Source organism: Haloarchaeobius sp. FL176, from assembly GCF_024609245.1.
In the GTDB taxonomy this organism is placed as follows: domain Archaea; phylum Halobacteriota; class Halobacteria; order Halobacteriales; family Natrialbaceae; genus Haloarchaeobius.
The window spans coordinates 57,211-163,071 of the sequence record NZ_JANJYH010000003.1 but is presented as its reverse complement, the minus strand read 5'-3'; the positions used below and the strand labels follow the sequence as shown (position 1 = coordinate 163,071).

123 protein-coding genes and 2 tRNA genes (2 of these 125 cut by a window edge) are annotated in these 105,861 nt (G+C 67.8%); 53 read left to right on the top strand and 72 right to left on the bottom strand.

Going from position 1 to position 105,861, the window contains the following annotated elements:
- The 3 genes from NO978_RS06965 to NO978_RS06955 form a co-directional block, all read left to right on the top strand.
- On the top strand, nt 1–289 hold the 3' portion of the coding sequence (locus tag NO978_RS06965; RefSeq protein ID WP_257298826.1) for a metal-dependent transcriptional regulator. The gene continues 146 nt to the left of window position 1, outside the view; the window shows 289 of its 435 coding nt (coding positions 147–435); the start codon falls outside the window, past its left edge; its stop codon occupies nt 287–289.
- A 166-nt stretch (nt 290–455) separates the two neighbouring features.
- Nucleotides 456–560, top strand: a tRNA-Gln gene (locus NO978_RS06960).
- Between the two features lie 76 nt (nt 561–636).
- Nucleotides 637–816, top strand: a complete 180-nt coding sequence (locus tag NO978_RS06955) for a DUF5786 family protein (RefSeq protein WP_257298825.1) — start codon at nt 637–639, stop codon at nt 814–816.
- A gap of 27 nt (nt 817–843) precedes the next feature.
- On the opposite strand, the gene NO978_RS06950 is transcribed toward NO978_RS06955, so the two are convergent.
- Both NO978_RS06950 and NO978_RS06945 read right to left on the bottom strand, forming a co-directional pair.
- Nucleotides 844–1,824, bottom strand: a complete 981-nt coding sequence (locus tag NO978_RS06950; protein WP_257298824.1) for a DUF3179 domain-containing protein — start codon at nt 1,822–1,824, stop codon at nt 844–846.
- 73 nt (nt 1,825–1,897) lie between these two features.
- The gene (locus tag NO978_RS06945) at nt 1,898–2,650 is read right to left on the bottom strand and encodes an alanyl-tRNA editing protein (protein ID WP_257298823.1); all 753 of its coding nucleotides are present in this window, start codon (nt 2,648–2,650) and stop codon (nt 1,898–1,900) included.
- Nucleotides 2,651–2,765: 115 nt separating this feature from the next.
- Between NO978_RS06945 and NO978_RS06940 the strand changes: the two genes are divergently transcribed.
- On the top strand, nt 2,766–3,461 hold the full coding sequence (locus tag NO978_RS06940; protein WP_257298822.1) for an HD domain-containing protein: 696 nt from the start codon (nt 2,766–2,768) through the stop codon (nt 3,459–3,461).
- A 25-nt stretch (nt 3,462–3,486) separates the two neighbouring features.
- Here the strand turns inward: NO978_RS06940 and NO978_RS06935 are convergent, their stop codons facing one another.
- The 4 genes from NO978_RS06935 to NO978_RS06920 form a co-directional block, all read right to left on the bottom strand.
- Nucleotides 3,487–4,209, bottom strand: coding sequence for a LysE family translocator (locus NO978_RS06935; RefSeq protein WP_257298821.1), 723 nt, complete (start codon nt 4,207–4,209; stop codon nt 3,487–3,489).
- Between the two features lie 50 nt (nt 4,210–4,259).
- Nucleotides 4,260–5,042, bottom strand: a complete 783-nt coding sequence (locus NO978_RS06930) for a TMEM165/GDT1 family protein (RefSeq protein ID WP_257298820.1) — start codon at nt 5,040–5,042, stop codon at nt 4,260–4,262.
- Entirely contained in the window at nt 5,039–5,737 is a 699-nt protein-coding gene (locus NO978_RS06925) for a metal-dependent transcriptional regulator (protein ID WP_257298819.1), read from the bottom strand. Before NO978_RS06925 ends, NO978_RS06930 begins: the two co-directional genes overlap by 4 nt.
- 85 nt (nt 5,738–5,822) lie before the next feature.
- Nucleotides 5,823–7,022, bottom strand: coding sequence for a threonine synthase (locus NO978_RS06920; RefSeq protein WP_257298818.1), 1,200 nt, complete (start codon nt 7,020–7,022; stop codon nt 5,823–5,825).
- Nucleotides 7,023–7,138: 116 nt separating this feature from the next.
- On the opposite strand from NO978_RS06920, the gene NO978_RS06915 reads away from it, so the two are divergent.
- A complete protein-coding gene (locus NO978_RS06915) occupies nt 7,139–8,407 on the top strand; it encodes an NAD(P)/FAD-dependent oxidoreductase (protein WP_257298817.1) in 1,269 nt (422 codons plus the stop codon).
- A 70-nt stretch (nt 8,408–8,477) separates the two neighbouring features.
- On the top strand, nt 8,478–9,167 hold the full coding sequence (locus NO978_RS06910) for a cupin domain-containing protein (protein WP_257298816.1): 690 nt from the start codon (nt 8,478–8,480) through the stop codon (nt 9,165–9,167).
- Between the two features lie 12 nt (nt 9,168–9,179).
- Here NO978_RS06910 and NO978_RS06905 read toward each other — a convergent pair whose 3' ends face one another.
- The 9 genes from NO978_RS06905 to NO978_RS06865 form a co-directional block, all read right to left on the bottom strand.
- Nucleotides 9,180–9,878: a metallophosphoesterase gene (locus NO978_RS06905; RefSeq protein ID WP_257298815.1), complete on the bottom strand. Its 699-nt coding sequence runs from the start codon at nt 9,876–9,878 to the stop codon at nt 9,180–9,182.
- On the bottom strand, nt 9,865–10,815 hold the full coding sequence (gene artA / locus NO978_RS06900; protein WP_257298814.1) for an archaeosortase A: 951 nt from the start codon (nt 10,813–10,815) through the stop codon (nt 9,865–9,867). Before artA ends, NO978_RS06905 begins: the two co-directional genes overlap by 14 nt.
- 95 nt (nt 10,816–10,910) lie before the next feature.
- Nucleotides 10,911–11,531, bottom strand: coding sequence for a J domain-containing protein (locus tag NO978_RS06895; RefSeq protein WP_257298813.1), 621 nt, complete (start codon nt 11,529–11,531; stop codon nt 10,911–10,913).
- Nucleotides 11,532–11,595: 64 nt separating this feature from the next.
- A complete protein-coding gene (locus NO978_RS06890; protein ID WP_257298812.1) occupies nt 11,596–12,357 on the bottom strand; it encodes a proteasome assembly chaperone family protein in 762 nt (253 codons plus the stop codon).
- 5 nt (nt 12,358–12,362) lie between these two features.
- A complete protein-coding gene (locus NO978_RS06885) occupies nt 12,363–12,545 on the bottom strand; it encodes an RNA-protein complex protein Nop10 (protein WP_256298956.1) in 183 nt (60 codons plus the stop codon).
- On the bottom strand, nt 12,542–13,342 hold the full coding sequence (locus NO978_RS06880; RefSeq protein WP_257298811.1) for a translation initiation factor IF-2 subunit alpha: 801 nt from the start codon (nt 13,340–13,342) through the stop codon (nt 12,542–12,544). Before NO978_RS06880 ends, NO978_RS06885 begins: the two co-directional genes overlap by 4 nt.
- A complete protein-coding gene (locus tag NO978_RS06875; RefSeq protein WP_257298810.1) occupies nt 13,339–13,512 on the bottom strand; it encodes a 30S ribosomal protein S27e in 174 nt (57 codons plus the stop codon). Before NO978_RS06875 ends, NO978_RS06880 begins: the two co-directional genes overlap by 4 nt.
- A gap of 5 nt (nt 13,513–13,517) precedes the next feature.
- Nucleotides 13,518–13,799 (bottom strand): 50S ribosomal protein L44e, encoded by a 282-nt coding sequence (locus tag NO978_RS06870; protein ID WP_089731356.1) that lies wholly within the window; start codon nt 13,797–13,799, stop codon nt 13,518–13,520.
- A gap of 80 nt (nt 13,800–13,879) precedes the next feature.
- Nucleotides 13,880–15,217, bottom strand: a complete 1,338-nt coding sequence (locus NO978_RS06865; protein ID WP_257298809.1) for a hypothetical protein — start codon at nt 15,215–15,217, stop codon at nt 13,880–13,882.
- Nucleotides 15,218–15,357: 140 nt separating this feature from the next.
- On the opposite strand from NO978_RS06865, the gene NO978_RS06860 reads away from it, so the two are divergent.
- Complete coding sequence (locus NO978_RS06860; protein ID WP_257298808.1) at nt 15,358–15,624, top strand: HAH_0734 family protein; 267 nt, start codon at nt 15,358–15,360, stop codon at nt 15,622–15,624.
- Nucleotides 15,625–15,633: 9 nt separating this feature from the next.
- Here the strand turns inward: NO978_RS06860 and NO978_RS06855 are convergent, their stop codons facing one another.
- Nucleotides 15,634–18,261 carry a DUF2298 domain-containing protein gene (locus NO978_RS06855; RefSeq protein ID WP_257298807.1) on the bottom strand — a complete coding sequence of 876 codons (2,628 nt, stop codon included), beginning with the start codon at nt 18,259–18,261 and terminating at the stop codon, nt 15,634–15,636.
- A gap of 145 nt (nt 18,262–18,406) precedes the next feature.
- Between NO978_RS06855 and NO978_RS06850 the strand changes: the two genes are divergently transcribed.
- The 3 genes from NO978_RS06850 to NO978_RS06840 all read left to right on the top strand — a co-directional run bounded on the left by NO978_RS06850 (nt 18,407) and on the right by NO978_RS06840 (nt 19,851).
- On the top strand, nt 18,407–19,189 hold the full coding sequence (locus tag NO978_RS06850) for a glycosyltransferase (protein ID WP_257298806.1): 783 nt from the start codon (nt 18,407–18,409) through the stop codon (nt 19,187–19,189).
- Nucleotides 19,182–19,685 carry a GtrA family protein gene (locus NO978_RS06845; protein ID WP_257298805.1) on the top strand — a complete coding sequence of 168 codons (504 nt, stop codon included), beginning with the start codon at nt 19,182–19,184 and terminating at the stop codon, nt 19,683–19,685. The genes NO978_RS06850 and NO978_RS06845 overlap by 8 nt, the downstream gene beginning before the upstream one ends.
- 91 nt (nt 19,686–19,776) lie before the next feature.
- Nucleotides 19,777–19,851 (top strand) — tRNA-Met (locus NO978_RS06840).
- A gap of 199 nt (nt 19,852–20,050) precedes the next feature.
- On the opposite strand, the gene NO978_RS06835 is transcribed toward NO978_RS06840, so the two are convergent.
- On the bottom strand, nt 20,051–20,569 hold the full coding sequence (locus tag NO978_RS06835; protein ID WP_257298804.1) for a GNAT family N-acetyltransferase: 519 nt from the start codon (nt 20,567–20,569) through the stop codon (nt 20,051–20,053).
- Nucleotides 20,570–20,695: 126 nt separating this feature from the next.
- Between NO978_RS06835 and NO978_RS06830 the strand changes: the two genes are divergently transcribed.
- Nucleotides 20,696–21,199, top strand: a complete 504-nt coding sequence (locus tag NO978_RS06830) for an NUDIX hydrolase (RefSeq protein WP_303647222.1) — start codon at nt 20,696–20,698, stop codon at nt 21,197–21,199.
- On the opposite strand, the gene NO978_RS06825 is transcribed toward NO978_RS06830, so the two are convergent.
- Genes NO978_RS06825 through NO978_RS06815 form a run of 3 tightly spaced genes read right to left on the bottom strand, consistent with a single transcriptional unit; the run spans nt 21,196 to nt 25,318 of the window.
- Nucleotides 21,196–22,599 (bottom strand): ABC transporter ATP-binding protein, encoded by a 1,404-nt coding sequence (locus NO978_RS06825; protein WP_257298803.1) that lies wholly within the window; start codon nt 22,597–22,599, stop codon nt 21,196–21,198. The genes NO978_RS06830 and NO978_RS06825 overlap by 4 nt on opposite strands.
- Complete coding sequence (locus NO978_RS06820) at nt 22,596–23,696, bottom strand: ABC transporter ATP-binding protein (RefSeq protein WP_257298802.1); 1,101 nt, start codon at nt 23,694–23,696, stop codon at nt 22,596–22,598. Before NO978_RS06820 ends, NO978_RS06825 begins: the two co-directional genes overlap by 4 nt.
- Entirely contained in the window at nt 23,696–25,318 is a 1,623-nt protein-coding gene (locus NO978_RS06815) for an ABC transporter permease (protein WP_257298801.1), read from the bottom strand. Before NO978_RS06815 ends, NO978_RS06820 begins: the two co-directional genes overlap by 1 nt.
- Nucleotides 25,319–25,564: 246 nt before the next feature.
- Between NO978_RS06815 and NO978_RS06810 the strand changes: the two genes are divergently transcribed.
- Complete coding sequence (locus NO978_RS06810) at nt 25,565–26,581, top strand: ABC transporter permease (RefSeq protein WP_257299138.1); 1,017 nt, start codon at nt 25,565–25,567, stop codon at nt 26,579–26,581.
- On the opposite strand, the gene hpt is transcribed toward NO978_RS06810, so the two are convergent.
- The 3 genes from hpt to NO978_RS06795 form a co-directional block, all read right to left on the bottom strand.
- Complete coding sequence (gene hpt, locus NO978_RS06805; RefSeq protein ID WP_257298800.1) at nt 26,578–27,147, bottom strand: hypoxanthine/guanine phosphoribosyltransferase; 570 nt, start codon at nt 27,145–27,147, stop codon at nt 26,578–26,580. The genes NO978_RS06810 and hpt overlap by 4 nt on opposite strands.
- A gap of 66 nt (nt 27,148–27,213) precedes the next feature.
- Nucleotides 27,214–27,675 (bottom strand): type IV pilin N-terminal domain-containing protein, encoded by a 462-nt coding sequence (locus NO978_RS06800; protein ID WP_257298799.1) that lies wholly within the window; start codon nt 27,673–27,675, stop codon nt 27,214–27,216.
- Between the two features lie 93 nt (nt 27,676–27,768).
- Nucleotides 27,769–28,356, bottom strand: coding sequence for a hypothetical protein (locus NO978_RS06795; protein ID WP_257298798.1), 588 nt, complete (start codon nt 28,354–28,356; stop codon nt 27,769–27,771).
- 275 nt (nt 28,357–28,631) lie between these two features.
- On the opposite strand from NO978_RS06795, the gene mbhE reads away from it, so the two are divergent.
- From mbhE to mnhG, 7 genes are read left to right on the top strand one after another with little or no spacing between them, the layout of a single operon-like run.
- A complete protein-coding gene (mbhE, locus tag NO978_RS06790) occupies nt 28,632–31,214 on the top strand; it encodes a hydrogen gas-evolving membrane-bound hydrogenase subunit E (protein ID WP_257298797.1) in 2,583 nt (860 codons plus the stop codon).
- On the top strand, nt 31,211–31,732 hold the full coding sequence (locus NO978_RS06785) for an MnhB domain-containing protein (protein ID WP_257298796.1): 522 nt from the start codon (nt 31,211–31,213) through the stop codon (nt 31,730–31,732). Before mbhE ends, NO978_RS06785 begins: the two co-directional genes overlap by 4 nt.
- On the top strand, nt 31,729–32,079 hold the full coding sequence (locus NO978_RS06780) for a sodium:proton antiporter (RefSeq protein ID WP_257298795.1): 351 nt from the start codon (nt 31,729–31,731) through the stop codon (nt 32,077–32,079). The genes NO978_RS06785 and NO978_RS06780 overlap by 4 nt, the downstream gene beginning before the upstream one ends.
- On the top strand, nt 32,069–33,712 hold the full coding sequence (locus NO978_RS06775) for a complex I subunit 5 family protein (protein WP_257298794.1): 1,644 nt from the start codon (nt 32,069–32,071) through the stop codon (nt 33,710–33,712). Before NO978_RS06780 ends, NO978_RS06775 begins: the two co-directional genes overlap by 11 nt.
- On the top strand, nt 33,712–34,347 hold the full coding sequence (locus tag NO978_RS06770) for a Na+/H+ antiporter subunit E (protein ID WP_257298793.1): 636 nt from the start codon (nt 33,712–33,714) through the stop codon (nt 34,345–34,347). The genes NO978_RS06775 and NO978_RS06770 overlap by 1 nt, the downstream gene beginning before the upstream one ends.
- Nucleotides 34,340–34,636 carry a cation:proton antiporter gene (locus NO978_RS06765; RefSeq protein ID WP_257298792.1) on the top strand — a complete coding sequence of 99 codons (297 nt, stop codon included), beginning with the start codon at nt 34,340–34,342 and terminating at the stop codon, nt 34,634–34,636. Before NO978_RS06770 ends, NO978_RS06765 begins: the two co-directional genes overlap by 8 nt.
- Entirely contained in the window at nt 34,633–35,004 is a 372-nt protein-coding gene (gene mnhG, locus NO978_RS06760) for a monovalent cation/H(+) antiporter subunit G (RefSeq protein WP_257298791.1), read from the top strand. Before NO978_RS06765 ends, mnhG begins: the two co-directional genes overlap by 4 nt.
- Before the next feature lie 92 nt (nt 35,005–35,096).
- Here the strand turns inward: mnhG and coaBC are convergent, their stop codons facing one another.
- Genes coaBC through NO978_RS06745 form a run of 3 tightly spaced genes read right to left on the bottom strand, consistent with a single transcriptional unit; the run spans nt 35,097 to nt 38,400 of the window.
- Nucleotides 35,097–36,317, bottom strand: coding sequence for a bifunctional phosphopantothenoylcysteine decarboxylase/phosphopantothenate--cysteine ligase CoaBC (coaBC, locus tag NO978_RS06755; protein WP_257299137.1), 1,221 nt, complete (start codon nt 36,315–36,317; stop codon nt 35,097–35,099).
- Between the two features lie 23 nt (nt 36,318–36,340).
- Complete coding sequence (locus NO978_RS06750) at nt 36,341–37,087, bottom strand: FAD-dependent oxidoreductase (protein WP_257298790.1); 747 nt, start codon at nt 37,085–37,087, stop codon at nt 36,341–36,343.
- Between the two features lie 41 nt (nt 37,088–37,128).
- Nucleotides 37,129–38,400 carry a DUF11 domain-containing protein gene (locus tag NO978_RS06745; RefSeq protein ID WP_257298789.1) on the bottom strand — a complete coding sequence of 424 codons (1,272 nt, stop codon included), beginning with the start codon at nt 38,398–38,400 and terminating at the stop codon, nt 37,129–37,131.
- A 110-nt stretch (nt 38,401–38,510) separates the two neighbouring features.
- On the opposite strand from NO978_RS06745, the gene NO978_RS06740 reads away from it, so the two are divergent.
- Genes NO978_RS06740 through NO978_RS06730 form a run of 3 tightly spaced genes read left to right on the top strand, consistent with a single transcriptional unit; the run spans nt 38,511 to nt 42,054 of the window.
- Nucleotides 38,511–39,035 (top strand): SRPBCC family protein, encoded by a 525-nt coding sequence (locus NO978_RS06740; protein ID WP_257298788.1) that lies wholly within the window; start codon nt 38,511–38,513, stop codon nt 39,033–39,035.
- A gap of 53 nt (nt 39,036–39,088) precedes the next feature.
- Entirely contained in the window at nt 39,089–40,426 is a 1,338-nt protein-coding gene (trkA, locus tag NO978_RS06735) for a Trk system potassium transporter TrkA (protein WP_257298787.1), read from the top strand.
- Nucleotides 40,423–42,054 (top strand): TrkH family potassium uptake protein, encoded by a 1,632-nt coding sequence (locus tag NO978_RS06730; protein ID WP_257298786.1) that lies wholly within the window; start codon nt 40,423–40,425, stop codon nt 42,052–42,054. The genes trkA and NO978_RS06730 overlap by 4 nt, the downstream gene beginning before the upstream one ends.
- Before the next feature lie 132 nt (nt 42,055–42,186).
- Here the strand turns inward: NO978_RS06730 and NO978_RS06725 are convergent, their stop codons facing one another.
- The 5 genes from NO978_RS06725 to NO978_RS06705 form a co-directional block, all read right to left on the bottom strand.
- Nucleotides 42,187–43,845 carry a TrkH family potassium uptake protein gene (locus NO978_RS06725; RefSeq protein ID WP_257298785.1) on the bottom strand — a complete coding sequence of 553 codons (1,659 nt, stop codon included), beginning with the start codon at nt 43,843–43,845 and terminating at the stop codon, nt 42,187–42,189.
- A complete protein-coding gene (locus NO978_RS06720) occupies nt 43,846–44,541 on the bottom strand; it encodes a TrkA family potassium uptake protein (protein WP_257298784.1) in 696 nt (231 codons plus the stop codon).
- A 46-nt stretch (nt 44,542–44,587) separates the two neighbouring features.
- Nucleotides 44,588–45,148: a plastocyanin/azurin family copper-binding protein gene (locus NO978_RS06715; RefSeq protein ID WP_257298783.1), complete on the bottom strand. Its 561-nt coding sequence runs from the start codon at nt 45,146–45,148 to the stop codon at nt 44,588–44,590.
- A gap of 44 nt (nt 45,149–45,192) precedes the next feature.
- The gene (locus NO978_RS06710; RefSeq protein WP_257298782.1) at nt 45,193–46,245 is read right to left on the bottom strand and encodes a M42 family metallopeptidase; all 1,053 of its coding nucleotides are present in this window, start codon (nt 46,243–46,245) and stop codon (nt 45,193–45,195) included.
- A gap of 80 nt (nt 46,246–46,325) precedes the next feature.
- Nucleotides 46,326–47,267, bottom strand: coding sequence for a DMT family transporter (locus tag NO978_RS06705; RefSeq protein ID WP_257298781.1), 942 nt, complete (start codon nt 47,265–47,267; stop codon nt 46,326–46,328).
- Between the two features lie 180 nt (nt 47,268–47,447).
- Between NO978_RS06705 and NO978_RS06700 the strand changes: the two genes are divergently transcribed.
- Nucleotides 47,448–47,933, top strand: coding sequence for an Lrp/AsnC family transcriptional regulator (locus NO978_RS06700; RefSeq protein ID WP_257298780.1), 486 nt, complete (start codon nt 47,448–47,450; stop codon nt 47,931–47,933).
- Nucleotides 47,934–47,972: 39 nt separating this feature from the next.
- Here NO978_RS06700 and pdhA read toward each other — a convergent pair whose 3' ends face one another.
- Nucleotides 47,973–49,037, bottom strand: a complete 1,065-nt coding sequence (pdhA, locus tag NO978_RS06695; protein ID WP_257298779.1) for a pyruvate dehydrogenase (acetyl-transferring) E1 component subunit alpha — start codon at nt 49,035–49,037, stop codon at nt 47,973–47,975.
- A gap of 210 nt (nt 49,038–49,247) precedes the next feature.
- Between pdhA and NO978_RS06690 the strand changes: the two genes are divergently transcribed.
- The 3 genes from NO978_RS06690 (at nt 49,248) to NO978_RS06680 (ending at nt 52,085) form a co-directional block, all read left to right on the top strand.
- Nucleotides 49,248–50,573 carry a M28 family metallopeptidase gene (locus tag NO978_RS06690; protein WP_257298778.1) on the top strand — a complete coding sequence of 442 codons (1,326 nt, stop codon included), beginning with the start codon at nt 49,248–49,250 and terminating at the stop codon, nt 50,571–50,573.
- A 252-nt stretch (nt 50,574–50,825) separates the two neighbouring features.
- A complete protein-coding gene (locus NO978_RS06685; RefSeq protein WP_257298777.1) occupies nt 50,826–51,584 on the top strand; it encodes an ATP-NAD kinase in 759 nt (252 codons plus the stop codon).
- 45 nt (nt 51,585–51,629) lie between these two features.
- A complete protein-coding gene (locus NO978_RS06680; protein ID WP_257298776.1) occupies nt 51,630–52,085 on the top strand; it encodes a hypothetical protein in 456 nt (151 codons plus the stop codon).
- 380 nt (nt 52,086–52,465) lie between these two features.
- Here the strand turns inward: NO978_RS06680 and NO978_RS06675 are convergent, their stop codons facing one another.
- The 8 genes from NO978_RS06675 to NO978_RS06640 all read right to left on the bottom strand — a co-directional run bounded on the left by NO978_RS06675 (nt 52,466) and on the right by NO978_RS06640 (nt 57,493).
- Nucleotides 52,466–52,723, bottom strand: coding sequence for a hypothetical protein (locus tag NO978_RS06675; RefSeq protein ID WP_257298774.1), 258 nt, complete (start codon nt 52,721–52,723; stop codon nt 52,466–52,468).
- Nucleotides 52,716–52,970 carry a hypothetical protein gene (locus NO978_RS06670; RefSeq protein WP_257299136.1) on the bottom strand — a complete coding sequence of 85 codons (255 nt, stop codon included), beginning with the start codon at nt 52,968–52,970 and terminating at the stop codon, nt 52,716–52,718. The genes NO978_RS06675 and NO978_RS06670 overlap by 8 nt, the downstream gene beginning before the upstream one ends.
- Before the next feature lie 105 nt (nt 52,971–53,075).
- Nucleotides 53,076–53,840 (bottom strand): cytochrome bc complex cytochrome b subunit, encoded by a 765-nt coding sequence (locus NO978_RS06665; RefSeq protein WP_257298773.1) that lies wholly within the window; start codon nt 53,838–53,840, stop codon nt 53,076–53,078.
- A gap of 2 nt (nt 53,841–53,842) precedes the next feature.
- Entirely contained in the window at nt 53,843–54,637 is a 795-nt protein-coding gene (locus NO978_RS06660; protein ID WP_257298772.1) for a cytochrome bc complex cytochrome b subunit, read from the bottom strand.
- Between the two features lie 4 nt (nt 54,638–54,641).
- Entirely contained in the window at nt 54,642–55,523 is an 882-nt protein-coding gene (locus NO978_RS06655) for a Rieske 2Fe-2S domain-containing protein (RefSeq protein ID WP_257298771.1), read from the bottom strand.
- 2 nt (nt 55,524–55,525) lie between these two features.
- A complete protein-coding gene (locus NO978_RS06650; RefSeq protein ID WP_257298770.1) occupies nt 55,526–55,915 on the bottom strand; it encodes a hypothetical protein in 390 nt (129 codons plus the stop codon).
- Between the two features lie 3 nt (nt 55,916–55,918).
- Nucleotides 55,919–56,578 (bottom strand): plastocyanin/azurin family copper-binding protein, encoded by a 660-nt coding sequence (locus NO978_RS06645; protein WP_257298769.1) that lies wholly within the window; start codon nt 56,576–56,578, stop codon nt 55,919–55,921.
- Nucleotides 56,579–56,635: 57 nt separating this feature from the next.
- Nucleotides 56,636–57,493 (bottom strand): hypothetical protein, encoded by an 858-nt coding sequence (locus NO978_RS06640; RefSeq protein ID WP_257298768.1) that lies wholly within the window; start codon nt 57,491–57,493, stop codon nt 56,636–56,638.
- Between the two features lie 96 nt (nt 57,494–57,589).
- Between NO978_RS06640 and NO978_RS06635 the strand changes: the two genes are divergently transcribed.
- Nucleotides 57,590–58,078: a hypothetical protein gene (locus NO978_RS06635; RefSeq protein WP_257298767.1), complete on the top strand. Its 489-nt coding sequence runs from the start codon at nt 57,590–57,592 to the stop codon at nt 58,076–58,078.
- A gap of 3 nt (nt 58,079–58,081) precedes the next feature.
- Here NO978_RS06635 and nth read toward each other — a convergent pair whose 3' ends face one another.
- From nth to NO978_RS06600, 7 genes are all read right to left on the bottom strand, one after another.
- Nucleotides 58,082–58,768 (bottom strand): endonuclease III, encoded by a 687-nt coding sequence (nth, locus tag NO978_RS06630; RefSeq protein WP_257298766.1) that lies wholly within the window; start codon nt 58,766–58,768, stop codon nt 58,082–58,084.
- A 285-nt stretch (nt 58,769–59,053) separates the two neighbouring features.
- A complete protein-coding gene (locus tag NO978_RS06625) occupies nt 59,054–59,806 on the bottom strand; it encodes a 4-phosphopantoate--beta-alanine ligase (protein ID WP_257298765.1) in 753 nt (250 codons plus the stop codon).
- A gap of 32 nt (nt 59,807–59,838) precedes the next feature.
- Complete coding sequence (locus NO978_RS06620) at nt 59,839–60,177, bottom strand: hypothetical protein (protein ID WP_257298764.1); 339 nt, start codon at nt 60,175–60,177, stop codon at nt 59,839–59,841.
- Between the two features lie 58 nt (nt 60,178–60,235).
- Nucleotides 60,236–61,066, bottom strand: a complete 831-nt coding sequence (locus NO978_RS06615; protein WP_257298763.1) for a pantoate kinase — start codon at nt 61,064–61,066, stop codon at nt 60,236–60,238.
- Nucleotides 61,067–61,101: 35 nt separating this feature from the next.
- Nucleotides 61,102–61,314, bottom strand: coding sequence for a hypothetical protein (locus NO978_RS06610; protein ID WP_257298762.1), 213 nt, complete (start codon nt 61,312–61,314; stop codon nt 61,102–61,104).
- A 192-nt stretch (nt 61,315–61,506) separates the two neighbouring features.
- Nucleotides 61,507–62,811 carry an aspartate--tRNA(Asn) ligase gene (gene aspS / locus NO978_RS06605; RefSeq protein WP_257298761.1) on the bottom strand — a complete coding sequence of 435 codons (1,305 nt, stop codon included), beginning with the start codon at nt 62,809–62,811 and terminating at the stop codon, nt 61,507–61,509.
- 59 nt (nt 62,812–62,870) lie between these two features.
- Complete coding sequence (locus NO978_RS06600; protein WP_369684124.1) at nt 62,871–63,587, bottom strand: hypothetical protein; 717 nt, start codon at nt 63,585–63,587, stop codon at nt 62,871–62,873.
- A 196-nt stretch (nt 63,588–63,783) separates the two neighbouring features.
- On the opposite strand from NO978_RS06600, the gene NO978_RS06595 reads away from it, so the two are divergent.
- From NO978_RS06595 to NO978_RS06585, 3 genes are all read left to right on the top strand, one after another.
- A complete protein-coding gene (locus NO978_RS06595; protein WP_257298759.1) occupies nt 63,784–65,343 on the top strand; it encodes a long-chain fatty acid--CoA ligase in 1,560 nt (519 codons plus the stop codon).
- Nucleotides 65,340–66,131, top strand: coding sequence for an enoyl-CoA hydratase (locus NO978_RS06590; protein ID WP_257298758.1), 792 nt, complete (start codon nt 65,340–65,342; stop codon nt 66,129–66,131). The genes NO978_RS06595 and NO978_RS06590 overlap by 4 nt, the downstream gene beginning before the upstream one ends.
- A 74-nt stretch (nt 66,132–66,205) precedes the next feature.
- The gene (locus tag NO978_RS06585) at nt 66,206–66,724 is read left to right on the top strand and encodes a winged helix-turn-helix domain-containing protein (protein ID WP_257298757.1); all 519 of its coding nucleotides are present in this window, start codon (nt 66,206–66,208) and stop codon (nt 66,722–66,724) included.
- Nucleotides 66,725–66,851: 127 nt separating this feature from the next.
- Here the strand turns inward: NO978_RS06585 and NO978_RS06580 are convergent, their stop codons facing one another.
- The 4 genes from NO978_RS06580 to NO978_RS06565 form a co-directional block, all read right to left on the bottom strand.
- A complete protein-coding gene (locus tag NO978_RS06580; protein ID WP_257298755.1) occupies nt 66,852–67,298 on the bottom strand; it encodes a MaoC/PaaZ C-terminal domain-containing protein in 447 nt (148 codons plus the stop codon).
- A complete protein-coding gene (locus NO978_RS06575; RefSeq protein WP_257298754.1) occupies nt 67,295–67,744 on the bottom strand; it encodes a PaaI family thioesterase in 450 nt (149 codons plus the stop codon). Before NO978_RS06575 ends, NO978_RS06580 begins: the two co-directional genes overlap by 4 nt.
- On the bottom strand, nt 67,741–69,699 hold the full coding sequence (locus NO978_RS06570; RefSeq protein WP_257298753.1) for a 3-hydroxyacyl-CoA dehydrogenase/enoyl-CoA hydratase family protein: 1,959 nt from the start codon (nt 69,697–69,699) through the stop codon (nt 67,741–67,743). Before NO978_RS06570 ends, NO978_RS06575 begins: the two co-directional genes overlap by 4 nt.
- Before the next feature lie 104 nt (nt 69,700–69,803).
- On the bottom strand, nt 69,804–70,505 hold the full coding sequence (locus NO978_RS06565; protein ID WP_257298752.1) for a phosphoglycerol geranylgeranyltransferase: 702 nt from the start codon (nt 70,503–70,505) through the stop codon (nt 69,804–69,806).
- Nucleotides 70,506–70,621: 116 nt separating this feature from the next.
- Between NO978_RS06565 and NO978_RS06560 the strand changes: the two genes are divergently transcribed.
- The 9 genes from NO978_RS06560 to NO978_RS06520 all read left to right on the top strand — a co-directional run bounded on the left by NO978_RS06560 (nt 70,622) and on the right by NO978_RS06520 (nt 75,173).
- Nucleotides 70,622–71,119: a hypothetical protein gene (locus NO978_RS06560; RefSeq protein ID WP_257298751.1), complete on the top strand. Its 498-nt coding sequence runs from the start codon at nt 70,622–70,624 to the stop codon at nt 71,117–71,119.
- Nucleotides 71,120–71,154: 35 nt separating this feature from the next.
- On the top strand, nt 71,155–71,493 hold the full coding sequence (gene pth2 / locus NO978_RS06555) for a peptidyl-tRNA hydrolase Pth2 (protein ID WP_257298750.1): 339 nt from the start codon (nt 71,155–71,157) through the stop codon (nt 71,491–71,493).
- 3 nt (nt 71,494–71,496) lie between these two features.
- Entirely contained in the window at nt 71,497–72,819 is a 1,323-nt protein-coding gene (gene truD / locus NO978_RS06550) for a tRNA pseudouridine(13) synthase TruD (protein ID WP_257298749.1), read from the top strand.
- Nucleotides 72,820–73,005: 186 nt separating this feature from the next.
- On the top strand, nt 73,006–73,725 hold the full coding sequence (locus NO978_RS06545) for a DUF2103 domain-containing protein (protein ID WP_257298748.1): 720 nt from the start codon (nt 73,006–73,008) through the stop codon (nt 73,723–73,725).
- 56 nt (nt 73,726–73,781) lie between these two features.
- Nucleotides 73,782–74,054: a 50S ribosomal protein L37ae gene (locus NO978_RS06540; protein WP_257298745.1), complete on the top strand. Its 273-nt coding sequence runs from the start codon at nt 73,782–73,784 to the stop codon at nt 74,052–74,054.
- A complete protein-coding gene (locus NO978_RS06535; RefSeq protein WP_257298744.1) occupies nt 74,051–74,185 on the top strand; it encodes a DNA-directed RNA polymerase subunit P in 135 nt (44 codons plus the stop codon). Before NO978_RS06540 ends, NO978_RS06535 begins: the two co-directional genes overlap by 4 nt.
- Before the next feature lie 8 nt (nt 74,186–74,193).
- The gene (locus NO978_RS06530) at nt 74,194–74,448 is read left to right on the top strand and encodes a KEOPS complex subunit Pcc1 (protein WP_257298743.1); all 255 of its coding nucleotides are present in this window, start codon (nt 74,194–74,196) and stop codon (nt 74,446–74,448) included.
- 97 nt (nt 74,449–74,545) lie between these two features.
- On the top strand, nt 74,546–74,923 hold the full coding sequence (locus tag NO978_RS06525; RefSeq protein WP_257298742.1) for a prefoldin subunit beta: 378 nt from the start codon (nt 74,546–74,548) through the stop codon (nt 74,921–74,923).
- Between the two features lie 4 nt (nt 74,924–74,927).
- Nucleotides 74,928–75,173 carry a DUF3194 domain-containing protein gene (locus NO978_RS06520; protein WP_257298741.1) on the top strand — a complete coding sequence of 82 codons (246 nt, stop codon included), beginning with the start codon at nt 74,928–74,930 and terminating at the stop codon, nt 75,171–75,173.
- Here the strand turns inward: NO978_RS06520 and NO978_RS06515 are convergent.
- Nucleotides 75,170–77,029, bottom strand: a complete 1,860-nt coding sequence (locus tag NO978_RS06515; RefSeq protein ID WP_257298740.1) for a DUF2070 family protein — start codon at nt 77,027–77,029, stop codon at nt 75,170–75,172. The two genes, NO978_RS06520 and NO978_RS06515, sit on opposite strands and share 4 nt — an antisense overlap.
- A 15-nt stretch (nt 77,030–77,044) precedes the next feature.
- Complete coding sequence (locus tag NO978_RS06510; protein ID WP_257298739.1) at nt 77,045–77,593, bottom strand: GMP synthase subunit A; 549 nt, start codon at nt 77,591–77,593, stop codon at nt 77,045–77,047.
- A gap of 181 nt (nt 77,594–77,774) precedes the next feature.
- On the opposite strand from NO978_RS06510, the gene NO978_RS06505 reads away from it, so the two are divergent.
- Complete coding sequence (locus NO978_RS06505) at nt 77,775–77,909, top strand: hypothetical protein (RefSeq protein ID WP_257298738.1); 135 nt, start codon at nt 77,775–77,777, stop codon at nt 77,907–77,909.
- Between the two features lie 24 nt (nt 77,910–77,933).
- On the opposite strand, the gene NO978_RS06500 is transcribed toward NO978_RS06505, so the two are convergent.
- Complete coding sequence (locus NO978_RS06500; RefSeq protein ID WP_257298737.1) at nt 77,934–79,151, bottom strand: proteasome-activating nucleotidase; 1,218 nt, start codon at nt 79,149–79,151, stop codon at nt 77,934–77,936.
- Between the two features lie 230 nt (nt 79,152–79,381).
- Between NO978_RS06500 and NO978_RS06495 the strand changes: the two genes are divergently transcribed.
- The 3 genes from NO978_RS06495 to NO978_RS06485 are packed head-to-tail and all read left to right on the top strand — an operon-like array spanning nt 79,382 to nt 81,963.
- Entirely contained in the window at nt 79,382–79,645 is a 264-nt protein-coding gene (locus tag NO978_RS06495) for a helix-turn-helix domain-containing protein (protein WP_256299092.1), read from the top strand.
- Nucleotides 79,646–79,697: 52 nt separating this feature from the next.
- Nucleotides 79,698–80,561: a 3-hydroxyacyl-CoA dehydrogenase family protein gene (locus tag NO978_RS06490; protein WP_257298736.1), complete on the top strand. Its 864-nt coding sequence runs from the start codon at nt 79,698–79,700 to the stop codon at nt 80,559–80,561.
- Between the two features lie 49 nt (nt 80,562–80,610).
- Entirely contained in the window at nt 80,611–81,963 is a 1,353-nt protein-coding gene (locus NO978_RS06485) for a hypothetical protein (RefSeq protein ID WP_257298735.1), read from the top strand.
- A gap of 9 nt (nt 81,964–81,972) precedes the next feature.
- Here NO978_RS06485 and NO978_RS06480 read toward each other — a convergent pair whose 3' ends face one another.
- Nucleotides 81,973–83,031, bottom strand: a complete 1,059-nt coding sequence (locus NO978_RS06480; protein WP_257298734.1) for a phytoene/squalene synthase family protein — start codon at nt 83,029–83,031, stop codon at nt 81,973–81,975.
- Between the two features lie 184 nt (nt 83,032–83,215).
- Between NO978_RS06480 and NO978_RS06475 the strand changes: the two genes are divergently transcribed.
- Together NO978_RS06475 and NO978_RS06470 are read left to right on the top strand one after the other, a co-directional pair.
- On the top strand, nt 83,216–84,361 hold the full coding sequence (locus NO978_RS06475) for an acyl-CoA dehydrogenase (RefSeq protein ID WP_257298733.1): 1,146 nt from the start codon (nt 83,216–83,218) through the stop codon (nt 84,359–84,361).
- Between the two features lie 46 nt (nt 84,362–84,407).
- A complete protein-coding gene (locus NO978_RS06470) occupies nt 84,408–84,611 on the top strand; it encodes a hypothetical protein (protein WP_257298732.1) in 204 nt (67 codons plus the stop codon).
- Here NO978_RS06470 and NO978_RS06465 read toward each other — a convergent pair.
- The 4 genes from NO978_RS06465 to NO978_RS06450 form a co-directional block, all read right to left on the bottom strand.
- Nucleotides 84,583–84,825, bottom strand: coding sequence for a hypothetical protein (locus tag NO978_RS06465; RefSeq protein WP_257298731.1), 243 nt, complete (start codon nt 84,823–84,825; stop codon nt 84,583–84,585). The two genes, NO978_RS06470 and NO978_RS06465, sit on opposite strands and share 29 nt — an antisense overlap.
- A 73-nt stretch (nt 84,826–84,898) precedes the next feature.
- Nucleotides 84,899–85,753 carry a DUF5694 domain-containing protein gene (locus tag NO978_RS06460; protein ID WP_257298729.1) on the bottom strand — a complete coding sequence of 285 codons (855 nt, stop codon included), beginning with the start codon at nt 85,751–85,753 and terminating at the stop codon, nt 84,899–84,901.
- Between the two features lie 93 nt (nt 85,754–85,846).
- Complete coding sequence (locus NO978_RS06455) at nt 85,847–86,752, bottom strand: helix-turn-helix domain-containing protein (RefSeq protein ID WP_257298728.1); 906 nt, start codon at nt 86,750–86,752, stop codon at nt 85,847–85,849.
- Nucleotides 86,753–86,777: 25 nt separating this feature from the next.
- Nucleotides 86,778–87,071: a PadR family transcriptional regulator gene (locus tag NO978_RS06450; protein WP_257298726.1), complete on the bottom strand. Its 294-nt coding sequence runs from the start codon at nt 87,069–87,071 to the stop codon at nt 86,778–86,780.
- A gap of 89 nt (nt 87,072–87,160) precedes the next feature.
- Between NO978_RS06450 and NO978_RS06445 the strand changes: the two genes are divergently transcribed.
- Nucleotides 87,161–87,436 (top strand): hypothetical protein, encoded by a 276-nt coding sequence (locus NO978_RS06445; protein WP_257298725.1) that lies wholly within the window; start codon nt 87,161–87,163, stop codon nt 87,434–87,436.
- On the opposite strand, the gene NO978_RS06440 is transcribed toward NO978_RS06445, so the two are convergent.
- From NO978_RS06440 to coxB, 5 genes are all read right to left on the bottom strand, one after another.
- On the bottom strand, nt 87,437–87,736 hold the full coding sequence (locus tag NO978_RS06440) for a C2H2-type zinc finger protein (RefSeq protein ID WP_257298724.1): 300 nt from the start codon (nt 87,734–87,736) through the stop codon (nt 87,437–87,439). It abuts the gene before it with no gap.
- On the bottom strand, nt 87,733–89,115 hold the full coding sequence (locus NO978_RS06435) for a hypothetical protein (protein WP_257298723.1): 1,383 nt from the start codon (nt 89,113–89,115) through the stop codon (nt 87,733–87,735). Before NO978_RS06435 ends, NO978_RS06440 begins: the two co-directional genes overlap by 4 nt.
- Nucleotides 89,116–89,121: 6 nt before the next feature.
- Nucleotides 89,122–89,976, bottom strand: coding sequence for a heme-copper oxidase subunit III (locus NO978_RS06430; RefSeq protein WP_257298722.1), 855 nt, complete (start codon nt 89,974–89,976; stop codon nt 89,122–89,124).
- 196 nt (nt 89,977–90,172) lie between these two features.
- Nucleotides 90,173–90,310 carry a hypothetical protein gene (locus NO978_RS06425; protein WP_257298721.1) on the bottom strand — a complete coding sequence of 46 codons (138 nt, stop codon included), beginning with the start codon at nt 90,308–90,310 and terminating at the stop codon, nt 90,173–90,175.
- A gap of 69 nt (nt 90,311–90,379) precedes the next feature.
- Entirely contained in the window at nt 90,380–91,162 is a 783-nt protein-coding gene (coxB, locus tag NO978_RS06420; RefSeq protein ID WP_257298720.1) for a cytochrome c oxidase subunit II, read from the bottom strand.
- 179 nt (nt 91,163–91,341) lie between these two features.
- Between coxB and NO978_RS06415 the strand changes: the two genes are divergently transcribed.
- Both NO978_RS06415 and NO978_RS06410 read left to right on the top strand, forming a co-directional pair.
- Complete coding sequence (locus tag NO978_RS06415) at nt 91,342–92,715, top strand: heme o synthase (RefSeq protein WP_257299135.1); 1,374 nt, start codon at nt 91,342–91,344, stop codon at nt 92,713–92,715.
- Between the two features lies 1 nt (nt 92,716).
- Nucleotides 92,717–93,394 carry a hypothetical protein gene (locus tag NO978_RS06410; protein WP_257298719.1) on the top strand — a complete coding sequence of 226 codons (678 nt, stop codon included), beginning with the start codon at nt 92,717–92,719 and terminating at the stop codon, nt 93,392–93,394.
- 30 nt (nt 93,395–93,424) lie between these two features.
- Here the strand turns inward: NO978_RS06410 and mvaD are convergent, their stop codons facing one another.
- The gene (gene mvaD / locus NO978_RS06405) at nt 93,425–94,432 is read right to left on the bottom strand and encodes a phosphomevalonate decarboxylase MvaD (protein ID WP_257298718.1); all 1,008 of its coding nucleotides are present in this window, start codon (nt 94,430–94,432) and stop codon (nt 93,425–93,427) included.
- A gap of 107 nt (nt 94,433–94,539) precedes the next feature.
- On the opposite strand from mvaD, the gene NO978_RS06400 reads away from it, so the two are divergent.
- The 3 genes from NO978_RS06400 to NO978_RS06390 all read left to right on the top strand — a co-directional run bounded on the left by NO978_RS06400 (nt 94,540) and on the right by NO978_RS06390 (nt 97,137).
- Entirely contained in the window at nt 94,540–95,310 is a 771-nt protein-coding gene (locus NO978_RS06400; protein ID WP_257298717.1) for a hypothetical protein, read from the top strand.
- Nucleotide 95,311: 1 nt separating this feature from the next.
- The gene (locus NO978_RS06395) at nt 95,312–95,926 is read left to right on the top strand and encodes a hypothetical protein (RefSeq protein ID WP_257298716.1); all 615 of its coding nucleotides are present in this window, start codon (nt 95,312–95,314) and stop codon (nt 95,924–95,926) included.
- 275 nt (nt 95,927–96,201) lie between these two features.
- Nucleotides 96,202–97,137: a sulfide-dependent adenosine diphosphate thiazole synthase gene (locus NO978_RS06390; RefSeq protein WP_257298715.1), complete on the top strand. Its 936-nt coding sequence runs from the start codon at nt 96,202–96,204 to the stop codon at nt 97,135–97,137.
- A 156-nt stretch (nt 97,138–97,293) separates the two neighbouring features.
- Here the strand turns inward: NO978_RS06390 and NO978_RS06385 are convergent, their stop codons facing one another.
- The 6 genes from NO978_RS06385 to NO978_RS06360 form a co-directional block, all read right to left on the bottom strand.
- Nucleotides 97,294–97,839 carry a DUF4352 domain-containing protein gene (locus NO978_RS06385; protein WP_257298714.1) on the bottom strand — a complete coding sequence of 182 codons (546 nt, stop codon included), beginning with the start codon at nt 97,837–97,839 and terminating at the stop codon, nt 97,294–97,296.
- A 57-nt stretch (nt 97,840–97,896) separates the two neighbouring features.
- A complete protein-coding gene (locus NO978_RS06380; protein WP_257298713.1) occupies nt 97,897–99,435 on the bottom strand; it encodes a SagB family peptide dehydrogenase in 1,539 nt (512 codons plus the stop codon).
- Between the two features lie 53 nt (nt 99,436–99,488).
- Nucleotides 99,489–100,160, bottom strand: coding sequence for a class I SAM-dependent methyltransferase (locus tag NO978_RS06375; RefSeq protein WP_257298712.1), 672 nt, complete (start codon nt 100,158–100,160; stop codon nt 99,489–99,491).
- A complete protein-coding gene (locus NO978_RS06370; protein ID WP_257298710.1) occupies nt 100,157–101,053 on the bottom strand; it encodes a thiamine-phosphate synthase family protein in 897 nt (298 codons plus the stop codon). Before NO978_RS06370 ends, NO978_RS06375 begins: the two co-directional genes overlap by 4 nt.
- On the bottom strand, nt 101,050–101,640 hold the full coding sequence (gene dcd / locus NO978_RS06365) for a dCTP deaminase (RefSeq protein WP_257298709.1): 591 nt from the start codon (nt 101,638–101,640) through the stop codon (nt 101,050–101,052). Before dcd ends, NO978_RS06370 begins: the two co-directional genes overlap by 4 nt.
- Before the next feature lie 78 nt (nt 101,641–101,718).
- A complete protein-coding gene (locus tag NO978_RS06360) occupies nt 101,719–102,069 on the bottom strand; it encodes a hypothetical protein (protein WP_257298708.1) in 351 nt (116 codons plus the stop codon).
- Nucleotides 102,070–102,199: 130 nt separating this feature from the next.
- Between NO978_RS06360 and NO978_RS06355 the strand changes: the two genes are divergently transcribed.
- Nucleotides 102,200–102,862 carry a hypothetical protein gene (locus tag NO978_RS06355; protein WP_257298707.1) on the top strand — a complete coding sequence of 221 codons (663 nt, stop codon included), beginning with the start codon at nt 102,200–102,202 and terminating at the stop codon, nt 102,860–102,862.
- Nucleotides 102,863–102,877: 15 nt separating this feature from the next.
- Here the strand turns inward: NO978_RS06355 and NO978_RS06350 are convergent, their stop codons facing one another.
- Complete coding sequence (locus NO978_RS06350; RefSeq protein ID WP_257298706.1) at nt 102,878–105,421, bottom strand: DNA topoisomerase I; 2,544 nt, start codon at nt 105,419–105,421, stop codon at nt 102,878–102,880.
- A gap of 304 nt (nt 105,422–105,725) precedes the next feature.
- On the opposite strand from NO978_RS06350, the gene NO978_RS06345 reads away from it, so the two are divergent.
- A protein-coding gene (locus NO978_RS06345) for a HAMP domain-containing sensor histidine kinase (RefSeq protein ID WP_257298705.1) crosses the window boundary here: on the top strand, nt 105,726–105,861 show its beginning. Its footprint extends 995 nt past the window's final position; only the first 136 of its 1,131 coding nucleotides appear in the window; the start codon lies at nt 105,726–105,728; the stop codon falls past the right edge of the window.

Below are 105,861 nucleotides of genomic sequence, written 5' to 3'. Positions count from 1 at the left end.
CCTCGTCGACCACGAGAAGTACAAGGGGGCGACGCTCACCGACGACGGAATCGTCCGCGCCGAGGACGCCCTCCAGACGTACTGCATCATCGAGCGCTTCCTCGCGAACGTCCTCGAGGTCGAGGACTACCGCGGCGAGGCCAGCGCCCTGGAGGCTGTCATCGACGACACCGTCGCCGAACGGCTCGACACCATCATCGACCGGCGGGAAGAGTGCCCCGACTGCTTCGACGCCGAGGCCGACCAGTGCTGCTACCTCGAGGCCCCCGCCGGCGAGAGCGCGGACTGAGCTCGGCTTCGGTTTCACTCCGGCGTCGTACGTGTGTTCTTCTGCTGAGAGGTCGTCTCCCTGTGGCGTTCCTATCATCGCCTCGTTGAACAAGGAGCCGTGGTGCCTCCGGAACTGACGACTGAAAGATAATCTTATTGTATCGTCATCGCTTACGGCAACTCGCAGTCCCGTGGTGTAGTGGCCAATCATATGGGCCTTTGGACGTGGATGGACTCCGTCCGTCTGCGGAAGAGAGCCTATGACGGCGGTTCGAATCCGCCCGGGGCTACTCTAACACATTGTTCACTTTGTGCCGGGGCGAGAACGGACCTTTTTCATAGTTGACGCCCGTCCATACGAATCCAATGGGCTTTGGGAGCTACGACGAATCCGAACAACAGGACCAGAACAGCGACATCGACGAGGACGACGCGGTCACCGTCCACGAGCACGACCACGAGGGTGAGGTCTCGTTCGACCAGGGGGAGATGTCGAACGAGGACCTCGTCGGGCAGCTCGAGCAGATGAAAGACGACGACGAGTAACGACTCGCCGAACGTCGCGGTCGCGGACTACTCGTTCTCGTAGAAGGCGTCGGGGCCGTGGTCGTCCTGCCAGGCGAACGCGAACAGCCGGCGGCTCGCCAGTCGCTCCAGTGCACGGCCGTCGTCGCTCTCGCCGGTCGCGCCGTCCCAGCGCGCGCCGTCGGCGACGAACGTCCCGGGCTCGACGGTGCGCTCGAACGCGAGCCCCGGGTTCTCGAACGCGTGGATGCCGGCCTCGGTGGCGAAGACGACCACGTCGTGGTCGCCGACGGTCGTCCCCGCGACGCTCCCGTTCGCCTCGACCCGGGGGAGCGGGAACCCGAGCGCATCGTCGTCGACGGTGAGGCCGAGGACGACGGCCTTCGGGTCGAGGTCCCTGCGGTCCCAGTTACGTTCGCCGCCGGTACCACGGTGGGCAGCGAGCCCGAAGCCGTCCATCTCGAAGTAGCGCTCGTACGGGGCCACGTCGTAGTCGATGGGTTCTGGCTCGTCGCCCGCGCCGGCGGCCTCGCTCTCGCCGCCCGGCGGGGCGAGCACCTCACCGTCGGGGTTCGCGTCGCGGAAGCGGCCGACGGTCGTCATCGCGGCTGGGAGGACGGTGAGCTCGACGCCGGAGAGCGGGCCGTCGATCGCGACGCCGCGACTCTGTTTCCATTCGCTCTCGGTCTCCCGGTCGTACATCACGAGGTCGTCGTCCGCCAGCTTGCCGGAGACGCCGAAGGTGAGCGTTCGAGGGGCCGCACCATCGCCCGTGTCCACGACACGGTCGTAGACGACGGCGCTCCCGCAGAGGGGACACCACGTGACGGCGATGCGACTGCCATCCGAGTCCTCCGCGTTGACGATCTCGTGGTAGTGCAGGTACCGGACGGGGCAGGCACGCGCTGGCTCGCCGTCGACGAGGACCACCTCGTCGTCGCTGTCGCCGTCGTACTCGGCGATTGGGACGTAGGTCGGGTCGTCGACGCTCGGGATCGCGTCGCGCGGGAGGACGTTCCTGACGTTCACGTCCGCAGGTGCGTCCGACTGCGGTATAAGGAGTCGGGTGTGTGGCGACGTCGATGCAGTCCAGCTGTCCGGCCTACGCCAGCTCGAACCGGATGCGCTCGCCGTCCGAGCCGCGGGTCTCCCGGCCAGTGACCGTGACGGTCCCGACGTCGCCCGTGGACTCGACGTGCGTGCCGGCGCAGGCGGTGCGGTCGTAGGGGTCGGCGGCCGCGTCGGCGCGGTCGCACGCTCCCGGCGGTCCCGCGCCACCGATCTCGACGATTCGAAGCTCGGTGATGGAGTCGGGTAGCAGGTCGATTCGGGTGCGGTCCGTGTCGAGCTCGGCTTCCGCGGTCTCGCGGTCCATCTCGTACCAGCGGACGGGCAGCTCGTCGTCGACGAGCTCGTTCAGTCCGTCCTCGACGGTGGCGAGGTCGGCCTCGTCGAAGCGGTCGTAGTCACAGTCGAGGCGGGCGCGGTCCGCGTACACCTGGTTGCCGGTCGTCTGAGCGTCGAACTCGTCGAGCAACAGCGCCGAAAGGAGATGCTGGGCGGTGTGGTAGCGCATGTGGGCGTGGCGGCGCTCCCAGTCGAGTTCGCCGACGATGGCGGTGCCCGGCTCCGGCGGCTCTTCGTCGAGCGTGTGGTAGATCGTGTCCTTCTTTGTGACCTCGGTGACGGCCCACTCGGTGCCGTCGGCAGTCAGCGTGCCGGCGTCGGCGGGCTGGCCGCCGCCGGCCGGGTAGAAGCAGGTCCGGTCCAGCACGACCCGGTCGTCGGCGACCCGCTCGACGGTCGCCTCGAAGCGGCGGGTGGACGAATCTGTCAGGTAGAGCGCTTCTGTCACGTCCGGAGCGATGCTCTCCGTGCACTTAATCCGCACTGTCGTAACGCCTAAGAGTTGTAGAGCCGTTTGTACCGATAACAATGACTACGGACCGTCTAATCTGGTGGGATTCTCTATGGGTGTCGAGATAAAGGAATCACGGGTCACCGACGAGGAGTTCGAGGAGATGCAATCGTTCGTGCACGATTACCTCCTCGCCAGCGTGGAGAACGAGGAGGAGGGCGGCCGGATGCGCTGGTATCCGTGGCACTCCGCGGAGTACCGCTTCAACCACATCCTCAACGTCGTCGCCCTCGCGACGAAGATCGCGAAGCAGGAGGGAGCCGACGTGGACGCGACCCGCGTCGCCGCGCTGTTCCACGACATCGCGAAGCTCGACGCGGACCAGGACGTCCACGCCGAGGAGGGCGCTCGCGTCGCCCGGCAGTACCTCGAGACCCGTGGTGAGTTCCCCACGTCGTTCGTCGACGAGGTGTGTCGCTCCATCGAGAACCACTCGTACCAGGGCGAGCTCGGCGACCTCTCGCTGGAGACGCAGTGTCTCATCGAGGCCGACGTGCTCGACAAGGTCGGCGCGAACGGTACGGCCCTGATGCTGCTCCGGATGGGCTACGAGGCCCGGACACACATGGACGCCGCCGAGATGGTCGACCGGGTGTTAGAGCGCGGTCACGACGCCGCGGAGCGCATCGAGAGCGACACCGCCGAGAGCATCGCACACCAGCGGCTCAAGCGCGTGAAGTGGTTCCGCGAGTGGCTGGAGCTAGAGGTCGCCGAGATGGACCTCGCCGACGTCGACTCCCCCCTCTGAGGTGGGTTGCCGTTTTCGTCGACGCCTACATCGCGCCGAGCGACCGCAGCGCGTCGACCCCCATCGGTGCGAACGTCCGCATCGCGTCGACGAGGAAGAAGCCGCCGAACAGCGCGAGCACCAGCGCGCTCGCCCCTGCGACGACCGGGGCGAACCGGTCGACGCGTTTGCCGACGGCGACGAGGGTGGCCGGGAAGCCCGTGACCCAGAGGAGGATGCCGCCGAAGAAGCCGACGACGAGCGCGGGCGACCCTGCCTGCACGACGACGGTGCCGGCGAGCGACTCACTCACGTAGGGCACGTGACTGAACACGTCGATGGTTCGGTCGTCGAGCATGTGGACGCCGACGGTGAGCCAGAAGACGATCTGGTACGGGTTCGTGAGCGCGAGCACGAACGCCTTGGAAAAGCCCTTGCGGTCGTCCTCGGGGTCGACGTCGACGAAGTCGGTTTCGCTCATCGCGTCCCGGGCCGCGCCGTAGGCGAAGTAGAGCATGAGCACGCCGCCGGCGGCGACCATGACGCTCTTGACTCCCGGGACGGTCTCGACGAAGGCGACGACGCCCAGCCAGGCGAGGACGAAGAAGCAGGCGTCGGCGGTGAACGCGCCGAGGCCCGCTCGCACGCCGGCGAGCCAGCCGCCGAGCACGCTCTCCTCGGCGATAATGGCGTTCATCGGTCCGGGCGGAGAGGCGAGTGCGAAGCCGAACAGGAGCCCGGCGAAGAGCGAGGCGACAGTCGATGCCATCGCCGGCCGTACGCGGGTGGGCTACAAAAGGCGACCGGAGGCGGCGAGGGCTACGGGAGGGTCGCCAGCGCGTCGACGGCGAGCGGGGCCGCGTCGGCGACCCAGTGGACGCCGCCGAGGACGATGTCGGCGGCCCGCTCGACGACCGTCTCCCAGACCGAGAAGCCCGTCAGGATTGCGAGGAACGTGTCCAGCCCGAAGAAGCCGAACAACCCTGCGGAGGCGATGTGCGCCGTCCGGAGGTTCACCCGGCCGGCGAAGCGGTGGAAGAAGTAGGCGTTCGCGAGGCTCACCGGGACGATGGCGAGCATCTCGCCGGTCCAGATGGCCGGCGTCGCGCCGTACTGGGCGGCGAGCCCGATGGTGACCAGCTGGGTCTTGTCGCCGAACTCGCCGGCGGCCATCATGCCGAAGATGGGGAACCACGCGGCGAGGCTGGCGGGGAGTTCGTGGCCGAACACCGACCGCGTCCCCTCGAGGCTCTCGACGGAGCCGAAGAACCCACCGTCGGTCTCGACGCTGCCCTCTCCCATGCTCTCGAAGCTGCGGTCCCCGTCCTCGGGCATCGAGTGGAGGAGGACCCCGGCGAAGACGAGGAACAGGCCGCCGGTGAACACGTCGAGGTAGACGCCTGGAAGCACCCGGAGCAGGAACTCCCCGAAGAGTATCTCGAGTGCGGTCCAGCCCGCAAAGGCCGTCGCCGCGGCGGAGACGACGACGAGGGGGTGATAGCGCGTCGAGAGTCCGGCGATGATGAACTGCACCTTCTCGCCGGGCAGCACCGCGAGCTGGGCGACGAACGCGACGACGACGACCTCCGCGAAGCCGGTCACGCCTCGGGCACCTCCTCAGCGGAGACGGCGTCCGTCTCGACGCGCTTGACGCGGATGGAGTCCGCAATCTCCTCCGGGAGGCTCTGTCGACCGCCGTCGCTGACGGCGACCGTGACCATCCCGAAGGGAGCCACGTCGACGATGCGGACGACTGTGCCGGGTGTGATGTTCGCGTCCTTCAGGTACCGGAGCTCCTCCTCCTCGCGGTCGCTGACGCGGGAGATCTCGACGGTCGTGCCGGATTCGTGCTCCGACAGCGGGGTGTGCTCGGCGTCCTCCGGCGGCGAGAGGTCGGCGTTCGGGATCGGGTCGCCGTGAGGGTCGACAGTGGGGTCGTCCAGCGCCTCGGCGACGCGCCGCTCGAACTCCTCGGAGATGTGGTGTTCGAGTACGTCGGCCTCCTCGTGGACCTCGGACCAGTCGTAGTCGAGGTGTTCGGTGAGGTAGGCCTCCAGCAGCCGGTGGTGACGCAGGACCTCCAGCGCGACGGTGACCCCCTCGTCGGTCAGCTCGACGCCCTTGTACTTCTCGCGCTCGACGAGCCCCCGGTCGTCGAGCTTCTCGACCATGCTCGTCACCGTCGGCGGAGTGACGTCCAGATACGCCGCGATTTCGGAGGTCGCGACGGGCGGGCCGTCGCGCTCCTGGAGGATGTAGATGGCCTTCAGATAGTCTTCCATCACGTCGGAGAGCATTCCTGTGCAGGATTAGATGGCTCTAAAGTAAAAGTTGTACGGTTGCCAGTCGGCCGCCGGGCCGGGAGCGACCGCGAGGCGGCGGTCAGATACCCTGGCCCATCAGGTGGCTGCGGAGGATATCGTCGTCCTTGTTGCCCGTGCCGGTGTTGACGAGGACGACGGTGTCGTCCGCGCCGAGCTCGCCCTCCTCGGCGAGCTGCCACGCACCCGAGGCGGCCGCGGCACAGGTCGCGCCCATCTCCAGCCCCTCGTGCTGGGCGACGGTGACGGCGGCGTCGAGGATGTCCGGGTCGTCCGTCGCGACCGCGCCGCCGTCGGACTCGCGGAGCACGTCGAGGATCCAGGGGCTCGCGCCGGGGTCCGGAATCTCGATGCCGCCGCAGATGGTGTCGGGGTGCTCCCACGCCTCGTGGACCTCTTTCCCCTCCTCGAAGGCGGTGACGATGGGCGCACAGCCGGTCGCCTGGGCCGCGTAGAACCCCGGGACGTCGTCCGTGAGCCCGAGCGACGCGAACTCCTCGGCGGCCTTGTGCATCCCGATGAGACCGACGCCGCCGCCGGTCGGGTAGACGACCGCGTCGGGCGTCTCCCAGTCCAGCTGCTCGGCGATCTCGTAGTACATCGTCTTCTTGCCCTCGTGGCGGTACGGCGTCTCGAACGTCTTCACCGAGTACCAGTGGTCGTTCTCCGGGTCGTCCATGGCGTCGGCGAACGCCTCGCCGGCGTCGGTGATGCGTCCCCCGACGACGTTCATGTCGCCGCCGTGGACGTTCACCATCGCCTTGTTCGTGAAGCCGGAGCGCGCCGGCAGGAACACGTGCGAGTCCATGCCGGCACGCGCGGCGTACGCCGAGGCGGCCTGGCCGGCGTTGCCCGCCGACGCGAGCGCCACGTCCGTCGCGCCGTGCTGGGCCGCCGCGGTCACCGCGACGGTCTGCCCGCGGTCCTTGAACGTCCCCGTCGGGTTGCGCCCCTCGTCCTTGATGTACACCTCGCCCACGCCCAGCTCGTCGGCCAGGGTCGGGCACTCGACCAGCGCCGTCGTACCCTCACCCATCGACACCGCCGACTCGCGGGTGAACGGCAGCAGTTCGGCGTAGCGCCACATCGACTCGAACGGTCGGTCGGCGAGTGCCGCTCGCGACAGCGACACGTCGTCGTACTCGTACGCGGGGTCGAGGATACCGCCGCAGTCGGGACAGCGGTGTGTCGCCTCGGCGGCGTCGAAGCGCTCGCCGCAATCGACGCAGTCCAGTCCGACGAAGGCCTCGGTCGTCTCCATGTTCGGGGGTTGGGCCGGGATGTCCTAAGCCCTGTCCATGTCGGCGTCGCTCGGGCAGAGCCGGTCGTCGACACCGCGACCATCGCGGTTTTCAGCCCGGTGGTCGAAGGGAGGGTATGGACGCAGACGTCATCGTCGTCGGCGGGGGGCTGGCCGGGCTGGTCGCCGCCCGGCGAATCGCCGACACGGGCGCGGACGTGCGGCTGTTCGAGCGAGCGGACACGGTCGGCGGGCGAGTCCGGTCGACCCACGAGGACGGGTTCACCTTCGACCGCGGATTTCAGGTCATGTTCACCGGGTATCCTGCGGTCCAGTCGGAGCTCGACCTCGACGCGCTGGACCTCCGGACGTTCGCGCCGGGCGCGTGCATCTGCCGGCCGGGGCATCGCTCCATCCTCTCGGACCCGTTCCGCGACCCGTCGGCGCTGACCGAGTCGGTGCTCAACCGCGATGTCACCGTCGCCGACAAGCTGCGGACGCTGAAGCTCAAGCGAGAGCTCTCGCGTCGTTCGACGGAGACCATCTTCCAGGGGCCGGACACCGACATCGAGTCCTACCTCGGTTCGCGTGGCTTCTCCCGGAAGTATATCGACAACTTCGCCGCGCCGTTCTACGGCGGTATCACGCTCGACCGGTCGCTCTCGACCTCGAAGCGCGTGTTCGAGTACACGTTCAAGATGCTCTCGGAGGGGAAGACCGCGGTGCCGGCCGGCGGCATGGGCGCGATCACCGCACAGCTTCGCGAGCGCGCCGAGGCGGCTGGCGTGGACGTACGGACGAGTGCGACCGTCAGCGAGGTCGACGCCGACGAGGGGGATGTGACGGTCGCCGTCGACGGTGCGGCGGTCGAGGCCGACGCCGCCGTCGTCGCCACGGACCCCAAGGCGGCACGGGAGCTGACAGACGTCTCGGGGATACCGACAGACGCCCACGCCTGCGTTACGCAGTGGTTCTCGGTCCCGGGCCGCGACGAGCTCGACGCCGGCACGCGGCTCATGCTCAACGCCACCGAGACGGGGCCGAACCAGATCGCAGACCACACCGCCGCCGCGCCCGAGTACGCCCCCGAGGGTGTCAGGCTCCTCAGCGCGACGTTCCTCGGCGAGCGTGCGGAGAGCGACGACGAGCTCGCCGCGCTGGCGAAGGAGACTCTCGAATCGTGGTACCCCGAACGTCGATTCGGCGACTTCTCGCTTGAGCACACCGACCGCATCCAGTTCGCGCAGTTCCAGCAGCCGGCCGGCTTCTCCGACTCGCTGCCGGCGACGCGTGACCCGGCGGGTCCGGTGTATCTCGCGGCCGACTACACGCGGTGGTCGTCGATCCAGGGCGCGATGGCCAGCGGGCAGGACGCTGCGACGGCGGTCCACGAGGACCTCGGGTAGCCGAACCGTCGGTTCCCACGAACTGACACCGAACGGAGGTTTATCACGGGCGGCGTGTGACGACTCCGACATGTCCCCGCAGACCGGCCGCCGGCTCGACGACGACGGCGACCCGATCCCCGGCACTGGCTTCGAGTACGACACCGACGGCCCGCTCGCCGAGCACCTCCACGACCGGGTCACACCGCTGTTCTCCAACCCCGTCGCCGGCGAGTGGACGACGGGACTCGTGTCGCCGGCGGAGACCGACGGTGCGTCCGTCACCGGGCTCGGCGTGTTCGCGCCTGGCAACGAGGGGCCTCCCGAGCACTACCACGTCGGCTACGACGAGTCGTTCACGGTCCTCCGCGGCGAGTTCGTCGTCGACGTCGACGGCGAGACGCATCACCTCTCGCCCGGCGACGAGATCACCGTCCCGCCGGAGACTCCTCACGGCTTCGCGGTCGGCGGGAACGACCTGGCGGCGACCCTGACGACGACGCGTCCGGCGGCCCGGACGCTGGACGTGGTCCGCACGCTCTACGGGCTCGCACACGAGGGCGCGCTCGACGACGACGGCCAGCCAGGACTGTTGCAGGCGATGGCGCTCGCGGCCGCGACGTCCGACGATACGGTGTTCACGTCGCCGCCGCCGGCGGTCGCGAAACCCCTCGCGGGGCTGGTCGCGCCGCTCGCGAACCGGCTCGGCTACGCGGCCACCTACGACCGGTTCGAACGGCCGCAGTTCTGGCGCGACCGGGTCGAACAGCCCGACCCCTGAGTCGTCGGCGGGTCAGGGCACTCGCCGCAACTCGCCAAGCGGCGGGAACCGGAGCGTCTCGCCGGCGTCCGAGTCGCGGACGACCGGGTGGAAGCCGCCGGCCCGCCGGACCAGCGGCGAGTCGAAGTCGCCGGCGCGCATCTCGTTGACGACGACGCCGGCCGCGAGCGTGGTGAAGGACGGAAGCATCAGCACGGGGACGCGGTCGTAGGCCTCGGGCCCGTAGAGCAGGCAGGGGTGGCGCTGCCCTTCGACCTCTAGCACCGGATGGTCGTGGCCGACGACGTAGCGGTCGCCCGTCACCGGAGGCTCCTCGTGACCGTGGCAGACGACTGTCCCGGAGTCGAGTTCGAGGGCGTCGTGGACGTGCTGGCTCGCGACGCGGTCGAGCTGACGGTCGTGGTTCCCCCGGACGAGCACCGGCTCCGCGCCGCTGTCACGCACGGTCGAGACGAGGGCGTCGAGCGACTCGCGGACCGGCACCGGCACCGCGTCGAACCGGTGCAGCACGTCGCCCGCGAAGACGACCGTCTCCGGGTCGAACCGGTCGAGGAGCGCACCGATTCGGTCGAGCGTGTCCTGTCGCTCGTTCAGCGGGAACTCGACGTTCGAGGCGTGTGCGCGACCGAGGTGGATGTCCGAGACGACGAGCGCGTCGTCGGCGGGGAGGTAGACGCTCCGGTCCCCGGCTACGAACTCACTCCTGGGCATCGCCACCGTCGGTCCGCACGTCCGGCGAGACGCCCAGCGCGTCTTCGAGGTCGTACTCGGTCCCGGTCGCGACGAACAGCACCTCCTCGAGGATTCCGAGCAGTTCGGGGACGACCTTCACGACCACCCAGGTGATGCCCACGAGCGCGACGACCGACGCCAGCTGGGAGACGACGCTGTGGGCGAACCAGAACGAGGCCTCGATGGGTTCGACACCGGCGTATCCGGCGAGGGTGACGATCGGCTCCATGGCGAACCAGCCCGTGCCCGAGGCGACTGCGACGAACACGTTCCGTACGACGTTCAGCACCCAGATGACGGGGATGGCGATGGCGAGGGACTTGAGCTTCCGGCGGAGCGGTGCCTCGACGGCGACGATGAGTCCCGCGAAGATGGCCATCGAGCCGATACCCGTGCAGGCGTAGACGATGTACGTGCTGAACGCGTCCGGTCCGAAGTAGAAGTAGTTCGTGTAGCCGTAGATGGGGCCCTCCTGGAACACGGGGTCGTAGCCGAGCAGGTTGATGCCCCAGAGCGTCTGGCGGGCGACCTCCTCGATGAGGAACTCGCGGATGGCGGGGACGGCCTGCGTCGGGAAGTAGACGAGGCCCATCACGCCGACCGCGCGCGAGAGGACGTGCAGCCGCTCCCGGCCCCCGAGGATGAGGTAGCCGGTGTAGATGCTCGCCGGGACGGCAAAGAGCGCGAGCCCGCCCTCGACGAAGCTCTTGACCTCGAACGCGAAGTGCGGGAAGACCGCCAGCCAGAACAGGCCGAACAGCCCCCACGTCACCGCGAGGAAGTACCGGGCGATGTCCCTGTCGTAGACGTCGACCAGCGAGCCGACGAGGAACGCCGCGATCAGGACCCACGCGAACAGGTCCGTCGCGGTCATCCCGAGCACCGTCGGTCCGACGACGGCAGGGAGGAAGTTCATATCAACTGCAAGGTGGTTCTCGGTTAAAGTCCTAACGCCATCCTACGACGGGGTTACCGCCGGGTAACCGATAGCAGACGGCGGGACTCCCGAACTCAGTCGGCGTGCTCCTTCGCCGTCGTGTACGCGTCGCGGACCTCCCGGAACGCCTCCTCGTCGCCGCCGTGGTCCGGGTGGACCTCCATCACCCGCTCGCGGTAGGCGTCGCGCACCTCGTCGGTCGAGGCGGCGGGCGAGAGGTCGAGCGCCCGGAACGCACGTTCGACGGCGTCGGGCTCGCTCGCTGGCTCCCACTCCAGCTCCGGTACCTCGAAGGGCAGCCGCCGCCCGAGATGATGGCCCGGCATCTCGTGCTCGCACAGGACCGCGTCGATACCAGCCGCCTGGATGTCGAAGAACGCCTGCGCGTCGAACGTCACCGCGACGTCGCGTTCGGGCAGGTAGAACGCTACCGTGTGGCCGCGCACGGGATGGTCCTCGGCGTACCGTTCGCCGATATCGTCGAGGTAGCGACGGATCTCCTCGTGACGGCGGACCTGCCCCTGACCGTCCTCGTCGCTCCGACGGCCCGGTGGGCTCGGGAACAGCTGCTCCCCGACGACGAACATCGCCGCCGAGAACGCGGCGAAGACGACGCCGAGCGACAGCCCCGCCAGCACCCACGACGGGAGTGCCGCGCCCAGCGCGAGCCACAGGGCGAGGAGTTGCAGTACCACGGCCGCGGCTAGGGGTTGCGCGGTAAAGAAAACAGCGGACCGAACGTCTTCGGTCCGATGCCACTCAGCCGATGTAGCGCAGGTCGTCGTCGCTCGGGACGTTCGCCTGCTGTTGCTGCTCCATCTCCTGAATCTTCCCGATGACCTCCTCCATCTCGTCCGCGCGCTCCTCGAGCGAGGCGTAGTCCACGTCCATCCCGAGCATCCCCTCCAGCACCTCGAGGACGGCGCGGGCGCTCTTGGGGTCGACGAGGTAGCCCGAGGTCTCGCCCATCAGGCAGGCGGCCTCGACGTCGCGGCGAGCGCCAAGGCCGAGCAGCAGCCCGGAGACACCGACGATACCGCCTGCCGGCTCGTCCTCGCGGAACTCGACGTCCTCGTCCTCGAGCGCCTCGACGATGGACGCCTGGGTCGCCGCCCCCAGGACCGCGTACTCCTCGATGAGTTCGCCGGTCGGAACGCCGCCCAGTGCGTACAGCTCCTCGCAGCCGAACTCCTCGGCCACGTCGAGCACCGCGCTCGCGAGGCGGTAGTGTCCCTCGTTCGTCTGCGCCTGATGGTCGCCGGTCAGCACCAGGAGGTCACGCCCCTCGGTCTCGACGGCGTGGAACTCCAGATGGGTGAGCTCGGCGACACCGTCGTCGCCCACGTCGACCTGCGGCGGCAGGTCGTGTGAGTAGAGCCGCCGGACGAGCGTTCCGTCGTACTGGTCGAGGATGTGCTCAGCCGTCAGCTTGCCGACGTGGCCGACGCCAGGCAGTCCTTCGATGAACGCCGGGTCAGAGAGTTCGGCCGAATCGACGGTCTCGATGTCGAGTGGCTCCATACCCGCTACTCGCGGTCGGCGCGCTTAAGAGCGCGTCGGTAGTCGCCGTAGCTGTCCTCGGGGTCGACCGGGGCCGGCGCGCTGTTTATCGCGTCGGCACCACAGTCGGGACAGGTCGCAGAAAGGGTGTACACCGGGCGTTCGTGGCGGTCGCGCCACGCCGAACACACCCGGATGTCCGACTTCATTCGTCGTCCGAACGGCGCTCGCGGTGGTAGTCGCCGCTCCCACCGTGCTCCTCGATGGCGACTGCTGCCCGCTCGGCGGCCGCCTCCAGCTCGGACTCCGCGGTCTTGTAGTTCGGTGCCTTCACGCGGATGCGGTACTCCGGTGAGCCGACGTAGGTCACGTCGAGGTCGACCTCGTCGGGCACCTCGCCGTTGCCCTCTGCCGCCTGGAGCGCCTCCTGCACGTCGTCGACGCCGCTCGGGTTCGGGCTGCGAAGGTCGACGTAGCCGGTGACCGTGACGTACGGCACCGAGACGTTGTCGCGCGCGGTGTCGACCAGCTGCTCGACCTCCTCGTCGGTGAGGTCGCTGTCCGAGAGCGCCTCGGGACCGTGGATGGCCGCCTGCTCGAAGCCCTCGTAGAGGCTGCCGAACTCGGCGAGCAGCTCGTTGGCGACGGAGGCGTACTGCTCGTCGCTGACGTCCTCGCCGAACGCGAGCAGCATCCAGTTGTCGGCCTTCTGCTCGTTCTTCCACTCCTGAATCTTGTCCGACCGCTGGTGGTCGTTGACGTCCTTGATGGAGAGGTCGATCTGCTGGGAGTCTTCGTCGACGTCGAGTACCTTACAGACGACGGTCTGGCCCTCTCCGACGTGGTCGCGGACGTTCTTGATCCATCCGCTGGCGACCTCGCTGATGTGGACGAGGCCGCGCTTGTCCTCGTACTCCTTGAGGTCGACGAAGACGCCGAAGTCCTCGATCTCGTCGACGTCGCCGACGACGAGTTCGCCCTTTTCGGGCCAGCCGCTGTACTTCATCGTGCGTCGACCGTCTCCACGATCTCGTGGGGAACCGCTGCCTGACCGCCGGTGGGGGTGGCGAGCGTGGTGCCACACACCGCACAGTTGACGGTGGTCGAAGCGTTCCCGAACACGATCTGTTCGTTCTCGCAGTCGTTACACTTGACTCGGATGAAATCTCCTGCCATGGGTCTCACTCCTGAAGCTCCAGTCGGCCGGCACGCCATCCCGGGCGGAGGTGCGCCTTGCCGCACTCACCGCAGCGGTACTTGAGGTCGGTCTTCTTCGTGGGCTTGTCCCCACCGGGGACCTTCGAGAAACGACCGGCGTTCCCGATGACCTTCTTCCCCTCGCGCTGCTTGCGCTGGTCTTTCTTCATGCCCGAGCTCCGGCCCGTTCGGACCTTCTCCACTTCGTGCTCGTGGTGCTCGTTGCAGTGTGGACAGTACGTGTTGAAACGTCGTGGCATCTGCATAGATATCGGCCTCTTGGACCCACCTTGTCCCCGGCACTTTAAAACCCGTTTGGTTCGCCGCGAGCCGTCCGTGAGCGCCGCTACTGCGTCGCGTCGGCCGCATCGTCCGTCCCCTCGCCGGTATCGCCGTCGCCGGGACCGCCCCCCGCGGGCACGTCGCCCTGGAACGCCTCGCCGAGCTGCTCGCGCCACTCCTCGGTCGCCGCGAGGTCGGCCTCCAGCTCGGCGACGTGGTCGGCGAGTTCGGTCATCGACTCGCCGTGACGCTCCTCGATGGCCGAGAGCTGCGTCCGGAGGCCTGCAAGGTCGTCCGCGAGCGCGTCGGCGCGGGCGTCGACCTCGTCCGTGCGACCGCCGACACGGTCGAGGCGCGCGTTCGTCCGGTCGAGTCCCTCGTCGAGCGTCGTCACCGCTTCGGCCACGTCGTCGACGCGGCCGTCGACCCGAGCCTCGACGGCATCGAACCGGTCCTCGACCGCGGCGAAGCGCTCGTCGACGACGTCGAACCGGTCGTCGATGTCGTCGAGACGGGCGTCGAGACCCGCCAGTCGGTCGTCAACGGCCGCCAGCCGCCCTCCGAGTGCGTCGTACTCGCCGGCGTCGGCGTCCAGACGCTCCTCGAGGTCGGCGACAGACGTGCGGGCCGCCGCGACCTCGGCCCGCAGATCGTCGACGATCTCGGTCGCGGTGCCGTGCTCGTCGATGAGTTCCGCGAGACCGTCGGCGTACGCGGCGAACTCATCGAGGCGGGCCTCCAGATGTTGGAGGTGGACCTCCTCACTGCGCGCCCTGCCGGGCGCGACGTGCTCACGCAGTCGCTCGGCCTGCTGCTCGCTCACCGCCCCGGACTCGAAGGCGTCGACCAGCGCCTCGACGACGGCGGCGGGCGGGAGCGCCGAGACCACTGCCTCGGCCGAGAGGGCGTCCGCGACCGCCTCCTCCGAGAGAGCGTCCGCGACCAGCTCGGGTGCCGGAGCGTCGGCAACGGCCGCTTCGGTGCGGTCGGCGTCCGTCCTTCCTCCTCCCGACCGCGAGCGTGACTCCGCCGAGTCGACCGGGTCGACCATGTCGATGTGGGGTTCGCCGAACACCGGCTGTACGCGTTCGAGGTCGGCGGACGCGACCACGTAACCCGTCGTCACGCTGTCCCCCGCTGGTAGGATGTCGACGAGGACGAGCGTGCCCTCGCCGTCCTCGAGCAGCCAGTCGCCGTGTCCAGCCGAGTCGAGGTCGAGCGCCTCGACCGGGAACGCCCTGTCCAGAGGCTCCTCGAGACGGACGGCTGCAGTATCGGGACGCTCCGACGTGATGTGGTACTTCACCGTCATCGCCTCGTCCCCTGGCTGGATTCCCTTTGCTACCCGAATCCCGTTCTTGGTGGTCGTTTTCGTGTTGCTCAGTGAGTTCGTCGAGTGCATTGCCGCCCCCTCCGTTCTCCTGTCGTACACACCCCACCGCCATTAATTTCACGGCGCTTTAACTGTCAATCATATCGCGTGACGGCGGGTCGGTCGGCTGCTTCGACACGCTTAATGTGGGGCTGTCCGAATCGACGCGCATGAAGCGGCTCATCATCGACGGGGACCCCGGCATCCGGAAGGACGCCATCATCGACTACGACGGCGAAGAGGTCCACTGTTTCTCGGTGACGCGCAACGGCGACTGGCACGGCCCCGAACGCGTCCAGCTCTGGTGCATCGTGGGTAGCGAAGACGAGCACGACGACTTCATGCGGCGGAAGTTCATCCCGCATCATCTGGAGGTCGACCGCATCGAGGCCGAGGCGGTCGACGTCATCAAGGGCAAGAGCGAGCTCTCGGTCTGACGCCCCTTCTCATCGACTGCTGTTCGCCGTCGCGAGTGCCGACTGGTCGACCTCGTAGATCACCACGTCTCCGAAGCGCTCTGCCACGGAGATGTAGGTCTCGCTGGCGAGGTCGTCGACGGTCTGGTGCTGACGCTCGTGCGGCCCGACGTAGACGTACTGCACGTCGTACTGGGCCAACACGTCGGCTCTGGCGGTGCTGTTCCCGGTGTACACCGTCCGGACGTCGGCGACCCGTTCGCGCCAGCCCGCTTCCGTATGATAGTTCGAGGCGTGCGTCCAGCCGGCGACGGTCGGTAATCCAGTCATCGAGGAGACACCACTGACCAGCTGCGTGGCGGGCGAGTTGACGCCGTAGACGTGCTCTCGGGTCGGCTGTTCGACGACCACGGGACGGCCCTCGTGGTCGTCCAGCCACTCGATGGCCGCCGACTGGTTCGGGTAGGTGCCTTCGGTCCACGCCTTGCTGTCGAGCGTGTCCGCGCCCTCGCCCTCGAAGTGGCCGCTGAGCGCCAGCCCGCCGTACACGGAGAGCGAGACGACGAGGACGACGGCGACGCCGACCGTCGCGACCTGTCCGACGCGTCGTCCGCTCGCGGACCGTCGTGCCGCGAGCCGCTCGCCGATGCTCCAGTCGGGCCACTGGCGGGCGACCACGTCGACGAGCATCACGCCGGCGGCGGTGCCCCAGAGCACCCACACCTGCATGTAGAACTTGAAGACGGTGTTGTAGCGGCCGCTCCCCGCCCGTTCGGAGACGAAGAGGAACTCGACCATCGTCACGAGCCCGACGGCGGCGACGAGCAGCACCGTCTCGTAGCCGAGATCGCGACCGAGCCGGAGCGTCACCCAGCCGAGGGCGAGCACCGGGAGGACGACGGCGAGCACCGCGAGGTCGAAGCGGACCGCGGCGGCCGCGAGCACGAGGAACACCGCCGCGGCGACTGCGACCACCTGCGTGTCCGAGTCGAAACCGGAGACGGCCGCGCCGACGGCGACGACGACGGTCGCACCGTAGACGCCCAGCGTGCCGAAGGCCGAGCCGAGCGCGCCCGTCGCGGCGACGGTGACGCCGAGTGCGAGGACGAACAGCAGCGCGGCGGGGCCCCGTTCGTCGGGGTCGACCTGCGTGACCGCGAGCACCCCGACCGCGCCGACGAGCGGGACCGGCACCGGTATCCAGCCGCCGAGAGCGTTGGCGACAGCGACCGTCGAGAGGACCGAGAGCGGCGCGACCATCCCGAGGTCGGGTTCGAGGTCCGGGTCGATTCTCGGTGCGAGGAACGCGACCGAGATGAGCAGGAACGCGCCGTGGACGAGCAGCAGGCCCGCCGCGCCGCTGCGGTCGGGGAGCAGCGCCAGCGACTGCCCGCTCGTCGCGCCGGTGAAGAACGGGAACGCGACGAGTGCGCCGAGCAGGCCGACAGCGATGCCGGCACAGCCCGCGCCGAGCATCCGGAGTATCTCGGCGACAGCACGGCTGTCGGTTGCCGGCTCCAGCCGCTCCCACAGCGACGCCGGCAGGAGCGAGGCCGGATGCGGTCCCGCGAACAGCACCGCGAGTGTCGTCAGGCCGGCGACGGAGGGGTAGCTCCAGGTGTTCACGACCGCGAGCAGGCCCGCGAGCAGGGGCGCGCACACTAACACGTACGTGCGGCGACGCCAGACCTGCGCGGCGGGCGTCAGCCAGTAGGCGAACCCGACCGCTGCAGTCACCAGCAGCAGCGGCGTGCTCATCATGTGGGCGTGCAGGTCCCCGTTGAGGAACGCGAACAGCGGGAACTCGTTGATGGTGTCCGGGATGACCCGGCTCGCCGGCCAGTAGCTGAACTGGTCCGGCCCGAGCGCGAGGTCCGTCCACGTGTGGCCGAACGCCCGGACCGCCTCGGGGCCGTCACCCGCGGCAGGGTTCCGGTCGACGTACGTCTTCATGCTCGACGGCAGCAGCCAGACGACGAGGCGCGCGACCGGCGCGAGGTTGCTCGCGAAGCCGACGAAGAAGAGCGCGAGTGCGCCGGCGACGGTCCGGGGCAGGTCGCGTTCGGCCGCGAGGTTCCGCGCGAGGCCGAACGCACCGCCGACGAGCGCGCCGTAGAAGGTCGCCAGCGCGAGGTTGTACGCGTACCGCGGCGCGATGCCGGTCAGGCGGGTCAGCTGTGCGGCGACGAGGTGGCCGCCGTAGTAGTACTGCACCCGGTCGCCCGCGTACCAGAAGTCCTCCGGCGGGAGGCTGTCGGCCTGGACGAGCGTCTTCAGCAGGCCGAAGTCGAGGAACTTCTCCCCGCCGCTGGCGTAGATGCCCGGGTCGACGTTGCGGATGGCGACGACCAGCCCGAAGCCGACGGCGACCGCCGTCAGCCCGAGGCCGACCGACGTCCAGTCCGGTTCGTGGTCACGCGTCAGTGCGAACGCCGAACCGCCACCGAGCACCAGCAGCGACGCGACCAGCGCCGGCCAGCCGAACGCTACCTGTCCGACGAGATAGCTGACGATGCCGACGACGGCCAGCGCGAAGGGGAGGGCGAGGGTCCCGCCCCGGTCGGAAAGGGGGGCGAAGACCAGCGAGGCGAGGGGTGCGGCGATGGCGGCCAGTCCGGCCACGGTGACGAACCACAGCAGGACCAGCCCGTACTCCATGTTCGAGAACGGAGGCGGCGGCGGGTAAGGACTTTTCCCTTCGCGGTGTCGGTGTGCGGACGACACCGAAGTCGCCCGATAGCTTCCCTGTCGCCCCGGCCGGAAACGAATGGTTTTACTCCCCTGGGGGACGCGTTCCGAACAGATGAGCCGGTCCGTCGGCGTCGTCATCCCCGCGTACGAACCGGTGGTCGACAGCCTCGTCGACTACCTGCACGCCCTCCACGATCACCTCGACCCGGCGACGGTGAGAGTCGAGCTCGACGCTCCCGACGCGTCGACCGTCACCGCACTCGAAGACGAGCCGTGTACCGTCCACGCGGTCGACCGTCGTCGCGGCAAGGGCGCTGCCATCACCTGCGGGTTCGAGGCGCTCGACACCGACGTGCTCGCGTTCGCCGACGCCGACGGCGCGACGCCCGCCGAGTCCATCGTCGACGTGGTCCAGCCCGTCGTCGACGGCTCCGCGAAGCTCTCCGTCGGTTCGCGCCGACACCCCGACGCGAACGTGCTCTCCCACCAGACCGTCGCCCGACGCTACCTCGGCGACGGCTTCGCATTCCTCGCTCGGACGCTTCTCTCCGTCCCGCTCTACGACTTCCAGTGCGGCGCGAAGGCCATCGACGCCGAGGCCTGGGCCAGCGTCCGCGACCACCTGTACGAGCCCGGCTTCGCCTGGGACATCGAACTCGTCGCCATGGCGGGTGCGCTCGGCTACGAGCCCGTCGAGGTGGCGGTCACCTGGGAGGACCAGCCGGAGTCGACCGTCTCCCCCGTCGGAACGACGCTCGAACTCGGCGTCTCACTGCTGAAGTCACGCCACCGTATGAAGCGACTCCAGGGGAGCAGCCTCCATCGCTTCGTCGCGTCCCGCCGGAGTACCAGCCTCTCGCTCGTCGACCGCCTCGGAGCCGAGACCGATGAGTGAGGACGACCCCGTCGCCGGATCGACGGACGACGACGACACGGGCGCCTCCCTGCGTGGCCGGCTGGCACCGCTCGTCTCCAGCGCCCGGTTCGGCAAGTTCGCCTCCGTCGGGGCCATCGGCGCGGGGTTCGACCTCACTGCGTCGACGACGCTCCGCGAACTCGGTGTCTTCCCCGAGGTCGCGGTCTTCATCGGCATCGAGGTCGCCATCGTCGTCATGTTCCTCCTCAACGACAACTGGACGTTCTCTGCACGGGGGACCGGCGGCGTCCTCCCGACGCTCGGCCGGCTCGGCCGCTCGCACCTCGTCCGCCTCGGGGGGACGCTGGTCCAGCTGGCGACGTTTAGCCTGCTCTACCGCGTCGTCGCCCTCGAGTTGACCGTCGCGGGCATCGACGGCTGGTTCGTCGCCTCGAAGGTTACTGGAATCGGCGTCGCCATGTTCGTCAACTACGTCGCCGAGAGTCTGTTCACCTGGCGGGTACACGCGGAATAAAGAGGCTGTCGGTCCGAGCGCCTGGTGGGAGGAACCCGCATACGGCGGTCCAAACGCAACCCTTAACTAGTGGACCGGGTTACGTGATGGTAGCGGGATGGGATAGCCAGGAGATTCCGGCGGGCTCATAACCCGCAGATCGGTAGTTCAAATCTACCTCCCGCTACTTTCTGACGCGAACCAGACGACAAGCAGAGCGGTGAGTGTGGTGAGCGTCGAAGGTAGCACCGGGAGAGATTCGAAGCACGGAGCGGGCTGGAATGGTGCGACCGTGGCTCGAATCTACCTCCCATCGTCCAGCGTTTTCGGGTCTCAACAGTTCTGCATAGCCACGTCTTCGATTACGTCCTCGGAGATGGTCGCGTTCAGCCGGACAGCTCCCGCCGATAGTGCAGCGCCTCGAACGAGGCGTCGCCGATTGTCTCGGCGGTTCTGGTCACCAGTTCGAAGCCGTGGCGTTCGTAGAACCCCTGGGCAGCGGTCTGGTCCTCGCTGGTGTGGAGGACGAAGCTGTCGAAGCCCCGGTCGACCGCCAGCGACTCCAGCTTTTCGAGCATCGCGGAGGCGAACCCCCGGCGATGGTGGGCTGGGTCGACGTGCATCCACTTCAGTTCGGCAGTGGCCGCATCGACCTCGTCGAAGACGGCCCTCTCGAACTCGCCGGCCGGACGGAAGGCCGCCGTCGCGACTACGCTCCCGTCGAGCGTCCCGACGAGGAAGGCACCGTCCGAGTCGATGTAGTCGCCCAGGAGGTCGTCGGGGTCGACCGGGTCGAGCGCGTCGCCGTAGGTCGCGCCGGCCGACCGGAGGGCATCCCGTCGGATCGCCTCGATACGGGTGCTGTCGTCCGGGACGAACGGACGGACGTCGAGCTGGCCTGTCATCACTCGACAGTCGTCGGGTGGGGCAATGAAACCAGTCGGTTCCGAAGAGCTGCTACCCGACATGGGACCGCACAGCTCCCTCGGCGAGCCGGAACGGCTTTTCGCCGGCGCCTACGACAACCGAGTATGGACGTCAGGGACCCACGGGAGCGCTACGACGACCTGCTGACCGAGCGACGGACGTGGGAGGTCGACGCGGAGACGTTCGCCGCCATGGGCGACAACGAGGCGTACACGGCCGGCTGGGTGACCATCGGCGTCACGCTGGACGATGACGGGCGAGTTCTGCTGGTCTATAACAGTGAGGAAGAGCAGTGGTTCGTCCCCGGCGGGACTGTCCAGCCGGGTGAGACCCTCCCCGAAGCACTGGTCAGGGAACTCCGCGAGGAGACCGGCGTCCCCGTCGAACCGCTCCGTCCACACGCCGCGGTCGAGAACGTCATCGAGCACGAGGGGCGCACCCGTTCGTTCACCACGGTCGCGTTCGGGGCCAGCCCCGAGACGACCGAGGTCGGCGAAGACCTTGGCGAGGACGACGAGGCCATCGAACGAGCGGGCTGGTTCGATGACCCGCCAGCGGAACTGTTCGACCGCGAGTTCGCGTCGCAGCTGATAGCACGGCTCCGCTAGTCGTCCGCGACCTCGGTCGTGGCGGTCTCGACCGTCTCGCTCCCGTCGACGAGGTGGCAGGCCGCGACGTGGTTCTCGTCGGTCCGTTCGAGCTCCGGTTTCTCGCGCTCGCAGACCGTGGTGAACGTGTCCGAGAGCCGCTCACCTGCCGATTCGAGGTCGTCGTCGAGTACGCTGTCGACGGCGGCGGCGACGCTCTCCTCGGCCGCAGGGTCGTCGAGTTCGTCCGGGAGGTCGAACTCCGCGCGGAGCGCGCGCCGGCGGTCGTCGCGGGTGATGTCGCCGGTCGCCGCATCGCTCTGGCGGGCACGGGCGAGTTCGGTCGCGCCGTCGGCGTCGACGTCGCCGCCCTCGACCTGGTGGCGGAAGTCGAGCGCGCGGCGGAACTGCTCCTGCGGAAGGTCGAGGCCGTCGGGCTGGATGACCTTCGGACAGCGCGTGTGGAACCGACAGCCGGACGGCGGGTTGTCGGGACTGGGCACGTCGCCGGTGAGCTCGATACCGAGGCCGCGCTGGCGCGGGTCCGGGGTCGGGATGGACGCCAGAAGTGCCTGCGTGTAGGGGTGCTGGGGGTTCCGGAACAGTTCCTCGGTCGGTGCGACCTCGACGATCTCGCCGAGGTACATCACGGCGACCCGGTCGCAGATCTCCCGGATGACGCCCATGTCGTGGCTGATGAACAGCATCGACAGGCCGAAGCGGTCCTGCAGGTCCCGCATCAGCGAGAGGATCTCGGACTGGATGGAGACGTCGAGCGCGGAGACCGGCTCGTCGGCGACGACGAACTCGGGGTTGACGACGAGCGCCCTGGCGAGGGCCACGCGCTGTTTCTGCCCGCCGGAGAACTCGTGGGGGTAGCGGTCGTAGTCGTCGGCGTCGAGACCGACGCGTTCGAGCAGGTCCTCGGTTATCTCCCGGCGCTCCGTGGGGTCGTCGAGCCCGTGGATGAGCAGGGGTTCGGCGACGCTCTCGCCGACTGTCATCCGCGGGTCGAACGAGCCGGTCGGGTTCTGGAAGATCATCTGGGCCTTCCGGCGGAACCGCTTCAGCTGGGACTGCGAGAAGCCGACGACGTCGTTCGGCTCGCGCGCCTCGTCGTCACCGCGGATGGTCCGGAGCTTCTCGAGTGGCGTCTTGCGGTTCGTTTCCTCCGGGACTTCGCCGTGGTAGATGACCTCGCCGGCGGTCGGCTCCTCGAGCCGGAGCAGCGAGGTCGCGGCGGTCGACTTCCCGCAGCCCGACTCGCCGACGAGCCCGAGCGTCTCGCCCTCGTAGAGCGTGAAGTCGATGCCGTCGACGGCCTTCACCTGGCCGACCTCCCGGCGGAGGATACCCTTCGTGACGGGGTAGTGCTTTTTCAGGCCCCGCACGGAGAGCACTGGCTCGCGGTCCTCGCTCATCGTCTCATACCTCCGTCCGCGTCGCACGAACCAGTTTCGGTCCCGTCGACCAGCCCACCGTCGGTGAAGGTCTCATCGCCGGCGTCCGCGTCGGCGTCACGGTCGGCCGGCGAGCGCACCACCGACGCGTCGTAGCCCACCTGATAGTAGAGACAGGACGCCTCGTGGTCACCGCCGGAGACTGGGACGAGGGTCGGCTGGTCGCCCGTGCGACAGTCCTCGATGGCGTGCGGACAGCGGTCGGCGAAGCGGCACCCGGCGGGTGGGTCCTTCGGGTCCGGCAGCGAGCCCGGGATACCGTCCGAACCGCCGCCACGGCCGGGCAGGCAGTCGAGGAGCCCCTGCGTGTACGGGTGCGAGGGGTTCTCGAACACCTCGAACACGTCGCCGGACTCCATCACCTTGCCGGCGTACATGACGACGACGCGGTCGGCCACTTCGGCGACGACCCCGAGGTCGTGCGTGATGAGCAGGATACCCATGTCGAGGTCGTCCTGCAGGTCCCGCAGCAGCCGGAGGATCTGCGCCTGGATGGTCACGTCGAGCGCAGTCGTCGGCTCGTCGGCGATGAGCAGGTCCGGGTTGGCCGCGATGGCCATCGCGACGACGACGCGCTGTTTCTGCCCGCCGGAGAACTCGTGGGGGTAGTCGTCGTAGCGCTCGCCGGCCTTCGGGATGCCGACGCGGTCGAGCAGGTCGACCGCCCGCTCCCGTGCCTTGTCCTTCGAGACGTCTTCGTGCAGGCGGATGGCCTCCGCGACCTGCCTCCCGACGGTGTACACCGGGTTCAGCGAGCCCTGCGGGTTCTGGAAGACGTGGCCGATGCGGTCGCCCCGGATCTTCCGCAGACGGCGCTTCGAGAGCTGCAGGAGGTCGCGCCCGTCGAAGGTGACCCGGTCCCCGGTGACCCGCCCCGGAGGCTCCTTGACCAGTCGGGTGATGGACTCGCTGGTGACGGTCTTGCCGGACCCGGACTCGCCGACGATACAGACTGTTTCACCGCGGTCGACGTCGAACGAGACGCCGTCGACCGCGTGGACCGTGCCCGAATCGGTGTCGAACGTGACCTCGAGGTCACGCACTTCGAGTAGCGACATTATGAATCACTCCGTGGGTCGAGGACGTCTCTGAGGGCGTCACCGAGCACGCTGAACGAGAGCACCGTCACCGAGAGGACGATGACCGGGATGGTCGACATCCACCAGCCGTCGGGGATGAACTTCAGCTGGCTCGAGATTGTCTCCCCCCACGAGGGGAGCATGATGTTGTTCAGCGCGAGGAACGCGATTGCGGCCTCGGCCAGGATGAGGTTCGGTATCTGCCGCGTGACCGAGGTGAGGACCGTGTTCGACACGTTCGGAAGGATGTGTCGGCCCATGATGCGCCAGTGCCCTGCGCCGGCGCTCCGTGCGGCCGTCACGAAGTCCGCCTCGCGTCGCTGGATGACCTCCGAGCGGACGAGCCGCGCCGCACCGGCCCACGAGAACAGCCCGAAGACGACGACGAGGACGAACAGACTCCGTCCGTATACGTGGATGGTGATCATGTAGACGATGATCGCCGGCACCGTCTGCTGGATGTCCGTGTAGCTCATCAGCAGGTCGTCGACGACGCCACCGACGTAGCCCGCGACCGTCCCGACGAGCGTTGCGAGCGGGACGATGAGCATCGAGCAGATGAGCGCCACCTGGAGCGAGACCCGCATCCCCGTGAAAACGAGAGGGATGAGTCCCTGGCCGTACCGCGCCGTCCCGAGCGGGTAGTCCCACGTGCCGTAGCAGTTGCTCCCACGCCCGGGCGCCTCGGCGTACGCCGGACAGGACGTCGAACTGGCCCCGCCGGCAATCGGATCGAACTGCAGCAGGTCGTAGATCACGACCTGGAGCAGCTCGATACCGACGACCAGCAGGAGGCCGAACGCAACGAGGACAACTGCGGTCGAACGGAGCTGCTCGACGCCGAACGAGCGCCCGGAGCGGACCGCCCAGCCAAGTCCCCACGCGACACCGACCACCGCAGCGATACCGGCTGCGGTCCGGAAGCTCGCCAGGGAGAACACGTTGAACACGGTCCCGACCAGCGTGAACGTCGCGAGGAAGCCCAGCCCGACGCGGACGAGCACACGAGCCACGTCGCCGAAGCCGCCGAGTTCCCGCCCACGGTCGAGGCTGTCGAGGAGCCCCCACGTCGCGAGCGCACAGAGCGAGCCCACGACCAGCACCGAGAACAGGTCCACCCGGCCGAGCGGCGTCGCGGCCGACACCGGCGGGCGTGAGGTCGCCGGGATGTCGGTACTCGGCTGCCCGACCAGCAACGGCCCGAACACGCCACCGAAGAAGAACAGCGTCACGTAGCCGAGCGCGAAAGTCGCCGCCCGGTTGTTCGTCAGCTTGTCGAAGTAGGCCTTCGTCCGGTCGAGATTCTCGTACATCGGATACAGCACGTAGAAGACGAAGACGAGGAGCGACACGCTGAACAGCCAGTCGATACCGCGGACGTCCCACGTGAACGGTTCCTTGAGACCCTCCGCGAGCCCCACGTTGTAGAACAGGGGGTCCGGTGACGCGACGGCGAAGTCGTACCAGAACGCCGCGAGGACGACAGCCAGACTGGCGAGAAACAGCGCCGAGCGCCGACCGACCCCACCACCCGACGGTTCGACAGCGTCCCAGTCCACCTGCTCGAACCGTGCCCGTTCGTCGGCGTCACTCGCCGCCATCTATCCGACACACCACCTGATGTTCGCCATGTTCACGACACCCAGATTCCATGCTGCTCAGTTCGTTCACAGAGGTGGATAAAAAAACTATTAGATGCTCAAATCCCGGCTTGACATATCTTCGCGCCCGAGTCTTGCGATTCTCGCTGATTCGACGGCCGCTGCCCCCCGTATTTATTAGCTCTGCTCCGACAGTCTGGGTCGAATGCTACGACAGGGTCACGGGTCGGTGGTGCGACCGTGAGCATGATCTGGCGGCTGGTACGGCGTGGGGTGTTCGCAGTCGTCTCCGCGTACATCGTCATGACGGCGGCGTTCGCAGTCATCGCGTTCACCAACGACCCGAACGTCGGGTCGGTCGCGTACGAGGCGTCGAACACGGGACAGAACATCACCGAGGCCGTCCAGGCCTACCGGGAGGCACGGAACCTGAACGACCCCATCTTCCAGCGCTGGGTGTCGTGGCTCGTCGGCATCACGACCGGCGACTGGGGGCTCTCTTACTCCACCGGCCAGCCCGTCCTCGACGTCATCTGGAGCCGCATGAAGCTCACGCTGTTCTACCTCGTTCCATCGGTGTTCGTCGCGACCGTGATGGGGATCAGCTTCGGACTGTTCTCGGCGTTCAGACAGCACTCGTTCAGCGACCGCATCGTGACCGCCGTCGCCTACCTCGGTCTCGGTATCCCGAACTTCTGGCTGGCGACCGTCCTGTTCAGTGCCGCAGTCGCACGGCACCAGTTCATCGCGTTCCCGGAGCTTCCCATCACCTCGTCGGCGCTCTACTCGTTCGACTTCACGCTGCTGTACGGGTTCATCCCGTGGCTGGACCCGAACACGACACAGGGGTTCTTCGTGCTCCCCATCATCACGCTCACGACCGCGCTCCTCGCCGGGCAGCTGCGCTACACGCGCTCGGAATCGCTGGAGTACATCGACATGGAGTTCGTGAAAATCGCCCGCGCGAAGGGTGCGGGCCCGTTCCGCGTCGCGCGGCACGTACTGCGGAACGCCGCTATCCCGCTGCTCTCGCTGTTCCTCACGGAGATGCTCAGCGTGCTCGTCCTCGGCGTCCTCGTCATCGAGGAAGTGTTCAACATTCCCGGCTTCGGGAGCCTCATGCTGCGGGCGGTCGGCGCCCGCGATATGCCGCTCATCCTCGGGGTGACGATGGTCGTCGCCTTCATCGGCATCGTCGGGAACTTCCTCCAGGACGTTGCTTACACCGTTCTCGACCCGCGCGTCGGGAGCGACACCGACTAGTCGTCGCCGTCCTCGTCGACGATGACGACCTCGCCGTCCACCACGTCGACGTTGATGAGCGTCTTCACGTTGTACGGGGACGCCTCGATCTTGTTCTCGCCGCCGACCTTCTTGATGACCGCCACGCAGTCGACGACCTCCGCCTCGATCTCGTCGAGCGCGCTGAGCACCGCCGCCAGCGTGCCACCGGTCGAGAGAACGTCGTCGAGCACGAGCACGCGGTCGCCCGCGTCGACGTCGTTGATGAACATCTCGTTCTCCGAGTAGCCGGTCTGCTGGGCCAGCGACACCTCGCCGTCGAGTCCGTACTCGCGCTTCCGGATAACCGTCAGCGGGATGTCCGTCATCAGCGATACCGCCGTCGAGATGTGGATGCCCATCGCTGCCGGTGTGACGATCTTGTCGACGTCCTCCAGGTCCGCCTTGCGGATGATGCGGATGACGATCTCGCGGAGGAGTCCAGGGTCCAGCTGCGGCACGCCGTCGCTTATCGGGTGGACGAAGTAGTGGTAGCCGTCTTTCTCGATGATGGGCGCATCGCGCAGGGACTGGCTGAGTTGGTCCATGTCGTAGCTACACGAAGCAGCAATAAAAGCTGGCGATTGCGAGCGTCGGCTGCCGCAGTGGCGTCTTCAGCCCACCTGCTGTTCGGCGAGGATGGCGGACTGCTCGCCCTTCTGCCAGACGATACGGATGGTGTCACCGACGGCGACGTTGCTCGCGTCCGTCTCGATGGTGAGGCCGTCGCCGCCCTCGAGCCCGTCTGCCCACTCGTCGGTGCCGACGATGTTGAAGTCCGAACTGTTGCTTCCAGCGTCCCAGGCGACCTCACCGTCGACGTAGACGGTGACGTGCTGCGCCTGGATCGGGTTTCCACCCGCCTGTGTCAGCGTCACGGTCTCGGTCCCGTTTCCGTCGACCTCGAAATCGTAGTCGACGACCGCGTTGGGCGTCTGCTGGGTCACCTGCGACCCGATATCCAGCACGAACACGCCGACCGACGCGGACAGCACGACGGTCAGTGCGACCATGAGGACGACGCCGATGACAGGCGACAGCGCGTCCTCGTCCGCCAGCATCCCCCTGAAGCTCATCGGTCCGGAGTTGTCGATGATGCATGATAAACAAAGCGGCCAACTGTCGTGCGGTCGTGGCCACTCGCGGCAGTGGTCGTCAGCGACGGGGCGTCACTCGAAGTCCAGCTCCGGCGGGACCTCCAGGTCGCCGAGGCGCATGTTGCGCTCGTAGTAGATGTGGACCGAGGCTGAGACCGTCAGCGTCAGCGCGATGAGCGTCGCCCAGGCGACGTCCGGGAGGAGCGTGAAGGGGTAGACGCCGCCCCAGATAGCCGCACAGAGGGCCGTGCTGACCGCGCCGAGCGAGAGATAGTACTCGCGCCACGGGAGTTCGCTGCCGGGGACGATTTCGAGGTAGATGGAGAGGTCCTGCGTCCGTGCGGTCGGCTCGACGAGCCCCGTATCCGAGTCGTAGTCGATGATCTGTGCCTCCGACATCCTCGGGAGGTGCGTCTGCTGGAGCGTCGTGTACACCCGCTTTCGCTGCTCGGAGCTCACCTCCTCGCAGGGGGTCCGGTACTCCCAGGACGCCACCTGTGTGGCGAGGTCGCCGAGTTCGACGGGCTCGCCCTTGCGCTTGAGGTACTGGAGGACGAACCGACGTCGCTGGTTCCGGAGGACGTCGAATATCTCGCCCTTCGACAGGCCGGCGTCCGACAGCGCTGTGGAGGTATCAGCGTCGGCGGAATCCTCGGGCATTGTTGGGGGAGTCTCGTGTCGGGGGTTGGAGCGGTCGTACGTCGTTGCCTCCGCCGTACATTCTACCCTACGGTGCACCCGGAGTGTACATAACGTTTCGTACTGCAGTCCGACCGACGCATCGAAGTCGATGCGGGGGCTGGTTTTTGCCAGGGAGTCCCGCGTGCTCGTGGCTTCGCAGACGTGCGAAAGACGGGTTGTGGTGACGCCATTACCGCCCTATCTAACCCATTTGAGAACTCTTAAGGTCCGCATTTCGTTCTACTTGACTAGCAATGACACCGGACCTCTGGGTCCTCCTCGCCCTCGTGGGACTGCCGTTCCTCGGGGCCGCGGCGGTGCCCCTCGTCTATCGCGTTCTCGGGGAGCGCACGGCGTACTTCGCGGCACTGGTCGCACTCGCATGTCTGGGCCTCGTCGGGCTGCTGTACGGCACCGAGGGGGCACAGTCGATCGACTGGATACCGGCGCTCGGCATCGAACTACGCTTCTACGTCGACGGACTCGCGTTGCTCATCGCCACGCTGGCCAGCGGCGTCGGCGTCTGTATCCTCACCTACTCCGGGGGGTACATGCACGGCGAGCCGGGCCAGCCGAAGTACTACGCGACGCTGCTCGCGTTCATGGGGTCGATGCTCGGCGTCGCGCTGGCGGCCGACCTCATCACCCTGTTCCTGTTCTGGGAGCTGACCAGCCTCACTTCGTTCCTGCTCATCGGCCACTACACCACGGAGTCGTCGTCGCAGTACGCCGCCCGGAAGTCGATGCTCATCACGGTCGCCGGGGGACTGTTCATGCTCGTCGGCTTCGTCCTCCTGCACGCGGTGAGCGCGGACGCGCTCGGCACGTCCACCTGGGCGCTCGCGGGCGAGGGCTCGATGCTGGAGAACGCCGGGGCGATGCGGGCGGCGCTCGAGTCCGAGGGCCTGCTCGTCGTCGCTCTCGCGTTGCTCGGTATCGGTGCGGCCGCGAAGTCCGCACAGGTCCCGCTACACATCTGGCTGCCGAACGCGATGGAGGCCCCGACGCCGGTCTCGGCGTTCCTGCACTCCGCGACGATGGTCAAGGCCGGGGTCTACCTCGTCGGCCGGTTCCGACCGCTGTTCCTCCCGGCGGACGCACATCCCGGCAGCCTCGAACTCTGGACGCTCGGGTTCGCGGCGCTCGGGCTGCTGACGATGACGGTGACGGCCATCCTCGCGGTCGCCGCGACCGACATCAAGGAGCTGCTCGCGTACTCCACGGCCTCCCACCTGGGCCTGATCATCGCCGGCTTCGGCTTCGCCGGCCACCTCGGCGCGGAGACCGGCGCGTTCCACATCCTGAACCACGCACTGTTCAAGGCCACGCTGTTCCTCGTCGCCGGCATCATCGCCCACGAGGCCGGGACACGGAAGATATCGGAGCTGGGGGGGCTGCGCGAGGACCTGCCAATCACGGCGGGTATCGCGGCCATCGCGTCGCTCGGGATGGCCGGCGTCCCACCGTTCAACGGCTTCTACTCCAAGGAGTTCCTCTTCCACGCGGCGTGGGAGACGGGCGCGGCATCGGGCGGGCTCTACTACCTGATTCCGGTCGTTGCCGTCTTCGGGAGCGTGTTCACCTTCCTCTACTCCATCCGGTTTTTGATGCTGTTCTTCGGCGAGAAGCCCGACGAACTCGGGCACGTCCACTCGCCGCCGGTGTCGATGCTGGCACCGCCGGCGCTCCTGGCGACGCTCGCGGCCGTCGTCGGCATCGGCGGTATCACGGGAACGTTCGACGTCCCGCTCGGCCCGCTCGAGGAGTTCGTCGGGAACGTCATACACGCGGTCGAACCCGCGGGCGCGGAGGAGACCGCGTTCCACTACTACCTGCCGACCACGGTGACGCCCTGGGCAATCATGAGCGGGGTCACCATCGTGGCCGGCGCGGCGCTGTACCCGCAGTACGGTCGGCTCCACGACGGTATCCGGTCGCTGCTCCGTGGTCCGGTGCGCGCGAACTGGTGGTACGACACCGCCACGGAGGAGCTGAACCCGACGAGTACGGCTGTTCGTGACCGGGTGCAGAACGGCCTGCTGCGGACGTACGCGACGTGGGTTTCGGCGGCGTTCGTCGTGCTCACGTTCTCGGGGTACCTCGCGACGAACGTGGGCGTCCCGCTCCCGACGGAGCCCGCGACCTATCTGCCGCTCGCCCTGACGGGCGTCGTGCTCGTCGCCGCAGTCTCGGTGTTCGGCGACGTCTCACTGCGCACCGCGACCGCGGTGGCCAGCGTTCTCTCCCTCCTCGCGGTGGGAATCTTCGTCTGGGCCATCTTCGGGTTCGGGCTCGCCCCGGGCGAGCTGGCGACCCAGCCACCCGTCGTGTTCGTGCTCGCGCTGGCGGCCGTCGCAGGTATCGCCGTCTCGCGTGCGCCGTCACATATCGCCGGTGTGCTCACGCTCTCCATCCTCGGGTTCATGGTCGCCATCTTCTACATCCTGCGGGACGCTCCCGACCTCGCGCTGACCCAGCTGGTCGTCGAGACGCTCGTGCTCGTGATATTCCTGCTCGTGCTCGACAAACTCCCCGCGTTCTACGGCGGCTGGAACCGCGGGCGGATGGCCAGAGACGGCGTGCTCTCGCTCGCTGTCGGCGCGGTCGTCACGACGACCGTGCTCGTCACGACTGCGGCCAGTCCGAACGAGGAGTCGGTCATCGCACGCGGCCTCGCCGAAGCCTCGTACCCCGAAGCTGGCGGGAACAACATCGTGAACGTCATCCTCGTCGACTTCAGGGCGTTCGACACGATGGGCGAGATCGCGGTCGTCTCGATGGCCGCGCTCTCTATCGTCACGCTCATCGCCCTCCGGGAACGAGGTGAGACGAGATGAGCTACGGCGACGACACGACGGTCATCGCACGAACCGTTGCCCGCATCACGCTACCGCTCGTGCTCGTGGTCGCCATCGCGCTGCTGTTCCAGGGCCACAACCTGCCGGGAGGCGGGTTCATCGCGGGCGTCCTCACGACGGCCGCGTTCGCGCTGGTGTACATCGTGTTCGGGATGGAGTACGTTCAGGAGACCATCTTCGGCGACGAGTACGAGCCCGCCGGTAGCGTCGCCGGCCCGCTGGTCGTCGACCGCTATCGGACGCTGTTCGGTGTCGGGCTCGCGATCGCTGCCGGCACCGGCCTCGGCGCGATGGCGTTCGGGAAGCCGTTCCTGACCCACACGGACGAGGTGGTGAAGCCGTCCACCGAGTACGTCGCGTGGATCCCGGGCGCTGACTTCATCTTCGGGACGCTGTTCGAGTTCCACTGGGCGACGGCGTTCGTGTTCGACATCGGCGTCTACTTCGTCGTCGTGGGTGGACTTCTCGCGATTCTCGCGGTGGTGGGTGGCGAATGACGGAGTTCGTCCTCGCCCTCGTGCTCGGCCTGCTGTTCGCGCTCGGGACGTTCCTCGTCCTGCGACGCGACGTGGTCCGAGTCGTCTGGGGGGTCTCCATCATCTCGCAGGCCGCGAACGTCTACCTCGTGACGATGGGGCTGCTCGACGGGACAGTTCCCGTGCTCGAGGGCCACGGTGAGGGCGCAGGGGCCGTGACGGACCCCCTCGTGCAGGCGCTCGTCCTGACCGCCATCGTCATCGGCTTCGGGACGACCGCGTTCGCCCTCGTGCTCACCTACCGGGTGTACGAGGAGCACGGCACCATCGACCTGCTCGAACTCGGAGGTGAGACCGATGGCAACTGAACAGGTCGTCGTCGCGCCGTTGCTCGTCGCGCTCGTGACGGCCATCCTGACACTCGTCGTCCACCGGTACGTCCGCGTCCAGAAGGTCGTCAGTGCACTCGGCGGCCTCGCGTACGTCGGTGCGGTCGCGATGCTGATCCAGCGAGTGCGCTCCGGTGCCGGCTCACACGGCGTCGAGGGCGTCCTCACCTACCAGCTCTCCGAGTGGGGCGCACCATTCGGCATCACGCTCGTCGCCGACGACCTCTCGGCGTTCATGCTCGGGCTGACGGCCGTCGTGAGCCTGCTCGCGCTCGCGTTCTCCATCCAGTACGTGGACGAGGCGGGCCAGCGGGTCTCGTACCACCCGCTCTACCACTTCATGCTGGTCGGGGTGACGGGGTCGTTCCTCACAGCCGACATCTTCAACCTGTTCGTCTGGTTCGAGGTGATGTTGATGTCGAGCTACGTCCTCGTCGTCTTCTACTCCGGACCGCAACACACGAAGGCGGCGCTCCAGTACGTCGTGCTCAACCTCGTCGGGAGCGCGTTCATGCTGCTCGCCATCGGCGGCCTCTACTCGACGACCGGCACGCTGAACATGGCCGACCTGGCCCGCCGGCTGGCCGACCCGGCGAGCTTCGGCATCAGCCTCGTACCCGTGCTCGGCCTCTCAGCGGTGCTGTTCGTCGTGTTCGCACTCAAGGCCGGTATCGTCCCGTTCCAGTGGTGGGTGCCCGCGGCGTACCGTGCTGCACCCGCCCCCGTCTCGGCGATGCTCGCCGGCGTCGTCAAGAAGGTCGGCATCTACGCCATCATCCGGCTCTACTTCACCGTGTTCGCCAACGCCGCACCGATGGACCTCTCACTGCCCGGTGTCGTCGGCGAGTCCACGCTCGCCTTCTTCGGGCCAGTGCTGTTCATCATGGGTGCGGCGAGCATCATCCTCGGTGGGGTCGCCGCGGTGAACCGCGACAACGTCGACGACCTGCTCGCGTACTCCAGCATCGGCCAGGTCGGCTTCATCGTCATCGCGCTGGCGTTCGCCGCCGGCGGCGTCGTCGCCGGCTGGGAGGCACCCGACCCGTACGGGAGCGTCGCGGTGCTCGGGCTGGCGGCCGCGCTGGTCTACTCGCTGAACCACGCGCTGGCCAAGGCCGCGCTGTTCCTCGCCAGCGGCGCGGTGTACGAGTCCGTCGGCTCCATCGAGTTCGACGACCTCGGCGGCATCGCCGGCCGAATGCCGCTGCTCTCGACTGGCTTCTTCGTCGCCGCGCTCAGCCTCGTCGGCATCCCGCCGCTGCTGGGGTTCTTCGGGAAGTTCCTCGTCTTCGACGCGGCGGTCAACGCCGGCTCGAACCTCGGCATCGGGCTGGCGCTGCTGGGGGCGATCCTCACTATCGCCTACGTCACCCGTGCCTGGAACCGCGGCTTCTGGGGCGAGCGTAGCGAGGCCGTCGAGCAAGCGACGCCGCAGTACGGCCTGTTCGCGACGGTGCTCGTGCTCGCGGTGGTCGCCCTCGGGGTCGGCGTCGCGTTCGACCCGGTCGTCGACGCGGCCATCGACGCAGCGAACGCCGCGCTCGGGACCGGCGACTACATCGAGGCGGTCGGGCTCGAAGAGAGCCTCACCAGCGGTGGAGGTGGTCACTGATGTCTCAAGACCAGACGACGAGCGTCGAGGAGCCGGAGACGTACGACATCGAAGAGAATCAGGACGAGCGCGCGTCGAAGTGGCCCGCCATCGGCGTCGCACTGGCGGTCCTCTGGCTGTTCGTCCGTGGCGTTCACTTCATCGACGAACCGGGGCTCGCCGCCGGGGAGTTCATCATCGGGCTCGCGGTGGGGCTCCCCATCGCCTACGCCATCCGCGGCGTCTACGCGCCGACGTACGGGCTGCGGCGCTCGCTGTCGGTGCTCCCGGCGGCCGGCATCTACCTCGGCCTGTTCCTCTGGGAGCTGGTGACGGCGAACATCGACGTGGCACGTCGGGTGCTCTCGCCGTCGATGCCCATCGACCCGAGCGTCGTCGAGGTGCCGCTCCGCGTGGAGTCGGCGGTCGCAATCACGACCATCGCGAACTCCATCACGCTCACACCGGGCACACTCACCATGGACTACGACGAAGAACGAAACTCGCTGTTCGTCCACACGCTCGCCGCGACCGACGAGGAGTCGGTCGTCGAACCGATCCGGCGCTGGGAGGACTACGCGCTCGTCATCTTCGACGAACGCCTCTCCCCCGGCTCGCCGGTGCCGGAGCCCGACGGGGGTGAGGACGATGCTTGATATCGGGAACGCCCCCGACTGGTTCATCGTGAGCCTGAACCTCGGGCTGTTCATCGCCAGCGCCGTCACGCTACTGTGTGCCTACCGGGTCATCCGGGGGCCGACGACCCCCGACCGTGTCGTCGCGCTCGACACCATCGGGACCAACGTCGTCGCCATCGCCATGCTCTGGGCGATGATCCAGGGCCGAGGCCTGTTCGTCGACGTGAGCCTCGTGCTCGCCATCATCGGCTTCGTCAGCACCATCGCCGTCGCACGCTACGTCACGGAAGGTGACATCATCGAATGACGCTACTCGAGACCATCCAATACGCCGCAGTCGCCGGGTTCGTGCTCGTGGGCAGTTTCTTCCTGCTCGTCGGGACCATCGGGCTCATCCGCTTCCCGAACGTCTACAACCGGCTGCACGCGACCAGCAAAGCAGCGACGCTGGGCGCGGCGTCGATGTTCGTCGCCGGCTTCGTCTACTTCGGCGGGCAGGGCGTCGCTCTGGAGACGCTCGTCGCCATCGTCTTCCTGTTCCTCACCGCGCCGACCGGCGGCCACCTCATCTCGCGGTCCGCGCGGAAGATGGGCGTCGACTTCACCGACGACGTCGAGTGGCCGGTCGGCGGTGCGGGCATCGAGCGCGGCGAACCCGAGGAGACCGAGGACTGAGGGGACCGTAACCGGCACGGCTGCGCCTCTCGAACCACCGGCTGTCGTTCGAATCTCCCTCGAAAGTTCACAGTTATCGTGAACGTCGGTCGTTAGAACGTCGCTGCGAGCGCCCGCGCGACCGCCAGCCCGAGCGCGGACTTCTCGCCGCTGAACTCGGAGTACCCCTCTTCGTGGACGAGCAGCGCGCGGCTCGATTCGCTGCCCATGACGCTCGCGTCGTTGGCGACGACGAACGCCAGCCCGGCACGCGAGGCCGTCTCCCTCGCCGCCGCGACCATCGCGTCGTCGTCGCCGCTCGTCTCCGTCTTGAAGCCGACCATCCGCAGGTCGGGGTGCTCCGCCCGAACGCTGTCGAGCAGCTTCGGCGTCGGCGACAGCGACAGCGACAGCTCGTCCTGCCCGGAGCGGATCTTCTCGTCCGCAGTATCGACGGTGTAGTCGCCGATGGCCGCGACGGAGACGAGTGCGTCGGCCGCGGTCTCGCCGTCGCCGCCCTCACCGTCGCCCTCGACTGCAGCGAGCGCGGCTGCCGTCATCTCCGCGACGCTCTCGACCGACACGAGTTCGGCGAAGGGGACTGTCTCGACGGCCTCGCCGGTGGTCAACGCGTGCGGGCCGACCGCGCCGTGTATCAGCGTCACATCCGCGCCGAGGACGTAGCAGGCCCGGGCGACTGCACGGCCAGTCCGCCCCGAGGAACGGTTCGTCAGCACGCGCACCGGATCGACTGCCGCCACCGTCGCGCCGCTCGTGACGACGACGTGCCGGTCGGCCAGGGGTGCCTCGCCGGCAGCTCTGGCGACCTCGAGCGCGACGGCGTCCTCCGTCGCTATCTTCGCCTTGCCCTCCTCGACGCGCGGGTCGACGAACGCCACGCCCCACGATTCCAGCGTGTCCATCGCCGCCAGCACGCCGGGGTGGTCGTACATCGGCTCGTGCATCGCCGGCGCGACGACGACGGGCACGTCAGCGCCGATCGCGGTCGTCGCACAGGTCGTGACCGGCGTGTCGTCGACCGCCGACGCTATCTTCCCGACCGTGTTCGCCGTCGCCGGCGCGATCAGGAGCACGTCCGCCCAGCCCTCGCGGCCGCAGAGTTCGACGTGCTCGACGCTTCCGGTGATCTCGCTGACCACGTCGTTCTCGGTGGCGAACTCGACCGCCCACGGGTGGATGATGCCAGTCGCACTGTCCGTCATCACGGCACGGACGGACGCCCCGCGGCGGCGCAGCTCGTGGGCCAACTCGACCGTCTTGACGGCGGCTATCGACCCGGTGACTCCCAGGGCGACGTTCACTCCGTCGAGCATAGCACCGGCTTCGTTGCCCTGGCTCATGTGTGTTCGGTGCCCTCCCGGTCGGCCACGACGCTCGGATGCATCGTCGGCTCGTCGTCGAGCGGCTCCGTGTACGCCCGGAGCGCGTCGCGGGCGCGCTCGTCGCGCTCCAGTCGCTGTGCATCGTCGATCTCCTCACAGCCCGGGGGCACCTCCCGCCCCCGCTCGGTGAAGTACCCCTCCGGAGTCACCCAGTCGTGGTAGAAGTTCGCGTCGGAGTCGTGGACGACCGTCCGTCCGACCGTCGCCCCGTGGCCCGCACAGACGATGGCTTGGTGGTACTGGTCGGCGAGGCGGCCCGCGGCGTAGATGCCGTCGACGTTCGTCCGCCCCTCACGGTCGACCTGCACGAACGTCTTGCTCCCGCGTGTCTCCGTCTCCACGCCGAGTCCGTCGAGGTACGACGCGTCCGACCACGATGCGGCGACGACCCGCCCGGTCGAAAACGACGTTCCTTCGTCGACGGTGACGGTGAAACTGCTGCCCGACCTGTCTTCGACGTCGGTGACTAGCCCGTCGCGGAACGAACAGCCCCCGATGCGAGCCTGCTCGCGTGTCCGCTCCAGCAGGCGGCGCGCGTCGACCCCGAACGGGAACCCCGGGTAGTTCTCCAGATGCGCGTTCCGTCGCAGTATCGACTCCTCGTCGTCGACGACGACGGTCTCCAGGTCCGCACGACCGGTGAAGATGCCCGCGGCCAGTCCAGCGACGCCGCCGCCGACGATGCAGACGTCTGCGTCCATACGTGCGGGTCGGGTTCGAGGAAAGATAAAGCGGTCGAGAGCTATCGGGCCCATCGGCGCAGGAGCGAGACGACCGCGAAACCGGCGACCACCCAGAACGCGGGGTTCGCCGTGCGCATCGTCGGGTCATCGACCGGGGTGCTCATCGCCCCGACTGCGCCGATGATACCACCGCCACCGCCATCGCCGCCGCTTGACTCGTCCAGAAGCGGGTTGCCGGTGTCGCTGCCCGCGGCGTCGCTGGACCCACTCCCACCCTCGTTCGCGCCCGAAGCGGGGTCGCCGGCAGGTGCGTCGCTGGCCTGTTGTTGGTCGTCGGACTGCTGGCTCCCGTCGGCAGACTCCCCGCCGTCGTCGCTCCCTGCGCCGACCGAGTCAGTCCCACCCGACTCGTTGCCGGTTGCGTCGTCGCTCGACTCGTTGCCGGTTGCGTTGTCGTCCCCGCCGCTGTCGCTCTCGTTCCCGGAGAGGCTCTCATCCGAGCCGTCGCCCGGTGCGTCGTCGCCGTTCTCGTCGTTGGTGTCGTCGGCACCCCCGCCGTCGCTGTCCTCGCCGCTACTCTCGCCATCGCTCCCGCTGTCACTGCCAGAACTTCCATCGTCACCGCCGGAACTTCCATCGTCACCGCCGGAACTTCCATCGTCACTGCTCTCATCACTGGCAGAACTCCCATCGTCGCCACCTCCTATCTTACCGCCGTCCTCGCCACTGTCATCGCCGTCACTGCCGTCATCGCCTCCGTCGCCACCGTCATTGCCATCACTGCCGTCACCGCCATCGTCACCACTGCTCCCGTCGTCACCGCCGTCACCGCCATCGCCGCCGTCATCGCCACCGCTACCACCGTCGCCACTTTCGACCGTGAGGGTTGTCTCGTTCGTCGCGGTGTTCCGGTCGGCGTCACCAACGAACGCCTGGACCGTCACCTCGCCTGCCGACGTGTCCTCGGGGACTGACAGGGTGACTGTCGGCGATACCGACTGTCCAGCCTCGAGCGACTCCCACGCCCAGCCGACGCCGCGGCCGGCGAACTGCCCGCCGTCGTCGCTGTGTCCCGCGATAGACCAGTTCCGGGGGACCTGCGCCTCCACCTGTGCGTTGCTCGCAGCTTCGTCGCCATCGTTCGTCGCGGTGAACGAGACCGTGACCGTCCCCCCGGGCTCCACGGACCCACCGTCGACGGTGATGTCGAAGGTGACGGTCGCGTGCACGCTCCGTTCGCCGGATTCGCTTGCGGTCGCCAGCGGTGCGAAGGGGAGCGTGCACGCGACGACGACCAGCAGAAGCGCCGCCACTTGGTGTTTCTTCAACATCAATTAATGGCAATTTTAAGTCGTAGTTGTGTTTATATCTTTTTGTCGCGGGGGCGTCATCGCCGACTTCTGACGGAAAGGCTTACGGTGGAACTGTCGGTAGAACTGATGTGGAACGCGTCGAGGTCACGACGGTCATCTACGCCCCGCCAGAACGTGTCTTCGAGTTCCTCGTGGACTTCCCGGGGTACGCGCGCTACTCCGAGTACCTGAAGGACGTACGGCAGAACGGCGACGGCGGTGCCGGGACCCGGTATCAGCTCGAGTTCGCCTGGTGGAATCTGACCTACACCGCACACTCCGAGGTCACGGCCATCGACCGCGCAGAGAGCATCGACTGGCGCATCCTCAAGGACATCGACGCCGTCGGACAGTGGCGCGTCGAGCCAGAGCCCGAATCCGCACCCGAGGGCGAGGACCACGCCTGCAGGGTTCGATTCCTGGTCAAGTACGACCCGGATTCGGCGCGTGCCGGCGATATCAAGATACCGCGATTCGTCTCCATCTCCTGGGTCATCGACAAGGTCAAGCCGAAGATCCGCAGCGAGGCGAAACGCATCGTCGAACGCGTCGTCCGGGACGTCGAGGGACGCCACCGCGATGTCGAGGTGACCATCGACACCAGCGCAGACTGAAACCCGAACCCTCTTGTCACCCCCAGCGGTAGACGCGGGCAACTGGACCAGGGATGTACGTTATCGTAATCGGAGCCGGCGAGGTCGGAAGTAACATCGCGGCGAGCCTGGCTGACTCACACGAGGTGGTCCTCGTCGACCGAGACGGGGACGTGGTCGATTCCCTCACGTACGAACTCGACGTGCTCCCGTTGGAGGGAGACGGCACCTCCCTGGACACGCTGGAGGAGGCGGGTATCGCTCAGGCCGACATGGTCATCGCCTGTACGGATGGCGACGAGACGAACATCGTGGCGTGTGCGACGGCCAGGACAGTCAGCGACGCGTTCACCATCGCCCGCGTGAAGCGCACGGAGTTCCTCGACACCTGGAGCGGGGTCGAGGGCGCCTTCGGCGTCGATTTTATGGTCTGTACGGACCTGCTGACCGCCCAGAGCATCGTCCGCATCGCCGGCTTGCCTGGCGCGCGAGACGTGGACTCCTTCGCCAACGGCTGCGTCCGCATGGCGGAGTTCGAGGTGACCGAGAGCTCGCCCATCGCGAACGAGACGGTCGCCGACGCCGACCGCTTCGAGTCGCTCACGTTCGCGGCCATCCTCCGCGACGGCGACGTGACAATCCCGCGCGGCGAGACCGTCATCGAGGTCGGTGATCAGGTCATCGTCATCGGGAGTCCCGAGAGCGTCCGGCAGTTCGCCCGGTCGCTCACCCCGAGCCCCGACCTCGACGAGATCGACGACGTCTACATCATCGGCGGCAGCGAGATCGGCTTTCAGACCGCTTGGCTGTTCGAGCAGCGGGACATCAAACCGCACATCGTCGAGGCCGACCCAGAGCGCGCCCGCGACCTCGCCGAACAGCTCCCCGGAAGCATCGTCTTCGAGAACGACGCGACCGACGTCGAGTTCCTCTACCAGGAGCACGTCGACGAGGCCGACCTCGTCGTCACCACGCTCGAGTCCGACGAGAAGAACCTCCTCGTCTCGCTGCTGGCCAAGCGCATCGGGGCGGCGCGCACGGTTACCGTCGTCGAGAACGGCCGCTACGTCGACCTGTTCGAGACGGTCGGCGTCGACGTGGCCGTCAACCCACGCGAGGTGACTGCCGAGGAGATCACGCGGTTCACCCGCGAGGAGCACACGGAGAACATCGCCATCATCGAGTCCGACCGCGCGGAGGTACTGGAGATCGAGATCGACGCCGAGAGCATCCTCGCGAACCGGACCATCGCCGACGCGGCCGGGGACCTCCCCGAGGGCGTCGTCATCGGCGCAGTAACTCGTGACGAGCAGTTCATCACGCCGCGCGGGAACACGGTCGTCGAGGTCGGCGATCACGCCGTCGTGTTCGTGGACACGAAAGTGCTGGACGACGTCGTGAGTAGACTATGAAGCTGCGGGTGGACTGGCGGGCGAGCGTGAGCCTCGTCGGCACCGTACTCAAGTACCTCGCCGTCACGATGGTCGTTCCCATCGCCACGGGACTGGTCTACGGCGACGCGTTCGTCCCGTACATCCTCCCGTTCTTCGTGACGGCCGGGCTCGCTGTCGGCCTCGGCACCGTGATGGAGCACCTCGACCCCGACCCGGATATCGGCGCGCGAGAGGGTCTTCTGATGGTCTCGCTCACCTGGATGGCCGTCTCCATCGTCGGTGTCGTCCCGTACGTACTGGAGGGGCTCACCTACCAGAACGGGCAGCTCGTCTACCTCATCGATTCGACGCTGCACCACCCCGACAACGCCCTGTTCGAGTCGATGAGCGGTTTCACGACGACCGGGGCGACGGTGATGGGGACCATCGACCCCACCTACCACTCCCGCGGGCTGATGCTGTGGCGGCAGATGACCCAGTGGCTCGGCGGCATGGGGATCGTCGTCCTCGCGGTCGCCATCCTCCCCGAACTGTCCGTCGGTGGCGCACAGCTGATGGACGCCGAGGCCCCCGGCCCCGGTATCGAGAAGCTGACCCCGCGAATCGCGGAGACGGCGCGTGCGCTGTGGGTCATCTACGCCGGCATCACGCTCGTCGAGATGCTGCTCCTGTACGGACTCTACGAGGCTGGGATGGCCCCGAACATGACCCCGTACAACGCTATCTCTCACGGCTTCACGACGATGTCGACCGGCGGGTTCTCGCCGGAGGCTCGCAGTATCGAGGCGTTCAGCGCGGCGGTCCAGTGGCTCATCGTCCCGTTCATGGTCGCCGCGGGGGCGAGCTTTCCGCTGTTCTGGCACGGCTCGAACGGCGAGTTCGAGAAGTTCCGGGAGGACTCCGAGTTCAAGACGTACGTCGGTATCATGGGTGTGCTCTCGGCCATCGTCGCGGGGTTCCTCTTCGTCGACGTCGGCCTCGCGGATGCGACGACCGAGGCGACGCAAGCGGCCTACCAGAGCGTCGACACGAACCTCCTCCCCCACACGTTCCCCATCGCGGGTGACGTGGAGTCCTCGCTCCGGCACGCGACCTTCCAGGTAGTCTCCATCACGACGACCACCGGCTACGCGACGATGGACTTCACCACCTGGAAGGGGCCGGCGAAGTTCGTCCTCGTGTTCGCGATGTTCGTCGGTGGGTCCGCCGGGTCGACCGGTGGTGGCATCAAGATCGTCCGCTGGCTGGTCATCCTGAAGTCGCTTCGTCGCGAGCTGTTCTCGACGGTCCACCCGAAGGCGGTCCAGCCGGTCAGACTCGGCGGTCGCGTGCTCGACGAACGAGCCATCCGGGGCATCTACGCGTTCACGCTCCTCTACATCGTGATCTTCTTCGTCGCGACGGTCGTGCTCGTCGCCGACGCCGCCTTCAGCGGTCCGACAAGCCTCACCGTCATCGAGGCGATGACAGCTGTCGCCGCCACGCTCGGGAACATCGGGCCGGGACTCGGCGATGTCGGCCCGATGGGAAGCTACATCGACTTCACGGCCCAGGCGAAGCTCTTCATGGTCGTCCTGATGTGGGTCGGCCGGCTCGAGATATTCCCGGTCCTCGTGCTGCTGACGAGGGGCTACTGGCAGTCCTGAGCGCGACGTACATGCCGGGGTTCAAGTAGCAACGCGCGGCCAACGGCGGCGTGCTCTGACGAACCGCCGTCCGTCGGCTCCGCGGGTGCGCGGCACACCGACGGGCGGGCGGCCGTGCCGCCTGTTCGCCCCCTACGGATCCAGTCCCTTCAGTACCGACCGTGCGAGCACCAGCACGGGGATGATCTCCAGCCGGCCGATCCACATGTTGAACAGGAACATCGTCTCCGCGACAGCGGGCATCTCCGGGCCCGTGATGCCCGACGACAGGCCGACGTTCCCCTGCGCGCTGGCGACCTCGAACAGTGCGTCGGAGTAGCTCCCACTGGCAACGTTCACCAGCACGAGACTCGACGCCAGCAGCAGGATGACCCACAGCAGGCTGACGATGGCGGCCTCGGCGAACTCACGGTTCATCGCGTCTGCGTCGAGCCGTCGCCCGTCCAGCTCGGTGCTGACGACGGCGCTCTTCGGCAGGAAAACCCGGGCGAACTGCCACTGGATCCCCTTCGAGACCGTGTAGCCGCGGATGATCTTGATGCCACCGACGGTCGACCCGGCGGCACCGCCGAGTGTCATCGCCACGGAGAGCATGAGCTTCCCGCCGTCGGACCACCGACCGATGGGCGAGGACTGGAAGCCGGTGCAGGAGAGTGCGCTCACCCACTGGAATGTTCCGTCGCGGATGGCGTCGAACTCGGCGGTCGAGAGCGTCGGAACCGGCGACGCCACCGTCGCACGGTACCCTTCGACCGGTAGCTCGACCAGCAGGTTCTGTAGCGAGAGCACCACGATGCCGGCCGCAAGGAGCAACAGCAGCCAGCGCGTCTGGATGTCCTCGTACAGCTCCGAGTACTCCCTGTCGTGGAGCAGGCCGTAGTGGATCGGGAACGCGATTGCGCCGAGCGTCATCACCGGTAGCAGGACCGTCTCGACCAGCGGCGAGTTGTAGGACTCCATCGAACTGTCGGTGACGGAGAATCCACCCGTGGAGAGTCCCGTCATCGCGTGGTTGAGCGCCTGCCAGAACGTCTCGAAGAGCGGCAGGTCCTGGGTCCACCAGAGCGCGACGAAGAGGAGACCGACCGAGAGCAGCGTGTAGCCGACGAATATCTTCCACACCGTCCGGACCGTCGAGACGACCGACGGGTGGATCTTCTCCTCGCGGGCTTCCGAACGGTAGAGCGCGTAACTCCCGCTACCGGGCCGCGAGAGGATGGTAACGGTGAGGACGATGACGCCGACGCCACCGACGTACTGGATGAGCGAGCGCCACCACTGCACCGACCGGGGCAGCGACGGCTCGTGAGCGGCCATCGTCAGTCCGCTCCCGGTCCACCCGCTCATCGACTCGAACATCGCGTGCAGCGGGTTCCGGAAGTAGAGCAGGCTCGACCGGCTCGTCGCACCCGCAACGGTGACCGGGTCCCAGCTCGCCCACGACGGGACGTAGCCCGCCATCGTCGTCACCGGCGTCAGCCAGGCGACGAGGGAGAACGCGACCCCCCCGAAGACGGCGGTCGCGAACCAGCCGCTCGCCGCGATGACCATCCCGTGTTTCATCTTCGGGTCGGGTGCGTCCGCGAACAGCCGCCGACAGCTCTCGCCGACGCCGGCGGCGATGCCGCCCGCGAGCAGGAAGCCGAGCGCGGGCGCAAACTCGCCGAAGACGAGAGCGACGACGACGGTGAGCGACAGCAGCCCCGCCTGCATCAACAGCAGGGTCCCTACGTCGCGCAGGATGACCGCGAGATCAGCCGGAACGCCCGCCACCCGTTGATTCCGTGGCATCTATTTCAGCTCGTGGTCCTCGTAGTGTCCGAACACGTCGGTGACGTCCGGCGTCGCACCCTCCGCGGCGTACACCGTCACCAGGTCGCCGGCCTCGATGCGGGTGTCGCCGCGTGGCGTGATCGGCTTGCCGCTCTCGCCACCGTCTCGTTCGACGGCGACGATGAGGAAGTCGTCCGTCAGCAGCTCGTTCTCGTTCGCCTCCCGGAGCGTCTTGCCGTCGATGGGTGCGCCCGTGTCGACCGTGATCTCGAACACCTCCGCGGTGTCGCCGACCTTCATGTAGTCCTTGAGCGAGGGCCGCTTCACCGCCCGGTAGAGGTACTCCGCGATGAGGCTCTGGGGGTTCTCCATCGTCGTGACGCCGACGCGCTCGAACAGCTTCATGTGCTCGGGGTTGTGGACGACGCTGACGACGGCGGGGACGTCGTGCTCCATCGCGAGCAGAGAAACCATGATGTTTGTCGCGTCCTGGTCGGTGGTCGAGATGAGAGCTTCCGCGCGGTCGATACCGGCTTCCTCGAGCGTCTCGGAGACGGTGGCGTCGGCGTTGAGGACCAGGCAGTCGTAGCGTGTCGCGGCCGCTTCGGCCTTCTCGGGGTTCTTCTCGACCACGACAACCTCGTTCTGGTCGCCCGTGGCGATCTCGATCAGCGGGGTTCCGATGTTCCCCGCACCGACGATAATCACGTACATGCCTGCCCGCTTCCTGCGGGACGAAAGAAAAGCTACCGTTCGGTCGCTACTGTGGGGTCTCGTAGTCGCCACCGTAGCGGAGGAACACGTAGGCGAGCGAGAGGGTCGTCAGCATGGCCGCGACGGTCCCAACCGCGAGCGACATCGCGCTGTCGGGCAGAGACGGGCCGCCACCGCCGGTGGAGGGCGGGGCACCCGTCTCGTTGACGATGATGGTACCCTTCATGCCGAGGCCAGCGTGGGGGTCACACTGGTACTCGTACGTGCCGAGCGTCTCGAACGTGTGCTCGTAGCTGAATCCAGTGTTCTCGGTCGGCATGTGGCCCTCCCACTCGGCACCTTCGGGCACCGACGTGGGGTTGATGTTGTGGTTGTCCGACTCCCACTCGAACGTCACCGTCGTCCCTGGACTGACGTAGAGGGGGTCCTCCGTCCCCGGCGTGTAGACGTAGTCGCCGTTCGGGCCGACCGCGACGGTCGCGCTACCGCCGCCACCGCCGCCTTCGCCCTCCTGTGCGGTTGCGACGCCAGCGGACGCGGCGGCCGCCGTCGCGCCGGCCGCTCCCTGCAGGAATCGCCGACGCGAGACCGGTGTGTCTGAGTCCATAGCCGGAGGTTAGGGATGCCCCGTACTCAATTCTTCGATACGGGTCACAGCGTGTAGTCGTGCGACCCGTCCTCGTGCTCGAGGAAGGCAGCGGTGAGTTCGATGGTCCCCGAGATGTCGTCGGCGTGCGCGACCTCGGTGGGTGTGTGGAGGTACCGCGTCGGGATGGAGACCGCACCGACCGGAACCGAGCCGTGTGCGCGCTGGAGACCACCGGTATCGGTGCCGCCCGTGGGGAGCACCTCGAACTGGTGCTCGATCCCCTCCTGCTCGGCCACCTCGCGCAGCCGGCGGTGTACCTTCCGGTTCGTGATGACCGAAGAGTCCTTGAGCTTGATGGCGGTCCCTGCACCGAGGTCGGTCACGTGGTCGTACTCGTCGAAGTCGCTGAGGTCGTTCGCGACGGTCGTGTCGAGCGCCAGCGCGAGGTCCGGGTCGAGGTCGACGCCGATGGTCTGTGCACCGCGGAGCCCGACCTCCTCCTGGACGGTGGCGACGAAGTGGATCGTCGCGGTCGGGTCCTCGATGCGGCGCGCGAGTTCGAGCAGCGCGAAGACGGAGACGCGGTTGTCGATGGATTTGCCGGAGATGCAGTCACCGAGCGGCTGGGTGCGCTGGTCCATGGTGACCAGGTCACCGACGTCGACGCGCTCCTCGACCTCGTCGGTCGGGAGGCCGACGTCGACGCGCACGTCGTGGACGTCGCGTTCGTCGTCGTCCTCGCTGCCGCCGGTGTGTGGCGGCACGGAGCCGATGACGCCCGGCAGTTTCCCCTGTTCGGTCTGGACGACGACGCGCTGGGCGCGGAGCACCTCGGGGTCCCAGCCACCGAGGGCGTCGATGGCCAGGAACCCCTTCTCGTCGACCCGGCGCACCATGAAGCCGATCTCGTCCATGTGGGCGGCGACGACGACCTCGTGGTCGCTCTCGCCCTCGACGGTACCGACGACGTTGCCCATCGCGTCGCTCTCGAGGCGGTCGGCCTCGTCGTCGAGCTCGCGCCGGACGATGTCGCGGACGTTGCCCTCGTAGCCGGGCGGGCCGTGGGTCTCGGTGAGTTCGACGAGCAGTTCGTAGTCGAAGTCGTACGGAACCATGACACCGAATCACGGTCGCGCGGACAAAAGCGAGTCGGAAGCGGCCGTCCGGGAAGCGCTGCCCTGCCGGGCGCTGGCTGTCAGCGACGGAGCCGTGCGAACCGACCGACTGAGAGCCGGTGGAGCAGGTCGCGCTTGATGAGGGCGAAGCCGGCGAAGATGACGACGAAGCCGAGCAGCGTGGTCCCGTCGACGACGCTCCCGAGGACGAACCAGGCGACGACGGTCGCGACGACGGGTTCGAGGTAGCCGACGAGGTTGAGTTCCGTGGGGCCGAGTCGCTCCAGCAGCTCGAAGTAGAGCAGGAAGGCGACGACGCCGGAGGCGAGTGCGAGGTACGCGAGTGACGCGATGGCTGTCCCCGTCCACTCGATGGCCAGCAGAGACTCGCCCCGGGCCGCGCTGCCGACGTGGAGGATGGCCGCGCCGACGAGCATCGCCCATGCCTGCTTCGTCTGCACCGGCAGTCCGGTGTCGAGCGGGCGCGTCAGCACCGAGCCGAGGGCGAAGCTCGTCCCGGCACAGAACACGAGGAGCACGCCGATCAGGCTGGACGAGAGCGCGGTGCCGGGTTCGGGCTGGACCACGACGACGACGCCCGCGATGCCGACGAGGAAACCGACCGCGCCGAGGGGCTGGAGCGGGTCGTCGACGTCCAGCACGCTCCCGAAGCCCGCGGTGAGGATGGGCGAGAGGCTGATGACGACGGCGGCGACCGCGCCGGAGACGTGCTGTTCGCCGAGGTAGAGGAGCGCGTGGTAGGCAGCGAAGACGAACAGCGCCGTGACGGCGGTCTGAAGCCACTCCGTCCGCCCGCGAGGCCGCCATCGGTCGACCGACCGAACCGCGTACGCGAGAACGAGTACACCGGCCACGTCGTACCGAAGCGCGGCGAACAGGAGCGGGGGGAAGTGGTGGAGTCCGATCTCGATGGCGACGAACGACGCACCCCAGAGGGTGGCTAACAGTACGAACAGTCCACTCGTATCTGGGATTGCCTTCGACTGAATCGTGTCTAGCATAGTGAAATCTGCAACTGTTCGTGTATAAAAAGGAATCGGGTCAAACGCTCTGAACTGCCAATTCTATTGTATAGGTGCAGATATAATCGAAACGAGTTCGAAATAATAGATAGAAATAAAATATCTAACCGAACCTCCCCGTGCCAAACCTTCTTTAGCACGCCACCGCACGGGGCAATCATGGACGAGCGCGACATCAGGCTCCTGAAGGCAATCGCCGACCTGGGAACCGGGAGCCCGGACAAGCTCCACGAGGAGACCGGGATTCCGGTGTCGACGATCCACTATCGGCTGAACAACCTTCGAGAGGACGGCATCGTCGAGAACGACCTCTACGACCTCGACCTCGACGAGTTCGGGTTGAGCGTCACGGTCATCGTCGAGGTGCTCGCGGATTACAGCGGCACGCATTCCGAGGTAGCCGATGGCATCCGGGAGATCGAGGGCGTGACACAGGTGTTCTCGACGATGGGTGAGACGGACTTCATCGCCATCGCACGTGTCGGGGACGCCGACATGGTCGGCGACCTGATACGTTCGTTCGAGGAGGTACCGGAGATCGAGCGCACGAACTCGACGTACGTGATCGACACGCTCTGGGACGACGCTCGCGGGCTCGAGAGCTACAGTCTGGAGACGCTGCTGGCGGAGTTCACGGACGACTGAGAAACCTGGCGGGGGTCGAGACGACCGAGGAACGGACCGTCAGTGGCCGACCTGGGGGTCCTCGGGGAGCTGCCGGCGCTGCTCGCGCAGCTGACGGGGCATCTCCTCGTAGACGTGCTCGAACATCTCTTCGGGCTCGTAGCCGGTGTGCTCCTCGGCGGCCTCGACGGCCCGGGCGACCTCCTCGGTGGCCCACTGCTCGACGGCGTCCTGGTCCTCGTCGGACCAGCCGAACTCCTCCTCGAGATACGTCCGGGACCGGTCGAGCGGGTCCTCCTGGAGCCAGTCCGCCGCGTCGTCCTCGTCGCGGTAGACCGACGGGTCGTCCGTCGTCGTGTGCGCGCCGCGGCGGTACGTGACGGCCTCGACGAGCGTCGGGCCGCCGCCGTTCTTGGCCTTCTCGAGCGCATCGGTCACGACGTCGTGGACGGCGAACACGTCGTTGCCGTCGACGCGGACGCCCTCGAAGCCGTACGCCTGAGCCTTCTGTGCGATGGTGGCGCTGGCGGTCTGGCGCTCGCGCGGCACCGAGATGGCATAGCCGTTGTTCTGACAGAAGAACACCGTGGGGGTGTCGAAGACGCCGGCGAAGTTCATCCCCTCGTGGAAGTCGCCCTCGGAGGTCGCACCGTCGCCGAAGGAGACCAGAGAGGCGACGTCGTCGCCCTTGTACTTCGCCGCCATGCCGACACCGACGGCGTGGGGCATCTGGGTCGCGATGGGAATCGAGCTGGTGAACGTGGTGAGGTCGTCGCCGTCCTCGCGGTCGACGTACTGGCCGTCGCCGAGGAGGTGGAGCAGGACCTCGCGAAGGTCGATGCCGCGCTCGACGAACATCGCGTGGTCCCTGTAGGTGGGGAACAGGTAGTCCGAGTCGGCCATGGCGGAAGCCGCGCCGACCTGTGCCGCCTCCTGCCCGCGCATCGGCGCGTACGTGCCGATGCGACCCTGCCGGTGGAGGCTGATCGCTTTCTCGTCGAATGTCCGTGCGAGTACCATGGACTCGTAGAGCGCTTTCGCTGCTGTCTCCCCGAGCTGGCGATCTCCGACGGCGGAGCCGCCCGGCGACATCACACGGACCAGGTTTTCAGCCTCACTTGACATTGTAGTTCACCTGAGAGTCTATCGGACAATTGGCCCTATACGTAATAAAACATCGCCCCGACTCTGCGTTGGTGTGAAATTTATTGCCTTGTTTATAAGCTATCTGGAATCCGGCCAGAATTCGTCGACGAACCTCGGCAGTAATCTGACGAATCGTAACTCGTGTGTCGGAGTCACAATCCTTACGCGGGGCCGCATCGAGTGGCGGGTATGAGCAACTGGATCGGTCGGACCTTCACGAGCGACACCGGGTGGGAGCACCTCGAGACGCTGGTCGACATCGGCGACCGGATGGCCGGGAGCGAGGGCGAACGGGCCGCCGCGGCGGCGACACGGGACGCACTCGCCGAGGCGGGCGCACGCGACGCACACCTCGACGAGTTCGAGATACAGGGCTGGGAGCGCGGCGACAGCGCGATCCGTGCCGACGGCGCGACGTACGCCGAGGCGCACGAGTGCATCGCGTTGCCGCGCAGCCCCGCCGCCGAGGTTTCGGGTACCCTCGTCGACCTCGGCCACGGCCTCCCGGAGGACTTCGAGGAGACAGACTGCGACGGGAAGGTCGTCGTCACCCGCAGCGACGTGCCCGACCACTACGACCGCTACCTCCACCGCCGGGAAAAGTACTACCACGCCGTCGAGGCCGGCGCAGCGGCCTTCGTCTACCGCAATCACGTCGAGGGCTGTCTCCCCCCAACCGGCTCCGTGGGGACCGACGAATCCCCCGTCGGCGACATCCCGGCAGTCGGTGTCTCCGCCGAGACCGGTGCCCAGCTGGTCCGTCGCCACGAGGACGACGACCTCACCGTCTCGGTCACCGCCGAGACGTCCGCGGCGACCAGCCAGAACGTTCACGCCGAACTCGGCCCAGAGACCGACGACGTGGTCTACGTCACCAGCCACGTCGACGCCCACGACATCTCGACCGGCGCGATGGACAACGGTGCCGGCACCGCGATGGTCGTCGAGCTCGCCCGCATCCTCGCGGAGCTCGAGTCCGACCTCGAGACCCGCGTCCGCTTCGTCGCCTTCGGTGCCGAGGAGGTCGGCCTCGTCGGCTCCGCGTACGAGGCGGACCGGGTCGACCTCGACGACGTGAAGGCCGTCGTCAACGCCGACGGCGTCGCCAAAGGTCGTGACCTCGCGCTCCACACCCACGGCTTCGATGCACTCGAGGACGCCGCCGAGGCCGTCGCCGACCGCTTCGAACACCCCGTCGAGACCGTCCCGAAGCTCGGCCCCCACAGCGACCACTGGCCGTTCACCCAGTGGGGCGTCCCGGGCTACCACGCCTACGGCAAGAGCGAGGGCTCGGGCCGCGGCTGGGGCCACACCCACGCCGACACCCTCGACAAGCTCCAGGTTCGGGACCTCCGCGAGCAGGCCATCCTGCTGGGCGCGCTCACGGTCCACGTCGCGGCCGAGGCCGTCGAGATTCCGCACAAGGAGCCCGACGAGATCGCCGAGGCGCTCGAGGACGAGGACCTCGCGGAGGGCATGAAGATCACCGGCGACTGGCCGTACGACGAGAACTGAGCCGGCCACGGTTCCCGCTTCGCCGCCCGGGGTTTAGGAAAGACGTGAACGGTTCACCACCGCCGTGCGAGTGGCGGAGCGTGAGGGGTCGTGCTGTCGGGGCCACCGTCCGGTCCTCGTGGACTCACCTGAGTCCCACAGCAGCCGGTGCTTTCTGTGCGTTTTCGACACTCTCCGTCTACACGCTACCAGCACCACTGCAGTCAGGAGCGAGTTGTAGCCTTTTTGTCGGCGCGGGCGCGAGTACTCCGCATGGAGAGTGCCGCCCGCGACAGCGACGAGCCGCCGACCGTCGGCGTCGTCGGGACCCAGGAGGAGACGGTCGAACGCATCAGGACCGCCGTCTCGAAGGCAAACGCGGTCCCGCTGGCCGGCGACGCCGCCAGCGTCGGTGACGCCGCGTTCGTCGTCGCGGTGGGCGAGCGGGCGCTCGGGGACCTCGCGACCGCTGCGGTCGACGTCCCGGTGCTGCCCGTCGCTGCCGGCGGCGGAGTTCGGTCGGTCGCAGCCGACGCGGCGACGACAGCCATCAGGGCCGTCCTCGAGGACGACGTCCCACGAACCACGCGGCGCGGGTTCGCGGTCCACGTCGGCGACGAGCGGCACGACGCCGTCTTCGACGTGACGCTCGTGACGACCGAACCCGCACGCATCTCGGAGTATCGCGTCGCCGCTGACGGCGACGAGGTCAGCCAGTTCCGCGCTGACGGCGTCGTCGTCGCTACCCCGGCGGGCACCCACGGCTACGCCCGCGCGGCCGGCGCACCGGTCGTCGCCGGCGGCACGGCGGTCGCCACCGTCGTGCCGATCGCCCCGTTTGCCATCGACACCGACCACTGGGTCGTCTCCCAGGAGGACGTGGTCCTGTCCGTCGAGCGCGACGAAGGGAGCGTCTCGTTGCTTGTCGACGACCGCCCCGCCGGCACGGTCGACCCTGCGGTACCGGTTCGCCTGTCGCCCGGGCACGAACTGAAGATTCTCTGCCCGCCACAGAGCGAGCCACCGTGGTAGCCAGCTTTGGAAAAACTCTAATGTCCTAACGTCCGAGGTTGGAGTATGGACCCTAACGTGATGCTCGGCCCGGTCGACCAGCTCGGGCGCGAAGTCGTCTCAGGCGTGTTGGTGATCGAGTTCGTCCTGCTCGGACTCGTCGTCGCCAACATGCTGACCCGTTTCCTCGCGTACCGCCGCAACGTCGCGGAAGCAGCCGAGGAGGACGTGGAGTCGCTGAGCCGCCACCCGCTGCACGAAGCGACGAACGTGTTGCTCCTGCTCGGGACGTTCTACTACACGACCGTCGCCCCTCACGGCGGCATCGTCCTCTCGATGTTCGTCGTCGGCCTCGTCATCGCCGACGTCTTCGAACACGAGGTCCGTAGCGTGGACCTCCGCAAGGACGACAAGCCCCGGGCGCCGAAGGGCGCGCTCGGTATCTCCGCCTTCGCGCTGGCCTACGCCGGCTTCCAGTCCCTGTTCTTCCTCGTCTCGGACTACTGGGGCGCCATCATCTGAGGCCGTCCCGTCGTTCGTCTTCCACAGCACATCCAGCCGCTAGCTCGGCTGCCGAGTCTTTCCTGACGGGCGTCCAGTCTCCTTTGAGCATGACGACGCTCGCTCGCGACACTGGTGCCCAGCCAGCGTGGTTCGAGCGATGTACCGCCGGTCCAGCCTGGCGGTGCTCGTCCCGTCCAAGCTCCGCGACGCGGCTGTGACCTCGCCTGCTCGAGTACGCCGGCCCGCTGGCACCTCCGTGGCTGGCATCTCCAGTCGTTGCCTGCGCGACGCTCGTGACGCGTGCTGTATGGCTTCGGCTCGTCTGCGGTCGCGACAGCGACGGTAACAGAAAGAGATTCTCGTGGCGATACGACTCCGACAGCGGCAGTCGTTCGTGGTCAGTTCGCGAGTCGAGCGCGTGCTTCACGTGCGGCCGGCAGGACGACCCAGAACGTCAGCGCGCCCAGGATCATGAACCAGAAGAGACCCTCCTTGACGATGAGAGCGATCGCCTCCAGTGCGCTCGGGTCAGCCGGGTCCGCACCGAGGAGCTGGGTCTCCTCGAAGCCGGGGGTGTTGTACCAGCCGGCGAGCACTATCCAGATGAGACCGGAGGCCGTCGCGATGGCCAGGCCTTTCATGAATTCGTCAGCCATTATCGGATTCTTCGTCGGTGTCGTCTTTAGACTTTCCCATTTCCGCGGTCTGGAAGCGTGTCGAGAACGCGTAGATGGCCGCGCCGGCGACGATGAGCCCGAGCCCGAGCAGCGCGAGCAGCAGGTTCACCTCCGAGAGCGCCGCGCTCGCGTTGTTCGTCGCGGTGTCGAGCACGATGAACCCGAGGATGACCCCGGTCATCGCGAGCAGCGTCGCGAACACCGTGACCGTCTTGTACAGCCGCATCGGGACCTCGACCTCGCGGCCGCGGAGGCCCGACGACTCCTCGGACGCTGATGATTCGTGTGGCTCTGCAGTGTCTGCGTCGTCCATGAGAGGAGAGTGAGGTGGTTATTTCGGCGGCCGGAGACGGTAGTACCGGCGGTTCAGGCTGTACATGTACCCCTCCTGCATCGCCCGGAACACCGTGTAGGAGATGAGTCCCAGCACGGGCGGGATGAGGAACGTCAGGTCGAACAGCAGGTGGGAGTCCATCGGGAGCAGGTTCTTGACCGACAGCGCGGCGATGGTGAACGCGAACGCGACACCCATGACACCGATACCGGCCCAGAACGGCTGCTCGACGGGACGGCGCGCGCTCCCCTTGTTGAGGAACGGCACCATCGCGATGAAGCCGACGACCACGATGTTCGCGACGACACCGTACGTCCGGTCGGCCATCAGCTTCTCGCCGCCCAGGATGGACAGCTCCGGGTTGAGCGGGCCGAGCTTCAGCAGGCCGAACGACCAGTACAGGTACCAGTCGGGCAGGATGATCTCCGGCGTCGTGGACGGGTCTGCCGGCGGGCCGATGTGTGGCGGGAGCGTGGCCGAGAGGAACAGGATGAGCCCGACGAAGAAGCTCGTCAGCGCGAAGTTCCGGATCATCTCGTGTGGCCACGCCGGGAAGCCGAGCACGTCACGTTCGACGTAGTCGGACTCCATCCGGAGGTCCTGGTCCTCGCGGCGTGCGCGTTCGAAGTACTCGTAAGTCAGCCGGGAGAGCCCCTGTGTGCGCTCCTTGCGCTCGCTCCACGTGGGGGTCTCGTCGTCCGGCGCGACGATACCGGTACCGCTGCCGTCTGCGATCGGTTCGGAGTCGTTGTCTTCTGCCATGGTTAGTGCGGTTCCGCGATACCCTGCATCCAGACGATGCCGATGTGCAGTGCGATCAGCGTCGTCACCACGAACGGCAGGACGAACACGTGCAGGATGTACATCCGTTGCAGCGTCGACTGCGTCAGGGTGAAGCCGCCGAAGATGAGCTGTGCGACCCACTCACCGGCGAGCGGGATCGAGAGCGACATCTCGACGCCGATCTGGCCGGCCCAGAACGCGAGCTGGTCCCACGGGAGCAGGTAACCCGTGTACCCGAACACCATCGTCAGCGAGATGAGGATGATGCCGAGGATCCAGTTGAGCTCGCGGGGCTCCTTGTACGCGCCGGTGAAGTACACACGGAGCATGTGCAGGAACACGGCCGCGACCATCACCTGTGCGGACCAGCGATGGAGCGACCGGAGCATGAACCCGAAGTTCAGGTCCTGCATGATGAACACGATCTGGTTGTACGCCGCCGACGGGTCGCCTGCGGTCGACGGGGAGTAGTAGAACCCGAGCAGTGCGCCCGATATGGCCGCCACCACGTACGCTATCGTGGAGAACGACCCGAGCGCATACAGCGGGTACCAGTACCAGAACTTGTTGTCGAGGTTGTACTGCTCGGTGTGGCTCTTGGGCATCTGGAGGTTGACCTTGTAGTAGAGGTCCTCCAGCAGCTCCAGGTAGTCGACGATCCGGAGCCGCTTGTCGAGCCAGATGAGCGTCATCAGGTACGTCTTCTCGACGGGGGTGAGGTCCTTCGTCTTCATCCACCCCTGATGGTCGTATTCGTCTTTCTTTTGCAGGCTCATGGTGTCAGTCCCTCGCCGGCCGTGGCAGCGCCACGTAGTTCGTGCTGATGATGTTGAACGGGTCGTACACGGACTGGTGGCACTGGCAGTAGACGCGGTCGGACGCGCCGAAGTTCGCGGCACCAGCCTGGCCCTTGAACGCCGGCACGCAGCAGAAGTGCGTACACTTGTTCAGGTGGGCCATGACGCCCTTGTCGGTCGTCTTGGACAGCCATTCGTTGTCCTGCGCCGCTTCCTCGATGCGGCTCGAACGGATGACCTCGACGGCCATCGTCTCGGAGGGTTCGAGATCCTCGGAGCGCCAACTACCACTGGCGGGCTTGCCGATGCCGGCGGTCCCGATGCCGTTGCCCCACGTCTCGTAGTCCGAGAAGTGGCTCAGCTTCATCTTCTGCCCGCCGCTGACTTCCTCGTTCTGCCACGTGAACTTCGAGTTGGCGTTGTAGCGGAAGTAGTTGGTCAGGTCCGAGTTCTCCTCGGTGGCGTCGGGGTAGACGCCGGGGTAGGTCTGTACTCCACAGTACTGGAACCACTCCGAGGAGTACGTCTCGCCCGCGATGTCTTCTCTCGCGACCTTGAGGGTCTTCCCCTGCTCTTCGACCTCGGACACCTCGGGCCAGCGACCCTTGATGTAGAAGTCGTCCTCGCCCGGTATCTCCTCGAGTTCGATGGGAATCTGCGGCATTCCGCGCGGGGCTGGACCGTCGGTGTTCTCGATGGCGCGGAACGTCACCGACCCACCGCCACCGCCGCTCGAGGATGTCGTGCTGTTGATGGCCGCAGCGCCCGCTGTGGCGATGCCGGCGAGCGATGCGCCACCGACGACGCCCTTCACGAAGCGACGGCGGTCCGATTCGACCGGGTATTTGTCTTCGTCTAGTGGCATAGTTATCTCTTGTAGTAGGGATAGACCGCGCGTTTGAGTGTGTCGAGTGCGTTGGCGTCGCCGAGCTCCGCCCCGTCGACGTCTTCCTCGCGGATGTAGAGGTCCTCCCACTTCCGACGGCGCTTCTTGACGATCATCACGTCGGGCAGGAACTCCTTGCGGTAGAGCAGGAGGATGAACGCGAGGTCGATGAAGATGATGGCGAGCAGGAACCCGAGGTACATGTTCCCCTCACCGCTCAGTCCCCAGCCGTTGACGAGGCCGTAGGTGAACAGACCGACGAAGACGACCTCGATGACGGTCAACAGGACGATGGCGACTGCTGCGGCGGTGCTCTCTTTGGCCGGTTCGTATCGGTGGATGTCACCGTAGTTGCTTCCTTTCGTGGACATCTGTCAGTCCCTCCCTGGGCTGCTGCTGTGAGCGGACTCGCCGTACTTGAGCACGTAGAACGTGAACATCAGCGAGCTCATGATGGCGAGGATGGTCGAGATACCGACCCAGTGAGCCTGAATCGGGACGCCCATGTCTTCGGGGTCGACCTCTCCGCCACCTTCGCCACCCGGTGGCTGGCCGGACTCGTTGACGATGATGGTGGCCTTCATGCCGAGGCCAGCGTGGGGGTCACACTGGTACTCGTACGTGCCGAGCGTCTCGAACGTGTGCTCGTAGCTGAATCCGGTGTTCTCGGTCGGCATGTGGCCCTCCCACTCGGCGCCCTCGGGCACGCTCTGGGGGTTGATGTTGTGGTTGTCGGACTCCCACTCGAACGTCACCGTCGTGCCGGGCGAAATGTAGAGGGGGTCCTCCGTTCCAGGTGTGTACACGTAGTCGCCGTTCGGGCCGACAGCGACGGTCGCGCTACCGCCGCCACCGCCGTCGCCAGGAGCAGCGGTCGTGCCGTTCGTCGTCCCGTTGTCCGAGGAGTTGTTACCCTCCTGGATGCCGAACGACCCGGACGACCCTGTCTCCTCCTGGGCGGCGGCGGCCGCACTCGCGGCTCCAGCGCCGCCGGCAACGCCGCTGGCAGCCATCAGAAAGTCCCGCCTATTCATACATACGATGCTCAGGATTGGGTTTGCTTAAACCCACCGATGCAAGGGTCACAGCGCCTACGATTCGGAGTCGGCCGTGCCGTCGACACCCACGGAATCACGGGGGTCGCCGTCCGGTTCGACCGGAAGGAACGACGGCCGCTCGCCGTCCTCGAGACCGATGGCACGAAGCCGATTGCGGTACTCCTCCGCGCGGAACCGGTCGGAGAGTCTGGCGTTGGCCACGGTCAGGAACAGCGCGAGGCCTGCGAGAGCGAACACCATCGCCATCACGATCATGATCCCACGAGCGAGGGCGTCGCCGGACCCGCTCGTTGCGAAGAACGCACCGGCGACGAGCCCGAGCGCCGCGACCAGCAGCGAGCCCGCGACGATCTGTAGCATGTTGTTGCCGAGCTGGCCGCTCCCCTCCGGAATCTCGTCAGGGTGTGGCAGCACCGCCTCGGCCGGCGGCTCCGTGGGCTCGTACTCGTCCATCGAGCAGAGCGCGACGGTCGGCTTGACGTCCCGGAGGACGGTCCCGAAGCCGTCGATGGAGCCGTCGGGGAACACCATCGCGTATCCCTCGTCGGAGTACGCGAGCAGGACCTCCTCACCCTCGTACGCGACGCGCTCGATGACGGCGAACACGTCACGGCTGGCGATCTGCGCGTTGAGGTCTTGCTCGACGCGGTCGAGCAGCTCCTCGCCGACAATCCACGTCTCGGGGTCGAACGCGGCGTCCCACTCCTCGTAGCTCATCTCCGCCATCTCGGCCGGGCCGAAGTCCTCGAAGTCGTACTTCTCCTCGACCTGACGGCGGAGCTCCTCGTCGGAGACGTACTCCGTCTCGGCAGTCTCTACGGCGTCGTCGGTCTCGCCCTGACCGGCCCGTTCGTCCTCGCTCTCGGACCGGGACGGTCCAGCGTCGGTCATTACTCGCACGTTGGTCCCGAACCTGTAAACGCTTTCCGACGTCCGACCCGGACCGGATTCCGACCTTTTAACGCGGCGCGAGACGGAAGTCCGCGCATGGTCGAGGACCTCACCGTCGCCACGCTCGCGCTGACCATGGTCTCAGCGAGCTTCCCTTTCTACCTCTACGGCGCGTGGATCATGATCGACACGGAAGTCGTCACGTGGGACACGCTCGTCTACCACCTGAAGTTCATCGTGGTCGGGCTGAGCCTGAACACCCTCCCTGTCGCCCTCTGGATGGGTCCGCGGCTCATCAACGAGCAGCAGTTCGGCGGGCTGGCAGCGCTCCACTCGTTCCTCGGGCTCCAGGCGTATGCCCTCCTCCTGTTCGCGCTCACCGGCATCTACCACATCCTGCAGGCCAAGCGACGGCTGAACCTCTACGAGGACCCGGACCAGGACATCGCGCTGGACGAGATACACGAGAACATGCCTGCGTGGCGATTTCGCCTCCGCGTCGGCGTCTTCGGCTACGTCGGCTTCTGGATACTGGCCTACGTCGTCGGCATCATGCGCTACGTCGTGCTGTACCAGATCCTCTGAGTCTCAGTCCCAGGGCTCGCCCGAGGCGAGGTCAACGTCAGAATCGCCCTTCGCTGAGGGACAGATGTCCGCCAGCTCGCAGGCGTCACAGTCGGCCGAGCGCGCCCCACAGACCGCCCGTCCGTGGTCGATGAGGAGGTGGGTGAACTCCTGCCACTTGTCCCGGGGAACGACCTCCTGCAGCTCCGGCTCGATGCTCTCCGGACGCTCCGCCTCGGTCAGTCCGAGCCGGCGGGAGAGCCGCTGGACGTGGGTGTCAACGACGATACCCTCGACGATGTCGTGGCCGTGCTGGAGCACGACGTTCGCGGTCTTGCGACCCACGCCGGGGAGGTCGGTCAGCGCCGACATCGTGTCCGGCACCTCGCCGTCGTGCTCCTCGACGAGAATCTCGCCGATGCCATTCAGGTAGCCGCCCTTGTTGTTGTGGAAGGTGATGCCGTAGATGTCCTCGGCGAGCTGCTCCTCGCTCGCCGCGGCGTAGTCTTCCGCTGTCTGGTACTTCTCGAACAGTTCCTCCGTGACCTCGTTGACGCGCTCGTCGGTACACTGCGCGGAGAGGACGACCGCGACGAGCAGCTCCAGCCGGTTCGAGAAGCGCAGGGAGATGGCCGAGTCGGGATACTCGTTCTCGAGGCGTTCGACCACTTCCGCCGCCTGTGCCGACCGCGGTTCCAGTGGGGTTCCCATGTGCTCGTGTTCGGCGGCTGGCGTTTCAGCGGTTCGGTTCCGGCTCTCGGTCCGGCGGCCAGAAAAACCCGACGTGCTCGTCGCCTGGGACTCGCTGCCGTCTTCACTTCGTTGCGGTCCTTGTGTCGTCTCGCTGCCCTCCACTCACTGCGTTCGCGGAGACCTCCCTTCGTTCGACACGCTCACGGGTCTCGCTCGCTAGCGCTCGCTCCGAACCGCGCACCGCTCGCCAGCCGCGTGCCCTACCGGCTGGCCAGCAGGAGTCGAGAACAGATTGGCGGCGGCTCAGTCGAAACTGCCGGACCGAATCTCGCGTTCGGCGTCGTCGAGCGCCGCCCCGGCGTCGAAGTCCGCCACGAGTTCCCGCAGCGTCGCCTCGTCGGCGTCGGCCAGTTCCTCGGCGTGCGCGGTCATGTTCGGCAGCGCCCGGACGATGTTGTCGACGATGGGGACGGCGGCCGTGCGGGCCGACCGGGAGCCGGGGTTGAGGTCGACGACGAGTTCGGTCTTACCCATCGCGGCGAGGGCCTCGGCGCGGTCCCCGTCCTCCAGCGGGACGAGCACCACGTCGGCGTCGTGGATGCCGTCCGCGTCGACCTTGCCGCGCTCGTGGGAGAGTCCGGGGATGCGCGCGTCGGCGGCCAGACCCTTGACGTCGGTCGCGCCGTGCTCCCGGAGGTGGTCGACGATGGCCTGCATGCGCTCTGCCGTGCGGTTGAACAGGTTCACCTCGATGTCAGCGCCGGTCGCCTCGGCGAGTTCGACCGTCTCTTCGGGGGCGAGTGCGGCGACGTTCCCGTTGACCGAGAGCACCGCGTGGTCCGCCAGCAGGAGGTGGGCGGCAGCGACGCGTTCGGCGTCGTCGGCCGACTCCGTCGTCCGCTCACCGAGGAGGTAGTCGAACGCCTCGCCGCGGCCCTGTGCGATGAGCCCCTGTCGGCTGGTGATGCCCTCGTCGACACCGGCTTCGATGCGGTGTCTGGTCAGCAGCGACTCGTACCGAGGGTGGTCCTCGGGCACATCGACGTGTTCGCTCATGGCCGCCACTCCGCGCCGACCGTGAAAAACGCTCACGATTCGAAGTGTTCGCCTGTCACGGCGAGCGAGACGAACGCCGTCGCGCCGAGTCCGGTCCCGGCGAGGAACGACGGGTCACCGGTGACGGCGGCCCCGAACGTCGAGAGGACGACGACTGGAACCAGAACGAGCAACAGCCCGACCCGGCCTGCGGGCCGGCCGAGCGCGGTGACCCTGGCGAGGCCGAGCAACAGCAGGCCGACGATGAACAGCGGCACGGACTGGATCGGCGTCGGCGCGTTCAGCAATCCGAACGCCGCGAGTGCGAGCGCGAGCAGGGCTGTCGCGAAGATAGCGACGACGACGGGACCGGGCGTGCGCTGGTCGGTCATCGGTCGCACTGGGACCGCAGGGCAGGAAAACACGTCGGTTGCGGTCGGCCGTCTCGGGTCACTTCAGCATCGCACCCGCGGGATGGGTCGCACACACCGACGGGTCGTAGCCCGCATCGGAGAGCCCGGTCCCGAGCGCGAACACCGTCTCGCCGAGCATCGCCATCGACGCCTGGCCGTCGGCCGCCAGCACGTCCTGGATGACCTCGGTCACCCCCGGCGTGAGCAGTTCGGCCTCCCGGGCGAACCGCCGCGACGCGTGGACGAAGCTCGCGAGGGTCGGCTCCTCGACGACGCGGGAGAGCGCCCGTTTCCCGGCTTCGGAGAGCAGCGTGGTATCGCCCGAGAGCACGTCCTCCGTCGACAGCTCTCCCATGGAGATGTACTCGACCCGGGCCCGTGCGGGGATACCGTCGAGGTGGTTGTCCTGTGGCCCACCCGGCTCCAGACGGATGGGGACACCGCCGCGTGCCTGTGCGACCACGTCGCCGAGCCCGGAGCCGGCCTGAACGTCGGCACCGTGAGCGATGGTCACGAGCTCGTTCTCGGAGAGCTGCCGTCGATAGGCGTGGTTCGCCGCCAGCGCGGTCCCGAGCGCCAGCGCGCCGGAGACACCGAAGCCGGCACCCAGTGGTAGCTCCGTCTCGGCCGCGACGACGGCGGGTGCCCCGAGCGCGTCGAGCACCCGGTCGACCGCCTCGACCTCGACTGCGTCGCCGTTCAACGTCAGCGACGGCCCGTTGCCCTGCTGGACGGTCACCGCGACGCCGTCGGTCAGGGTCAGACCGGTCCCCGTCGAGCCGGCCTTCGTCGGGTCGGAGTCGTCCGGGTGTGCGCTGAAGAAGCCCGTGATGTGTCCCGGAACGAACGCCCGCGCCTCCTCGGTCATGCCACACCATCCGCGACGGGTGCCTTAATCCGTTTTCATCTCGGCCAGTCGGCCGCTTCCGAGCCCGGACTCAGGAACGTCAGGTACGCCAGCAGCCCAGGCGGTCCGGTGAGGAACACGGCGAGCGTGAGGCCGGCCGCGGCGGGCCGACCGTGGTAGTCGGAGTCGTAGCAGACCCACGCCGCGATACCGCCCCAGCACAGGGCGACGAAGATGGGGAGCCCGAACAGGAGGGCGATTCCAGACATAGTTCCACACTCTTCTGTCTGATATAAATGTGTTTTGTACGGTGTGTCTGGAAGAACGTTCGACAGGACGGCCGCGTCAGCAGCTCGTCCGTGCCCGTGTCCCTACGGGCTCAGGCGCTGCCGGTCGCGTGGGAATTTACTCGCTCCGTTACACTCCGCTCGTGCTTCCCACGCTCCTCGCAGCGTCGTCGCCTACGGCGACAGACGCTGCCGGTCGCGTGGGAAGAGGACAGCCTCCCGGATGTTGTCCAGTCCGAGCATCGTCATGACGAGACGCTCGCCGCCGAGGCCCCAGCCGGCGTGCGGGGGCATGCCGTACTTGAACATCTTCGTGTAGTACTCGAACTCGTCGGGGTCGAGGCCCTGCTGCTCGAAGCCCTCGACGAGGTGTTCGTAGCGGTGCTCGCGCTGGCCACCCGAGACGAGCTCCATGCGCGGATGCATGAGGTCGAAGCCGGTCGAGGTCTCCGCGTCGTCGTCGTAGTCCTTGATGTAGAACGGCTTGATCTCGCTGGGCCAGTCGACGATGAAGTAGTGCTCGCCGACCTCCTCGCCGAGCACGCGCTCGGCCTCGGTCGAGAGGTCGTCGCCGTAGACGAGCATCTCGTCGAGTTCGCCGGTCGCGTTGATGCGGTCGAGCGCCTCCTCGTAGGTGAGCCGCGGGAACTCGCCGCTCGGTGCCTCGAACTCGTCGGCGAGGTCGAGCAGCTCGAGCTCCTCCTGGCAGTTCTCGGCGACGGCTTCGTAGGCGGCCGTGACGATGCCCTCGACGACGTCCATCGCCTCGGTGTGGTCGTGGAACGCGCCCTCGAAGTCGATGGAGGTCGCCTCGTTCAGGTGTCGCGGCGTGTTGTGCTCCTCGGCGCGGAAGATGGGGCCGATCTCGAACACCTTCTCGAGGCCGGAGCCGGCCATCAGCTGCTTGAACAGCTGCGGGCTCTGGTTCATGAACGCCTCCTCGCCGAAGTAGGAGATGGGGAACAGCTCGGTGCCGCCCTCGGTCCCCGTGGCGACAATCTTCGGCGTGTTGATCTCCGTACAGCCCTCGTCGCGGAACTGCTCGCGGACCGCGCGCAGGACCTCGGCGCGGATCTCGAAGACGGCCTGCACGTCGGGCTTGCGGAGGTCGAGCGTGCGGTTGTCCAGCCGGGTCGGGAGCTCGGCGTCGACCTTGCCGGACGGGTCGAGCGGGAGCTCGGGGTCGGCGGGTGCGATGACCTCGAAGCCGTCGGGCGTGACCTCGACGCCGGTGGGCGCGCGGGGCTCCTCGTCGACGGTGCCGGTGACGCTGACGACGCTCTCGCGGGAGGCGTCGAGACCGGCCTCGACGAGGTCGTCGTCCATCTCGTCCTTCTCGAACTTGATCTGAATCTTCCCCGTCTTGTCCCGGAGGATGAGGAAGGCGATGCCACCGAGGTCGCGGATTTCGTGGACCCAGCCGGCCACTGTCACGTGGTCGCCCGGCTCGGCGTCCGCGGTGTACGTTCGGTTCTCCATACCACCGGTTTCCGGAGGGGTAGCCTTAAACACCGTCTTTTCGGTCGACGGTGTCCGGCTCAGAAACCACCGTATCGCAGGTAGACCATGCTGGCGATGACGGCGAGCTGGAACACGCCCTGGATGCCAGCGAGCTTCGCGTTCCGCATCCCGATTCGGCTGATGACCGCCGTATCCGGGTTCTCGGAGCGCATCTCGCGGTACATCTTCACCTCGCCGGGCAGCAGCACGCCGAAGCCGAGCACGCTGAGGACCGTGACGATGACCAGCGCGACGGCGATGACGTTGCTCGTCATCTCGAAGGCTGGGAGCGTCGTCGCGAGGTAGGCGACGCTCACGACCAGCGAGAGGCCGAAGGCGAGGAGCCAGCGCCGGTCCCGGAACGCGTCGAACTGCCAGCCGATGCTCAAGAGGGAAGGCAGGAGGGTGAACGCGGTGAACAGGGCGAGCCACGGCTGTGCGTTCGGGAACACCTGGGCCCGGAGGGCGAGCGTGATGCCGCTGGCGATGGTGACGAGCGCCAGCGACGGCATCAGGAACGTCATCTTCGGCGTGAACCGTTCGAACACCGAAGAGCGCGCGTCGACGGCGAGGCCGCCGAGGACCGGCCCGAGAACCATCGCCATGAAGAGGTCGATGCCGGTCCACAGGACGCCGGCCATCACGTGGACGTAGGTGTGCTGCTCGCGCGTGCCGACCGTGGCGGCCAGCGCGAGCGCGAGCACCGGCAGGAGGACTGCCCCTGTCGCGAACGCCGGATTCGCTCTCGACCCCATACCTCGAACCGTCCCGCGAACCGTCTCCGCCATGTGAGGCCGGTCGACGCCCGGCAACAAAAATATTGTTCCAGTGACATCACTCCCCGCGGCCGGTGCGCCGTTACCATCGTTAATACGGGGCCGGGAGAGTCCTAACAGTCGTGTCCGCCACGGCAACCTTTTAGAGGGAATACACCCTTGGCCAACACGAGCCATGGCAAATCTTGTCACAGAAATCGCCGACACCGCGTCGGCGCATCCGAACACGACGGCACTACACTACGACGGCCAGGACATCAGCTACGAGGAGTTCTGGGGGCAGGTCGGACAGTTCGCCGCCGGGCTCCAGAAGGCCGGCATCGAGCCGGGTGACAGGGTCGGGATCTACCTCCCGAACCTGCCACAGTTCGTGGTGGCGTTCCACGGTACCCTGCGTGCTGGCGGCATCGTCGTCCCCACCAACCCACAGTACAAGACCCGGGAGATCAGCCACCTCCTCGGGGACAGCGGCGCGAACGTCGTCGTGACGATCGGCGACCTCGTTCCGTTCGTCCGCGAGGTGCAGGACGACACCGAGGTCGAGGAGATCGTCGCGGTCGGCGGCCACGACGACGCGACCGGGTTCCGCGAGTTCCTCGCCGCGGACGCACCCGAGATCGTCGACCGCGAGGACGACGACGTGGCCGTTCAGCCGTACACGTCCGGCACCACGGGCCAGCCGAAGGGCGTGCTGCTCACCCACGAGAACCTCCACTCGAACGCAGAGATGGCCGCCTCGCTCGTCCCCGATGGAGTTCGGACCGACGACAAGGCCCTCGGGGTGCTCCCGCTGTTCCACATCTACGGCATGACGGTGGTGATGAACGCGACCCTGTTCAGCGGTGGGGCGTACTACCCGCTCCCGTCGTGGGACGCCCAGCAGGCGATGGAGCTACTTGCCGCCGAGGACCTCACCATCATGCACGGCGTCCCGGCGATGTACAACGACGTCATCAACCAGCCCAACGCCGAGGAGTTCGACTTCTCGTCGGTCCGGCTCTGTGGCGTCGGCGGCTCCGGCATCCCGGTGGAGGTGCTCCGCCGGTTCGAGGAGCTCTACCCCACCAAGATCTACGAGGGGTACGGGCTCACCGAGACCAGTCCAGTCACGCACTTCAACAGCCCGGAGAAGGGCCGCCGCGTGGGCAGCATCGGCAAGACGCTGCCCGGCGTCGACTCCCGGGTCGTCGACGAGGAGTTCGAGGAGGTCTCGCCCGTCGACGAGGGGCCGGTCGACGAGGAGGCAGTCGACCTCGACGAGATAACCGGCGAGCTCGTCATCAGCGGGGCGAACGTCATGGAGGGCTACTACGGGCTGCCCGACGCCAACGAGGACGCTTTCACCCACGCGGACGGCAAGCGCTGGTTCCATACCGGCGACATCGGCTACTACGACGAGGACGGCTTCTACTACGTCGTCGACCGCGAGAAGCACATGATCGTCAGCGGCGGGTACAACATCTACCCGCGCGAGGTCGAGGAGCTCCTCTTCGAACACCCCGACATCGCCGAGGCGGCCGTCGTCGGCATCCCCGACGAGCGCCGTGGCGAGACGGTGAAGGCGTTCGTGGTGAAGACCCCCGACTCGGACCTCACCGCCGACGAGGTGCGTGAGTACTGCCTCGAACGCCTCGCCGAGTACAAGCATCCGCGCGAGGTCGCCTTCGTCGACGAGCTCCCGCGAACCACGACGGGCAAGGTCCAGAAGTTCGAGCTGCGGGAGGCCGACGAATGAGCGACGCCGTCCTCGTCGACATCGAGGACGGTGTGGCCACCATCACGCTGAACGAGCCCGACCGGCGCAACGCGTTCTCGCTCGACATGTCCGCGGGGCTGCGCGACGCCCTGGACGAGGTCGAGGAGAGCGACGCCCGCTGTGTCGTTATCGAGGGCGCTGGCGACGCGTTCTCGGCTGGGGGCGACGTGGAGCTGATGTCCCAGACCGCGACCGGAGCGGTGCCGCTCGACGAGAGCGTACGCACGCTGGAGAAGACGACGAGCGAGACGATGGCCCGCGTCGTCGCGTTCCCCCTCCCGACCGTCGCGAAGGTCGACGGCCCGGCGGTCGGCGCGGGGGCGAACCTCGCCATCGCCTGCGACGTGCAACTCGCCAGCGAGAACGCGGCAATCGGGTTCGTCTTCCGCGAGGTCGGGCTCGCGGTCGACGCCGGCACGTCCTACCTGCTTCCCCGCGTCGTCGGCACGAACGTCGCCAAGGAGCTCGTGTTCACCGGCGAGGTGCTCGGTGCCGAGCGCGCCCACGACCTCGGCCTCGTCAACCACGTCTACGACGCCGACGAGTTCGAGGCCGAGGTCGCGGCGTTCGTCGAGCGCATCGCGAGCGGCCCGACAGTCGCGCTCCGGCACTCGAAGCGCCTCATCGACGAGGGGCTGCGCCGGACCGTCGACGAGGCGATGGTCGCCGAGGCGACCGCACAGGGGCTGTGCTTCGATTCCGACGACCACGCCGAGGGCGTCACCGCCTTCGTCGAGAGCCGCGAGCCGGAGTTCGAGGGCCGCTGAGGCACCCGCCCCCGGTGCACGGGACAGCCGACCGAACCGAAGCCGTTTCACCACACGAGCGAGAGGCCACCGACATGACAGACGACGACGCACCCGACTGGAATTTCAAGGAGCGCGACGTGGTCATCCTCCGCGAGCTCGCTGCCAACCCACAGCGTTCCTCGCGCGAGCTGACCGATATCCTCGAATCGGAGTACGGCATCGAAGTCTCGCACGTCACCGTCAGCGAGACCATCCGGAAGATGCGCGAGCAGGGCGTCTTCCGCGAGGCCATCATCCCCAACGAGGAGTACTTCATCTTCGGGCTGTTCGAGTTCAAGTTCGACCCCGAGCACTTCGCCGACGAGTGGCGCGCCGCCATGGAGTACATCCGCGACAGCGAGCACACCCTGTTCTACTTCCTCTCGGACGGGGAGTACCAGTGGAAGTCGGTCATGATGTTCGCGACCCGTGAGGAGGAGTCCCGATGGATTCACGAGTTCTACAAGAACCACGGGAAGGTCATCTCGAACATCCGCAACTCCGTCATCCACAACGTGCTGAAGTTCGGGACCGACCCGGAGATATTCGAGGCGCTCGACGAGGAGCGGTGACGGGCAGGTAGCTCCGGCCTCGGTCGTTCTTCGCTCGATTCGATAGGACAGGCGACAGCCCCTCGCTCGCTCGCTCGATTCCCGGGGCTCGTTGCGCTACGGTAGGTCGGCTATCGCCCGCGCCCCGTCACCGAACGAGCGCGAGCAGTTCACAGGAGAGCACGACGCTGCCGTCCTGGTCGACGACCTCGGCTTCCTCCCGCACCACGCCGGCGGCCTCCGGGTGGTCGGGTCGTTCCTCCAGCTCGACGACCTCCGTCTCGACGTGGACGGTGTCGCCGACGAACGTCGGCCCACGGAAGCGCAGGCGGTCGACGCCGTAGAACGCGACGACGTCCGAACTCGAATCGCCACCGTCCCCACGCTCCTGCCAGAGCAGACCGGTCGCGATGGAGAAGACGAGCGCGCCGTGAGCGATTCGCTCGCCGTAACCGGACTCCTGCATCCGCTCGGCGTCGGTGTGGAGGTGGTTGAAGTCGCCGCTCACGCCGGCGAAGTTCACGAGGTCGGCCTCGGTGATGGTCCGGCCGGCGGTCCGTCGGCTGTCGCCGACCTCGGTGTCGGCGAAGCTCATGGCTCCCCCATGAGCCGGTAGCTCGTCCGACCGACGGCGACGTCTTTCGTCTCGCCGTCGTGTTCGGTCGTGACCAGCCCGTCGGTGACACCCATCGAGTCCCCCGCCCGGATGACCTCGGCCTCGACGCGCAGGTCGCCCGTGGCTGGACGGAGGTAGGACACGTCGAGGTCGGTCGTCGTGAGCCGCGCAGCGGCGGGGTCGTCGAACGTCGTCCGCAGCGCGAAGCCGCTCGCGGTGTCGACCAGCGAGGCCGTGATACCGCCGTGGACGACCCCCTCGGAGGCCGGGTTCGTCAGCTTCTCGTCGTAGGGCACGGCGAAGACGACGCGCCCGTCCTCGACCGTCTCGACGGAGAGCCCGAGCCATGAGAGGAACCCGTGGCTGTCGATGTACTGCTGGTAGGCAGCTGTGGTGCCGTCGTGGGTGAAATCCGGGCGGCTCATCGGCCCTCGAACTTCGGCTCGCGGTCCTGTGCGAACGCCGTCGTGCCCTCGACCACGTCGTCGGTGCTCATCAGCAGCCCGAAGCCCTGGCTCTCCAGCGCCAGCGCGGCGGCCAGGCTCGCGTCGTCGCCCTCGTTCAGCACCTTCTTGGCGACCTTCAGGCCGACCGGCGGGCCCGAGAGCAGGTCGTCGAGGAACGCGTCGACGGTCGCGTCGAACTCGTCGGCCGGCACCCCGCGGTTGATCAGCCCCCAGTCCTCGGCGCGCTCGGCGCTGATGCGGTTCCCCCGGAACACGAGTTCCTTCGCGCGCGTCTCGCCGAGGATGCGCAGGAGCCGCTGGGTGCCGCCGCCGCCGGGGATGAGCCCGAGACGTATCTCGGGACAGCCGAACTCCGAGCCCGCCGTGGCGACCCGGAGGTCACAGGCCAGCGCGAGCTCCAGCCCCGCACCCAGACAGTAGCCGTCGATCTTCGCGAGAACGGGCCGCGGGAAGTCGTTGACCGCCTCGAACGCGGGTGTCACGTCCATCACGTCGGTCGGTTCCACGTCGGCGAAGCCGCCGATGTCCGCGCCGGCGCTGAACGCCTGGTCCCCGGCTCCCTCGATGGTCGCACAGCGAATCCCGTCCGTGTCGACCGACTCGAACAGGTCGGCGATCTCGTCGAGGAGGTCCGCCGAAAGCGCGTTCATGCGCTCCGGGCGGTCGAGCTCGACCGCGAGGAGTCCCTCGTCGTCGACCTCGTAGTTCAGCAGGCGGTACGGCCCCGGCCCGTCGCCGGTGTCGTACTCGTAGAAGCCCTGGCCCGCGTCCTCGCCGGTGTGGCCGGCCTCGACGAGTTCGACGAGGTAGTCCGCGGGCTCGTACCGCTCGGCGCCGGTTTCCTCCTGCAGCTCCCGGAGCTTCGCCAGCACGACGTCGAGCCCGAGCTCGTCGCCGCGTCGGCACGGCCCCGTCGCGAAGCCCGCGCCGAGTCGCGTCCCCGTGTCCACTGCCTCCGGCGTCGCCACGTCGTCGCCGACGAGCTTCGCCGCCTCGTTGACCATCCGCGCCTCGACGCGCAGGCTGTCGAAGTCGCCGGCGTCGTCGGGGCCGTAGTCCGCGCCGTCGCCGTCCTCGTAGTCGTAGTAGCCGGTCCCGGTCTTGCGGCCGAGGTCGCCAGCCTCCACCTTCTCCTCCGCGATGGGTGGGACGGGGATACCGCCCTCGGTCCGGACGTGGTACCCCACGTCGATGCCGGTCAGGTCGGCGAGTTCGAACGGCCCCATCGGGTAGCCACGCCCGTGGACCATCGCGGCGTCCGCCTCCCGGATGGTGGCCTCGCCCTCGGAGACCATCCACGCAGGCTCGCCGCCGTAGGGACCGAGGATGCTGTTGACGACGAACCCCTGGACGTCCTTCCGGACGTGGATGGGGGTCTTGCCAAGCGACTCGACGAACTCGGCACCCTTCTCGGCGACCGCTGCGGCGGTCTTCTCGCCGTGGACGACCTCCACGAGGTCCATCTTCACCGGCGGGTTGAAGAAGTGCAGCCCGACGACGCGGCCGGGGTCCGAGACGGCTTCAGCGATGCCCGTGATGCTCAGGCTGGACGTGTTCGACGCGAGGATTGTCCCTTCAGCGGTGTGCGCCTCGACCTCGGCGAATATCTCGCGCTTGAGGGCCATCCGTTCGGGTGCGGCTTCGACGACGAGGTCCGCGTCGCTGACCGCCGCTGCGAGGTCGACCGTCGTGTCGAGCCTGTCCAGCACCGCTTCGGGCGACTCCCCGATGCGGTCCTTCTCGGCGAGCTTCTGCAGGCTCCACTCGACGTTCTCGTACCCCTCGTCGACGAACTCCTGTTCCACGTCACGCATCGTCACCTGGTAGCCGGCGAGCGCGGCGACCTCCGCGATTCCGTGTCCCATGTTCCCGGCACCGAGCACGGCGACTCGGCTGATGCCATCGACTGTCATGCAGGTACGTGTGGCCACGAGCGGCTTAATTCCACCGGGCAGGCCTTACCACTGTTAAATAGAGTCGCAGGATTCGAAACGACGGTAACTCTCGTGCCGCTCGATCAGGCGTCGTTGGCCCCGTCGACCGTGCGGGCCACCGCGTCGACCCCCTCGTCGTGGACGAGGTCGCCGACGACGACCACGTCGGCGTGTTCGCCCATCAGGTTCGCCGACTCGTAGTCGTGGATGCCGCCCCCGTAGAACAGCGTCGACTCGTCGAGCGCGTCCGCGGCCGCCTGCACCACCGCGGGGTCGCCGAGCATGCCCGAGTACTCGATGTAAACGATCTCCTGCCCGAACATCTTCTCCGCGATCTCGGCGTACGCCGCCACGTCGTCGGTGGAGAGGTCGCAGTCCGCCTCGGTGTACTCGGCGACGCTCGCCTCCGGGTTCAGCACGATGTAGGCTTCCGTCGTCGTGCGGTCCCAGTCGAGCCCGCCCTCGATGCGGACCCACTCCTTGTGCGCGCCGGTGACCCAGAAGATGTCGCCCGCGTTGAACACTGTCGGGACGAGGTAGCCGTCGAGCGCGTCGCTTTCGACGACGACGCTCGGGTTCGACGGCTCCTGGTAGATCGGGATGTCGTAGGCCGCACACGCCTGGATCATCTCTCGCATCTTCTCCTCTGTCATCCCTAGCGTGCCGCCGATCTCGATGGCGTCCGTCCCAGTCGCACACACGTCCTCGAAGGTCTCGCCCTCGACGAGGTCCTTGTCGGGGTCGAGCTTGAGGATGTGGTTCCAGTCCTCCCAGGGTGCGCTCATACCCGGTCGAACCCCACGTGCGACCAAAACCCCTTCGATACGGTGAAATCGGGACCCGATTCGGGACTCGAAACCGAACGAACGGTTATGGCCGACCGGCCGAGATACACGGTCGAATGCGACGACGACGGGTCCTGCGGCTGGCTGGAACCGCCGCCGTGACTGCAGTCGCCGGCTGTTCCGAACTCTCTGGAGGCTCCAACTCCGAAACGGCCAGCGGCATCGCCCGTCGTCCCAGCAAGGACGCACCGCCCCGGGCCGTCCTCCCGAGTCCGAAGAGTAGACTGGAGATCACCGGGATTCGAACGACCGGCAGTTCCGTCGGCGCGAACGCCGGTCAGCTCGCCACCTACGAGGCGGACGACGGGACCGTCTTCGAGGTCGCCGCCCTCCGGATGGAGACGGCGTCCGACGCCACGGCGCTTGCGAGCCGTATCCAGGACCAGGGCCGGTTCTACGGGATGGACGTCGCGGTCCGCCACGGCGTGTTCGTGATCACCGGTGGAACGGACGACGACAGCGCACGCGACCGGCTGCTGTCGCTGCTGAGCTACTCCGAGGCACTGAGCCGAGCGTTCATCGCGGATAACGACCTCCTCGCCGCCGACGGATAGCCACCGTTTTACTCGCGCCACCCCTCGGCCCGGACATGAAGCAGGCCATCGTCGCGCGGACCGACATCGGTATGGGCCAGGGGAAACTGGCCGCACAGGTCGCCCACGCGTCGCTCAGCGCGTACGAGGATACGGACTCCCGGACGCGGAAGGCGTGGAAGGGCTCCGGTCAGAAGAAGGTCGTCCTGAAGGGCAGTGGCGAGTCGGAACTGTTCGAGCTCGCCGACAGAGCCGAGTCCGAACGGCTCCCACACGCCATCATCAGGGACGCCGGCCACACTCAGCTCGACTCCGGGACCGTGACCGCGCTCGCTATCGGCCCCGGCGAGGACGAGGTCGTCGACCGCGTGACCGGCCACCTCTCGCTGTTCTGAGCGATGCGGGACGCTCACCCACGCGAACGGGCCGTCGGCATCGACCACTACGTGAGCGACGACGACGGCGTCGGCGGCAGGCTCCGAGCCGAGAACGACCACTTCCGGGTGGTCGAGCGCGAGCGATTCGAGTCGAACCCCGTCGACGCACCCACTGGCGACTACCCGTATCTGGTCGTGCGCGCGACACTCCGCGGCTGGGACACCAACGACTTCGTCCACCGGCTCTCGAACGAGCTCGGGATGAGCCGAGGCCGGGTTTCGTGGGCCGGCACGAAGGACAAGCGCGCGGTGTCGACGCAGCTCTTTACCCTGCAGGACGTCGTTCCCGAGGACCTGCCGGCGCTCTCGCGGGCGGACCTGGAGGTAGTCGGTCGCGCGGGCCGTGCCCTCCAGTTCGGCGACTTGCTCGGTAACGAGTTCGAGATCGTCGTCTCCGACCCCGACGACTCCGCGGCGGCCGACCGTGTGACCGAGGAGCTGCGTGAGTTCGGCGACGGCCGGGTCGCCGTCCCCAACTTCTTCGGTCAGCAGCGCTTCGGGAGCATCCGCCCCGTCACACACGAGGTCGGCCTCGACATCGTTCGTGGCGACTGGGAGGGCGCGGTGCGGACCTACGTCGGCAACCCGCATCCGGACGAGCGCGAGAAGACCCGTGAGGCACGTGAACTCGTCGAGGACGGCGTGGCCTGGGCCGATGCGCTGGAGGCGTTCCCCGGCGGGCTCCGGTTCGAGCGGTCGATGCTCCACACACTCGTCGAGAACGGCGGCGAGGAACCCGCGGACTTCCGTGAGGCTATCGAGACGCTCCCGGAGAACCTCCAGCGGCTGTTCGTCCACGCGGCGCAGTCGTACGCGTTCAACCGCATGCTGAGCCGACGGCTGGAGCGGGGGCTTCCGTTCACGAGACCGGTCGCCGGCGACGTGGTCTGTTTCTCCGACTCGGACGCGCCCGAGGCGTTCCCGCTGCCGGACGTGGACCGCGAGCAGCGCGTGACGGAGCGCCGCGTCGACACCGTCGCACGCCACTGCGAGCGCGGCCGTGCCTTCGTGACTGCACCGCTCGTCGGAACGGAGACGGAGCTGGCCGACGGGGAGCAGGGCGAGATCGAGCGCGAGGTGCTCTCGGAGCTGTCGCTCACGGGGTCGGATTTCGACCTGCCCGGCGAGTTCCACAGCGAGGGCACGCGCCGTGCGCTGCTCGTCAGGACGGCCCTCGACGTGGCACAGGAGCCCCTGACGTTCTCCTTCTCGCTCCCGAAGGGCTCCTACGCGACCGTCCTGCTGCGCGAGTACCTGAAGGTGGACCCGGTCGAACTTGGCTGACAGGCGACGCTCTCCTCGCGTGGACCGTCGCGTCGCACTCCCGCTCTGCGGCCCACGGCCACTGGTCAGGGCACGCCGGTCGTGGACCCGGTTTCGGACTTGAACCCTCGGGAGGCTGCTCGCCGACCGATACTCGCCGGTGTCCGAACCGCACGGCTTTAGGTCGGGCGAGGGCTACGACCGGTTATGAACTGTAGGCGGTGTGAGACGCCACTCGAGCGGCCCGGAGACTACTGTCTCACCTGTAACACCGCCAACTGTGACGCCGTCGTCGTCGACTGTGGCCGCGAGCGAGCGACCGTGACGGTGCTCGACGGTGACGAGGTCGTCGGTGAGACGACGGTGACGACGGTGCCCGACGACGGCGAGGAGACGGGCGTCGTCGAGTTCCGGAACTTCGCGGGTCGCGTGGCGGACGAGATGCGACGGAAGCGCCCGGAGACGGTGTACGCGGCGGGCGACCGGGCAGTGATTCGGGAGACGCGCGCCCAGCTCCACCACGAGTTCTACCGCGTCGACGACGAGGACCCGGTTGCGGCGGCCATCGGTGGGCTGGGCGAGTCGGGGCTCGACGTCGTCGACCTCGCGCCCAGAGAGAAGATCGGTGGGGCGCACTCGACGCTCATCGGCGGCCGAACTGGCCAGACTGCCATCCGGACCGTCGCAGAACACCCGCACGTGAAGAAGGTCATCCCGGGCCCCATCGAGGCCGGCGGGTCGAGCTCGCAGGCGAGCGTCGGCGCGAAGGTGACCCGTGCGGACGGTAACGGCAACGTCCGGATGCTCATACGGGACGGTTCCAGCGTTCAGGAGAACCGCGTGGTGACGACGGCGGGCGACCGCGAGATGGGCGAACGGGTCCGCGAGGACCTGAACGAGGCCCTCACGACGGCCGACCTCCGGTGACGCGGGCGTTCCAACTCAACAGGTTTATTTGCGGGCTGACGGTACAGACTGGTATCATGGCCAAGAAAAAGGGAACAACCGGTAGCTCCGGCCGATTCGGCGCCCGCTACGGTCGCGTCTCGCGACGCCGCGTCGCGGAGATCGAAGACGAGATGCGGAACTCCAAGGTCGACGGTGACGACGTCAAGCGCGTCGGCACCGGCATCTGGGTCAACGAGGAGACCGGCGAGAAGTTCACTGGTGGCACGTATCGCGCCCAGACGCCCGCGGGCAAGACTGTCCGGCGCTCCATCCGCGCCGCCCTCTCCGACGACAGCGACGACGAATGAGCTACAAGTGCTCGCGCTGCAAGCGTGACGTGACGCTCGACGAGTACGGCGGCGTCCGCTGCCCCTACTGCGGGCACCGCGTCCTGCTGAAGGAGCGAAGCACGGACATCAAGGAAGTCGGCGTGCGGTAGCGCGGGCGATGCCCGCGAACGAGACCGTTCTGGAGTTCGAGTACAACGACGACGCGACGGCGGCGCTGGTCGCCGAGAGCGTCCGTCCGGAGGTCGGCGAGATCGCGAGCGACCGCTCCACCACCAGCCTCCGGTGCGACGGTGCGACCGTCGTCGTGACCGTCGCCGCGGACGACCGGATCGCGCTGCGTGCTGGGGCCAACACGTGGCTTCGCCTCGTGGCCGTCGCCGAGCGGACCCGTGGCCTCGTCAGCGGGTCCTGACCCCGCGCCTGCCTTCGATTCTGCCCGGGGCGAGGGTGGGTGTGTCTCGCGCCCGGGAAAGCGGGGGTTTTTCAGGGCGGAAACCATCCAGCAGAGTATGCAAGGAAATCTGCCGCCGGAAGCACAGGAGAAGATCGAGGAGCTGCAGGACCTGCAGGAGACCGCACAGCAGGTCGCGGTCCAGAAGCAGGAGGCCGACTCTCAGCTCACCGAGGCCCAGACAGCCCTCGACGAGCTCGACGACATCGACGAGGACACACAGATGTACCGTGAAGTCGGCGAACTGTTCGTCGCCACGGACTACGACGAGGCCAGCGAGGCGCTCGACGACAAGGTCTCCAGCCTGGAGATTCGCGTCGAGACCCTCGAGAAGCAGGAGGAGCGCGTTCAGGAGCAGTTCGAGTCGCTCCAGGAGGAGCTTCAGGACATGCTCGGCGGCATGGGCGGCGGCATGGGCGGCGCCGGCGGCGCGTAATCGGATGAGCGACCCGACGGACGAGGAGGTCGTGCAGGTCGCCGCGGAAGCGGCCGAAGGCCTCGTCCGCTCCCGTTTCAAGCAGTCCAACGTCCGCGACCTCGACGTGACCGTCACGTTCGAGGACGGCGTGCTCGACGTCGACGTCTACCTGAACGCGCCCGAGGGCGACGCCGATGCGGAGGCGGTCGCCGACGAGGCCGCACGCGCGGCACAGTCGGCCGTCGACGAGCTGTTCGAAGACGTTTAGGACAGCAGGAAGACGACGACACTCAGGCCCATCGCGGCCATCGTCAACAACACGGCGAGCGCTCCGCCCATCGATACCATGGCGTTGGCGTGGCTCGCCAGCGTCTCCGTTCTGTCGTTGCCGAACACCGTGACGCGGGCGCGCTCCGATGCCATCCCGGCCTCGACGGGTTCGCGGTCGGCGAGCGCGCGGTTCGTGAGGTCGTGGACGAGTTCGACGAGTTCGTCGACGTCGAGGGCCTCACCGACCTGGTTGCTCGACTCGACCCGGTTGACGACGTGGGTGTCGGTGGTCATCACCTCGGCGCGCGCGACGTCCTCGGGGAGGCTCTCGATGAGCCGCTCCCTGACGCCGGGTTCCATGTTGTTCCCGTCGACGAGCACGTACGCCGTCACCTCGCCGGCGACATCGACGCAGGCGACACGGACGCCGAGGGGGCCGATGCCGTCTTCGGGCTCCCAGTCGGTCGGCTCCCACGCGACGCCGAGTTCGAACGGGTGGCGCTCGGCGTCCGTGAGCTCCTCTGCGGCCTTGCGCGCGGCCTCCATGATGTCGAACGAGCGCTCGCTACCGGGGGTAACGTGACCGAGGTCGTCGCCGCGGAGACCGTTGTTGCAGTTGTGGGCGTCGACGAGCAGTGCGTCCTCGAAGCCGCCCGAGCGTGCCTCCGCGACGGCCGAGAGGCCGACCGCGTAGTCCACGTCGTCCGCGAATCTGGGGGAGTGCGTGTTGACGAGCAGAATGTCGTCGCCGAACGCCTGAGCGAGCAGCTTCGCGTCCCCCGAGGTGGTTCGGACGGTCTTCGTCGCTCCACCGCCGACAGCCAGTGCGTCGTTCGCGGCTGCGGCCGTCTCGACGATGGTGTCGACCTCGCGCTCGGTGACGAGGTTGAAGTCGTGTCCGGCCGTCGCGTGTGGTGGTAACGCCATCCCTTCGGTCGCCCGGGCGACGCGTTCGGGGAGGTTCCCGCCCCCGATCTCCCCCATCGGGCCGGGGTGGACCATCGGGAGGACGGCGCGTGCCTTCTCGGAGCCGTCCTCGCGTCGGAAGCCGAGGACGGTCACCGGGACGAGCGCCTCCTCGCCGAGCTCCTCGAAGAAGGTCTCGAGTTCGCGGGAGTCCTCGGCGATGTGGCCGATGAAGCCGCCGAGGAAGTCCCGCACGGAGACACCGAGGCTGCGTTTCCACGGGCGGTCGATGATGACGAGGAAGAGCCACACCGCAGAGCCGTACAGCAGGCAGACGAAGCCGAGAATGGCGAAGTCACCGGGGACGATGGGCGAGAGCTGTATCTCGGTGTGTTCGGCCCGTGAGAGGAACGCCCGGACGAGTGGGCCCCCGACCTCGAGGTAGTGGCTCGTGCCGCTGTAGACGAACAGGAGCACTGCGGCGGCGACGGTCTGGATGCTCGCCGGGACCACCGCCCGGGCGATGGAGTGGCTCGACACCGCGGCGATGACCAGCAGCCGGAGCGCGAAGATGGACGCGAGGCCCGCGTAAAGGACGTCGAACACGAAGTTCTGGCCGAGGGTACTGACCAGCGCGACGACACCGCCGACCGCGAGGAAGACGACGACGAGTATCTCACAGAGCAGTGCGAGCAGCGACGACCGGCCGGCGGTGAGCTGCCCGCCGAGTCGCTGGTCGACGAGGCCCGTCAGCAGGCTCGCGACGACGGTCGGGATGCCGATGAAGAAGATGCCCTGCGTGAACCCTTCGAGGAAGAAGCCGTCGTCGAAGACGCCGACGCCGGTGACACCGGCGACCGCCATCGCGAAGGCGAGACTCGTGTACCACTGCGGGGCGCGGAAGATGTACCGCGAGAGGCTCGCGAGGTCGCCCTGAGTGGTGGTCATGCTGGTTCCCCGGGCTCACTCACACAGCGCGAGGAAGTTCTCGAACACTTCCTGCCCGTCCTCGGTGTGGCTGACCTCGGGGTGCCACTGGACGCCGTAGAGATCGCGGTCGGTGTCGCTCATCGATTCGACGCCGCAGACGTCGGACTGGCCGGTGACGGTGAAGCCCTCGGGGACCGCCTTGACCTCGTCGGCGTGGCTCGCCCAGACTCGCGTCTCGGGGGCGAGCGGCCCGATGAGCGGGTCGTCCTCGTCGAGGACGTCGACGGTCACGTCGGCGTAGCCACCGTACTCGCCCGCACCGACCGAGCCGCCGAGTTCCTTCGCGATGATCTGCATGCCGAGACAGATGCCCAGTACCGGCACGTCCATGTCGAGGTACGCGGGCGACTCCCCGCGTCGGTCCATGTCCGGCCCGCCCGAGAGGACGATGCCGTCGGCCTCCACCTCAGCGGGTGGTGTCTCGTTGTCGACGACCTCGCTCTCGACTCCCATATCCCGCAGTGCCCGGTGTTCCAGATGTGTGAACTGCCCGTGGTTGTCCACCACGACGATGCGCGTCATTACACACCGATAGCGCGCGGGTCCCCAAAAACCGTCCGACATCTCGTGCTACCCGCACACTGTCACAGACGTAGCCGTCAGACTACTCTCGACGGCTCCGGAGGCCCGCCGTCCAACGGTGTGTCGGGACGGGCGGCTCTGGACCGGTGTAACTAAGCACCACGCACCACACGGCTCGTGCATGGAACTCCCAATCGACTCCGACCACCCGTCCTGGCTGACGGCCGCCGGAGCGTTCGGCGGCTACGGCCTGCTGCTCGTCGTGATGTTCGTCCTGCTGTTCGTGGTGCCGCTGGCCATCTTCAGCGTGCTGTAGGAAAGCAGCGAAACGAACCCGGTTTCAGGCGAACGTCTTCGAGATCTCGTCCTCGTTCTCGCTGCTCTCTGCCTGGATCTTCTCCCAGGCCTCCTCGAAGTCGCGCTTCTCGATGGTGCGGCGGTCGTCGCGGATGGCGAACATGCCGGCCTCAGTGCAGATCGCCTTCACGTCGGCACCGGAGGCTTCGTCGGCGATCCCGGCGAGTTCGGCGAAGTCGACGTTGTCGGAGACGTTCATGTCGCGGGTGTGGATCTTGAAGATGATCTCGCGTCCCGCGACGTCGGGCTTGGGCACCTCGATGAGGCGGTCGAACCGGCCGGGGCGGAGGATGGCGCGGTCGAGCATGTCGAAGCGATTGGTGGCGGCGATGATGCGGATATCGCCGCGCTCCTCGAAGCCGTCCATCTCGGAGAGCAGCTGCATCATCGTGCGCTGGACCTCGGCGTCGCCGGAGGTCTTGGACTCGGTCCGTTTGGCCGCGATGGCGTCTATCTCGTCGATGAAGATGACGGCGGGCTCGTGTTCGCGGGCGACCTGGAACAGGTCACGCACCAGCTTCGCGCCCTCGCCGATGAACTTGTGGACGAGCTCGGAGCCAGCCATCTTGATGAAGGTGGCGTCGGTCTCGTTCGCCACCGCCTTCGCGAGCATCGTCTTCCCGGTCCCCGGCGGGCCGTGCAGCAGCACACCGGAGGGCGGGTCGATACCGACCTCGGTGAACATCTCGGGCTTCTCGAGGGGCATTTCGACGGTCTCGCGGACCTCCTGCATCTGCTCCTCGAGGCCGCCGATGTCGGCGTAGGAGACCTCGGGGCTCTCCGTGACCTCCATCACGCGGGCGCGGACGTCGGTCTCGTTGCTCAGCGTCTTCACGATAGAGAGAGAGTTGTTGACGGCGACGCGCATGTCGGGTTCGATCTCCTCGCGCATCTCGCCGGTGACCTCAGTGAGGGCCTCCTGGTTGTTGCCGTGCTGCTTGATGATAACGCCCTCGTCGGTCAGCTCCTGAATGGTGGCGACGAACAGCGGCGACTGCTTCAGCTTCTTGTTCTCGTGGGTGAGCCGCTCTAACTTCTGCTGGTACTTGTTGTTCTCCGCGTTGGCGTCGAGGAGCTTGTCACGCATCTCGTCGTTCTGCGCCTCCAGCACCTCGAGCCGCTCCTGCAGCGCCCCGATCTTCTCCTGTTTGGACGCCTCCTCCTCGTACGGGAGGTCGACGTCGTCCACCGTGTCGGTCATCAGCATCTCATAAGGCACTGATTCTTAAGAGGCTTCGGGTGCCGTACGGAACCGCCGGCCTCAGGCCGTGTGACCGCTACTCGTGGAGACTTCGGTTCGTGGGTCCTGACGAACTCAGCCCGTCGTGGGTGGGACCAAGCGCCGGTGTCAGCAGGGGCCACGCTGATGCCCTGTAGTAATAATTCTAATGAGCAAGTATTATTACGGGGTATGCACAATCGGTGTGTACGATGAGTGCAACCGAGCCGAGAACGAGCGAGCCCCCCACCGGTAGCTGGGACGATGTCCGCGACCTGCCGCCGAGTGCGAAGCTCGTCGCGAAGGTACTGGAGTACAACGACACCCTGACCCAGAGCGAACTCGCGGAGGAGACCCTGCTCCCGCCGCGCACCGTCCGCTACGCGCTGAACCGTCTCGAAGAAGAGAACGTGGTCCACTCTCGCTTCTCCTTCTCCGACGCCCGCAAGCGTCTCTACACCCTCACGGTCGAGTAAGGGCCGTCACTGGACCGGCACGCTTAGGGGCCAATCTGTCGAACGTCGGGCCATGGTACACGACCTCGACAGCATCGAGCGTATCGGCGTCGTCGGCGCGGGCACGATGGGCAGCGGCATCGCACAGGTCGCCGCGACGAACGGCTACGCCGTGACGATGCGCGACATCGAGGAGCAGTTCGTCGAGAACGGCTTCGACTCCATCGAGAGCAGCCTCGAACGCTTCGTCTCCAAGGACGCCCTCTCGCGGGAGGACGCCGACGCGGCGCTCGACCGCATCGACGGTACGACCGCACTCGGCGACCTCGCGGACTGCGATGTCGTCGTCGAGGCGGCCGTCGAGAACATGGACATCAAGCAGGACATCTTCGCCGACCTCGAGGACGCCGTCGACGACGACTGCCTGCTCGCGACGAACACCAGCACACTCTCTATCACGACGATCGCGGCGGCCACGGAGTCGCCCGAGCGCGTCGTCGGCCTGCACTTCATGAACCCCGTCCCCATCATGGAGGGCGTCGAGGTGGTCGACGGCGAGAAGACGAGCGAGGAGGCGCTCGAGCTCGCTCACAACATCGCCGAGGCGCTGGAAAAGACAACCTGGGAGTCCGACGACAAACCCGGCTTCGTCACCAACCGCGTGCTCATGCCGTGGATCAACGAGGGCATCCGCGCCTACGACGAGGGCGTCGCGACCAAGGACGACATGGACCGCGGGATGAAGCTCGGTACGAACGTCCCGATGGGGCCGCTCGAACTCGCGGACCACATCGGCCTCGATGTCTGTCTGCACGCGAGCGAGACGCTCCACGAGGAGCTCGGTGACCGCTACAAGCCGGCCTACCTGCTCAAGCGCAAGGTCGACGCGGGCGACCTCGGCAAGAAGACCGGCAAGGGCTTCTACGAGTACGAGTAGTCGCGTCCCGTCCAAAATTTCTTCTCGGTGGCCGTCGTCGCAACGAACGATGCCCCTCCACCGCTCGCACGCGCTCGCAGCCCTGGCGCTCCTCGCGCTTGCCGCCGTCGCCCTGCCCGCGACCGCACCTGCCGCCGCCGGTCCACCACCCGAGGCAGTCTGTGGCGTCTGTACGGACGACGCGTTCGGTGGGACCGTCGAGCACAGCGAGGCCGTCGTCCACATCCGTGACGACGGCAGCGCGAACTGGACCGTCCACGCCACCGTCGACGAGCGAACGGCCCGCGAACTACGCGACGCGCCCGCGGTCCGCCGCGACCGCGTCCGGGGCGAACTCACCCGCCGGACCGTCGTCGACGAGGTCGCGAACCTCGACACTCGCGTGGAGAACCGGACGCTCGTCGCCACCTTCACGACCGCCGACTTCGCCGACCGCGGCGTCGGTGGCGTCGTCGTCGCGGACGGCCTGTTCCCGTCGCACGAGGCGGCGAGCGTGACGGTGCACGCCGACAGACTCGCCGTCCACGGCCCCGCCGGCACCGCCCCGACGCTCGTCCCGGACGCCGCGACGGTCCAGGGCGACGCAATCGTCTGGACCGGGGAGACGGGGATCGGTTCGGAGACCTACCTCGCCTTCGGTGCCGACGGTGGGCTCGTCGCCACCGGGACGAGCTACCTCGCGGTCGGGATGGCCATCGTCGGACGGTCACTGCCCGGCGTCCTCTCGGTAGCCCTGGTCCCGACGCTCCTGTTCGGCGCCGTCCTCGTCGGGCTGTTCCGCGAGGGCGACCGCCTCGGACCGGACCGAACCGGCGACGGACTCGCCGCCCGCATCGGTCTCGCCGCCGGTGCCGCCACACCCCTGCTGCTGGCGGCCGGGGTCGTGCTGTTCCTGTACGGAGCGAACACCGTCCGATGGGGCGCCGACCCGTCGGCCTTCGCGGGACTCACGCTCGTCTCTCTGGTGCCCCAGACACTCGTCGCCGCGGGGAGCGCGGCGCTGTTCGCGCTCTGGGGCGACCGCATCAGCCTCGACAGCTACGCCTGGTGGGTGTTCCCGGCAGCCGCGGGCTGCTGGCTGGTCATCGTCGGGGCGACCGGGCCGAACCGGATACTGGGGACGTGGACGACGACCGTCCTGCTGTTCCTCCTGCTCGGTGCGGCCCACGAGCGCGGAACGCTCGCGGCGCTTCCGGTCGCGGTCGTCGCACTGCTGGCACCGACGCTCGCCGCACTCCCGTACTTCACGCCGTGGGCCCGTCCCGCCTACACACTCGTGCTCTGGACGGTCGGGACGCTCGTGCCGGGCGTCGCGCTCTACGCGCTCGGGCGGCGGGAGTCGGCGCGGCCGGGGCTCACGGAGTCGCCGGAGACCGAAGAAACGACCGCCGAAGCCGCCTGAGTCGCCCCGTCAGGGGAGGTCCGATTCGTGCAGCGGCTTCTGCTCGATGGTCTGTCGCACCCGTTCGAGCGCCTGCCGGTCGCCGGAATCGTGGAACCAGTGGATGATCGCCATGACCTCCATCCGCGAGACCTTCACGCCGCCTTCGCGGACCACGTCGGCGGGGCGCTCCCGGAGCTCCCGGAGAGTTGCCACGGCGAGCAGGTACGGGATGCCCCACGCCGACAGCGTGTTCCCCCGTCGCTCCGGGAGGGCTTCGAGGTAGGTCTGCGTGTCGTCGAGGTAGCCGGAGGCGTGGTCGACGACCCGCTCGATGACCGTCGCCACCGCCTCCTCGTTCTCCGGGTCGCAGACGGCGTCGCGGTCCACACCTTCGGACTCCAGCCACTCGGCGGGCAGGTAGACGTTGTTCTCCTCGTGGTAGTCGTCGCTCACGTCCTTGGCGACGTTGACCAGCTGGAGCAACAGTCCGAACGACCGTGCGTTCTCGCGGAGCCGGGACTCACGCGAGTCGGTCGTCCCGCGGGTCACGAGCCCGGTCACGAGCGAGCCGACCGTGCCCGCGACGTACCAGCAGTACTCCTCGAGCTCGTCGAGCGTCTGGATTCGCAGGCCACCCGAGTCGGCGTGGCGCTCGACGAACTCGGCCATGCCGTTCGTCAGCTCGAGTACGGGGGGGAGGATCGCCTCCTTGGCCTCCGGCGGGAGGCGGCGATACGTCCGCACGACCCGGGGAGACTCGGCGACGACGGTCCAGTCCTCGTCGAGCTCCGCCGGGAGCCACTCGTCCACCGCGGTCCTGAACTCCTCGGCTGTCGCCGGGTCGTCGGCATCGAGCACGTCCGCATAGAGACGCAGTAGTTCCGCCTTCTCCGCGGGGGGAATGTGGCCCGCGTCCTCGACCGTGTCGGCGACGCGACAGAGGAGATAGCCCAGACAGATGTGGCGGGCGGTCGGCTCCTCTAACTCCTCGATGGTGATGGCGAAGGTGCGGGAGACACCCTGCACCGCCTCGTAACACCACGCGAGGTCGTCGTCGACCGGATACTCTGCCTGTTCCTCGTTCATTCACGTTCCCCTGCGTATTCCACGCTGAAAAACCCACCTGCCACGACGGTAAGCACTGTCTCTGGAGAGAAACACACGCCCGTATCGCTCATATCTCATATGGGGCCTTCTACTCGTCTATACTTTTCGGACCCAGTTCGCTGTGCAAGACAAAAGTAAAGTCGCGGGGGTCGAACGTTCTCCCATGGACTTCAGTCTCAGTGCGGAGCAGGCCCAGATACGGGACATGGTCGCCGACTTCGTCGACGAGGAGGTCGTGCCGGTCGCCGACGAGATCGACCACGAGGACGAGTTCCCCGCCGAGCTCGTGAGCGAGATGGCGGACCTCGGGCTGATGGGGATGCCGTTCCCGGAGGAGTACGGCGGTGCCGGCCTGGACTACCACAGCTACGCTATCGGACTGGAGGAAATATCACGTGGCTCCGGCGGCCTCGGCACCATCGTCGCCGCCCACATCTCGCTGGCGGGCAACATGATCTACGCGTTCGGCGACGAGGCCCAGAAGCAGGAGTACCTCACCCCGCTCGCGGAGGGCACCGACATCGGTGCGTTCGCCCTCTCCGAGCCCGGTGCCGGCTCCGACGTACCCGCGATGGAGACGACCGCCGAGCGCGACGGCGACGAGTACGTCATCGACGGCGGCAAGCTCTGGATCTCCAACGGCTCCGTCGCCGACACGGTCACCGTCTTCGCGAAGACCGACCCCGACGCCGGCAACAAGGGGATCTCCTCGTTCGTGGTCCGCCCCGAGGAGGACGACGGCTTCCACGTCGAGGGCACCGAGGACAAGCTCGGCGACAAGGGCTGTCCGACCGCCGAACTCCGCTTCGACGACATGCGAATTCCGGCCGACCGCCTGCTCGGCGAGGAGGGCGACGGCTTCGTCCACGCGCTGAAGACGCTCAACGGCGGGCGCATCACCATCGCCGCACGCGGCGTCGGCATCGCCCGCGCGGCCCTGGACCAGGCGTCCGAGTACGCCCAGCAGCGCGAGCAGTTCGAGCAACCAATCTCCGAGTTCCAGGCCATCAAGCACAAGATCGCGGACATGGACACGAAGGTCCAGGCCGCCAAGATGCTGATGCACCGCGCCGCCGACAAGAAGATCCGCGGCGAGAAGTTCATCAAGGAGGCCGCACAGGCCAAGCTCTACGCCTCCGAGATCTCTCGCGAGGTGGCGAACGAGGGCATCCAGATCCACGGCGGCTACGGCTACACCAAGGACTTCCCGGCGGAGCGGTTCTACCGCGACGCGAAGCTCAACGAGATCTACGAGGGTACCAGCGAGGTCCTCCGGAACACCATCGGCGACCAGGTGCTGGACGAGTAGCCGTCGGCCAGAATCCTTTTCGACGTAAGCGGGGATACGTTACCGTATGTCAGTCGAGGGCGCGCTGTTCGGCGTCAGCAGGACCCAGCAGACGCTGTTAGCCGGGGTGCTGGGACTGGCGCTGCTCGGCTACGCGCTCCTAGCCCCGTCGATGGGGGGCGCGCCCGCCGACCCGCTGTCGCTCGCCGTCGGCATCGTGATGGCCGTCCACGCGGCCGTCGTCACCGTCCACGGGCTCGTGCTCGAGTGAGTGGGCCGACCGGTCGGACCCGCGGCTCGACCGTCCGGAGCCACGTCAGCGCCGCCAGTACCACCGTTGTCTTCGCGTACGTTCCCTGAAAGCACGGCGGCGGAGTGAGGACCGTCAGCACGCCGAACAGGACCGTGACGAGCCAGACCGACGGGGTGACCGGAGGACCGCCGACCGTGGCGGCGAACGCCTTTGCCTCCTCTGCGAGCGACACATCCTGACTGGTCTTGGCTTCCTACTTGAACGCTCGTGACCGTCAGCGGGCCAACGGCGAAGCCAGGACCGGCTCAGTCGAGCAGCGGGAGCGGGCTCGTCGGACAGACGCCGGGCATCTCCTCGAGCAGTTGCCGGAGAACGTGGACGTGACCGCTGCCGACGACTAGGAACAGGCGGTCGTCGTCGGGGTCGGCGGTGCGCCACAGGTTCTCGACGATTCGGAGGTTGCGCTCGTACCAGGCCGAGAGCAGTCTGCTCCCGATGCCGCGCTCGTCGCCACCGGCGATGCCGGCCGCGAACATCGCGTCGTGGTTCATGTGGAGTCGCCCCTCGCGGTTGACCCACCGCAAGTACGCCGGTATCGTCGACGTCGAGAGATGCTCGTCGGCCGCGCGTTTGTGCTCTGCTGGGGACGGCACCGGCGCGTCGAGCCGCTCAGAGGCACGTTCGATCATCGCCTCGAAGTCCAGCTGTTCTGCCTCGTCGTCGTCGAGGTTCGCGGCCATCGTCATCGGGTGGTCGACGGCGTGGACGCGGGCGTGGTCGAGGCGGTCCGCGAGCCGGAAGCCGACCTGGATCACCTCGCTGCGGCACTCGGTGTCCGTGTCGGAGCGCATCGGGTGGGGCGGGTCGATGGCCGTCTCCTCGTCGTACGACCGCTCGCCGGTCCGGTACTCGTCGTACAGCGCGTCGATGTCGGTCTGGCGGTCGAAGGGGCGCTCCACGGCGACGGCGGTCGGCTCCCACGTCGCCAGCCGGTCGGTCAACTCCCGTAGCTGGCGCTGTCGCTCCGGCGCGAGCACGTCGTCGGCGTCGACGTTCGCGACGTCCAGCCCCGGGTTGTCCATGTGGTACGCCCCGAGCAGCATCACTTCGGTGTCGTGCCGGTCCGGTTCGGGCCAGTTCGGTGGTGTCTCGGTCGACATCGTGTTGGGGGTCGACGGCCGCGCCGGACAAAAGTATAATTAGAAATTCATTTCTGTCCGCGAGCGTCGAGAAACGCGTTTCTATACGTTCGCTTACGTTTCTGACGGGTCCCGTTGCTCCGAGACGACCGAGAGGTCGCGGTCGAACGTGAACGTCGCCGTCTCGTCGTCGAGCGTCATCGTGACGGTCACCCGGAGCGGGTCGCGGTCGGTGACGGTGCCGCCGTCCACCGCGAGCCAGGGGAGGTTCCAGGTCGGCGTCGTCCGGAGGTCGATGCCGTGGTCGTGGTGGAAGCCCATCACCGCGGGGTGCGAGAGCGCGGCCAACGGGACGATGGCGTGCCAGGACTCGCCACAGCGGTCGCATTCGTAGACGACGGTCGTCTCCAGGTCGTCGCCATCGAGCCAGTCGGGGGCCCGCGCGTCGCCCGGCAGCACCACTTCCGTCGTGATCGGCCCATCGCAGTTGTGACAGAGGCCGTAGCCGGCCGACGCCCGGTTGCGCTGGCCCCAGCGCTCCACGACGTCGGCCACCTCGTCCGTCGCGACGGCGTCGACGAGTCCTGGCGGAACGTCGGGGTCGGTGTACTGCAGTTCACAGGCTGGGCACTCGATGGCGATGCCCTCGCTGCGGAACCGCGCGGTCATCGCCGCGCCACAGGCCGGACACGGTGCGTCGGTCGCCACCGGCTCTGCGTCCAGTTCCATCGTGACGCCGCCGGAGAGGACGGCACCGACGACGCGCTGGCCCGCAGCCGCGAGGCGGTAGCCGCTCTCGGTCGACCGCACGAAGCGCCCGACGAGTTCCCCGAGGTGGTAGTTGAACTGTCCGGGGTCGTCGACCCCGACGGCGTCCCGCAGCGCCGAGAACGACTGGACGCCGTCGGCGTCGTGGAGTGCCCGGAGGATGCCGAACCGTATCTCGTGGCTGAGGAGCCCGAACGCGGCTTCCGGCGTGCTGGTCTCGACCGTCGGCTTTTCGGCTCCGTCGTCCGCCATGTGGGCTGCAACGAACGGTGGCCGGTTAGCTCCCAGGGTCGTCGCCGGCGACGCATCCCTGAACCCACTCGACGTGCTCGTCGACCCGTGCTGTCCCGGCGTCGGTCAGCGAATACACGTCGTAGAGCCCCTCGGTGTGGGTCTCGACGAACCCCGCCGACTCCAGTGCGTCGAGCGCGCCGTAGAACGACTTCGGCTCGATGCGCTCGTCGTAGTGTCGTTCGAGCCGGGTCTTCAGCGCCTGTGCCTGGAGTTCGCCGGCGTCGTGGAGGAGAAAGCAGAGGTCCCGTCGCCGTCCGCTCTGGATGAACTTCGTCATGCGTGTGTGGTCGCGGCCGGCCCACTGGTGCGTTTCGCTTCGGTTCCGAAACCGGCAGGTACGACACCCTCCGGTCCCAACGCCCGTCCATGACAGCCGACACGGCGACGAGCGATGGCATCACGGCCCGGTACGAGGAGACCGAGACCGAGCGCGTCCTGTCGTTCGAGCGCGACGGGGCCACCGCCGCTGTGGCGCAGAACGTCGACGGCTACGCGATGCTGAAGGTGCGACCGACGGCCGGGGGGGACGAGCTGGAGCGCTACTACGGCTTCGACATGGCTCTGGACCACGTGGCGGAGCTGCTCGGCGTCGCGGTCCACGACCTGCCCATCCCGGAGGCCGCCGAAGACCTGGGCATGTGATCAGGTGACAACGGCGTACAGCAGCAACATGCCGAAGTAGACGACGACGAGGGCACCGACCAGCTTCAACCGGTAGAGACCAAGCTCCTCCTCCTCGGCCGAGTACACCTCGCGGAAGGCCGCTTCCTCCGCCTCGGTCATCCGGTCGTAGTGGCTCAGCCCGACGTGGAGCGTGCGCTGGTCCTCGCGGCGGAACGGCCGGTCGCAGTACGGACAGCCGTGGGCCGTGGCACCCGCGGGGACATCTGTCTCCGGGGGTGCATCGGTACGGTCGTGCTGGGGGTCGGTGTTCGCTGTCATAGGTACGGTGGCGTGAGGGAAGGGGCGGCGACGATCCAGAGGCTCACCATGGTGTAAACGACCATGACGCCGATGAACGGGTACTGGCTGCGGACGGCCTGGAGTCGGCTCGGGAAGACGTCGTAGGCGGTCGAGTGCGCGACCCAGATGGCGAGCAGGTGGCCGAGCAGGACGAACGCGAGCTCGAGCCCGCTGACGAAGCCCGGCAATCCGTACCGCTGCGGGTTCAACGGCGGCGCGCTCGGGTTCGCGAGCACCTGCGAGAGCGGGAGCGAGAGCACGACGAAGTAGCTCAGGTAGTGGGCGAGGTGGTAGCCCGCGGCGATGGCGAGCAAGGGGGCGGCGAACCGTCGGCCGAGGGCAGCCGGCGTGAAGAACGTCTCCCCGGTGTCACGTGCGAGTCGTGCTGCCAGCTCGTAGACGCCGACGAACACCCCGAACCCGAGCAGGTACGCGACGAGGTACGTCGCGAGCGGCGGGACGCCGGCTTCGACGACAGTCGTCGCGACGTCGCCCCAGAGCGGGGTCGTCACGAGGCCGTCGTAGGTCGTCACCCACAGGAGCGTGACGACGAACACCACGTCGCTCCGGTCGCGGACGACCGACGAGTCGGTCAGACCCATGCCGGGCAGGCGGAGCCGGACGCCGTCGTCGGACCGGACGAGCGGGGCGACCGCGCCGAACGCGGCGAACGTGCGCGAGACGGGGTCGCCCCGCTCGAACCAGCTCTCGCCGAAGACGAGCCCGGCGACGGTCGTCGCGAGCCCGTAGCCGGTCACGGCCGTCGCGAGGAGCCGCGGGTCGTCGGCGAGCGGGAGCACGACCTCGGTGAACACGAGGGCGAGCAGGCCGACGACGGCGGGCCAGCTCCCGAGCCGCTGTGGGTACTCGCGGGGTGACGCGGGGCGGAGCGTGTACACCCACCGGACGAGCGCGCGGAACGGGTTCAGCGCGCGCCAGGTGTTGCCGACGAGGTACGTCGTCATCGTGAACCCTGCCCACCAGCCGACCCAGACGACCAGCACCGCGAGGTTCCGGAGCGGCGCCAGCGGCCCGGTGAACCCGAACCAGAGGACGGCACCGACGCCGACCAGCCCGAGGAGTGGCGCGAGGTAGCGCGAGACCGCGACCGGGAACCGTCGGAGCGTCCGGTGCCAGTCGTCGATGCTCGCGATGTACCGGCGGTCGGTCACCGTCGCCGCGAGCAGGAACGAGGCCCCGACGGCCGCACCGCCGGTCAGCAGGAAGAGCCATGCCGGCACCGCGATGGTGCCGGCTTCACCACGGAGCGAGCCGCCGTGGGCGAGGGCCGTCCCCGACGCGAGGACGAGCGTCCCGAACGCCGCCAGCACGAGGCGTCGGGGACGGTGTCTCTCCATCGCAGGTTACGCGACGGGTGCGCCGACGTACAGGACGACGACGAGGAAGATCCAGACGATGTCGACGAAGTGCCAGTACATCGAGACCGTGCTCACGGAGACGTGGCGCTCGGCGGAGTACTGGCCACGAACCGCGCGCACGAAGACGATGCCGATGAGCACCGCGCCCAGGCTGACGTGCAGGCCGTGCAGGCCGGTCAGCGCGTAGAAGCCGCTGGCGAACACCTGGCTAAACTCGCCAGAGCCGAGGGCGAACCCCTCGTGGACGATGAACTCGTAGTACTCGTACACCTGGCCGGCGATGAACACCAGCCCGAGGGCGAGCGTCGTGCCGAGCAGACCGATGAACCGGTTGCGGTTGCCCTTCAGCAGCGACGTGTGTGCGAAGTGGATAGTGAAGCTGGACGCGACCAGCAGTGCAGTGTTGACGAGCACGAGACTCCCGAACAGTTCGGGCACTTCGCCCACGTCGCCGACGCGGACGAAGAAGTAGTAGATGAAGCCCGCGCTGAAGGTGGCGACCTCGGAGCCGAGGAACGCGACCATCCCCCACCTGAGCTTGTGTTCGCTCTGTTCGTCTGCACCGCGCTCCCAGAAGGAGACGATGAAGGCGTGGTAGAGCCAGCCGAACAGGCCGACCAGGAACAGCAGGGTACTCACGATAGCGGCGCCGGCGAACACGCCGTAGCCGACGATGTTCCTGGTCACGAGCACGTACAACGCGGCACCGAGGTAGATACCACCGGCACCGAGTGCGGCGACGAACGGCCACCAGCTGGCCTCGCCGAACCCGCGCGGCCAGTCCTCGACGGCCGGCAGGTGGTGCCCGTGGTCGTCCCCGGATTCTTCGGCAACTGTCATGGAAGGGGCTTACGAGTGGACTACCAAAAATCCATCCAAGCGCGTTCGCGCCCCGATTCGGCGAAACACCGGGGGAACCGGCATCCCTTGCCGGGGAATGTCGTGGCGCTGTCAGCTCGCCCGAGGCGCTAGCCGGTCGCGAAGACGAGCGCGAGCCGAATCACTGCTAGCCCGGTCAGGGCGAGCGCCGTGAGCATCAGGGTCGCGAGCGCCGCCGGAGGGCGACGACTGCGCCAGCGACGGCCAGCGTGCCGGCAACGAGGACCCCGACCAGAAGCTGGAGCGGTGTGCCGAGGAGGCGAGTGTTCCAGCGTGCGGTGAAGGGACCACGCACGGCTGCGCACTGGGACTCCGGACAGCAAAAGTTGAATCAGGCGTCGTACGTCGAAGCGGCGTCCGGTCGTCAGGCCGCGACCGTCGCGTTACTCGAGTTGGTGCCGCCTGCGGGCGCCTCGCAGGTCAGCTCTTCCTCGTTCCACTCACCGGTACACTGGTCGGCGAGCCAGGTCTCGTATTCGCCCTGGGGCATGACCTCGACCTCGAACATCATCGCGGAGTGGCCGGTGCCACAGTACTCCGCGCAGTAGCCCTGGTAGAGCCCGGGTTCGGTCCCGGTGGTCATGATGTAGTTGTTCTGACCGGGGACCGCGTCCTGCTTGAGCCCGAGCTGTGGCACGTGGAAGGCATGTAGCCAGTCCTTCGTCGTGATGTTGAAGTACGTCTCCTGCCCCTCGGGGATGACCAGCTTCGAGCTGGAGGAGACGTTGTGGCGGGTGTAATCGAACGTCCAGGCGTACGTTTCCGCGGTCACGTTGATGTGCTCGGCGTCGTCGGGGATGTCGGCGCGGTCCTCGACGTCGTCGGTGACGACCGACTGGTCGGCCATGACCATCGTCGTCGCGATGCCGACGAACAGGAGGATGACGGCGGTCGCGACGGTCCAGGTGATCTCCAGACGACGGTTCTCCCGGGTCGGCTTGGCCTCGTCGCTGTCCTTGAACTTGAGGACAGTGTATATGAGGATGCCCTCGACGAGGACGGTGATCGGGATAGCGACGACGAGCAGGCGCTCGTTGAGCCCGTTGATGGCCTCGGCGGACGTCGACTGCGCGGCCGCCGGGTCGGCAGCGAGCAGCAAGAGCGCCGCCCCGAATGTGGCCAGCGGGGCGATTCGCTTTGCGTTCATGTCGATTCGACGGTTAGGAAGACGGGGTTAAATATGTGCTGACTCGGGGGCGACGACCGGGTGAAAGCGTCGATTCTAAGTGCTCCCAGTCGAAGGTTTCCCTAGTACCCGTGTCCCGACCGTACCCCCGGCCCGTCGGCTCGCATCGCCGGTTCACCGGCCTGCTCGCAGCGACCGCGATGGGCGTCTACGCGCTCGTCCTCGTCGGGGGGACGACCGCCATCACCGGGGCGTCCGAGGCCTGCTCGACCTGGCCCGCCTGCAACGGCCAGTGGCTGGTCGGGCTCTCGGACCCCGACCTGCTCGTCGCGTGGGGGCATCGCGTTGCCGCGCTGTTCGTCGGCCTCGCGGTCGCAGCGACGTTCGCGGCGGCCTGGCTCGGCCCGGCGAGCCGTCGCGTCAAGCTCGCACTCGCCGGCGCGCTCGTGCTCTACCCCGTGCAGGTCGGCCTCGGCGCGGTCGCCGCGACCACGGCGACGCCGACGGCGCTGCTCTCGGGCGTTCACCTGACCGTCGGCGTCTCCATCTTCGGCGCGGCGATGTTCGCACTCGCCTGGAGCCTGGAGTCCGCGACGGCGACCGAGGCCGACTACGACCCGTCCGTCGACGCGGACCCGATCGACGATGCTGACGAGGAGGCTGACGCACCGGCCCGGGACCTCCCGACCGGCGGGCTCGCACGCGCGAAACTCGTCGCCAACGCCTACTTCCGGCTCATGAAACCGCGCCTGATGTGGCTGCTCTGTCTGGTCGCCGGCGCGGCGATGGCGCTCGCGGCAGCCACGAGCGCGGCCGACCTCACGGTCCGCATCGTCGCCCTGACGATGCTCGGCGGCGTCCTCTCCATCGGTGCGTCGGGGACGTTCAACCACGTGCTCGAACGCGACGTGGACCGCAAGATGCAGCGCACTTCCGACCGACCGCTCGCGGTCGACGTGGTGCCCGTCCGCAACGCGCTGGCGTTCGGATTCGCGCTCGGGACCGCGTCCCTGCTCTCGTTCGCGGCGGTCAACCTGCTCGCGGCGGTGCTCGGGCTGGTCGCCATCCTGTTCTACAGCGTCGTCTACACGCTGGTGCTGAAGCCGAACACGGTCCAGAACATCGTCGTCGGCGGTGCAGCGGGCGCACTACCGGCGCTCATCGGGTCGGCGGCGGTCACGGGCACCATCGGCCTGCCGGGGCTCGCGCTCGCGACGGTCATCTTCCTCTGGACGCCCGCGCACTTCTACAACCTCGCGCTGGCGTACAAGGAGGACTACGCCCGCGGCGGGTTCCCGATGCTCCCGCTGGTCCGGGGCGACGCCGTGACGAGGAAGCACATCGTCTGGTACTTCACGGCGACGCTCGCCGGCGCGGGCGGACTCGCGGCCGTCTCGGACCTCGGACTGCTGTACGCTTTCGTCAGCATCACGGTCGGCGCGGTGTTCCTCTGGGCGATCGTCCGCCTCCACCGCGAGCGCACGACCGACGCCGCGTTCCGCGCGTTCCACGCCTCGAACGCGTATCTCGGTGCGCTCCTCGGCGCCGTCGTCGTGGACTCGATGGTGTTGTGAGATGACGACCGAACGCGTGGACTTCGCGTCGCTCGTCCCCGAACCGTCGACCGTGTTCGCGGGGTTCATCGTGCTCACCATCGAGGCGCTTCTGGCGTTGCTGTACCTCACGGAGGTCAGCTCCATCTCGCTCTCGCTGGTGGTACTGCCATTCGTCTGGATCAACGTCGGGCTGTGGGCGCTCTGGCGAACTGACCCGCCGACGGCACCAGTTCGCCGCCGACGAGTCGCGGCCGTCGTCGCGGTCGGCTACGCGCTGATACTCGCGTACTTCGGCGGGCTGCTCGACCTCGGCTACGCGTTCGTCTCGGTGCCGGGGTACGACCCGTCCTACGGCTGGTACGTCGCCACGTCGCTGCCGCCGGGGTTCGGCCCCGCGGCCACCTACGAGAGCGAGCTCCTCATCGTCCGACTGTTCCCGTATCAGGTGGTCGGCTACACGGCGCTTTCGTACCTGGTCTACGTCACGGTCATCGACGCCGCTGGAGCGGCCGTCTCCGGAGTGCTCGGCCTGCTCTCCTGTGTCTCCTGTAGCTGGCCGGTCATCGCGACCATCGTCACCGGCGTCACCGGGGGCTCCTCGGCGCTCGCGGCGCAGGCGTACCAGCAGTCGCTCCCCCTCTCGACGGCGGTGTTCGTCGTCACCGTCGGACTGCTGTACTGGCGGCCGTCGCTGTGACCCTCTCTCGGAGGGTCGCCGCCCGAAACCTCAGAACAGCGATTCGTCCTCGTCGAGCAGGCGTGCCGGGCCGCCGACCTCCCAGATGGTCGTCCGGACGCCGGTCTCGCTGACGGCCTCCTTGACGCGCTCGGCGTGGTCGGCGGTGGTGTTCACGTACACGGACGCGCCGGTGTCGGTCGAGAACCAGACGGGCACGCTGTCGACGTCGTCGTCGTCCTCGTAGCCGTTCTCGCGCAGCTCGCGCACCTTGTTGAAGACGGCGAGCGTCGGGGGCTGCCAGTACACCCAGCCGTCGGGGCCGGTCATCGTCGTGGCGGCGAGCGAGAGCGAGTCCTGCTCGGCGATGTGGCCCATCCGCTCGAGGTCGTCGGCGTGGAGGGCGTCGCGCATCTCGACGAGCTGGTCCTGGACGTACGCCCGGCGGTCGCCGAACATGTGGCTCTTCTCGGCCTCCGAGTGGGCGTCGTCGGTGTCCTTGTACGACGGAACGAGCGCGACGATTATCTTGAGCTCGTCCTTCAGGTCCGTCGGGATGCGGTGGGAGCGGCAGTCGCGGTCGTTCAACCCGGCGCGCAGGTGCGAGAAGCCACCTGTCACCGAGCGGGCGGCCGACGCGGAGCCGACGCGCGCGATTGTCGAGATTTCGGCGTGCGAGGCGTCGAGTTCGGCGGCCTCCGAGAGCGCCATGGCGGCGGCGGCGAAGCCCGAGGCAGACGAGCCCAGCCCGACGTTCGACGGGAAGGAGTTCTCGGACTCGAGCTTGACGGGGTAGACGGTGTGAGCCGCGTCGGACATGTCCCGCGCCTTGTCGACGACGCGCTCGACGCGGTCGAAGGCGTGGCCCTCCAGCTCCTCGCCGTCGACGATGTACATGTCCTCGTCGTAGTCCATCGAGAACTCCACCGTCGTCTTCGTGTGGCTCGGGGCCGTGCAGACGCTGATGGAGTCGTGGTACGGCTGTCGCTCGATGTCGTCGCGCATGCCGTGGTACTTGACGAGTCCCTGGATGGGGTGCGCCATCGCGGTTGCCTTCATACCTCGATAGCCGACCGACGCGCGCTTAAAAGTCACGGGTGATTCGGGGAGCTTTCGACGGTCACCACTTGCCGAACGTTCAAGCGGCCAGAGTGCGAACTACTCACATGGAACGGGACGAACACGACCACGGAACGGATATCCTGGAGCGGGCAGGCTACGACCTACGAACCGCGAGCCACGCCGTGGTAGGCGACCCACACGGCGGGACCCGGCGCCTGACCGGCGCCGACCGACCGCTGGCGGTCGTCACGCTCGACGACCGACACGTCGAGCCCGCAGCGCTGGTCCCGGAGTTCGCGTCGGTCCTCGCACGGGGCCACGACGCGTTGTTCGTCGTCCCGGACGTGGACGCACTCGCGGCCGTCGTCGAGGTGCTGGACAGGCCGCACTGTCTCGCCGCCGAAGACGAGGACCGCTGTCGGACCTTCTACGACGGCCCCGACCGCGTCCCCCTCGCGAACGGCCACTACGCCCTGGCACCGGCGGGGGAGCTGGTCTGGCGCGAGCGCGACCCGCCCGAGGCCGGCGACGGGGACCGCACCGGCTCCGACCGCAAGCAGGTCGTGCTCGAGGACGGCACGGAAGTGCTCGCGCGCTTCGACGACGTGGACGCGCTCGCCTGCCCGCCGGCCGACGCGTTCCCGCTGTCCTACGAGCGCGGCGGCGACAAGACGTTCCACGTGTACGACCGCTGGGGGAGCGAACTCGGTCGCTTCGGCACCATCAAGGCCATGCGCGAGCACGCCTTCGAGCCGGTCGCGATGCCGCTCGTGCCCGAACACATCTTCGACGACGGCTCCCTCGTCACCTCGTGGGCAGCCGTGGTCGACGGCGAAACGACGGTCCACACCGCCGACGGCACCCGCGAGGCCTGAGATGTCGGCGTCGTCGTACCCCGCCCTGGCGCCGGACGGCGACGGCTGGCGGCTCAGTGACGAGTCCACCGAGGTCGTGTTCGACCTCGCGACGGTGCGAGTGCTCGGCGCGACACGGCTGTACGAGGACGCCGACCTGCGGGCGGCGGTACGCGAGGCGACCGACGGCGCGCTCGACCAGCCCTGGAGGTTTTGCTTCGCCACACAGCTCTCCTTCCAGCCGCCGCTGACCCCCGGCCTGGGTCCGGCATCGCTGTACCCGACCGTCGCCTCGTCGGCCCGCCGTCAGTTCGCCGAGGACCTGCGCGAGCGCGGGTTCCGGAACGTCGAACGCGGCCGCCACGACCGGCTGCGGACCGACAGTGGAGCGCGCGCCCGGCTCACCCGGTACGAGGCGACGTTCCCCATGGCCGACGCATTCGCTGGGGACGGTGACCGCCCAGCGGAGGCCGAAGTCGCCGTCGAGGGCTGGCTCTCGGTCTGGGTCGCCGACGGCCAGTTCCGCCTCGCCGGCGGCGCGTACCCCACCGACGGGCTGGACGCCGTCGCGCCCGGCGTCGCGGACGACCCCGGCACGTACCGGAACGAACTGCTCTCCGTCCTTCGGTCGGCGTGATACCGGGGGCTGGGTTCACGTTTAGTGTGGACTCTTCGGCAGCACCGCGCCGCTGTGGCGCGGTCGCGGTCGGCTGGGACTGAAGGGATCTTTCCACTCGGTAGCAGAGACGAGGTCGGCGTCCCACCAGTCGGGGATGGCGAGCGAACGGGGGTGTTCTAGCTGCTCCCGGCCGTCAGTGTAGCGACTCCGAGAACCCGGAGCGTGAACTCGGCTTCCGCCCACGTTTCACGGACCGGAACACCTTTTACATCTGGGTGGTACCACTAGGTTGTATGGACGACTTCGACTCGTTCGCGGACGTCGGTGAAGCGGAGGTAACGCGCGCAATCGGCCAGGAGTGGAGCGAGGAGTTCCTCGACTTCTCCGACAGCGAGGTCATCATCGTCGGTGGCGGGCCCTCCGGCCTCACGGCGGCGAAGGAGCTCGCCGAACGCGGTGTCAAGGTGATGGTCGTCGAGAAGAACAACTACCTCGGCGGCGGCTTCTGGCTCGGCGGCTTCCTCATGAACAAGGTCACCGTCCGAGACCCCGCGCAGGGCATCCTCGACGACCTCGACGTCGAGTACGACGAGGCCGGTGATGTCGACGGCCTCTACGTCGCCAACGGACCCGAGGCCTGCTCGGGCCTCATCAAGGCCGCCTGCGACGCCGGCGCGAAGATGCAGAACATGACGGAGTTCACGGACATCGTCGTCCGCGAGGACCACCGCGTCTCCGGCATCGTGATGAACTACACGCCGGTCCACGCGCTCCCCCGCGAGATCACCTGCGTCGACCCCGTCGCCGTCGAGGCCGACCTGGTCATCGACTCCACCGGCCACGACGCCATGGCCATCAACAAGCTCGACGAGCGCGGCGTGCTCGACGCGCCGGGCATCCAGGCCGCGAACGAGCGCGGCGAGGTCATGGACCAGACCGGCGACGACAGCTACGGCGCGCCCGGCCACGACTCGCCCGGCCACGACTCCATGTGGGTCGGCCGCAGCGAGGACGAGGTCGTCGAACATACCGGCCTCGTCCACGACGGTCTCGTGGCCTCCGGCATGGCCGTTGCCACCGCCTACGGCCTCCCGCGTATGGGCCCGACGTTCGGTGCGATGCTCGTCTCCGGGAAGAAGGCCGCACAGGTCGCGCTGGACGAGCTCGACAAGGACGTCGAGCCCGTGACGCTGTCGGACTCGCCCGCACCGGCCCCCGCTGACGACTGACGACCTTTTTACGCCTCGGGTGCGCCTCCGGCGCACCGCTCGGCGCAAAAAGCTCGGCCAAAAAGACCGGGCGCTCACTCCGTTCGCGCCCGGCGCAACGGTGGCTGACAGCTACCGCACGATGCCTGTCCCTACCCAAAGGCCGCCTGTGTGTCCCTACTCCTCCTCGTCGTCCTCGACGAGCAGCCACTTGTACTCGCCCGAGGTGACGAGGATATCCGTCGAGAAGGCGACCTCGACGTCCGCGGCGGTCACGTTGCCGGCGACGGTCGCTCGGACCCAGCCGGTCCGCGACTCGTCGGTCGGGAGCGGTCGGATGCTCCGGTACAGGCCGTCGGTCGCCCACGTTGGTGCGCCGTCCGGGTCGGTGGCGGTGGAGTTCCGCGGGCGAACCGCGACGGCCGGCGTCGCGCCGTCCTCGTTCCCGACGTTCTCGACGGTCACCTTCACGAAGAGGAACTGCTCACCGTCCGGCGCGGTGACGGTCCGGGTCCCGCCGGAGTCGGCGGCCGCGTCGTAGGAGTCGGCGAACCGGTAGTCGTCGACCGTGACCGCGATGGTCGTGTTCTCCTGTCCGAGCTCGGCCGTCTCGCCGATACCGTACGACTCCTCGCTACCGCCGCCGAAGTCGTCCGTACAGCCCGCGAGGGCGACGAGGACGACGAGTGTGAGGGCGATGGCGACGTGCCGGTTCGATTGCATACGCCTCTCGACGTATCAGTCTCGGATAATTCTTGTGCCGTTCGTTGGCACGACACATCACGCCGGCCTGCCGAAGGCGAACAGCGTCATCGGCGTCTGGTTCGACGCACGCGGTGAGAGGTGCTCGGTGACGAGGTCGTCGAAGAAGGTGAACCCCCGCCCGCCGAGCCGCCGGTGGGCGTACGTGGCGAGGTAGAGTCGGCCGAGCTCGACGCCGGCCTGGAGCTGGGCGAGCCGGTAGCCGCGGTTGCCGAACCGCTCGACGAGGGCGTCGACGTCGGCCATCGCGTAGACGTTCACGGCGGCGTCACCGACGACCGACTGACCGGCTGCGAGGTGGCCGGCCGTCTCGCGGTCCGTGTCACCGAGCCGTTCGAGACAGGTCGACCCGGGGTGGTACTGGTAGGCCCCGGACTCGATGCCGTCGACGGCGTGGACGAGGCAGTAGTAGTCGAGGACGCCGTCGCCGCCGTCGAAGCAGTCCGTCGGCACGCCGGCGAGGGACCGGTCGACCACCGTCGCGAACAGCCGGTCGCTGATCGACTCGTGTGTGTACTCCCGCGAGGAGCCGCGCCGTCTGATGGTGTTCCCGACCGGACGGGCGGAGGCGGTCTCGGCGTCGACGGGGTCGAGTTCGACTCGCTCGCCGTCGCCGGGTGCGTGCGTTCCGAGCACGCCCGGAGCGTCGGCCGCCGCGTCGTCAGCCGGAAACCGTTCGCGCCACGCAGCCGCCGCGTCGCCCTCCAGGAGCGTGCTCTGGTCCCACGCGTCGTGCACGAGCGGGTAGTCGACCGGGTCGGAGTCGAGGACGACCTCGGGGTCGATGGAGTCGACTTCGGGGACGTCCGTTGCGGGGTCGTCGCCCCCGACGGGGACCAGTGCGAGCGGTCCCTCGTCCTCCGGGTCGACTCCGAGGAGGTCGACGACGGGGTCGTCGGCGAACCCCAACACGACCTCCGCGCGTCGGCCGCCGGCGTGGGCGACCGCGAGCAGGTTCGCAAGCACGGTTCCGGAGTCCCAGAATGCGTGCCGGTAGGTCCGGTCGCGGTACTTCCAGGCGTTGCGCCACCAGGTCGACGTCGCGACGATGGTCACCGGCGCCTCGGCGACGCCCGTCTGTCCGCCCGCTGCGTCTGCGAGTACACCGCGGTAGTCTCCCTCCCGGAGCACGTGGAACGCGTCGCTCTCGGGGTCGTACTGGTAGACGCCGGCGTCCGTGTCCTCGCGGTCACCGCAGACGGCGTAGCAGTCGACGTGGTACAGTTTCCCCGTGCAGGAGGCCGCCCGAAACGCCACCTGCTGCCCGCCGCGGTCCAGCGTCTTCGTGACGCCGTTCGAGTAGTGACAGAGCGTGGTGAGTGCGTCGCCGTCCATCGACGTTCGGGCTCCGCCAGCGGAGCCGGCGGTCGAGGTGTCGACGGCCGACAGCGCCGGTGTCTCCGCGGGGTCGACGACGGCACCCAGCGAGCGTCGTGGTAGATCGGCGTACACCTTCGACGGCCGTGGCTGGTTGTCGAAGTCGAGTTCGAACTCCATCTCGCTGAACTGGCGGGGAGTGTGCTTCGTGCGCTCGTGGTACTCGCGGGCGTCGGCCATAGCGTTGCATTTCACACGGTTATTAAAACGCTTTTTCGTCGTCTGTCACGGAGTCACATCCGCCCGCCGGTCAGGCGGACGATGCCGAGCACGCGCTCCTCCCGGTGGCTCGCCTGTGCCCGGTCCAGCAGTGCATCGCGGGCCGACTCGACCCGCTCGCGCAACAGGTCGTGCGGCGGGGGGTCGTACCGGAGTTTGTGCGTCGGCGGCGTCGAAAGCACCGTCAGCGCACGGAAGAGCGCGTTCACCGGGGCGGCCACCGGCTCGTCCGACAGTGCCATGTCCACCAGCACCACCGTCCCGTCGGTCGCGAGGTCGCACCAGCCGTCGACGGCCGCGGCAGGGTCCGCCAACATCCCCGAGACGAACGTCGCGAGGACGCCGTCGACGGGTCCCGAAACCGGCGGTGCAGTCGCGTCACCGTGGACGAGGTGGACGTTCCCCCAGCCCCTCCTGTCGACGAGTCCGCGGGCCTGGTCGAGCATCCCGCGGGTGTAGTCGACGCCGACGACCGTCCCATCGGGGCCGACCTGCTCGCGCAGGTACGGCAGGTTCGCACCCGTGCCACAGCCCATCTCGACGACGGTGTCGCCCCGGTCGAGTGCGAGCGCCCGCGCTGCGCGGTCACGGAGCTCGCCGACGCCGGGAACGTACGTCGCAACCAAATCGTACAGTCCCGCCCACCGGCCGTAGAACGCTCGCGCGGCGGCAGTCCCGTCGCTCATGTCAGCTCGCGAATCGTCTCCGCGACGGCGACGGGGTCGTCGCCGAGCACGTAGCAGATGGGTTCGATGCCGACCGCGCCGGTCTGGTACAGCACCGTCGCGTCCGGCGTCTCGTCCAGCGCCGCCGCGACGCCCGCCGCAACGTCTTCCTCGCTCTCGAACGCTGCCGTCACGTGGCCCTGCTCCTCCAGCGCCGCGACGATGTCGGGGTCGTAGCGGATGTTCGCCGCCGCGTTGGCACCGCTACCGGCATCGCGCGCCGCCAGCAGCACGCTCGCGACGTACTCGCTGACGCCGAACTCCGGTTCGGCGGGAATCGTCGCCCGGCCCTTCACGTCCACGATGCGGCCCGGCACACCCGCCACGTCGTCGATGGTGGTCGCGTCGGGCGTACACGCCACCAGGTTCGAACCGACGTTCGGGATGAGCCCCGCGAACCCGCTCGTGTTCTCCAGCACGCGTAGCCCGCGCCGGAGCGACGAGAGCACGCGCTCGGCACTGCGCAGGTCGCTGTCCGGGTCGTGGATGGCGAACTCCGCGCCGTACTCCGCCAGCTCGGGCATCTGCTCCCTGTGCATCGCCGCCAGCAGGTCACCGCGCTCGAGCTGCCGGATGACCACCTCCGCCTCCACGAGCCCCTGAACCGGGCGCATCGTGTCCGACGCGAGCCCCTCGCCGACGCGGGCGACGAGCTCCTGAACCCGCTCGTCCTCGACGAACTCCTGCCGTCGAGTCACGTCGCCGTGGGCGTACTTCGACACCGCGGACTGGCTGATGCCGAGTGCCTCCGCGACCTCGCTCTGGGTGAACCCGCGGTCGCGCAGGTCCTCCGCGAGCATCGAGCGGAACGTCGGGAGGAACTCCTCGACGACGATCTCCTCGACGAATCTCATTTCTGGTCTCCACTAAACTCGTGATCGCCTTGAATCTTGGACGCCTGGGGGCCGGTCTGGTCCTGGTACTTCGAGCCCCGCTCGCTCCCGTAGGGCCGCTCTGCCGGGGTCTTCAGTTCGGTGAACGTCAGCTGGGAGATGCGCATCCCGGGCGTCAGCGCGACCGGCGCGCTCCCGAGATTCGAGAGCTCGAGGGTTATCTGTCCACGGTACCCCGGGTCGCACAGCCCTGCTGTGGCATGTACTACCACGGCAAGACGACCCAGGGAAGAACGGCCCTCCACGTGGGCGATGAGGTCCGCCGGGATCTCCACCCGCTCCTTCGTCGTTCCCAGCACGAAGTCGCCCGGATGCAGGATGAACTCTCCCTCGGGGTCGACGACCGTCTCGTTGACGTACTCGTCAACCTCGCTCTCCGAGTTCGGATGGATACAGGGGATGTTCGTCCGCTGGAACTCCAGGAACTCCCGCCCCAGCCGCAGGTCGACACTCGCCGGCTGCACCTGCAGGTCGATGTCGTCGAGCGGTTCGACGACGAGGTCGCCCTCCTCGAGCCGCCGCAGGATGTCCGCGTCCGAAAGTATCATGCTCGGAGTGTCCACCGGGTTGCGGGTAAAGGTTCTCGATTGGACTCCGTGGCGTGAAAACAGCGCTAATCGACCGGGCTATGCTCCCGGAACCCCGAACGCCCCGACACCCAGATTGAACACGACGTTCAGCAGGTAGATGATGAGCGTCGCGGCGACCCAGGCGGCGAACCCGATGATGCCGGCGTCCGTCCAGCCGCCGGGGTAGCGCCAGTTGATGACCCAGATCCAGGCCAGTAGCGCGAACAGCACGCCGAACAGCGGCACCAGCGAGCCGAGCGACCACGCGATGGCACCGACGAGCGCGGTGACGACGGCGTGGCTGTAGTCGTCCACGTCGGCGACGACGCGAGCGGCGACGTAGATGGCGAGACCGCCGACGAGCAGTGCGACGACGAACGAGACGACGGAGCCGATGAGTGACACCATATCCTTGGATTCGTCGGCAGCGCTAATATAGGGCCCCCCTGTTTCTGCTCGCTCTCGCGTTCCGGACGGGGCACGACACGTCGCTTCTCGGAGGGGAACGATTACGACCGATGCGATCCAACGGCCCGGTATGTCCCTCCACACTGACAGCCGGCCGTGGCTGACTGCGGCGGCGACCGTCGCCTTCCTCGTCGGGCTCGTGGTGCTGACGGACGCGACGGCGGGGTCCGTGCTCCCCATCGCCGTGCTGTTCGTCGGGACCGCGCTCTGGAACGTCGTCGAGGCGTCCATAGACACACCCGAAGGATCGAACTGGGTGGTCTACGGCGGGCTAGTCGCCGTGATCGGCTCGCTGCTGGCGGTCGTCGACGGGTCCGTCGCAGTCGGCGCGGCGGTCGTCGCTGCCGGGCTGTGGTTCGTCGCGGACGGGGTGACGACGATGCTGTACGCGCCGGCCACCGAGCGCCCGGCGTTCGTGGCCGGAATCGACGAGGACTCGGGCGAGGCGATGCGCCGCATGGGCACGCTTCAGGTCGTCCACCAGCGCTTGAAAGCGACCGACGGTCCCGTTACGCCGACCGAGCTGGCGGCGGATCTCGAACTCACGGCGGAGCGGGCCGCGGACGCGCTGGCGTACCTCGAGACGCAGAACAGGGCGGAGAAGGTGGACGCCGGCTACCGAACGCGGCCGCCCCGCTGGGGCCGACTCGACCCCGTGGTTCGGTTCGTTGGCTGGCTCCCGCGGCGGCTCTTCCGACCGGTCCGGCGGGTCCGTCGCGGCGTCGCGGACTGAGAACGGCCGACCGGTTCAGGCCTCCGCCTGCCAGTCCCGTACGCGGTCGGCGCTGACGCCCTGGACGTCGCCGGCGACGGTGTCCGGGTCCGCCTCTTTCAGGTCGTCGACGCTCTCGATGCCGGCGTCCTTGAGCTTCTCGGCGGTCGCCGACCCGATGCCGTCGAGGGACTCCAGGTCGGTGCCGGACTCGCTCTCGCGCTCCTGGTACTCGCGGTAGTTGCAGATTGGACAGCCGAGCTCCCAGGGCTCGCGGTCGTCGTCCTCGTAGGTGACGTGTAAGGCGTGGACGCCGTGTTCGTCGCAGACCTCGTCCTGGACCTCGATGTCACCACGCCGGGGAAGCGGAACGGAGTAGTCGCAGTCGGGGTAGCGCTTGCAGCCGACCAGCCGGGAGCCGTTCCGGAGGGTCTTGACGGCGAGCTCGCCACCCGCTGCGTCGCTGGCTTCGCCGTCTCGCGGCGTCTCCGACGGCGCGCTCTCCTCACCACAGTCCGGACAGGGGCCGATACCGGGGCCCTCGCCGGCCTCGTCGGCCTTGCACTGCGGGCAGCCGTGGACGAACGTCTGGCGGCCGGCGAGCATCTTCACCTCGTTGAGCCCGTGCTCCTCGCAGGTCTCGTCCATGATGAGGGGTTTGCCCGTCGAGGGCAGCGGGAGGGTGTAGTCGCAGTCGGGGTAGCCGTCACAGCCGACGAAGTACGAGCCGCGACGCGAGCGACGCACGAGCAGGTCGTGGTCGGATTCGGGGCAGGGCCCGAGCCGCTTGTCGGCCTTGAGGCTCTCCTGGAGGTGGTCACCGACCTCCTCGCGGGAGTCACGGAGCTCCTCGAACACCCTGTCGAGCATCTCACGGGACTCCTGGGTCACCTCCTCGTAGCTCGCCTCGCCCTTCGCGATGCGGTCCATGTCCTGTTCGAGCTGTGCGGTCATCTCCTCGCTGACGATGTGGTCGGCGAACGTCTCGGCCGCCTCGACGACGGCCTCGGCGAGCGCGGTGGGCCGCGGGGGGTCGTTCTCGATGTAGCCACGGTCGTACAGCTTCTCGATTGTCTCGTGCCGGGTCGCTTTCGTCCCGATACCCATCTTCTCCATCGTCTCGATGAGGCGGGACTGGCCGTAGCGCCGCGGCGGCTGCGTCTGTTTCGCCTCCAGCCGGACGTCCTCGATGGCGATCTCGTCGTCGACGTCGACGTCGGGGACGTAGTTCTCGTTGGTCGAGTAGTAGGGGTAGACCGCGTGATAGCCGGGGTCGACGAGGCGCTTGCCGTTGGCCTTCAGCCGGTGGTCGCCCACGTCGGCGACGACCTTCAGATGCTCCCACTCGGCCGGCTCGGCGACGGTCGCGTAGAACCGGCGGACGACCAGCTCGTACACCTCCCACTCGTCGTCGTCCACGTCGCTGCCCCGGACGGGAATCTCCCCGGTCGGGTGGATGGGCGGGTGGTCGGTCGTCTCCTCGTCGCCCTCGGTCGGTTCGATGTCCTCCAGGTCGAGCAGCGCCTCGGCGCTCTCGCCGAGCTCGGAGTGGCCGACGAAGTCGTCGAGCAGCTCCTCCTCGTCGAGGTCGTCGGGATAGACGGTGTTGTCGGTGCGGGGGTAGGTGATGAAGCCGGCGGTGTAGAGGTCCTCCGCGATGCTCATCGCGCGCTTGGCCGAGTAGCCAAGCGAGCTGGCCGCCCGGATGAACTGCGTGGTGTTGAACGGCGCGGGCGGGCTGTCGGTCCGGCTGCGGCGGTTGACGTCGGTGACCGTCGCGCTCGCCGCCTCGGACAGGTCGTCGTACACCGCGTCCGCCGTCGCCTCGTCCCAGACGCGTTCGGCCTCGTTGTCGTCCTCGTCGAGGTAGAAGTACTGCGCCTCGAACGCCGCGTCCTCGTCCGCCGGGGCGAGGTCGGTGAACAGCTCCCAGTAGTTCTCGGGGTCGAACGCGTCGATCTCGCGCTCGCGGTCGACGATGAGCTTCAGCGTCGGCGACTGCACGCGGCCGACGGAGATGAAGTCCTCGCCGAGCTGGCGCGCCGACAGCGAGAGGAACCGCGTCAGCGCCGCCCCCCACACGAGGTCGATGACCTGCCGGGCCTCGCCGGCGGCGGCGAGGTCGAAGTCCAGGTCGTCCGGCTCGGCGAAGGCGTCGGTGACCTCGCGCTGGGTGATGGAGGAGTACCGCACCCGGTCGACGGGCACGTCCTCGTTCACCTCGCGGACGATCTCGTAGGCCTCCTTCCCGATGAGCTCTCCCTCGCGGTCGTAGTCCGTCGCGATGGTGACTCGCTCGGCCTTCCGGGCGAGCAGTCGCAGCGTCGCGACGATGTTCTCCTTCGTCGGCGTCTTCTGGATGTCGGCGCCGATGAGCTCGTGCGGCTCGACGTCGCGCCAGTCGTCGTACTCCGGCGGGAAGTCGACGCCGACGACGTGGCCCGACAGCCCCACGCAGCGTTTGCCGCCCCACCTGTAGACGTTGACGCCGTTCTCGCGCTCGGCGGACGCGGACTCGCCGCTCAGGATGTCGGCGATGCGGCGGGCCGCGTTGTCCTTCTCGGTGATAATCAGCTCCATCGTCCACCTCGCGGTCGTCCCTGGCTCATTGGGGGAGAATAAGCGCACGCCCCGTTTAGAGCTTTCGCCGAAAACCGCCGGACTGCGCGGGTGTGCGTGCGCCTGAGCGTCGGACACGAGCGGCCGCGTACGCGAGGTGTCGGTCGAGTCTCGCGCTCCCGTCGTCAGCGGAGAGGGGGACCAACCGGACGCCGTTCCTGGTGGCCGTCTCAGTCCGTCCGGAACCGGGTCCTCGTCACTGCCTCGTCGCACAGCAAGAACCTTTGTATGGCTAGCAACGCTACACTTGGGAGGTCCAGTTCACATGAGTGCACGGCTCGACCCGGAGACGGCCCGCCGGCGGTTGTACGAGATCATGGGGAGCGACGACCCCCTCGACGACCGCATCCGGCGGGCTCTGGTCCTCGGAAGCCGGTTCCTCGCCGTCGAGAACGGTCACT

Excerpts from the sequence above, each read along its gene's own strand:
- NO978_RS06540 (WP_257298745.1), top strand. The coding sequence starts at position 73,782 with ATGGCCAAGAAAAAGGGAACAACCGGTAGCTCCGGCCGATTCGGCGCC.
- NO978_RS06585 (WP_257298757.1), top strand. The coding sequence starts at position 66,206 with ATGACAGACGACGACGCACCCGACTGGAATTTCAAGGAGCGCGACGTG.
- NO978_RS06675 (WP_257298774.1), bottom strand. The coding sequence starts at position 52,723 with ATGGCTGACGAATTCATGAAAGGCCTGGCCATCGCGACGGCCTCCGGT.
- NO978_RS06385 (WP_257298714.1), bottom strand. The coding sequence starts at position 97,839 with ATGCAATCGAACCGGCACGTCGCCATCGCCCTCACACTCGTCGTCCTC.
- NO978_RS06410 (WP_257298719.1), top strand. The coding sequence starts at position 92,717 with ATGACGACCGAACGCGTGGACTTCGCGTCGCTCGTCCCCGAACCGTCG.
- NO978_RS06655 (WP_257298771.1), bottom strand. The coding sequence starts at position 55,523 with ATGCCACTAGACGAAGACAAATACCCGGTCGAATCGGACCGCCGTCGC.
- NO978_RS06915 (WP_257298817.1), top strand. The coding sequence starts at position 7,139 with ATGGACGCAGACGTCATCGTCGTCGGCGGGGGGCTGGCCGGGCTGGTC.
- NO978_RS06455 (WP_257298728.1), bottom strand. The coding sequence starts at position 86,752 with ATGGCGGACGACGGAGCCGAAAAGCCGACGGTCGAGACCAGCACGCCG.
- NO978_RS06360 (WP_257298708.1), bottom strand. The coding sequence starts at position 102,069 with ATGGTGTCACTCATCGGCTCCGTCGTCTCGTTCGTCGTCGCACTGCTC.
- NO978_RS06610 (WP_257298762.1), bottom strand. The coding sequence starts at position 61,314 with ATGTCTGGAATCGCCCTCCTGTTCGGGCTCCCCATCTTCGTCGCCCTG.
- NO978_RS06600 (WP_369684124.1), bottom strand. The coding sequence starts at position 63,587 with ATGGGGTCGAGAGCGAATCCGGCGTTCGCGACAGGGGCAGTCCTCCTG.
- NO978_RS06665 (WP_257298773.1), bottom strand. The coding sequence starts at position 53,840 with ATGGCAGAAGACAACGACTCCGAACCGATCGCAGACGGCAGCGGTACC.
- NO978_RS06595 (WP_257298759.1), top strand. The coding sequence starts at position 63,784 with ATGGCAAATCTTGTCACAGAAATCGCCGACACCGCGTCGGCGCATCCG.
- NO978_RS06720 (WP_257298784.1), bottom strand. The coding sequence starts at position 44,541 with ATGTACGTGATTATCGTCGGTGCGGGGAACATCGGAACCCCGCTGATC.
- NO978_RS06400 (WP_257298717.1), top strand. The coding sequence starts at position 94,540 with ATGGAACGGGACGAACACGACCACGGAACGGATATCCTGGAGCGGGCA.
- NO978_RS06560 (WP_257298751.1), top strand. The coding sequence starts at position 70,622 with ATGCGACGACGACGGGTCCTGCGGCTGGCTGGAACCGCCGCCGTGACT.
- NO978_RS06620 (WP_257298764.1), bottom strand. The coding sequence starts at position 60,177 with ATGACCGACCAGCGCACGCCCGGTCCCGTCGTCGTCGCTATCTTCGCG.
- NO978_RS06920 (WP_257298818.1), bottom strand. The coding sequence starts at position 7,022 with ATGGAGACGACCGAGGCCTTCGTCGGACTGGACTGCGTCGATTGCGGC.
- NO978_RS06615 (WP_257298763.1), bottom strand. The coding sequence starts at position 61,066 with ATGACCGAGGAGGCGCGGGCGTTCGTTCCGGGACACATCACGGGCTTC.
- NO978_RS06545 (WP_257298748.1), top strand. The coding sequence starts at position 73,006 with ATGAACTGTAGGCGGTGTGAGACGCCACTCGAGCGGCCCGGAGACTAC.
- NO978_RS06520 (WP_257298741.1), top strand. The coding sequence starts at position 74,928 with ATGAGCGACCCGACGGACGAGGAGGTCGTGCAGGTCGCCGCGGAAGCG.
- aspS (WP_257298761.1), bottom strand. The coding sequence starts at position 62,811 with ATGGAGAACCGAACGTACACCGCGGACGCCGAGCCGGGCGACCACGTG.
- NO978_RS06850 (WP_257298806.1), top strand. The coding sequence starts at position 18,407 with ATGAGCCGGTCCGTCGGCGTCGTCATCCCCGCGTACGAACCGGTGGTC.
- NO978_RS06910 (WP_257298816.1), top strand. The coding sequence starts at position 8,478 with ATGTCCCCGCAGACCGGCCGCCGGCTCGACGACGACGGCGACCCGATC.
- NO978_RS06830 (WP_303647222.1), top strand. The coding sequence starts at position 20,696 with ATGGACGTCAGGGACCCACGGGAGCGCTACGACGACCTGCTGACCGAG.
- NO978_RS06785 (WP_257298796.1), top strand. The coding sequence starts at position 31,211 with ATGAGCTACGGCGACGACACGACGGTCATCGCACGAACCGTTGCCCGC.
- hpt (WP_257298800.1), bottom strand. The coding sequence starts at position 27,147 with ATGGACCAACTCAGCCAGTCCCTGCGCGATGCGCCCATCATCGAGAAA.
- NO978_RS06815 (WP_257298801.1), bottom strand. The coding sequence starts at position 25,318 with ATGGCGGCGAGTGACGCCGACGAACGGGCACGGTTCGAGCAGGTGGAC.
- NO978_RS06710 (WP_257298782.1), bottom strand. The coding sequence starts at position 46,245 with ATGGTTCCGTACGACTTCGACTACGAACTGCTCGTCGAACTCACCGAG.
- NO978_RS06480 (WP_257298734.1), bottom strand. The coding sequence starts at position 83,031 with ATGAACGAGGAACAGGCAGAGTATCCGGTCGACGACGACCTCGCGTGG.
- NO978_RS06855 (WP_257298807.1), bottom strand. The coding sequence starts at position 18,261 with ATGGAGTACGGGCTGGTCCTGCTGTGGTTCGTCACCGTGGCCGGACTG.
- mnhG (WP_257298791.1), top strand. The coding sequence starts at position 34,633 with ATGACGCTACTCGAGACCATCCAATACGCCGCAGTCGCCGGGTTCGTG.
- NO978_RS06590 (WP_257298758.1), top strand. The coding sequence starts at position 65,340 with ATGAGCGACGCCGTCCTCGTCGACATCGAGGACGGTGTGGCCACCATC.
- NO978_RS06470 (WP_257298732.1), top strand. The coding sequence starts at position 84,408 with ATGTCAGTCGAGGGCGCGCTGTTCGGCGTCAGCAGGACCCAGCAGACG.
- NO978_RS06880 (WP_257298811.1), bottom strand. The coding sequence starts at position 13,342 with ATGAAGTACAGCGGCTGGCCCGAAAAGGGCGAACTCGTCGTCGGCGAC.
- NO978_RS06870 (WP_089731356.1), bottom strand. The coding sequence starts at position 13,799 with ATGCAGATGCCACGACGTTTCAACACGTACTGTCCACACTGCAACGAG.
- pdhA (WP_257298779.1), bottom strand. The coding sequence starts at position 49,037 with ATGTCAAGTGAGGCTGAAAACCTGGTCCGTGTGATGTCGCCGGGCGGC.
- NO978_RS06780 (WP_257298795.1), top strand. The coding sequence starts at position 31,729 with ATGACGGAGTTCGTCCTCGCCCTCGTGCTCGGCCTGCTGTTCGCGCTC.
- NO978_RS06690 (WP_257298778.1), top strand. The coding sequence starts at position 49,248 with ATGAGCAACTGGATCGGTCGGACCTTCACGAGCGACACCGGGTGGGAG.
- NO978_RS06445 (WP_257298725.1), top strand. The coding sequence starts at position 87,161 with ATGACAGCCGACACGGCGACGAGCGATGGCATCACGGCCCGGTACGAG.
- NO978_RS06440 (WP_257298724.1), bottom strand. The coding sequence starts at position 87,736 with ATGACAGCGAACACCGACCCCCAGCACGACCGTACCGATGCACCCCCG.
- NO978_RS06765 (WP_257298792.1), top strand. The coding sequence starts at position 34,340 with ATGCTTGATATCGGGAACGCCCCCGACTGGTTCATCGTGAGCCTGAAC.
- NO978_RS06505 (WP_257298738.1), top strand. The coding sequence starts at position 77,775 with ATGGAACTCCCAATCGACTCCGACCACCCGTCCTGGCTGACGGCCGCC.
- NO978_RS06770 (WP_257298793.1), top strand. The coding sequence starts at position 33,712 with ATGTCTCAAGACCAGACGACGAGCGTCGAGGAGCCGGAGACGTACGAC.
- NO978_RS06935 (WP_257298821.1), bottom strand. The coding sequence starts at position 4,209 with ATGGCATCGACTGTCGCCTCGCTCTTCGCCGGGCTCCTGTTCGGCTTC.
- NO978_RS06625 (WP_257298765.1), bottom strand. The coding sequence starts at position 59,806 with ATGAGCGAACACGTCGATGTGCCCGAGGACCACCCTCGGTACGAGTCG.
- NO978_RS06380 (WP_257298713.1), bottom strand. The coding sequence starts at position 99,435 with ATGGCCGACGCCCGCGAGTACCACGAGCGCACGAAGCACACTCCCCGC.
- NO978_RS06495 (WP_256299092.1), top strand. The coding sequence starts at position 79,382 with ATGAGTGCAACCGAGCCGAGAACGAGCGAGCCCCCCACCGGTAGCTGG.
- NO978_RS06705 (WP_257298781.1), bottom strand. The coding sequence starts at position 47,267 with ATGCTAGACACGATTCAGTCGAAGGCAATCCCAGATACGAGTGGACTG.
- NO978_RS06775 (WP_257298794.1), top strand. The coding sequence starts at position 32,069 with ATGGCAACTGAACAGGTCGTCGTCGCGCCGTTGCTCGTCGCGCTCGTG.
- NO978_RS06570 (WP_257298753.1), bottom strand. The coding sequence starts at position 69,699 with ATGACAGTCGATGGCATCAGCCGAGTCGCCGTGCTCGGTGCCGGGAAC.
- NO978_RS06645 (WP_257298769.1), bottom strand. The coding sequence starts at position 56,578 with ATGAATAGGCGGGACTTTCTGATGGCTGCCAGCGGCGTTGCCGGCGGC.
- NO978_RS06795 (WP_257298798.1), bottom strand. The coding sequence starts at position 28,356 with ATGCCCGAGGATTCCGCCGACGCTGATACCTCCACAGCGCTGTCGGAC.
- artA (WP_257298814.1), bottom strand. The coding sequence starts at position 10,815 with ATGAACTTCCTCCCTGCCGTCGTCGGACCGACGGTGCTCGGGATGACC.
- NO978_RS06370 (WP_257298710.1), bottom strand. The coding sequence starts at position 101,053 with ATGAGATTCGTCGAGGAGATCGTCGTCGAGGAGTTCCTCCCGACGTTC.
- NO978_RS06450 (WP_257298726.1), bottom strand. The coding sequence starts at position 87,071 with ATGACGAAGTTCATCCAGAGCGGACGGCGACGGGACCTCTGCTTTCTC.
- pth2 (WP_257298750.1), top strand. The coding sequence starts at position 71,155 with ATGAAGCAGGCCATCGTCGCGCGGACCGACATCGGTATGGGCCAGGGG.
- NO978_RS06750 (WP_257298790.1), bottom strand. The coding sequence starts at position 37,087 with ATGGACGCAGACGTCTGCATCGTCGGCGGCGGCGTCGCTGGACTGGCC.
- NO978_RS06395 (WP_257298716.1), top strand. The coding sequence starts at position 95,312 with ATGTCGGCGTCGTCGTACCCCGCCCTGGCGCCGGACGGCGACGGCTGG.
- NO978_RS06565 (WP_257298752.1), bottom strand. The coding sequence starts at position 70,505 with ATGAGCGCACCCTGGGAGGACTGGAACCACATCCTCAAGCTCGACCCC.
- NO978_RS06375 (WP_257298712.1), bottom strand. The coding sequence starts at position 100,160 with ATGAGCGACGGGACTGCCGCCGCGCGAGCGTTCTACGGCCGGTGGGCG.
- NO978_RS06635 (WP_257298767.1), top strand. The coding sequence starts at position 57,590 with ATGGTCGAGGACCTCACCGTCGCCACGCTCGCGCTGACCATGGTCTCA.
- NO978_RS06680 (WP_257298776.1), top strand. The coding sequence starts at position 51,630 with ATGGACCCTAACGTGATGCTCGGCCCGGTCGACCAGCTCGGGCGCGAA.
- coaBC (WP_257299137.1), bottom strand. The coding sequence starts at position 36,317 with ATGCTCGACGGAGTGAACGTCGCCCTGGGAGTCACCGGGTCGATAGCC.
- NO978_RS06825 (WP_257298803.1), bottom strand. The coding sequence starts at position 22,599 with ATGAGCGAGGACCGCGAGCCAGTGCTCTCCGTGCGGGGCCTGAAAAAG.
- NO978_RS06515 (WP_257298740.1), bottom strand. The coding sequence starts at position 77,029 with ATGACCACCACTCAGGGCGACCTCGCGAGCCTCTCGCGGTACATCTTC.
- NO978_RS06715 (WP_257298783.1), bottom strand. The coding sequence starts at position 45,148 with ATGGACTCAGACACACCGGTCTCGCGTCGGCGATTCCTGCAGGGAGCG.
- NO978_RS06510 (WP_257298739.1), bottom strand. The coding sequence starts at position 77,593 with ATGACGCGCATCGTCGTGGTGGACAACCACGGGCAGTTCACACATCTG.
- NO978_RS06925 (WP_257298819.1), bottom strand. The coding sequence starts at position 5,737 with ATGCTCTCCGACGTGATGGAAGACTATCTGAAGGCCATCTACATCCTC.
- NO978_RS06535 (WP_257298744.1), top strand. The coding sequence starts at position 74,051 with ATGAGCTACAAGTGCTCGCGCTGCAAGCGTGACGTGACGCTCGACGAG.
- nth (WP_257298766.1), bottom strand. The coding sequence starts at position 58,768 with ATGGGAACCCCACTGGAACCGCGGTCGGCACAGGCGGCGGAAGTGGTC.
- NO978_RS06350 (WP_257298706.1), bottom strand. The coding sequence starts at position 105,421 with ATGGAGCTGATTATCACCGAGAAGGACAACGCGGCCCGCCGCATCGCC.
- NO978_RS06500 (WP_257298737.1), bottom strand. The coding sequence starts at position 79,151 with ATGACCGACACGGTGGACGACGTCGACCTCCCGTACGAGGAGGAGGCG.
- NO978_RS06650 (WP_257298770.1), bottom strand. The coding sequence starts at position 55,915 with ATGTCCACGAAAGGAAGCAACTACGGTGACATCCACCGATACGAACCG.
- NO978_RS06685 (WP_257298777.1), top strand. The coding sequence starts at position 50,826 with ATGGAGAGTGCCGCCCGCGACAGCGACGAGCCGCCGACCGTCGGCGTC.
- NO978_RS06730 (WP_257298786.1), top strand. The coding sequence starts at position 40,423 with ATGAAGCTGCGGGTGGACTGGCGGGCGAGCGTGAGCCTCGTCGGCACC.
- NO978_RS06810 (WP_257299138.1), top strand. The coding sequence starts at position 25,565 with ATGATCTGGCGGCTGGTACGGCGTGGGGTGTTCGCAGTCGTCTCCGCG.
- NO978_RS06435 (WP_257298723.1), bottom strand. The coding sequence starts at position 89,115 with ATGGAGAGACACCGTCCCCGACGCCTCGTGCTGGCGGCGTTCGGGACG.
- NO978_RS06660 (WP_257298772.1), bottom strand. The coding sequence starts at position 54,637 with ATGAGCCTGCAAAAGAAAGACGAATACGACCATCAGGGGTGGATGAAG.
- NO978_RS06700 (WP_257298780.1), top strand. The coding sequence starts at position 47,448 with ATGGACGAGCGCGACATCAGGCTCCTGAAGGCAATCGCCGACCTGGGA.
- NO978_RS06955 (WP_257298825.1), top strand. The coding sequence starts at position 637 with ATGGGCTTTGGGAGCTACGACGAATCCGAACAACAGGACCAGAACAGC.
- NO978_RS06525 (WP_257298742.1), top strand. The coding sequence starts at position 74,546 with ATGCAAGGAAATCTGCCGCCGGAAGCACAGGAGAAGATCGAGGAGCTG.
- NO978_RS06745 (WP_257298789.1), bottom strand. The coding sequence starts at position 38,400 with ATGTTGAAGAAACACCAAGTGGCGGCGCTTCTGCTGGTCGTCGTCGCG.
- NO978_RS06430 (WP_257298722.1), bottom strand. The coding sequence starts at position 89,976 with ATGACAGTTGCCGAAGAATCCGGGGACGACCACGGGCACCACCTGCCG.
- truD (WP_257298749.1), top strand. The coding sequence starts at position 71,497 with ATGCGGGACGCTCACCCACGCGAACGGGCCGTCGGCATCGACCACTAC.
- NO978_RS06885 (WP_256298956.1), bottom strand. The coding sequence starts at position 12,545 with ATGAAGTCGGACATCCGGGTGTGTTCGGCGTGGCGCGACCGCCACGAA.
- NO978_RS06860 (WP_257298808.1), top strand. The coding sequence starts at position 15,358 with ATGAAGCGGCTCATCATCGACGGGGACCCCGGCATCCGGAAGGACGCC.
- trkA (WP_257298787.1), top strand. The coding sequence starts at position 39,089 with ATGTACGTTATCGTAATCGGAGCCGGCGAGGTCGGAAGTAACATCGCG.
- NO978_RS06475 (WP_257298733.1), top strand. The coding sequence starts at position 83,216 with ATGGACTTCAGTCTCAGTGCGGAGCAGGCCCAGATACGGGACATGGTC.
- NO978_RS06580 (WP_257298755.1), bottom strand. The coding sequence starts at position 67,298 with ATGAGCTTCGCCGACACCGAGGTCGGCGACAGCCGACGGACCGCCGGC.
- NO978_RS06940 (WP_257298822.1), top strand. The coding sequence starts at position 2,766 with ATGGGTGTCGAGATAAAGGAATCACGGGTCACCGACGAGGAGTTCGAG.
- NO978_RS06845 (WP_257298805.1), top strand. The coding sequence starts at position 19,182 with ATGAGTGAGGACGACCCCGTCGCCGGATCGACGGACGACGACGACACG.
- NO978_RS06490 (WP_257298736.1), top strand. The coding sequence starts at position 79,698 with ATGGTACACGACCTCGACAGCATCGAGCGTATCGGCGTCGTCGGCGCG.
- NO978_RS06640 (WP_257298768.1), bottom strand. The coding sequence starts at position 57,493 with ATGACCGACGCTGGACCGTCCCGGTCCGAGAGCGAGGACGAACGGGCC.
- NO978_RS06355 (WP_257298707.1), top strand. The coding sequence starts at position 102,200 with ATGTCCCTCCACACTGACAGCCGGCCGTGGCTGACTGCGGCGGCGACC.
- NO978_RS06835 (WP_257298804.1), bottom strand. The coding sequence starts at position 20,569 with ATGACAGGCCAGCTCGACGTCCGTCCGTTCGTCCCGGACGACAGCACC.
- NO978_RS06575 (WP_257298754.1), bottom strand. The coding sequence starts at position 67,744 with ATGAGCCGCCCGGATTTCACCCACGACGGCACCACAGCTGCCTACCAG.
- dcd (WP_257298709.1), bottom strand. The coding sequence starts at position 101,640 with ATGATACTTTCGGACGCGGACATCCTGCGGCGGCTCGAGGAGGGCGAC.
- NO978_RS06530 (WP_257298743.1), top strand. The coding sequence starts at position 74,194 with ATGCCCGCGAACGAGACCGTTCTGGAGTTCGAGTACAACGACGACGCG.
- NO978_RS06890 (WP_257298812.1), bottom strand. The coding sequence starts at position 12,357 with ATGGAGCCACTCGACATCGAGACCGTCGATTCGGCCGAACTCTCTGAC.
- mbhE (WP_257298797.1), top strand. The coding sequence starts at position 28,632 with ATGACACCGGACCTCTGGGTCCTCCTCGCCCTCGTGGGACTGCCGTTC.
- coxB (WP_257298720.1), bottom strand. The coding sequence starts at position 91,162 with ATGAACGCAAAGCGAATCGCCCCGCTGGCCACATTCGGGGCGGCGCTC.
- NO978_RS06415 (WP_257299135.1), top strand. The coding sequence starts at position 91,342 with ATGGGCGTCTACGCGCTCGTCCTCGTCGGGGGGACGACCGCCATCACC.
- NO978_RS06390 (WP_257298715.1), top strand. The coding sequence starts at position 96,202 with ATGGACGACTTCGACTCGTTCGCGGACGTCGGTGAAGCGGAGGTAACG.
- NO978_RS06670 (WP_257299136.1), bottom strand. The coding sequence starts at position 52,970 with ATGCGGCTGTACAAGACGGTCACGGTGTTCGCGACGCTGCTCGCGATG.
- NO978_RS06905 (WP_257298815.1), bottom strand. The coding sequence starts at position 9,878 with ATGCCCAGGAGTGAGTTCGTAGCCGGGGACCGGAGCGTCTACCTCCCC.
- NO978_RS06800 (WP_257298799.1), bottom strand. The coding sequence starts at position 27,675 with ATGAGCTTCAGGGGGATGCTGGCGGACGAGGACGCGCTGTCGCCTGTC.
- NO978_RS06875 (WP_257298810.1), bottom strand. The coding sequence starts at position 13,512 with ATGGCAGGAGATTTCATCCGAGTCAAGTGTAACGACTGCGAGAACGAA.
- NO978_RS06820 (WP_257298802.1), bottom strand. The coding sequence starts at position 23,696 with ATGTCGCTACTCGAAGTGCGTGACCTCGAGGTCACGTTCGACACCGAT.
- NO978_RS06485 (WP_257298735.1), top strand. The coding sequence starts at position 80,611 with ATGCCCCTCCACCGCTCGCACGCGCTCGCAGCCCTGGCGCTCCTCGCG.
- mvaD (WP_257298718.1), bottom strand. The coding sequence starts at position 94,432 with ATGAAGGCAACCGCGATGGCGCACCCCATCCAGGGACTCGTCAAGTAC.
- NO978_RS06460 (WP_257298729.1), bottom strand. The coding sequence starts at position 85,753 with ATGTCGACCGAGACACCACCGAACTGGCCCGAACCGGACCGGCACGAC.
- NO978_RS06725 (WP_257298785.1), bottom strand. The coding sequence starts at position 43,845 with ATGCCACGGAATCAACGGGTGGCGGGCGTTCCGGCTGATCTCGCGGTC.
- NO978_RS06865 (WP_257298809.1), bottom strand. The coding sequence starts at position 15,217 with ATGCACTCGACGAACTCACTGAGCAACACGAAAACGACCACCAAGAAC.